Origin of the sequence: Geobacillus sp. JS12, assembly GCF_001592395.1 — a bacterium.
GTDB lineage: Bacteria > Bacillota > Bacilli > Bacillales > Anoxybacillaceae > Geobacillus > Geobacillus zalihae.
Window position 1 is genome coordinate 2,943,090 of the sequence record NZ_CP014749.1, and the last position, 115,343, is coordinate 3,058,432.

At 53.5% G+C, this 115,343-nt stretch carries 108 protein-coding genes and 11 pseudogenes (1 of these 119 only partly in view); 28 read left to right on the forward strand and 91 right to left on the reverse strand.

Features of this window, described 5'->3' with window-relative positions:
* Positions 1-353 precede the first annotated feature (353 nt).
* From nuoN to A0V43_RS14615, 42 genes and pseudogenes are all read right to left on the reverse strand, one after another.
* Positions 354-1,847, reverse strand: coding sequence for an NADH-quinone oxidoreductase subunit NuoN (gene nuoN / locus A0V43_RS14410; RefSeq protein WP_063193440.1), 1,494 nt, complete (start codon positions 1,845-1,847; stop codon positions 354-356).
* Positions 1,848-1,851: 4 nt separating this feature from the next.
* Positions 1,852-3,428: pseudogene (locus A0V43_RS14415) on the reverse strand (NADH-quinone oxidoreductase subunit M).
* Entirely contained in the window at positions 3,425-5,278 is a 1,854-nt protein-coding gene (nuoL, locus tag A0V43_RS14420) for an NADH-quinone oxidoreductase subunit L (RefSeq protein WP_063193441.1), read from the reverse strand. Before nuoL ends, A0V43_RS14415 begins: the two are co-directional and overlap by 4 nt.
* Positions 5,279-5,295: 17 nt before the next feature.
* Positions 5,296-5,601: an NADH-quinone oxidoreductase subunit NuoK gene (gene nuoK / locus A0V43_RS14425; RefSeq protein ID WP_063193442.1), complete on the reverse strand. Its 306-nt coding sequence runs from the start codon at positions 5,599-5,601 to the stop codon at positions 5,296-5,298.
* Positions 5,598-6,119 carry an NADH-quinone oxidoreductase subunit J gene (locus A0V43_RS14430; RefSeq protein WP_053414169.1) on the reverse strand — a complete coding sequence of 174 codons (522 nt, stop codon included), beginning with the start codon at positions 6,117-6,119 and terminating at the stop codon, positions 5,598-5,600. Before A0V43_RS14430 ends, nuoK begins: the two co-directional genes overlap by 4 nt.
* A complete protein-coding gene (nuoI, locus tag A0V43_RS14435; RefSeq protein WP_013146600.1) occupies positions 6,116-6,535 on the reverse strand; it encodes an NADH-quinone oxidoreductase subunit NuoI in 420 nt (139 codons plus the stop codon). Before nuoI ends, A0V43_RS14430 begins: the two co-directional genes overlap by 4 nt.
* 248 nt (positions 6,536-6,783) lie before the next feature.
* A complete protein-coding gene (nuoH, locus tag A0V43_RS14440; RefSeq protein WP_063193443.1) occupies positions 6,784-7,785 on the reverse strand; it encodes an NADH-quinone oxidoreductase subunit NuoH in 1,002 nt (333 codons plus the stop codon).
* A complete protein-coding gene (locus A0V43_RS14445) occupies positions 7,782-8,882 on the reverse strand; it encodes an NADH-quinone oxidoreductase subunit D (RefSeq protein ID WP_063193880.1) in 1,101 nt (366 codons plus the stop codon). Before A0V43_RS14445 ends, nuoH begins: the two co-directional genes overlap by 4 nt.
* 3 nt (positions 8,883-8,885) lie before the next feature.
* Positions 8,886-10,172 (reverse strand): NADH-quinone oxidoreductase subunit C, encoded by a 1,287-nt coding sequence (locus tag A0V43_RS14450; protein ID WP_063193444.1) that lies wholly within the window; start codon positions 10,170-10,172, stop codon positions 8,886-8,888.
* Positions 10,173-10,175: 3 nt separating this feature from the next.
* Positions 10,176-10,688 carry a NuoB/complex I 20 kDa subunit family protein gene (locus A0V43_RS14455; protein WP_011232822.1) on the reverse strand — a complete coding sequence of 171 codons (513 nt, stop codon included), beginning with the start codon at positions 10,686-10,688 and terminating at the stop codon, positions 10,176-10,178.
* On the reverse strand, positions 10,679-11,047 hold the full coding sequence (locus A0V43_RS14460; RefSeq protein ID WP_013146604.1) for an NADH-quinone oxidoreductase subunit A: 369 nt from the start codon (positions 11,045-11,047) through the stop codon (positions 10,679-10,681). The genes A0V43_RS14455 and A0V43_RS14460 overlap by 10 nt, the downstream gene beginning before the upstream one ends.
* A 274-nt stretch (positions 11,048-11,321) precedes the next feature.
* Positions 11,322-11,723: a F0F1 ATP synthase subunit epsilon gene (locus tag A0V43_RS14465; RefSeq protein WP_015376059.1), complete on the reverse strand. Its 402-nt coding sequence runs from the start codon at positions 11,721-11,723 to the stop codon at positions 11,322-11,324.
* A gap of 22 nt (positions 11,724-11,745) precedes the next feature.
* On the reverse strand, positions 11,746-13,167 hold the full coding sequence (gene atpD, locus A0V43_RS14470; protein WP_063193445.1) for a F0F1 ATP synthase subunit beta: 1,422 nt from the start codon (positions 13,165-13,167) through the stop codon (positions 11,746-11,748).
* A 27-nt stretch (positions 13,168-13,194) separates the two neighbouring features.
* The gene (gene atpG, locus A0V43_RS14475) at positions 13,195-14,052 is read right to left on the reverse strand and encodes an ATP synthase F1 subunit gamma (protein ID WP_011232826.1); all 858 of its coding nucleotides are present in this window, start codon (positions 14,050-14,052) and stop codon (positions 13,195-13,197) included.
* 66 nt (positions 14,053-14,118) lie between these two features.
* The gene (gene atpA, locus A0V43_RS14480; protein WP_063193446.1) at positions 14,119-15,627 is read right to left on the reverse strand and encodes a F0F1 ATP synthase subunit alpha; all 1,509 of its coding nucleotides are present in this window, start codon (positions 15,625-15,627) and stop codon (positions 14,119-14,121) included.
* A 24-nt stretch (positions 15,628-15,651) separates the two neighbouring features.
* Positions 15,652-16,188, reverse strand: coding sequence for a F0F1 ATP synthase subunit delta (locus A0V43_RS14485; protein WP_011232828.1), 537 nt, complete (start codon positions 16,186-16,188; stop codon positions 15,652-15,654).
* Positions 16,185-16,718 carry a F0F1 ATP synthase subunit B gene (locus A0V43_RS14490; protein WP_190300174.1) on the reverse strand — a complete coding sequence of 178 codons (534 nt, stop codon included), beginning with the start codon at positions 16,716-16,718 and terminating at the stop codon, positions 16,185-16,187. Before A0V43_RS14490 ends, A0V43_RS14485 begins: the two co-directional genes overlap by 4 nt.
* A gap of 120 nt (positions 16,719-16,838) precedes the next feature.
* The gene (atpE, locus tag A0V43_RS14495) at positions 16,839-17,057 is read right to left on the reverse strand and encodes a F0F1 ATP synthase subunit C (protein WP_011232830.1); all 219 of its coding nucleotides are present in this window, start codon (positions 17,055-17,057) and stop codon (positions 16,839-16,841) included.
* A 67-nt stretch (positions 17,058-17,124) separates the two neighbouring features.
* Entirely contained in the window at positions 17,125-17,838 is a 714-nt protein-coding gene (atpB, locus tag A0V43_RS14500) for a F0F1 ATP synthase subunit A (RefSeq protein WP_015376063.1), read from the reverse strand.
* Between the two features lie 17 nt (positions 17,839-17,855).
* The gene (locus A0V43_RS14505; RefSeq protein WP_015376064.1) at positions 17,856-18,239 is read right to left on the reverse strand and encodes an ATP synthase subunit I; all 384 of its coding nucleotides are present in this window, start codon (positions 18,237-18,239) and stop codon (positions 17,856-17,858) included.
* A gap of 1 nt (position 18,240) precedes the next feature.
* Positions 18,241-18,465 carry an AtpZ/AtpI family protein gene (locus A0V43_RS14510; RefSeq protein WP_015376065.1) on the reverse strand — a complete coding sequence of 75 codons (225 nt, stop codon included), beginning with the start codon at positions 18,463-18,465 and terminating at the stop codon, positions 18,241-18,243.
* Positions 18,466-18,768: 303 nt separating this feature from the next.
* Positions 18,769-19,398, reverse strand: a complete 630-nt coding sequence (upp, locus tag A0V43_RS14515; protein ID WP_031406654.1) for a uracil phosphoribosyltransferase — start codon at positions 19,396-19,398, stop codon at positions 18,769-18,771.
* A 151-nt stretch (positions 19,399-19,549) separates the two neighbouring features.
* Positions 19,550-20,788, reverse strand: coding sequence for a serine hydroxymethyltransferase (glyA, locus tag A0V43_RS14520; protein WP_063193447.1), 1,239 nt, complete (start codon positions 20,786-20,788; stop codon positions 19,550-19,552).
* A gap of 92 nt (positions 20,789-20,880) precedes the next feature.
* Positions 20,881-21,459 carry a TIGR01440 family protein gene (locus tag A0V43_RS14525; protein WP_063193448.1) on the reverse strand — a complete coding sequence of 193 codons (579 nt, stop codon included), beginning with the start codon at positions 21,457-21,459 and terminating at the stop codon, positions 20,881-20,883.
* A 343-nt stretch (positions 21,460-21,802) separates the two neighbouring features.
* Positions 21,803-22,249, reverse strand: a complete 447-nt coding sequence (rpiB, locus tag A0V43_RS14530) for a ribose 5-phosphate isomerase B (protein ID WP_025949616.1) — start codon at positions 22,247-22,249, stop codon at positions 21,803-21,805.
* A 95-nt stretch (positions 22,250-22,344) separates the two neighbouring features.
* Entirely contained in the window at positions 22,345-23,634 is a 1,290-nt protein-coding gene (locus A0V43_RS14535; RefSeq protein WP_063193449.1) for a methyl-accepting chemotaxis protein, read from the reverse strand.
* A gap of 25 nt (positions 23,635-23,659) precedes the next feature.
* Positions 23,660-24,106: a low molecular weight protein arginine phosphatase gene (locus A0V43_RS14540; protein ID WP_013146612.1), complete on the reverse strand. Its 447-nt coding sequence runs from the start codon at positions 24,104-24,106 to the stop codon at positions 23,660-23,662.
* Positions 24,107-24,358: 252 nt separating this feature from the next.
* Complete coding sequence (locus A0V43_RS14545) at positions 24,359-24,910, reverse strand: manganese efflux pump MntP (protein ID WP_063193450.1); 552 nt, start codon at positions 24,908-24,910, stop codon at positions 24,359-24,361.
* A 412-nt stretch (positions 24,911-25,322) separates the two neighbouring features.
* Positions 25,323-26,390 carry an L-threonylcarbamoyladenylate synthase gene (locus A0V43_RS14550; RefSeq protein WP_013146615.1) on the reverse strand — a complete coding sequence of 356 codons (1,068 nt, stop codon included), beginning with the start codon at positions 26,388-26,390 and terminating at the stop codon, positions 25,323-25,325.
* A gap of 129 nt (positions 26,391-26,519) precedes the next feature.
* Positions 26,520-27,383 (reverse strand): stage II sporulation protein R, encoded by an 864-nt coding sequence (gene spoIIR / locus A0V43_RS14555; protein WP_063193881.1) that lies wholly within the window; start codon positions 27,381-27,383, stop codon positions 26,520-26,522.
* 59 nt (positions 27,384-27,442) lie between these two features.
* The gene (gene prmC / locus A0V43_RS14560) at positions 27,443-28,324 is read right to left on the reverse strand and encodes a peptide chain release factor N(5)-glutamine methyltransferase (RefSeq protein ID WP_063193451.1); all 882 of its coding nucleotides are present in this window, start codon (positions 28,322-28,324) and stop codon (positions 27,443-27,445) included.
* Positions 28,314-29,390: a peptide chain release factor 1 gene (gene prfA / locus A0V43_RS14565; RefSeq protein ID WP_063193452.1), complete on the reverse strand. Its 1,077-nt coding sequence runs from the start codon at positions 29,388-29,390 to the stop codon at positions 28,314-28,316. Before prfA ends, prmC begins: the two co-directional genes overlap by 11 nt.
* A 94-nt stretch (positions 29,391-29,484) precedes the next feature.
* The gene (locus tag A0V43_RS14570) at positions 29,485-29,925 is read right to left on the reverse strand and encodes a hypothetical protein (RefSeq protein ID WP_011232846.1); all 441 of its coding nucleotides are present in this window, start codon (positions 29,923-29,925) and stop codon (positions 29,485-29,487) included.
* Between the two features lie 123 nt (positions 29,926-30,048).
* Positions 30,049-30,243, reverse strand: coding sequence for a hypothetical protein (locus A0V43_RS14575; protein ID WP_063193453.1), 195 nt, complete (start codon positions 30,241-30,243; stop codon positions 30,049-30,051).
* Positions 30,244-30,260: 17 nt separating this feature from the next.
* Complete coding sequence (locus tag A0V43_RS14580) at positions 30,261-30,884, reverse strand: thymidine kinase (RefSeq protein WP_013146619.1); 624 nt, start codon at positions 30,882-30,884, stop codon at positions 30,261-30,263.
* Between the two features lie 401 nt (positions 30,885-31,285).
* Complete coding sequence (gene rpmE, locus A0V43_RS14585) at positions 31,286-31,486, reverse strand: 50S ribosomal protein L31 (protein WP_011232848.1); 201 nt, start codon at positions 31,484-31,486, stop codon at positions 31,286-31,288.
* 257 nt (positions 31,487-31,743) lie between these two features.
* Entirely contained in the window at positions 31,744-33,018 is a 1,275-nt protein-coding gene (gene rho / locus A0V43_RS14590; protein WP_020754397.1) for a transcription termination factor Rho, read from the reverse strand.
* Between the two features lie 252 nt (positions 33,019-33,270).
* A complete protein-coding gene (gene glpX / locus A0V43_RS14595; RefSeq protein WP_013146621.1) occupies positions 33,271-34,233 on the reverse strand; it encodes a class II fructose-bisphosphatase in 963 nt (320 codons plus the stop codon).
* Between the two features lie 34 nt (positions 34,234-34,267).
* On the reverse strand, positions 34,268-35,554 hold the full coding sequence (locus tag A0V43_RS14600; protein ID WP_063193454.1) for a UDP-N-acetylglucosamine 1-carboxyvinyltransferase: 1,287 nt from the start codon (positions 35,552-35,554) through the stop codon (positions 34,268-34,270).
* Between the two features lie 132 nt (positions 35,555-35,686).
* A complete protein-coding gene (gene fsa, locus A0V43_RS14605; protein WP_011232852.1) occupies positions 35,687-36,328 on the reverse strand; it encodes a fructose-6-phosphate aldolase in 642 nt (213 codons plus the stop codon).
* Between the two features lie 75 nt (positions 36,329-36,403).
* Positions 36,404-37,267, reverse strand: coding sequence for a class II fructose-bisphosphate aldolase (locus A0V43_RS14610; protein ID WP_011232853.1), 864 nt, complete (start codon positions 37,265-37,267; stop codon positions 36,404-36,406).
* A 342-nt stretch (positions 37,268-37,609) separates the two neighbouring features.
* On the reverse strand, positions 37,610-37,972 hold the full coding sequence (locus A0V43_RS14615) for a response regulator (RefSeq protein WP_013146624.1): 363 nt from the start codon (positions 37,970-37,972) through the stop codon (positions 37,610-37,612).
* A gap of 123 nt (positions 37,973-38,095) precedes the next feature.
* Here A0V43_RS14615 and A0V43_RS14620 point away from each other — a divergent pair, with 123 nt between their 5' ends.
* The gene (locus A0V43_RS14620) at positions 38,096-38,617 is read left to right on the forward strand and encodes a DUF2529 domain-containing protein (RefSeq protein WP_063193455.1); all 522 of its coding nucleotides are present in this window, start codon (positions 38,096-38,098) and stop codon (positions 38,615-38,617) included.
* Positions 38,618-38,796: 179 nt separating this feature from the next.
* Here A0V43_RS14620 and A0V43_RS14625 read toward each other — a convergent pair whose 3' ends face one another.
* The 10 genes from A0V43_RS14625 to A0V43_RS14665 form a co-directional block, all read right to left on the reverse strand.
* Positions 38,797-40,392, reverse strand: coding sequence for a CTP synthase (locus A0V43_RS14625; RefSeq protein WP_020754390.1), 1,596 nt, complete (start codon positions 40,390-40,392; stop codon positions 38,797-38,799).
* 160 nt (positions 40,393-40,552) lie between these two features.
* Positions 40,553-41,110 (reverse strand): DNA-directed RNA polymerase subunit delta, encoded by a 558-nt coding sequence (gene rpoE / locus A0V43_RS14630; protein WP_063193456.1) that lies wholly within the window; start codon positions 41,108-41,110, stop codon positions 40,553-40,555.
* A gap of 375 nt (positions 41,111-41,485) precedes the next feature.
* Entirely contained in the window at positions 41,486-44,746 is a 3,261-nt protein-coding gene (gene icmF, locus A0V43_RS14635; RefSeq protein ID WP_063193457.1) for a fused isobutyryl-CoA mutase/GTPase IcmF, read from the reverse strand.
* 17 nt (positions 44,747-44,763) lie between these two features.
* Positions 44,764-45,396, reverse strand: a complete 633-nt coding sequence (locus A0V43_RS14640; RefSeq protein WP_011232859.1) for a TetR/AcrR family transcriptional regulator — start codon at positions 45,394-45,396, stop codon at positions 44,764-44,766.
* A gap of 285 nt (positions 45,397-45,681) precedes the next feature.
* Complete coding sequence (locus A0V43_RS14645; protein WP_060788151.1) at positions 45,682-46,824, reverse strand: acyl-CoA dehydrogenase; 1,143 nt, start codon at positions 46,822-46,824, stop codon at positions 45,682-45,684.
* A 325-nt stretch (positions 46,825-47,149) separates the two neighbouring features.
* Positions 47,150-48,295: an acyl-CoA dehydrogenase gene (locus A0V43_RS14650; RefSeq protein WP_014196972.1), complete on the reverse strand. Its 1,146-nt coding sequence runs from the start codon at positions 48,293-48,295 to the stop codon at positions 47,150-47,152.
* Between the two features lie 233 nt (positions 48,296-48,528).
* Positions 48,529-49,380: a 3-hydroxybutyryl-CoA dehydrogenase gene (locus A0V43_RS14655; protein ID WP_013146630.1), complete on the reverse strand. Its 852-nt coding sequence runs from the start codon at positions 49,378-49,380 to the stop codon at positions 48,529-48,531.
* Between the two features lie 12 nt (positions 49,381-49,392).
* Positions 49,393-49,584 (reverse strand): hypothetical protein, encoded by a 192-nt coding sequence (locus A0V43_RS19380; RefSeq protein WP_128578044.1) that lies wholly within the window; start codon positions 49,582-49,584, stop codon positions 49,393-49,395.
* A gap of 116 nt (positions 49,585-49,700) precedes the next feature.
* The gene (locus A0V43_RS14660) at positions 49,701-50,879 is read right to left on the reverse strand and encodes an acetyl-CoA C-acetyltransferase (protein ID WP_063193458.1); all 1,179 of its coding nucleotides are present in this window, start codon (positions 50,877-50,879) and stop codon (positions 49,701-49,703) included.
* A gap of 156 nt (positions 50,880-51,035) precedes the next feature.
* Positions 51,036-53,132, reverse strand: a complete 2,097-nt coding sequence (locus tag A0V43_RS14665) for a heterodisulfide reductase-related iron-sulfur binding cluster (protein ID WP_063193459.1) — start codon at positions 53,130-53,132, stop codon at positions 51,036-51,038.
* Positions 53,133-53,466: 334 nt separating this feature from the next.
* Here A0V43_RS14665 and cls point away from each other — a divergent pair, with 334 nt between their 5' ends.
* The gene (gene cls / locus A0V43_RS14670) at positions 53,467-54,657 is read left to right on the forward strand and encodes a cardiolipin synthase (protein WP_063193460.1); all 1,191 of its coding nucleotides are present in this window, start codon (positions 53,467-53,469) and stop codon (positions 54,655-54,657) included.
* Here cls and A0V43_RS21050 read toward each other — a convergent pair.
* The 6 genes from A0V43_RS21050 to speE form a co-directional block, all read right to left on the reverse strand.
* Entirely contained in the window at positions 54,638-54,952 is a 315-nt protein-coding gene (locus A0V43_RS21050; RefSeq protein WP_442899696.1) for a XapX domain-containing protein, read from the reverse strand. The two genes, cls and A0V43_RS21050, sit on opposite strands and share 20 nt — an antisense overlap.
* Positions 54,953-55,030: 78 nt before the next feature.
* Entirely contained in the window at positions 55,031-56,704 is a 1,674-nt protein-coding gene (gene argS / locus A0V43_RS14680; protein ID WP_063193461.1) for an arginine--tRNA ligase, read from the reverse strand.
* A gap of 4 nt (positions 56,705-56,708) precedes the next feature.
* A complete protein-coding gene (locus A0V43_RS14685; protein WP_063193462.1) occupies positions 56,709-57,140 on the reverse strand; it encodes a YwiB family protein in 432 nt (143 codons plus the stop codon).
* 125 nt (positions 57,141-57,265) lie between these two features.
* Positions 57,266-57,643, reverse strand: coding sequence for a cytochrome-c oxidase (locus tag A0V43_RS14690; RefSeq protein ID WP_128578045.1), 378 nt, complete (start codon positions 57,641-57,643; stop codon positions 57,266-57,268).
* A 133-nt stretch (positions 57,644-57,776) separates the two neighbouring features.
* Positions 57,777-58,652 (reverse strand): agmatinase, encoded by an 876-nt coding sequence (gene speB / locus A0V43_RS14695; protein ID WP_063193463.1) that lies wholly within the window; start codon positions 58,650-58,652, stop codon positions 57,777-57,779.
* Positions 58,653-58,666: 14 nt separating this feature from the next.
* Positions 58,667-59,494, reverse strand: coding sequence for a polyamine aminopropyltransferase (speE, locus tag A0V43_RS14700; protein WP_014196977.1), 828 nt, complete (start codon positions 59,492-59,494; stop codon positions 58,667-58,669).
* A gap of 257 nt (positions 59,495-59,751) precedes the next feature.
* On the opposite strand from speE, the pseudogene A0V43_RS14705 reads away from it, so the two are divergent.
* A pseudogene (locus A0V43_RS14705) lies at positions 59,752-61,795 on the forward strand (transglycosylase domain-containing protein).
* A 131-nt stretch (positions 61,796-61,926) separates the two neighbouring features.
* On the opposite strand, the gene A0V43_RS14710 reads toward A0V43_RS14705, so the two are convergent.
* Together A0V43_RS14710 and A0V43_RS14715 are read right to left on the reverse strand one after the other, a co-directional pair.
* Positions 61,927-62,442, reverse strand: a complete 516-nt coding sequence (locus A0V43_RS14710; protein WP_011232874.1) for a YwhD family protein — start codon at positions 62,440-62,442, stop codon at positions 61,927-61,929.
* A 19-nt stretch (positions 62,443-62,461) separates the two neighbouring features.
* Positions 62,462-63,130, reverse strand: coding sequence for a site-2 protease family protein (locus tag A0V43_RS14715; RefSeq protein ID WP_063193464.1), 669 nt, complete (start codon positions 63,128-63,130; stop codon positions 62,462-62,464).
* Positions 63,131-63,260: 130 nt separating this feature from the next.
* Between A0V43_RS14715 and A0V43_RS14720 the strand changes: the two genes are divergently transcribed.
* A complete protein-coding gene (locus tag A0V43_RS14720) occupies positions 63,261-63,449 on the forward strand; it encodes a 2-hydroxymuconate tautomerase (protein WP_025949649.1) in 189 nt (62 codons plus the stop codon).
* Between the two features lie 98 nt (positions 63,450-63,547).
* Positions 63,548-64,849 (forward strand): NCS2 family permease, encoded by a 1,302-nt coding sequence (locus tag A0V43_RS14725; protein WP_063193465.1) that lies wholly within the window; start codon positions 63,548-63,550, stop codon positions 64,847-64,849.
* 90 nt (positions 64,850-64,939) lie between these two features.
* On the opposite strand, the gene A0V43_RS14730 is transcribed toward A0V43_RS14725, so the two are convergent.
* The 3 genes from A0V43_RS14730 to A0V43_RS14740 all read right to left on the reverse strand — a co-directional run bounded on the left by A0V43_RS14730 (position 64,940) and on the right by A0V43_RS14740 (position 67,143).
* Entirely contained in the window at positions 64,940-65,458 is a 519-nt protein-coding gene (locus A0V43_RS14730) for a YwgA family protein (protein WP_015376081.1), read from the reverse strand.
* Between the two features lie 13 nt (positions 65,459-65,471).
* Positions 65,472-66,770, reverse strand: a complete 1,299-nt coding sequence (locus A0V43_RS14735) for an HD domain-containing protein (RefSeq protein WP_063193883.1) — start codon at positions 66,768-66,770, stop codon at positions 65,472-65,474.
* 145 nt (positions 66,771-66,915) lie between these two features.
* Positions 66,916-67,143: a YuzB family protein gene (locus tag A0V43_RS14740; RefSeq protein WP_011232879.1), complete on the reverse strand. Its 228-nt coding sequence runs from the start codon at positions 67,141-67,143 to the stop codon at positions 66,916-66,918.
* A 175-nt stretch (positions 67,144-67,318) separates the two neighbouring features.
* Here A0V43_RS14740 and A0V43_RS14745 point away from each other — a divergent pair, with 175 nt between their 5' ends.
* Positions 67,319-67,972 (forward strand): RsfA family transcriptional regulator, encoded by a 654-nt coding sequence (locus A0V43_RS14745; RefSeq protein WP_063193466.1) that lies wholly within the window; start codon positions 67,319-67,321, stop codon positions 67,970-67,972.
* Between the two features lie 290 nt (positions 67,973-68,262).
* On the opposite strand, the gene A0V43_RS14750 is transcribed toward A0V43_RS14745, so the two are convergent.
* Positions 68,263-69,114: an octanoyl-[GcvH]:protein N-octanoyltransferase gene (locus A0V43_RS14750; protein ID WP_063193467.1), complete on the reverse strand. Its 852-nt coding sequence runs from the start codon at positions 69,112-69,114 to the stop codon at positions 68,263-68,265.
* Positions 69,115-69,237: 123 nt separating this feature from the next.
* The gene (pta, locus tag A0V43_RS14755; RefSeq protein WP_063193468.1) at positions 69,238-70,218 is read right to left on the reverse strand and encodes a phosphate acetyltransferase; all 981 of its coding nucleotides are present in this window, start codon (positions 70,216-70,218) and stop codon (positions 69,238-69,240) included.
* Positions 70,219-70,446: 228 nt separating this feature from the next.
* Here pta and hemQ point away from each other — a divergent pair, with 228 nt between their 5' ends.
* Positions 70,447-71,193, forward strand: coding sequence for a hydrogen peroxide-dependent heme synthase (hemQ, locus tag A0V43_RS14760; protein ID WP_063193469.1), 747 nt, complete (start codon positions 70,447-70,449; stop codon positions 71,191-71,193).
* A gap of 42 nt (positions 71,194-71,235) precedes the next feature.
* Here the strand turns inward: hemQ and A0V43_RS14765 are convergent, their stop codons facing one another.
* The gene (locus A0V43_RS14765; protein WP_063193470.1) at positions 71,236-72,132 is read right to left on the reverse strand and encodes an Rpn family recombination-promoting nuclease/putative transposase; all 897 of its coding nucleotides are present in this window, start codon (positions 72,130-72,132) and stop codon (positions 71,236-71,238) included.
* 260 nt (positions 72,133-72,392) lie between these two features.
* Here A0V43_RS14765 and A0V43_RS14770 point away from each other — a divergent pair, with 260 nt between their 5' ends.
* Positions 72,393-72,836, forward strand: a complete 444-nt coding sequence (locus A0V43_RS14770; protein ID WP_044732873.1) for a cell wall hydrolase — start codon at positions 72,393-72,395, stop codon at positions 72,834-72,836.
* Between the two features lie 24 nt (positions 72,837-72,860).
* Positions 72,861-73,457, forward strand: coding sequence for a spore coat protein GerQ (gene gerQ, locus A0V43_RS14775; protein WP_063193471.1), 597 nt, complete (start codon positions 72,861-72,863; stop codon positions 73,455-73,457).
* A gap of 193 nt (positions 73,458-73,650) precedes the next feature.
* Here the strand turns inward: gerQ and A0V43_RS14780 are convergent, their stop codons facing one another.
* From A0V43_RS14780 to A0V43_RS14795, 4 genes and pseudogenes are all read right to left on the reverse strand, one after another.
* Positions 73,651-74,022: a DUF423 domain-containing protein gene (locus A0V43_RS14780; protein ID WP_015376087.1), complete on the reverse strand. Its 372-nt coding sequence runs from the start codon at positions 74,020-74,022 to the stop codon at positions 73,651-73,653.
* A 265-nt stretch (positions 74,023-74,287) separates the two neighbouring features.
* Positions 74,288-74,586, reverse strand: a pseudogene (locus A0V43_RS14785) (YwdI family protein).
* 13 nt (positions 74,587-74,599) lie between these two features.
* Positions 74,600-75,289 (reverse strand): uracil-DNA glycosylase, encoded by a 690-nt coding sequence (locus A0V43_RS14790; protein ID WP_063193472.1) that lies wholly within the window; start codon positions 75,287-75,289, stop codon positions 74,600-74,602.
* 171 nt (positions 75,290-75,460) lie between these two features.
* Positions 75,461-75,844: a YkvA family protein gene (locus A0V43_RS14795; RefSeq protein WP_063193473.1), complete on the reverse strand. Its 384-nt coding sequence runs from the start codon at positions 75,842-75,844 to the stop codon at positions 75,461-75,463.
* A 128-nt stretch (positions 75,845-75,972) separates the two neighbouring features.
* On the opposite strand from A0V43_RS14795, the gene A0V43_RS14800 reads away from it, so the two are divergent.
* The 3 genes and pseudogenes from A0V43_RS14800 (at position 75,973) to A0V43_RS20580 (ending at position 77,536) form a co-directional block, all read left to right on the forward strand.
* Positions 75,973-76,332 (forward strand): STAS domain-containing protein, encoded by a 360-nt coding sequence (locus A0V43_RS14800; protein WP_063193474.1) that lies wholly within the window; start codon positions 75,973-75,975, stop codon positions 76,330-76,332.
* Positions 76,319-76,723: pseudogene (gene rsbW, locus A0V43_RS20575) on the forward strand (anti-sigma B factor RsbW); the annotation flags it as partial. The gene A0V43_RS14800 and the pseudogene rsbW, both read left to right, overlap by 14 nt.
* A 43-nt stretch (positions 76,724-76,766) precedes the next feature.
* Positions 76,767-77,536, forward strand: a pseudogene (locus A0V43_RS20580) (sigma-70 family RNA polymerase sigma factor).
* A 49-nt stretch (positions 77,537-77,585) separates the two neighbouring features.
* On the opposite strand, the gene A0V43_RS14810 reads toward A0V43_RS20580, so the two are convergent.
* The 6 genes and pseudogenes from A0V43_RS14810 to A0V43_RS14830 all read right to left on the reverse strand — a co-directional run bounded on the left by A0V43_RS14810 (position 77,586) and on the right by A0V43_RS14830 (position 84,726).
* Positions 77,586-79,496, reverse strand: coding sequence for a SpoIIE family protein phosphatase (locus A0V43_RS14810; protein ID WP_063193885.1), 1,911 nt, complete (start codon positions 79,494-79,496; stop codon positions 77,586-77,588).
* A 173-nt stretch (positions 79,497-79,669) separates the two neighbouring features.
* The gene (locus A0V43_RS14815; RefSeq protein ID WP_011232895.1) at positions 79,670-80,305 is read right to left on the reverse strand and encodes an FMN-dependent NADH-azoreductase; all 636 of its coding nucleotides are present in this window, start codon (positions 80,303-80,305) and stop codon (positions 79,670-79,672) included.
* Between the two features lie 170 nt (positions 80,306-80,475).
* Entirely contained in the window at positions 80,476-80,622 is a 147-nt protein-coding gene (locus A0V43_RS19870; RefSeq protein ID WP_164834624.1) for a hypothetical protein, read from the reverse strand.
* Positions 80,623-80,801: 179 nt separating this feature from the next.
* Entirely contained in the window at positions 80,802-82,184 is a 1,383-nt protein-coding gene (locus A0V43_RS14820; protein ID WP_063193475.1) for a glycine--tRNA ligase, read from the reverse strand.
* A 289-nt stretch (positions 82,185-82,473) separates the two neighbouring features.
* Positions 82,474-83,306 (reverse strand): annotated as a pseudogene (locus tag A0V43_RS14825) (glycosyltransferase family 2 protein).
* 223 nt (positions 83,307-83,529) lie between these two features.
* Positions 83,530-84,726, reverse strand: coding sequence for an MFS transporter (locus A0V43_RS14830; protein WP_063193476.1), 1,197 nt, complete (start codon positions 84,724-84,726; stop codon positions 83,530-83,532).
* 121 nt (positions 84,727-84,847) lie between these two features.
* Here A0V43_RS14830 and A0V43_RS14835 point away from each other — a divergent pair, with 121 nt between their 5' ends.
* The 6 genes from A0V43_RS14835 to pstA all read left to right on the forward strand — a co-directional run bounded on the left by A0V43_RS14835 (position 84,848) and on the right by pstA (position 90,095).
* Entirely contained in the window at positions 84,848-85,165 is a 318-nt protein-coding gene (locus A0V43_RS14835; RefSeq protein WP_011232900.1) for a hypothetical protein, read from the forward strand.
* A gap of 394 nt (positions 85,166-85,559) precedes the next feature.
* Positions 85,560-86,567, forward strand: coding sequence for a stalk domain-containing protein (locus A0V43_RS20585; RefSeq protein WP_236930841.1), 1,008 nt, complete (start codon positions 85,560-85,562; stop codon positions 86,565-86,567).
* Positions 86,555-87,316: a TolB family protein gene (locus tag A0V43_RS20590; protein WP_236930842.1), complete on the forward strand. Its 762-nt coding sequence runs from the start codon at positions 86,555-86,557 to the stop codon at positions 87,314-87,316. Before A0V43_RS20585 ends, A0V43_RS20590 begins: the two co-directional genes overlap by 13 nt.
* Positions 87,317-87,332: 16 nt before the next feature.
* Positions 87,333-88,193 carry a phosphate ABC transporter substrate-binding protein gene (locus A0V43_RS14845; protein ID WP_011232902.1) on the forward strand — a complete coding sequence of 287 codons (861 nt, stop codon included), beginning with the start codon at positions 87,333-87,335 and terminating at the stop codon, positions 88,191-88,193.
* Positions 88,194-88,266: 73 nt separating this feature from the next.
* Complete coding sequence (pstC, locus tag A0V43_RS14850) at positions 88,267-89,202, forward strand: phosphate ABC transporter permease subunit PstC (RefSeq protein WP_063193477.1); 936 nt, start codon at positions 88,267-88,269, stop codon at positions 89,200-89,202.
* Positions 89,199-90,095, forward strand: a complete 897-nt coding sequence (gene pstA, locus A0V43_RS14855; protein WP_063193478.1) for a phosphate ABC transporter permease PstA — start codon at positions 89,199-89,201, stop codon at positions 90,093-90,095. The genes pstC and pstA overlap by 4 nt, the downstream gene beginning before the upstream one ends.
* 150 nt (positions 90,096-90,245) lie before the next feature.
* Here the strand turns inward: pstA and A0V43_RS14860 are convergent.
* The 8 genes and pseudogenes from A0V43_RS14860 to A0V43_RS14890 form a co-directional block, all read right to left on the reverse strand.
* Positions 90,246-90,785 (reverse strand): annotated as a pseudogene (locus A0V43_RS14860) (family 1 glycosylhydrolase); the annotation flags it as partial.
* Positions 90,770-90,967, reverse strand: a pseudogene (locus A0V43_RS14865) (helix-turn-helix domain-containing protein); the annotation flags it as partial. The pseudogenes A0V43_RS14865 and A0V43_RS14860, both read right to left, overlap by 16 nt.
* A gap of 32 nt (positions 90,968-90,999) precedes the next feature.
* Positions 91,000-91,368: pseudogene (tnpA, locus tag A0V43_RS19390) on the reverse strand (IS200/IS605 family transposase).
* Between the two features lie 250 nt (positions 91,369-91,618).
* On the reverse strand, positions 91,619-93,064 hold the full coding sequence (locus A0V43_RS14870) for a glycoside hydrolase family 32 protein (protein ID WP_063193479.1): 1,446 nt from the start codon (positions 93,062-93,064) through the stop codon (positions 91,619-91,621).
* Between the two features lie 12 nt (positions 93,065-93,076).
* Positions 93,077-94,453, reverse strand: coding sequence for a sucrose-specific PTS transporter subunit IIBC (locus tag A0V43_RS14875; RefSeq protein ID WP_063193480.1), 1,377 nt, complete (start codon positions 94,451-94,453; stop codon positions 93,077-93,079).
* A gap of 193 nt (positions 94,454-94,646) precedes the next feature.
* The gene (licT, locus tag A0V43_RS14880; RefSeq protein WP_025949199.1) at positions 94,647-95,477 is read right to left on the reverse strand and encodes a BglG family transcription antiterminator LicT; all 831 of its coding nucleotides are present in this window, start codon (positions 95,475-95,477) and stop codon (positions 94,647-94,649) included.
* Between the two features lie 18 nt (positions 95,478-95,495).
* A complete protein-coding gene (locus tag A0V43_RS14885; RefSeq protein ID WP_063193481.1) occupies positions 95,496-95,990 on the reverse strand; it encodes a PTS sugar transporter subunit IIA in 495 nt (164 codons plus the stop codon).
* A gap of 90 nt (positions 95,991-96,080) precedes the next feature.
* Complete coding sequence (locus A0V43_RS14890) at positions 96,081-97,142, reverse strand: tartrate dehydrogenase (RefSeq protein ID WP_063193482.1); 1,062 nt, start codon at positions 97,140-97,142, stop codon at positions 96,081-96,083.
* Between the two features lie 146 nt (positions 97,143-97,288).
* On the opposite strand from A0V43_RS14890, the gene A0V43_RS14895 reads away from it, so the two are divergent.
* From A0V43_RS14895 to A0V43_RS14915, 5 genes are all read left to right on the forward strand, one after another.
* Entirely contained in the window at positions 97,289-98,524 is a 1,236-nt protein-coding gene (locus tag A0V43_RS14895; protein WP_063193483.1) for a PucR family transcriptional regulator, read from the forward strand.
* A 117-nt stretch (positions 98,525-98,641) separates the two neighbouring features.
* Entirely contained in the window at positions 98,642-99,775 is a 1,134-nt protein-coding gene (ald, locus tag A0V43_RS14900; RefSeq protein ID WP_063193484.1) for an alanine dehydrogenase, read from the forward strand.
* 207 nt (positions 99,776-99,982) lie between these two features.
* Positions 99,983-100,582, forward strand: a complete 600-nt coding sequence (locus A0V43_RS14905; RefSeq protein WP_128578047.1) for a Uma2 family endonuclease — start codon at positions 99,983-99,985, stop codon at positions 100,580-100,582.
* A 45-nt stretch (positions 100,583-100,627) separates the two neighbouring features.
* Positions 100,628-101,443, forward strand: a complete 816-nt coding sequence (gene pdxK / locus A0V43_RS14910) for a pyridoxine/pyridoxal/pyridoxamine kinase (protein WP_033004948.1) — start codon at positions 100,628-100,630, stop codon at positions 101,441-101,443.
* Between the two features lie 152 nt (positions 101,444-101,595).
* On the forward strand, positions 101,596-102,456 hold the full coding sequence (locus A0V43_RS14915; RefSeq protein WP_063193485.1) for a carbon-nitrogen hydrolase family protein: 861 nt from the start codon (positions 101,596-101,598) through the stop codon (positions 102,454-102,456).
* Between the two features lie 54 nt (positions 102,457-102,510).
* Here the strand turns inward: A0V43_RS14915 and putP are convergent, their stop codons facing one another.
* A complete protein-coding gene (putP, locus tag A0V43_RS14920) occupies positions 102,511-103,968 on the reverse strand; it encodes a sodium/proline symporter PutP (protein WP_063193486.1) in 1,458 nt (485 codons plus the stop codon).
* 406 nt (positions 103,969-104,374) lie between these two features.
* Between putP and A0V43_RS14925 the strand changes: the two genes are divergently transcribed.
* The 3 genes from A0V43_RS14925 to A0V43_RS14935 all read left to right on the forward strand — a co-directional run bounded on the left by A0V43_RS14925 (position 104,375) and on the right by A0V43_RS14935 (position 106,637).
* Complete coding sequence (locus A0V43_RS14925; protein WP_063193487.1) at positions 104,375-105,193, forward strand: basic amino acid ABC transporter substrate-binding protein; 819 nt, start codon at positions 104,375-104,377, stop codon at positions 105,191-105,193.
* A gap of 68 nt (positions 105,194-105,261) precedes the next feature.
* Positions 105,262-105,918, forward strand: a complete 657-nt coding sequence (locus tag A0V43_RS14930) for an amino acid ABC transporter permease (RefSeq protein ID WP_063193488.1) — start codon at positions 105,262-105,264, stop codon at positions 105,916-105,918.
* Positions 105,915-106,637 (forward strand): amino acid ABC transporter ATP-binding protein, encoded by a 723-nt coding sequence (locus A0V43_RS14935; RefSeq protein ID WP_063193489.1) that lies wholly within the window; start codon positions 105,915-105,917, stop codon positions 106,635-106,637. Before A0V43_RS14930 ends, A0V43_RS14935 begins: the two co-directional genes overlap by 4 nt.
* Before the next feature lie 188 nt (positions 106,638-106,825).
* Here the strand turns inward: A0V43_RS14935 and qoxD are convergent, their stop codons facing one another.
* From qoxD to A0V43_RS14960, 5 genes are all read right to left on the reverse strand, one after another.
* Positions 106,826-107,125, reverse strand: a complete 300-nt coding sequence (qoxD, locus tag A0V43_RS14940; RefSeq protein WP_013146682.1) for a cytochrome aa3 quinol oxidase subunit IV — start codon at positions 107,123-107,125, stop codon at positions 106,826-106,828.
* A gap of 2 nt (positions 107,126-107,127) precedes the next feature.
* Positions 107,128-107,742: a cytochrome aa3 quinol oxidase subunit III gene (qoxC, locus tag A0V43_RS14945; protein WP_063193490.1), complete on the reverse strand. Its 615-nt coding sequence runs from the start codon at positions 107,740-107,742 to the stop codon at positions 107,128-107,130.
* Positions 107,743-107,745: 3 nt separating this feature from the next.
* A complete protein-coding gene (gene qoxB / locus A0V43_RS14950; RefSeq protein ID WP_063193491.1) occupies positions 107,746-109,692 on the reverse strand; it encodes a cytochrome aa3 quinol oxidase subunit I in 1,947 nt (648 codons plus the stop codon).
* Positions 109,693-109,709: 17 nt separating this feature from the next.
* Complete coding sequence (gene qoxA / locus A0V43_RS14955) at positions 109,710-110,615, reverse strand: cytochrome aa3 quinol oxidase subunit II (protein ID WP_013146685.1); 906 nt, start codon at positions 110,613-110,615, stop codon at positions 109,710-109,712.
* Between the two features lie 251 nt (positions 110,616-110,866).
* Positions 110,867-111,610, reverse strand: a complete 744-nt coding sequence (locus A0V43_RS14960; RefSeq protein ID WP_063193492.1) for a TrmH family RNA methyltransferase — start codon at positions 111,608-111,610, stop codon at positions 110,867-110,869.
* A gap of 218 nt (positions 111,611-111,828) precedes the next feature.
* Here A0V43_RS14960 and A0V43_RS14965 point away from each other — a divergent pair.
* A pseudogene (locus A0V43_RS14965) lies at positions 111,829-112,290 on the forward strand (amino acid permease); the annotation flags it as partial.
* Between the two features lie 140 nt (positions 112,291-112,430).
* Here the strand turns inward: A0V43_RS14965 and A0V43_RS14970 are convergent.
* Positions 112,431-113,810, reverse strand: a complete 1,380-nt coding sequence (locus tag A0V43_RS14970; RefSeq protein ID WP_063193494.1) for an ATP-binding protein — start codon at positions 113,808-113,810, stop codon at positions 112,431-112,433.
* Between the two features lie 182 nt (positions 113,811-113,992).
* On the opposite strand from A0V43_RS14970, the pseudogene A0V43_RS14975 reads away from it, so the two are divergent.
* Positions 113,993-115,343, forward strand: a pseudogene (locus A0V43_RS14975) (FAD-dependent oxidoreductase); it runs 175 nt beyond the window's last position.

Consider the following 115,343-nt stretch of genomic DNA (forward strand, 5'->3'; position numbering starts at 1 on the left):
ATGTGAAACGAAGCATACGAAGCATTTCCTCTTTTTCGGAACGCGGCGAGCAGCCAAAGCACTTCATGCGTTTCGAAAACAGATTAAGCGGCGCATGACAAGCACTTCTCCCCCGAAACAGAGCCGGCCGCACATCCAAGGTGCTCCTCGTCCCGAAACAAAGCCAGCGGGATGAGCATTCCCCTCTTTCGATGAAAATGCGCAGGCCTTGAAACTTTCATGCTAGGTGGAAAGCAAACATGGCTCGATGGAGCTTTCCTGCGCAAAGCACGCAGCGCATCCCCTCCTTTCCAAACGAAGCCGGCGGCGCAAAAAAAGAGGAGAGGCATTCTCCCTCTCCCTTTATTCTACCGTTACGGCAAAAAATCGCCAAAATGCCCAAACTGGGCGAGCATATCGTAAGCAAGCCCCGGCGCCCAGCCGATCGCCAACGTTCCAAGCGCGCAAAGAACGACGGCGGTCGACAGCCCGGCCGGCAGCCGGCCAAGCGGCGCGGTGAACGTCGGGCGGAAAAAGAGCTGGACGATCAAATTGAAATAATACACGTACGAGATGACGGTCGTGATCGCCATCACGGCGGCGAGCACATAATGGCCCGGCTCTGTGACGACAAGGCCGATGAAAATATGCAGCTTGGCGATAAAGCCAGCTGTTCCTGGGATGCCGGCGAGCGAGAGCAAAAACAGCCCGAGCGCCGCAGCCAGCAGTGGGCGGTGCCGATATAAGCCGGCCAGTCCATCCAAATCATCGGATCCGGTTTCATTGACAATATGGGCAATAATGGCAAACGTCCCGATGTTCATCAACGTATAGACGAGCAAATACATCCAGAGCGAATCGATCATCGCCCATGACATCGCGGCAAACCCCGCGAGCAAGTAGCCGGCGTGGGCGATGCTCGAGTAGGCGAGCAGCCGCTTTAAACTCCGCTGCCGAAGCGCCACGACGCTGCCGATGATCATCGTCAGCCCGGCTAACACGGTGATGATCGGCTGCATCGACAAAAGGAGCGATGACGGATCACGCCCTTCTGCCGGCGCAGCGGCAAAGATCGTCACCAGCAAACGGAGAAGAAGGGTAAAGCCGGCCGTTTTTGACACGACGGCAAAAAACGCGGTCGCTGGAACGGGCGCTCCTTCGTACACGTCCGGCGCCCACATATGAAACGGAACAGTCGCCAGCTTAAACGAAACGCCGATGAGCAAAAGCAGAAACGCCAAAGCAAGCATGTACGGCTCGTTCGTCTCCTGCAAGCGGCGCGCGATGTCGCCGAGATTCGTCGTTCCGGTCAAGCCGAACACATAACTCATGCCAAACAGCATGATGGCGGTGGCGATGCCGCCATTGATGACGTATTTGAGCGCCGCCTCGTTCGATGCCGGCGCCGTTTTGCGCAAACCAGCCAAAATGTAGGACGACACCGAAAGCAGCTCAAGGCTGACAAATAATGTAAGCAAATCGCCGCTAGACGCCATCATCATCGCCCCAAGCAGCGCAAACAACATCATATAGACAAATTCGCCGCGGTGCGGACTGCCTTCTTTCGGCGCCCATTCGGCCACCAAAAGCAGAGCGAGCGCTCCGCCAGCCAGCAAAATGAGCTTGAACGCTTTGGCGAACGCATCGAGCCGGAACGTATCATGCAAAATCGATGCCGACTCGGCCGGGATCATCGCCGCTGTCGCGATCATGGCGAGCGCCGCCGCCGCCGCGGCGCCCCAAGCAAGCGGCCGGCGGCTTCGGCTACTTGGCAGCGCCAAGTCCATCACCAACAGCGCTATGGCGGCCGCGAGGACGATCCATTCGGGCGCCATCATGCTCCAATCGGATTGCCATACATCGTTCATGTGATCAACCCCCTAGCCCGTTCATCATCGTCTTGACGACGGCCGTAAGCGGCGCGGCCAATAGCTGCGGATAGACGCCGACGGCCACGATCAACGCGACAAGGATGAACGCCGGCACAGCTTCTTTTCCTTGCAAGTCAACGACGCCCCCTTGCGGTTCACCGAGGCTTGCCGCAGATGCTTGCGGCTCACGCCAGCCCATGACCGCTTCCCGCCGGTCGCGGGGTGGCCGAACGTGATATCAAGGACGGCTTTCAGCGAGTAGACAGCGGCGAAGATCAAGCCAAGCGCCCCCACGGCGGCAAGGGCCGGCTTCGTTTGAAACAGCCCGAGAAACGACGTGAATTCACCGACAAATCCCGCCAGCCCCGGCAGACCGAGCAAGGCGAGCGCCGCTGTGAGCAAATACCCGGAAAAGAGCGGCATCGCTTTCGTCAGTCCACCAAGCCGGTTGATGTCCGTTGTTCCCATTCGATGAGCGAGCACGCCGACAAGCAAAAACGACAAGGCCGAGATGAGTCCGTGAGCCACCGATTGCAAGACCGCTCCTTGAATGCCGGCCTCATTCAACGCACCGAGTCCGATGAGCACCACGCCCATATGCGATACGCTCGAATAGGCGAGCACATGTTTCAATTCGCGCTGGCGAAGCGCCAACAGCGCGCCGTACAGCACATTGATGACGCCAAATAGAGCGAGAACGCCGGCAAACGAGCGGAACTCATCCGGAAACAAGCCGACCCCGAAGCGAATCATCCCATACGCTGCGATTTTCAACAGCACCCCGGCATGAAGCATCACCACCGGCGGCGGCGCTTCGACGTGGACGCGGATGAGCCAGCGGTGGAACGGAACAGCCGGCAGCTTGATCGCAAATGCCAACAGCAGCCCGCCGAGCAGCCAGCGACGCCCTTCCGCCGTCAGCGGCGCAATCAGTTGCCCTTCCGCCGCTGGATTATGTAACATTTCATGAAGCAAGGCAAAGTTCGCTGTTCCCGTTCGGGCAAGCAGCACCGCGATCACGACAAGCAGCAAAGCCGAGCCGAGCCCGTTGTACAACAAGTAGCTGTACGCCGCCCGCTCGCGCTCAAACCCGCCCCACTTGCCGACAAGCAAAAACATGGCGACCAACGTCACTTCTAAGAAGAGGAAAAACCAAACGAAATTGGCAGCGGAAAATACGCCGAGCATGCCAATCTCAAGCGCCAGCAGCCAGAGAAAATACCCTTTTTTCTCCGTTGTGACAAGCATCGACGCCAAAGCGGCCAACGTCGCCAACACCGCGGTCAGAACGATAAAGACAAGCGACAGCCCATCGATGCCGAGCTCATAGCGGATCACATACGCCGCGTCCGTCAAAAATGGCAGGTCCGTAAGCCGCACCCAGTCCCGTGCTTCGTCGAGCCGCTCGAGGCGAAACCCGCGCCCGGACTGAATAAAAGCAAACAACGCCAAAATGAGCGGCGGTACGGTGGCGGCCGTTCCAAGCCATTGAATCATTCGTTCATCCGTTTTGCGGACAAACATCAGCAACATGATGCCTAACAGCGGCGAAAAGACGAGCAGCGATAAAAACATCATAGCCAGTACCCCCCTGTTAAGGCGAAAATGACGACCAAAATCGCCAATCCGGCCACCGTCACCGCCCCATACGTCTGCGCCTGCCCGTTTTGCCCGCGCGACCCAGCCGAGGCGGCCGCGCCGACAATGCCGGCGGCAAGCCGGGCGAGCCCTTCCACAAGGAAGCGGTCGACATACGCCAACAGGCGGCTGATCCATGACACAAGCGACACGACCGTCAAACGGTAAATGTCATCGATGTAGTAATGACGACGCAGCAGCTCATCAACATACGGAACACGCGCGGACAGCCAATCGCGCGGCATTTTCTGCGCCCCGTACATCAGCCAAGCGAGAAAAATCCCTGCAAACGACACGATCGTCGCCAAAACAGCGATCCATCCCGGCGCCGCTTCATGACGATACGCTCCATCCGTCAACCATTCGCCAAGGAACGAGCCAAACCACGGCGTTTGCATGTATCCGGATGCAATCGACAGCACGCCGAGCACAAGCATTGGCGCCACCATCGAGGCCGGCGCTTCATGAGCATCCTCATGATGCCGCGCTTTGCCGGCAAAGACGAGGAAAAAGAGCCGGAACATATAAAACGACGTCAACAGCGCGGCAGCGACCGCGAGCCAAAAGAGGAGGCGCGGCCCGTTCGTCCAGGCGGCGGCCAAAATTTCGTCCTTGCTGAAAAAGCCGGCGAATAGCGGAACCCCGCTGATCGACAGCACCCCAATGAGGAATAGCGGCGCGGTCCATGGCAGCCGCTGCCAAAGTCCGCCCATTTCCTCGATGTTTTGCGTACGGACGGCATGAATGACGCTCCCGGCGGCCAAAAAGAGGAGCGCTTTAAAGAACGCATGCGTCGTCAAATGGAAGATGGCCGCGACATAGCTGCCGGCGCCAAGCGCCAACATCATATAACCGAGCTGGCTGATCGTCGAATAGGCGAGGACGCGCTTGATGTCCGTCTGCACCAAGCCGATCGTCGCGGCGAAAATGGCCGTCACCCCGCCGATCGTCGCCACGGTCATCATGGCTGCATGGCTTGCCTCATACAGCGGAAACAATGCCGCCACAAGGTACACACCGGCCGCCACCATCGTCGCAGCGTGGATGAGCGCCGACACCGGCGTCGGGCCTTCCATCGCGTCTGGAAGCCATGTATGGAGCGGAAATTGCCCCGATTTGCCGATGGCGCCGATGAAAATCAAGATCACAGCGAGCGTCGTCATCCCCGGCGACAGCGTGCCGTCGCCGACGGCGCGGAAAATGTCATCGTAATCAAAGCTGTGCGTTTGCCAAAAAAGCAACATCATGCCGATAAAAAAGCCAACGTCGCCGATGCGCGTCATGATGAACGCTTTTTTCGCCGCCGATTTTGCTTCTTCCTTATAGAAGTAAAAACCGATCAGCAAAAACGATCCAAGTCCGACGAGCTCCCAAAAGATGTACGCCTGCAGCAAATTCGGCGACAGCACAAGACCGAGCATCGCAAACGTAAACAGGCCCAAATACGCGTAAAAGGTGGAAAACCGTTCATCGCCAGCCATGTACCCTTGCGAATACACATGGACGAGCCAGCTGACGAGTGCGACGACGACGAGCATCCAAGCGTTTAGGGCGGTGGCGGAAATCCCGACCGTCAACGTCACGTTGCCGATCGTCATCCATGTCCAGTTTGCCTCATACGTCGACCCGCCAAGGCGGTCCATAAGCACCGCGAGCGCCAAAAGCAGCGACAAGAACGCCGCGGCGATGCCGACATAGGCGCTTCGCTGTTTCCATCTCCGTCCGAACAGCAGCAACAGAATGAACGAACCAAGCGGGAACAGCGGCACGACCCAAGCTAGGTTCATCATCGTTCCCATCCCCTTCTCTAATGTTTCAACGAATTGGCTTCATCGACTTGAACCGTCCTCCGGCTGCGGTAAAAAGCGATGAGCGCAGCTAAGCCGACGGCTGCTTCCGCCGCCGCCACGGCGATCGCAAACAGCGCGAACACGTGCCCGTGAACGCTGGGATGGGCGCCGTATTTGGCAAAAGCGACGAAATTGATGTTGACCGCATTTAACATCAGCTCAATGCAGATGAGCACAATGACCGTATTCCTCTTCGTGAGCGCCCCGTACAGTCCAATGCAAAACAAGATCAGCGCCAACGCTAAATAGGCCGATAATGTCATTCGTCTTCCGCCCCCTTGCCGTCTTTTTTCGCCAACACGATCGCGCCAATTAAGGCGACAAGCAAAATGACGGACACGATTTCAAACGGAATCGTATAATACGAGTAAAGCGACTTGCCGATCGCCTTCGCGTTGTCGCCCGAAAGCGCGCTGCCGTCAGCGCCGAAGTCGAGCTGGCGGATGCCGAAGTAGACGGCAAGGCCGAAGGCGATGACGGAGAGGGCGGCAACCGCTTTATGCCAGACGCCGCCGGTGGTTGGGCGCTCCCGTTCGTCTGTGTGATGGCGCGTCAGCATGATCGCAAACAGCATGATGATCGTGATGGCTCCGGAATAGATAAGCACTTGCACAACAGCGACAAATTCGGCGGACAACAGCACGTACAGCCCGGCAATGCCTACAAATGTCATGACGAGGGCGATGACCATATGGACGACGTTCGTCAGCTGGAGCATCGTCACTCCCCCGGCAATCGCCGCGAGGGCGAGCAAGAAAAAGGCGATGTCCGTTCCGCTCACGGCTTATTCTCCCTTCTGATGTTCGTATCGTTTTCATCGAGCCAGGCCAAATCTTTATACAGAGCGTCGCGGCTGTATTCCGCGAGCTCAAAGTTGTTCGTCATGACAATCGCTTCCGTTGGGCATACTTCCGTGCACAAATCACATAAAATGCAAATTTCAAAGTTGATGTTGTACGTCTCAATCACTTTCCCTTTTTTCGTCGGATCGGGATGTTTTTTCCCGGTCAGCTGGATGCATTCGGTCGGGCAAATGTTGACACACTGGTTGCACACGATGCATTTTTCGGGATAAAATTTCTGGATGCCGCGAAACCGATCCGGGAGCGGGAGCGGTTCGTGCGGGTAATCGTACGTCACTTTTTCGCGCGTCAACTCTTTTAACGTATACGCCAATCCTTTCATCAACCCTATCATCCGTCTACCCCTCTCATGGGAAAAGTGGCGTTCCGACACGACCTCTGCCCGAAGGAGGAGGCCATGCTCATGGGCGGCTGCCCCCTTCCTGGCAAGACAAGTTGCTTTGTTCCTTTAGAGGACTGGTGAGAAACGACCGATTTCGCCGAATCCGTTGCTTTTGGGTGAAAGAGAGGCGTTGATTTTACAGGACTTCTCAATTTGAGAAGAGTCCGTTTTTCGTGACTTTTCACTAAATCACCGGCCTTTTAGAAAAACCACGCTTTTACGACCGCCGTCAGCACAATGTTGACGAGCGAAAGCGGAAGCAGCACTTTCCAGGCGAACTCCATCAGCTGGTCGGCGCGCACGCGCGGAAATGTAGCGCGAAACCAAATGAGGACGAAAACGACCGCACAAAACTTCAGCGCAAACCAGACCGCGCCAGGAATCCAGCCGAGAAATGCGACCGGATGCCAACCGCCGAGAAACAAAATCGTCACAAGCGCCGCCATGGCGAACAAATACACATACTCGGCGAGCATAAAGAACGCCCAACGGAACCCGGAATATTCGACATGGAAGCCAGCGACGAGCTCGGACTCCGCTTCCGGCAAGTCAAACGGCGTCCGGTTCAACTCGGCCACCGCGGCAATGAGAAAAATCAAAAACGCCAACGGCTGGGCGAAAATGAACCAGACATCTTTTTGCGCCGCGACGATGTCGACTAAATTCATGCTTCCAGCCAAAAGCACGACGCCAAGCGCCGACATGACGAGCGGAATCTCATAGGAAATCATTTGCGCGGCTGCCCGCATGCCGCCAAGCAGAGCGTATTTGTTGTTGGACGCCCAGCCGCCGGCGACAACGCCGACGGTCGTCAAGCCGGAGACAGCGATATAATACAGAAGGCCGACGCCAATATCGGCGAACCGGAACGCATCGGTAAACGGCAATACCGCCAACACCATAAACGACGGCACAAAGGTGATGATCGGCGCCAGCACGTAGAGCGGACGGTCGGCCGCTTTCGGAATCGTATCTTCCTTTAGCAGCAGCTTTAATACGTCCGCGACCGTTTGCAAAAGCCCGAAGCGGCCGCCGACTTGGTTCGGCCCGATGCGCCCTTGCATAAACCCCATCACTTTCCGCTCAGCCAAAATGCCGTATGTGACAAAGGCGAGCACGACCGCCAAAAGCAGCGCCCCAAGCCCGAAAAACAGGGCGATGTTCGACCAGCTTGGCGTGGATTCAAGCCATTGTTCCATCATCCGTCGACCTCCCCAAGCACAATGTCAATCGACCCAAGAATGGCGATGACATTGGCCAAGTTTTCCCCTTTGAGCAGCTTCGGGAGTATTTGCAAGTTGTAAAACGATGGGCGCCGGAATTTGAGGCGGTACGGCTCCTTTTTGCCGTCGCTCGCAATATAGCAGCCGATCTCGCCGCGCGGCGCCTCGATGCGGACGAACGTCTCGCCGGGCGGCGCTTTAATGATGCGGGGCACTTTTCCCATGATCGGCCCCTCAGGCGGAAATTGCTCGCACGCCTGCTCGATGATGCAAAGCGACTGTTCGATTTCCGCCATCCGGCATTCATAGCGGGCAAGGCAGTCGCCGCCATCGCGCACCGGCACGTCAAACTCAAAGCGGTCATAGATCGAATACGGTTCATCTTTGCGCAAATCCCATTTGACGCCGGTCGACCGCAAGTTGACGCCGCTGAGCGAATAGCTGATCGCCTCTTCTTTCGTATACCGCCCGACGCCGGTGACGCGCTGGCGGAAAATTTCATTGCCGGTGACAAGCTCATGATAGCCGTGAAGTTTCTCCCGCATGTACGGAACGAACTGCTTCACTTTGTCAATCCAACCGTCCGGCGCATCCCATTTGACGCCGCCGATGCGCATATAGTTGAACGTCAGCCGCGCTCCAGACAGCTCATTTAATAGATTAATAATCATTTCGCGTTCGCGGAACGCGTACAAAAACGGGCTCGTCGCACCGAGGTCGAGCAAATACGTCCCCCACCAGACGAGGTGGCTGGCGATCCGTCCAAGCTCCATGGCGAGAACGCGCAAATATTCGGCCCGCTCCGGCACTTCAATGCCCATCATCGTTTCGACCGCATGGCAAAGCACATAGTTGTTCGTCATCGCGGACAAATAGTCCATCCGGTCGGTGTACGGGATGATTTGCGTATATTGCAGCCCTTCGGCGATCTTTTCCGTTCCGCGATGCAAATAGCCGATGACCGGTGTCGCTTCTTGAATGATCTCGCCGTCAATTTTTAAAATGAGGCGGAACACCCCGTGCGTGCTCGGGTGTTGAGGGCCGACGTTTAAAATCATTTCTTCTGTGCGCAGCATCATCTACACCTCCGCATCATACGGCTCGTAATCTTTGCGCAGCGGATGCCCGACCCATTGTTCGCCGAGGAAGATGCGGATTAAGTTCGGGTGGCCGCGGAAACGGATGCCAAGCAAATCGTACGCTTCGCACTCCGGCCAGTTCGCCCCCGGCCAAAGCGGAACGAGCGAATCGACTTCCGGGTTGTCGCGCTCGATTTTGACTTTCAGCGCCACCGGCTGCCGGTTTGGATAGGAATACAAATGGACGTACACTTCCATATGCGTCTGAAAATCGGTGCCGTGCAGCTCGGATAAATAATCAAACCGAAGCTGTTCATGGCCTTTCAACAACTCGGCGACTTTGTAGTACGCCTCTTTTTTCACGACAAGCGTCGGCACATCTTTCGCCAGCCGGTTGATGTATGCATCCTCGAGCACGTCCGAACCGAGATGCTCATGAATGATGCGGACATATTTCTCAAGCAGCGGATCGTTCGGCGACGGAGCGGCAGACCGTCCGGTTCCTCCGTCAGTTTCTTCGGCCTTCGCCCGGGCGGCCGCTGCCGCTTTTTGTTTCGCCCCCTCATCGCCAGCGCCGCCTTGTTGCTTCGCCAAGGCCGCCGCCCGCGCTTTTGCCGCGGCCGCGGCTTTCGCTTTCGCCGCGGCGGCCGCTTTTTGCTTGGCCAGCTCGTCATCGTCGCCCGACGCTTCAGCGGCTTTTTGTTTGGCTAATGCAGCAGCTCTCGCCTTCGCGGCCGCAACTGCCTTTTTCTTCGCCAACTCAAGATCATCCTCCGCACCGCTTTCCGCCGCCTCGCGTTGTCGCCGCAGTTCGGCCGCTTTCGCCCGCGCTTCCTCGGCTGCCTTCCGCTTCGCCGCCTCAAGGTCGCCCCCTGTCGCCGCACCAGACGCAGCGGCCTCGCGCTGTCTCCGCAGTTCGGCCGCTTTCGCCCGCGCTTCCTCGGCTGCCTTCCGCTTCGCCGCCTCAAGGTCGCCCCCTGTCGCCGCACCAGACGCAGCGGCCTCGCGCTGTCTCCGCAGTTCGGCCGCTTTCGCCCGCGCTTCCTCGGCTGCTCGTTTTTTCGCCAATGCAAGATCGTCGTCGGCCGATGCCGGTTCCGTTGCCTCTCCCTTCGTTGTTTCGGTCTGGCTGCCATTCGAATTCGGGGGCGTTTTCAAACTGCCCGTTTCGGCGGCTGACCTGGCCTGTTCATCTGCCTGCCTAGCCGAGAGCCGTTCGCGCGCCAGCTGTTTTGCCCGCTCAGCGGCTTCTTTTTTTCGCTGAGCCAAATCTTTTTCTTCATCCATCGGTTACAGCACCTTCTTCCCCGTTTTGGCTTCCAGTCGGATTTTTTCTTTTAATTTATGAATGCCGTAGATGAGCGCTGCCGGGTTCGGCGGACAGCCTGGTATGTACACGTCCACCGGGACAATTTGGTCGACGCCTTTGACGACGCTGTACGATTTGACGTACGGGCCGCCGGCTGTCGCACACGAACCCATGGCGATGACCCATTTCGGTTCGGGCATTTGGTCATACAACCGGCGCAAGAGCGGCGCCATTTTTTTCGTCACCGTGCCCGAGACAATCATGACGTCCGCCTGCCGCGGCGAGGCGCGGAAAAACGAACCGAACCGGTCGAGGTCGTAATGGGCGCCGCCGACCGCCATCATCTCGATAGCGCAACAGGCAAGGCCGAACGTCAACGGCCAAAGCGAACTGCTTCGGGCCCATCCTTTCAACTGTTCCAACGTCGTCAAAAAGACGTTTCGCTTCACTTCTTCCATTTCGACGCCAGAAAAACCCTCCCATTTCACATCCATCGTAACACCTTCTTTTTCCAAGCATAGATCAAGCCAATGGCAAGCAAAACGATGAACATGATCATTTCCACCAACGCGAACAAGCCGAGTTGGTCATAGACAACAGCCCACGGGTACAAAAACACCGTCTCGATATCGAAAATGACAAACAGCAAGGCAAATAGGTAGTACCGAACTTGGAACTGAACGCGCGAGTCGTGAAAGGGATTGTTACCGCTTTCATAAGTTGTCGCCTTTGCATCACTCGGCACGTGCGGCCGCAGCCACCGCCCGGCCGTGAGCGCCCCGATCGGCAGCAACACACCGAGGCAAAGGAAGACGAAGATGATCAAATAACTGTTTGCATAGATGTTGCTCAACCAGCTCGCCCCCTTCCGGTTTACTACATACGTATGGTGTTAATGATGAAATTTTTCAATAATTCCTTCGATTTCATTATAACATTTATATCCAGCCGTGTCAGCAAAACTTCAAGTTAACACTGTCAACACGGTATCCATTCATGTAAGCGCTTCATCTTTGTTGAAACGACGGAATGCGAGGAACGAAAAAAGAGAGAGCGTTTGCCTCTCTCCTTGACGGACGATTCTTCCGTTTTCATCAAAAAAAGCAGGGGAAAAACTCCCCTGCTTTTTACTTCATTTCCGCAACGCTCAAACGGTTCATGGCGCGTTTTAACGCCAGTTCGGCCCGTTTGAAGTCGATGTCATCCTGCTGGCTTTGCAGGCGGCGCTCCGCCCGCTCTTTCGCCGCTTTGGCGCGGAGGACGTCAATGTCCTCCGCCCGTTCAGCAGCTTGAGCCAAAATCGTCACGTTGTCCGGGCGGACTTCCAAAAAGCCGCCGCTGACGGCAATGTATTGCGTTTTGCCGCCTTTTTTCAACCGGGCCGCGCTGATCTCGAGCGGGGCGACAAGCGGGATGTGCCCCGGCAAAATGCCGAGCTCGCCGCTTTTCGCTTTGACGCTGACCATCTCAACATCGTCTTCGTACACCGGGCCATCAGGAGTAACGACGCTCACGTGGATCGTTTTCATTGTCCAATCCCCCTATCCCGGGTCACACTTTGACACCCATCGCTTTCGCTTTTTCAACGACTTCTTCAATGCGGCCGACTAAGCGGAACGCATCTTCCGGAAGATGGTCGTATTTGCCTTCCAAAATTTCTTTAAAGCCGCGCACCGTTTCTTTGACCGGCACGTAGGAGCCCGGTTGGCCCGTGAACTGCTCCGCCACGTGGAAGTTTTGCGACAAGAAGAACTGGATGCGGCGGGCGCGGTGAACGACGAGTTTGTCTTCGTCCGACAGTTCGTCCATCCCCAAGATGGCGATGATGTCTTGCAATTCTTTATAACGTTGCAGCGTTTGCTGCACTTTGCGGGCGACTTGATAATGCTCCTCGCCGACGATTTCCGGCGCCAACGCACGCGATGTCGAAGCGAGCGGGTCAACGGCCGGATAAATCCCCATCTCCGCGAGCTTCCGCTCCAGGTTCGTCGTCGCATCCAAGTGAGAGAACGTCGTGGCCGGAGCCGGGTCCGTATAGTCGTCGGCCGGGACGTAAATCGCTTGAATCGAGGTGATCGAGCCTTTCGCCGTCGACGTGATCCGCTCTTGCAATTGACCCATCTCCGTCGCCAATGTCGGTTGGTAACCAACGGCCGACGGCATGCGGCCTAACAGCGCCGACACTTCCGAACCGGCCTGCGTGAAACGGAAGATGTTATCGATAAAGAGCAACACGTCTTGGCCTTGTTCATCACGGAAGTATTCGGCCATCGTCAAGCCGGTCAAGGCGACGCGCATCCGCGCCCCCGGCGGCTCATTCATTTGTCCGAACACCATGGCCGTTTTGCTGATGACGCCGGAATCTTTCATCTCATGGTACAAGTCGTTTCCTTCGCGCGTCCGTTCGCCGACGCCAGCAAAGACGGAAATCCCGCCGTGCTCTTGGGCGATGTTGTGGATCAGCTCTTGGATCAAGACCGTTTTTCCTACGCCAGCGCCGCCGAACAAACCGATTTTTCCGCCTTTAATATACGGGGCAAGCAAGTCAACGACTTTAATCCCCGTTTCCAAAATTTCGACTTCCGTCGCCAATTCCTCGAATTTTGGCGCCGGACGGTGAATCGGGTCGCGGCGGGCGTCAGCCGGAATGTCGCCTTCCAAGTCGATCGGCTCGCCTAAGACGTTGAACACGCGGCCAAGCGTGACTTCGCCGACCGGCACCGAAATCGGTGCACCGGTATCGATGACTTCCATGCCGCGGATGAGGCCGTCTGTGGACGCCATCGCGATCGTCCGTACCGTATCATCGCCAAGGTGCAAGGCGACTTCCAATGTCAAGTCGATGTCGACTTCGTTTTCGTTGCGCGCTTTATGTTGAATTTTCAGGGCGTTGTAGATCGCCGGCAAGTGGCCGTTCTCAAACTTGACGTCTACAACCGGACCCATGACTTGGATAACGCGTCCTCTTGTCATCGTTTTCCCTCCTAACTTGCTAGTCCCCTATTGCAAGGCGTTTGCTCCGGCGACAATTTCCGTAATTTCTTGCGTAATCGCCGCTTGGCGAGCGCGGTTGTAGGAAAGCGTCAATGTGCGAATGAGCTCGTTCGCATTGTCCGTTGCGTTCTTCATCGCCGTCATGCGGGCGGCGTGTTCGCTTGCTTTTGCATCGAGCAATGCGCCGTAAATGAGGCTTTCCGCATACTGCGGCAATAAGACGTCCAAAATTTCTTCTTGCGACGGTTCAAATTCGTACACCGTGCGCTGCTTATTCTCCGCCAAGTCAGTGAGCGGCAGAAGCTTCCGTTCCGTCACCTCTTGCTGGATCGCGCTCACGTAATGGTTGTAATACATATACAGCTCGTCAAACGTACCGTCGGCGAATAACCCAACCGTTTTGCGGGCGATTTCTTTAATATCGGCAAACGACGGCTGGTCCGGCAAGCGGGTGATGTCGAGAATGACCGGCATGTTCCGCTTGCGGAAAAAGCTCAACCCGACGCGGCCGATGACGATGATCGCATATTCGTCCGGAGAAGCATGGCGTTTTTGGATCGTTTGGTACACGAGGCGCAGCACGTTGCTGTTGTACGCGCCAGCCAGACCGCGATCCGACGTGATCACGAGATAACCGGTTTTTTTCACCGGGCGCGAAACGAGCATCGGATGCGAAGCCCCCCCGGCACCAAGCGCCACATTGGCCACGACTTCTTGAATTTTCTCCATATATGGAACGAACGATTTCGCGTTTTGCTCCGCGCGGTTCAGCTTCGACGTCGAGACCATTTCCATCGCTTTTGTAATTTGGCTTGTCTTCTTCGTCGCATTGATGCGCGTTTTAATATCGCGTAACGATGCCAAAGGTTTCACCACCTTTTTGCTGCACGGGTTCTAACAGGCGTGAGGGGCGATATGCCCCCGCCGGCCTTATTGTGAAACGACAAACGTTTTCTTGAACGCTTCGATCGCTTGATTGAGATCGTCTTCGTTCGGAAGATCTTTCGTCGTGCGGATGTGCTCAAGCAAGTGTTGGCCGTTTTGGTCGAGCCACAAGTAAAACTCTTTCTCGAAACGGCGCACATCTTCAACCGGAATGTCGTCCAAAAAGCCGCGCGTCAATGCATAGATGATCAACACTTGTTTTTCGACCGGAATCGGCTGATGCAAATCTTGCTTCAGCACTTCGACCGTGCGCGCCCCGCGGGCGAGCTTCGCTTGCGTCGCCTTGTCGAGGTCGGAGCCGAATTGGGCGAATGCTTCTAATTCGCGGTATGCCGCCAAGTCGAGACGAAGCGTCCCCGATACTTTTTTCATCGCTTTGATTTGCGCTGCCCCACCGACGCGCGAAACGGACAACCCTGCGTTGATCGCTGGGCGGACGCCGGAGAAGAACAAGTCCGATTGCAAGAAAATTTGCCCGTCCGTAATCGAGATGACGTTCGTCGGAATGTACGCGGAAATATCGCCCGCTTGCGTTTCGACGAACGGAAGCGCGGTCAACGAACCGCCGCCTTTGGCATCGCTCAATTTCGCTGCGCGCTCAAGCAGGCGGGAGTGCAAGTAGAAAATATCCCCCGGATACGCTTCACGGCCCGGCGGACGGCGAAGCAAGAGCGACAATTCGCGGTATGCCGCGGCCTGCTTCGATAAATCGTCGTACACAACCAAAACGTGCTTGCCCTTATACATGAAGTACTCGCCCATCGCCACACCGGCATACGGCGCCAAGAACAAAAGCGGAGCCGGCTGCGACGCCGAAGCGGTGACGACGATCGTATAGTCGAGCGCGCCGTGTTTGCGGAGCGTTTCGACAACGGTGCGGACCGTCGATTCTTTTTGCCCGATGGCGACATAAATACAAATCATGTTTTGGTCTTTTTGGTTGATGATCGTATCAATGGCGACGGACGTTTTCCCCGTTTGTCGGTCGCCGATGATGAGCTCGCGCTGGCCGCGGCCGATCGGCACGAGCGCGTCGATCGCTTTAATCCCGGTTTGCAGCGGCTCATGCACCGATCTCCGGTCCATAACGCCCGGCGCACGGCTTTCAATCGGGCGCGTTTCCGTCGTTTCCACCGGCCCTAATCCGTCAACAGGCTGACCGAGTGGGTTGACGACGCGGCCGATGAGCGCCTCCCCGACCGGCACTTCCATGATCCGGCCTGTGCGGCGCACTTCGTCTCCTTCTTTGATGCCGGTGTACGGTCCTAAAATAACGATACCGACGTTGTTTTCTTCCAAGTTCAACGCCATGCCCATCACGCCGTTGGCAAACTCGACGAGCTCGCCGGACATGACGTTATCAAGCCCATGAGCGCGCGCGATCCCGTCGCCGACTTGGATGACGGTGCCGACGTCGCTCACTTGGATTTGCGATTCATAGTTTTCAATCTGCTGCTTAATGAGCGCGCTGATTTCTTCCGCTCGAATGCTCATGCCTTTCACCCCTGTCTTCAAATGTTAGCCGATCAGCTGCCGCCGAATCCGTTCAAGCTGCCCGCTGACGCTGCCGTCGTAAATGCGGTTGCCGATGCGCAGCTTCACGCCGCCGATGAGTTCCGGATCAATGATATTTTCAATCTCAAGCGTCTGTTTGCCGACTTTTTGGGCAAAGACGTCGGAAAGCGCCCGCAGTTCTTCGTCCGTCAACGGCCGCGCCGAATAGGCGACCGCCTTGGCGATGCCGCGCGCATCGTCGACGAGGGCGAGAAACTGTTCCGCCAGCTCGGGCACAAGGCCGAAGCGATGGCGCTCCAGAAGAAGGAGAAGCGTGTTTTGCACCGGGGTGGACACACCGGCGAACGCTTCGCGGATGAGCGCTTTTTTCTGATCCAAGGAAAGTTTCGGATACGAAAGAAGCGATAAAAACTCGCCGTTTTCCGCCAACGCCTGGCGCACGGCGCGAACATCTTCTTCAATTCGATCAAGCTGTCCTTGTTCGAGCGCGATTTGGAACAAAGCGGACGCGTACCGTTTGGCGATCACTTCTTGGTTCATCGCGCTCCTCCTACCTCTTGAACGTCTTTGATGTACGCTTCGATCAGCTTGCGTTGATCTTGCTCGGTCAGCTCTTTTTCAATCACTTTTGAGGCGATCAAGACAGACAACGAGGCCACTTGTTCGCGGAGCGCAGCCATCGCCTGTTCTTTTTCACGCTCGATTTCTTTTTTCGCCGCTTCTTTCACCCGTTCCGCTTCCGCACGGGCCGAGGCGACAATTTGTTCTTTCTGCTCTTCAGCCAGCTTGCGCGCGTTTTCAATGAGCGCTTGCGCTTCTTGGCGCGACTGCTTCATCAGTTCGCGCTGTTCTTCAAGAAGTTTTTCTGCTTCTTGACGGCGTTTTTCCGCCTGGTCGATTTCGTTCGCGATATGTTCTTCACGTTGTTTCATGATATTCATTAACGGCTGCCAAGCGAATTTGCGCAGCAAGGCCAGCAAAATAATGAACATCAGCAATTGGTAAATAATCGTGCCGCCGCTGATGCCATGCGCCGCTTCGCCGAGCACCCATACGTTTGCCTTCCACAACACCGCGTTTCACTCCTTTCGACAGCTATCGCACCGATGCGGTCTCGCAAAACCGCACATAAAGGAATGGCGAAGGTGGTCGTTGACACGAACTTCGCCATCACTTTCCATATCGATTTCTTATCGACCTAAGTAAATGAACGAGAAGACGACACCGATGATCGGAAGCGCCTCAACCAACGCAACCCCGATGAACATCGTCGTTTGCAAAACCGGACGCAATTCTGGTTGACGAGCAATCCCTTCAATGGTACGGCTGACGATCAACCCGTTGCCGATGCCGGCGCCTAACGCCCCCAAACCTACCGCAATCGCAGCTGCAAGTACACCCAAACTCATGTTGATAGATCCTCCTTCACCATGTTAAAGTAATGTTTCAAGTCCTTAATGAAATGATAAGGAATGCTCAATGGTCATGACTGACCTTATGAGCCATATAAACCATGGTTAACATCGTAAAAATGAACGCCTGAATCGTTCCGACAAAAATACTGAACGCTTGCCACACCATCATCGGAATGGCTGCGCCAACAGCGCCAAGCACACCGTAATGCGTGCCAAGGCTGGCGAGCAAGCCAAGCAAAATTTCCCCGGCGTAAATGTTCCCGAAAAGACGCAAACCGAGCGTCAGCGTGTTGGCAAACTCTTCGATGATTTTAAGCGGGAACAACCAGGCGACTGGACGGGTGTAATCGCGCAAATAGTCGGATGCCCCTTTCATTTTCACCCCATAGTAGTGGGTGAGGGCGACGACCATCACCGCCAGCGTTAACGTAACGGTCGCATCCGCGGTCGGCGATTTCCACCAAAGTTCGCCGTTGACATGGACGGAAAACGGCAGTCCAAGCATATTGGCCACAAACACATACATGATGAGCGTGACCCCCAGCGTCAAAAAGCGGCCGCCCGTTTGCCAATCCATCGTGCTGTTAATGATGCCTCTAACAAAGTCAAAGACCCACTCCATAAAGTTTTGCATCCCCGTCGGGCGCAGCTGAAGCGAGCGAGTAGCCGCAACAGCAATGATGAAAACGATCAAACAGGTGATCGTAATCATCAACATATCAGATAAATTAAACGTAAGGCCTAAAAATTCGACAAGCGGCGCTTTATGCTCCATCCTCTCTCACCTCGCTTTCATGCCTGCAGCTTGTCGTTTTTCCATTTGTGAAAGAAGAAATCTATTATAATGACAATGTAGGATGTCATTAATCCCAAAACGGTTGGCACGATATGAAAATATTGCGGATACGTCAGAACAATGACAGCAGCCAATGCGGCAAGCGCCAAACGCGATAAGGTGCCTAATGTGCGCACTTTTTTGCGCGCCGCCACCGCTTGTCCGAATTTTTCGATTTTCCAGGTTAAGTTCCAAACCATGAGGAGGCTGATCGATGTGCCGAGAATCAAGCTGAGAAAAACGGTTTTATACGGCGTAAATCCAAAGCCGAGCGTATAGATGGCGAGCAAATACAATATGTATCGAACTTGCCGCCAAAACATCGCTTGAAGATTTCCCATTTTATTGCTCCCCAGAGAAATATTGGCGGATCAAGCGCAACATCGCATACACGCCGGCCGCCAGTCCAAGCAAAAGGCCGACGATCAAAAAGATCGGCTCGGTGCCAAATCGATCATCGATCCATCTCCCGCCGAAAACGCCGACCAAAATCGAACCAACAAGTTGGGAGACGATGGCGGACATCAACGCCATGGCTTGAAACGGGTGGCGCTGTTTTGGGGACATGCCAACACACCCTTTAACATAATGAAAACCTTCTCAATCTACCCCTTGTAAAGGATACAATACGGCCTGGTCAATGTCAATGTGTTTCCACGTAAAACCTCATTCACATAGGGCAAATATTAATAATTTGTGACAATTTCTCATTTTCTTCTCACAATGATGATGTATAATGATATATTTTATTTTTAGCCTATTTTCCTTTTCATGATTCGATGCAAGCGCTTAACTGACGCATGGGCAAGGCACCCTCTCCACCGCTCGATGGAATGCGAACCCCGCGCGGCGCGGGGCGCCTTGCAACTGTTATTTTGTGCCAAACAGCCGGTCGCCGGCGTCGCCGAGACCAGGGACAATATAGCCGTGGTCGTTCAACCGCTCATCAAGGGCAGCGATGTAAATGTCCACATCCGGGTGGGCCGTTTCCACCGCTTTGACTCCTTCCGGCGCCGCGATCAGGCACATAAATTTAATGCTTTTCGCTCCCCGCTTTTTCAGCGCATCGATCGCCGCCACCGCTGATCCGCCGGTTGCGAGCATCGGGTCGACGATGATAAAATCGCGCTCTTCGACATCGCTCGGCAGCTTGACGTAATATTCGACCGGCTTTAATGTTTGGGGATCGCGGTACAAGCCGATATGGCCGACTTTCGCCGCCGGGATGAGCTTCAGGATGCCGTCAACCATGCCGATGCCGGCGCGCAAAATCGGAATGACGCCCAGTTTTTTGCCGGCGATCACTTTCGCTTTCGCTTTGCTGACGGGGGTTTCGATCTCGACTTCCTCAAGCGGCAGATCACGTGTAATTTCAAACGCCATCAACGTCGCCACTTCATCAACCAGCTCGCGAAACTCTTTCGTGCCCGTATTCTTGTCGCGAATGTAGGTCAATTTATGCTGGATGAGCGGATGATCAAAGACGTACACTTTTCCCATGGGTCAACTCTCCTCTTCCGTATGTATGCGCTGCACTTCTATACATTCTACTGGAAAACGAGCGCCTATTCAACTGCCGAACGAACGGAAAAAGGCGCACCGCCAAATCCGGAGGCGGTGCACCGTACGGTTTCGGACGAAGCGGCGGCGCTTAGTCTTGATAGAGCGGAAACTTTTCTGTCAAAGCGGCGACGCGTTGGCGCGCTTCCTCAAGCGCTTGTTCGCTGCCGACGTTTTTCAGCACAAGGCCGATGATGGCGGCGATTTCGTCCATCTCTTCCAATCCGAAGCCGCGCGTCGTGACCGCGGCCGTGCCGATGCGGATGCCGCTTGTGACAAACGGGCTTTCCGGATCGTACGGAATCGTGTTTTTGTTGACCGTAATCCCGACCTCATCGAGCACTTTCTCCGCCGTTTTCCCGGTCAGTTGCTGCGGGCGCAAATCGACAAGCAGCAAATGGTTGTCCGTGCCGCCGGAAATGAGGGTGAATCCTTCGTTTTGCAAGGCGGCTGCGAGCCGTTTGGCATTCTCCACGACGCGCTTCGCGTATACTTTAAAGTCGTCTTGCAGCGCTTCACCGAGCGCGACGGCTTTGGCGGCAATGACATGCATGAGCGGGCCGCCTTGAATGCCAGGGAAAATCGCTTTGTCGATCTGTTTGGCGAACTGCTCTTGGCATAAAATCATCCCGCCGCGCGGACCGCGCAGCGTTTTGTGCGTCGTCGTCGTAACGAAATGGGCGTACGGAACCGGGTTCGGATGAACACCTGCCGCAACAAGACCGGCAATATGGGCCATGTCAACCATTAAATAGGCGCCGACTTCATCGGCAATCTCGCGGAACTTGGCGAAGTCGATGATGCGGGGATAAGCGCTCGCGCCGGCGACGATCAACTTCGGCCGGTGAAGGCGCGCTTTTTCGCGCACGTCGTCATAGTCAATGACATGCGTTTTTGGATCGACGCCGTATTCGACAAAATGGTACTGAATGCCGCTGAAATTGACCGGGCTGCCGTGCGTCAAATGGCCGCCGTGCGACAAGTTCATGCCAAGCACCGTGTCGCCGTGCTCCAAAACAGTGAAATAAACGGCCATGTTCGCCTGCGCCCCGGAGTGCGGCTGGACGTTCACATGCTCCGCTCCAAACAACTGCTTTGCCCGCTCGCGCGCCAACTCTTCGACGATGTCGACATATTCACAACCGCCGTAGTAGCGGCGTCCCGGATAGCCTTCCGCATATTTGTTCGTCAAAACCGACCCTTGCGCTTCCATGACCGCGCGGCTGACAAAGTTTTCCGAGGCGATCAGTTCAATTTTCGCATGTTGCCGCTTCCGCTCTTGCTCAATAGCGGCGAACACTTGCGGATCTTGTTGTGGCAAGTAATTCATCAATAGCTCCCCCTTATGCGAAATCAGTGAATATTCGTTTTTATTTTATCAGCTTCAGCTAGGCAAATTCAAAGAAAAAATGAATGAAACCGCTAGAAAGAACAGGAATCATTCGGATTTTCCAACGAGTAGACCGCTCGGGTGCCGCCGATCAGCTTCGGCCGCGTTTTCGCCAGCGTCACGCACGCCGATCCAATGTGCTTCACCGAAACGCGCACGGGAACGGCAACCGGCTTCAAATGCATGCCGATGAGCGTATGGCCGATGTCAATGCCGGCATCGGCGCGAATCGCCTCGACAACGACCGGGTCAGCGAACGTTCGATAGGCGTAGGCGGCCATCGCCCCACCCGCTTTCGGCACCGGAACGACCGAAACGATCTCCAGCCCGTGAGTTTTGGCGGTTTCCCGTTCGACAACAAGCGCCCGGTTTAAATGTTCACAACATTGAAACGCGAGCGCAATGCCGGTTTCGCGCCGCCACGCGTCAAGCTCGGCAAACAGCATGGCGGCAACGTCCATCGATCCAGCCGTGCCGATCCGCTCGCCAAGCACCTCGCTCGTACTGCAGCCGATCACAACGACATCGCCGCGGCCAAGCGGCGCCTGTTGGCGAAACTCATGCAAGATGGCTTGCCATTGCTGCCGCCATTCGGTCAATCGTGCGTCCATTCCCTTCCCTCCTTCGCACGGTGTGCCCCACACGATCCTTGACGAACACTAGAAGTCTGGTGATGTAACGAAAAATGCGGCTCCATCACGTTGCTTTTCAAATGGAGAAACCTTATACATGCTGCTCTTCCTTCACTTGAGAATCATCCATTTCAAAAAAAAACGGCTGTTTTTCAATGGCCTTCTAGTATTTTCACCAATGATTCGCGAAAGATGAACAGCGTTTGTTGTGAACATCGCCGAATTCCCAGCCTTTGCGCTGCTGCCCTCATGAAGCTAGACGCCCACACCTTTCGCTTATGGCCCACAGGCCGCATCCGCTCCGATGCGGCCCTGGTTCCGCCTACAAATGCTTGTTTTCATAGTCGGCGATTTTGCCGATTCGCCGCGCATGGCGTCCGCCTTCAAATTCGGTCTCAAGCCATGCCTTGGCGATTTCGCGCGCCAGGCCGGGGCCGATGACGCGCTCCCCCATCGCGAGAATGTTGCTGTCATTATGCATGCGCGTCAGCTTGGCGCTGTAGACGTCGTGGCAAAGGGCGCAGCGCACCCCTTTCACTTTGTTGGCGGCGATCGTCATGCCGATGCCGGTGCCGCAGATCAAAATGCCGCGATCAAATTCGCCGCGCGCCACTTTTTCCGCGACGGGAAGCGCGTAATCCGGGTAATCGACCGATGTTTCACAATCGCAGCCAAAATCGGTGTACTCGATTCCCATTTCATCCAACAGTGCTTTAATTTCCTCACGAATGCGAACTCCACCATGGTCAGAAGCAATCGCGACTTTCATCACGTTCGGGCGAGGAGCCCTAGGCTTCGCCGTGATAGCGAAAGCCAGGGAGGAATCGCCCTTCCTCCTTTCGATGAATCATATTTGCATGTGCATCAACGGGTGCGGAACCGGGCGACAGCCGCCTGCAATTGTTCGGCCTGTTCAACCAACTCGCCAGCCAGTTGATGCACATCGTTGATCGATGCGGCCTGCTCCTCGGTCGCCGCCGCCACTTCGAGCGCGCCGGCGGACGTCTGCTCAGCAATCGCCGCCACTTCTTGCGTCTGCGCCGCGGCCCTCTCCATATGCCCCATTTGACGCTTCGCCAATTCAGCGATGTCATGGACGGCGCGGATCACTTCATCAGCTGAGGCCGCCATGGCCGCAATGGCCTCATTCGTGCGCTCCCCTTTGGCCGCCTCAGCGTTTGCGGCGGCCACCTGCTTGTCCATTTGCGCCACCACACGGGCGACTTCATTTTGAATGTTGCCGACCAGTTCCGCGATTTTCTTGACCGCCTTGGCGCTCTCATCAGCCAGCTTGCGCACTTCCTCGGCGACGACGGCAAACCCCCGGCCGTGCTCGCCGGCGCGGGCTGCCTCAATGGAAGCATTGAGCGCAAGCAAGTTCGTCTGTTCAGCGATGTCCGCGACAAGCAACGTAATGTTGCCGATTTGATTGGCGTGTGCTTCGAGCTGCTTGACAGCCGCCCGCGACCGTTCTTGATCGTCAGCCAGCTGATCGATGCCGCTAATGAGCGAATGGGTGATATCGCGGCTTGCCTTCAACGTTTCGGCCATCCCATATACCGACTGTTCCGCACGCTCGGCTGTTTCTTTTACTTGTACTGCGATGGCGAGCACATCCTCGGCCGCCGCAGCCGCCTCTTGAATCGCCTCGGCCGAAGACGCCGCCCCTTTGGAAATGTCGTCAATGGTCGCTGCAATATCGCGTGCACGGCTTGACGCTGTTTCGGACGCCTGCCTCATTTCCGCCGTCTTTTCCGTCGTGCGCGCTGCGCTCTCTTCCACATTGGCGACGACGGCGCGCAAATGGCCGAGCATCCGGTTGAACGCGACAGCCAGCGAGCGAATTTCGTCATGGGAAGAGGGCAGCGGAACATCCTCATCGATATGCCCTTCCGTCGCCTTTGCCGCCGCTTCCTCGAGCCGTTGCAGCGGCCTTGTAATCCAGCCAGCGGCCAAATAGGCAAGCACTCCGGACCAAAAGATGCCAAGGAGCAACACGATCATCGTGAACACGCTTTTGTTCCATGAGGCGAACCACTGATCATACAAAACGTACAAGAAAAAGGCGCTCGTTGAATACGTGATCAGCGCCAACGCTGTCGTAAAGACGACGAGCTTCAGGCGCAAACCGAACCGATGACTTGTCCCCCCCATTTGTGTTCCCCCTCACTTCTTTACCTCATTGTTCTGTTTGCAACTTTTCCGCCAAGCGGTCAATGAGCTTCTCCAGCTCATCGCGCGCCGCCCGGTACACTTCAATCGGCCCGCCGAACGGATCGGCGATGTCGCCGTCTGTTCCCGAGACGAACTGCTTCAACGTAAACGTTTTGTCCTTCGCTTCTGGGAAACGCTCGACGATCATTTCTTTATGGCCGGATGTCATCGCCAGCACGTGCGTCGCCCAGTCGATATGCTCTTTTTTCAGCTGCGAGGAGCGGTGGGCCGCTTCGATTCCTTTTTCCTTCAACACCGTCTTGGCGTGAACCGACGCCTCGCTCCCTTCCGCCGCAAACACGCCGGCCGATTTCACCTCGACGCCTGGCAGCTGCTTATTCTCCAACAATGCAGCGGCCATCGGGCTTCGGCACGTATTGCCCGTGCAGACGAACAAAATGCGGTATGGCATACAACCACCTCTTCACATCAATGACTTACCATCAATATACCATAGGGAAAAGAGCAAAAAAAGGCTCTTCACCACAACATGTACTTGACAAGCAATGCGGTTTCCTGCGTAAGGATCGGCAAAAGTGCTGATTTTCCCTCACAAGCGTAAATAGGGTATGTTCAGAAAAAATCAAGTACAACTTTTGGTGAAGCGCCGCAAAAAAGCAGGCAGTCCGCTTTTTTCCACTGAAGGAAAACCGCCTGCCGCCGTTTATAGAAAAAGCAGCTTGAGCCCGAACGCCATCAAAATGCTGCCGCCGAGCGCTTCGCTGTACGAACCGAGCCATTGCTGAAAATGGCGGCCGACAAAAAGCCCAACCCATGTCAGCACCATGCTGAACAGACCAAACAGCAAAATCGTCACCATCGTCCGCGCTCCGAAAATGCCGAGGCTCAGCCCGACGGAAAAGCTGTCTAGGCTGACGCTGAACGCAAAAAAAAGCAACCCCACCCCACGCGGAAACAGCGGTGAGCCATCGTCCCTCCGGAACGAGGCGATGATCATTTGCCCGCCAAGCCATAACAGCAGCGCCCCGCCCGCGTATGTCGCGACACTTCCGAACTCGCGCGACAGCAGGCGGCCGACCGCCATGCCAGCAAGCGGCATGAGAATATGAAACAAGCCGATCGTCAACCCGATATAAAACATTTGCCGCAGCCGGAGGCGCAACAGCCCCATTCCTAAAGCGACTGAAAACGCGTCCATGCCCAGCGCCAGCGCCATCATTGACAGCGCGATGATTTCGCCGATGAATGCGCCCATGTTTCTTCCCTCCCGGACCGGCCTTATTGCTAAACATATGCACGTCCAGGGCAGTTTAGAAGCAGAGCGGGCAGCCAATGGGCGCCGCCTGATTGACGGGCGGACGGAAAAGAAAAAACCGGTCCACAACAGACCGGTTTCGCGCTTGGAAACGGCATCCCCCAAATCCTCTAGTTGCCATTTGAACCTTACCGTTTGCAGAGCCGTTTTCTCGACTATCGTACGACCGAACAACGCCGCTTCCAAACCCATACATGGATCTGTGAATCGCGTTTCCGTTCGGTCTTCCGTCACGCCAAGGTGCGACGAAGAAGCCTGCGGCTTGCCTCCGACCGTCAAAAAATAGACAAGCTGCTTTTTCGACCAGGATATGTGAAACTTGTTCACTGCATCTATACAGACGGCCGTCCTTTCATTTCCGCTGTTCGCTGATGGCGCGTCCGCCGGCTGCTTTGCGGAGCCGGTTCATGATCGCCGCGCCGATTCCTTCTTCCGGAAACGCCTCGCTGTAAATGAGATCGACGTTCGTTTCATCAAATCGGCGCAGCGTGTCGTACAGCCGGCTCGCGACCGTCTCAAGCGCCTGGCGCGTTCCGCACGGCAGCACGACATCGGCCGCATACTGATCCCGGTTCTCCTCGGTCGTCAACACGCCGACCGTTTTCCCTTCCGCCCGGCTTTCATCGACAAGCCGCTGCAAAAACGCGGGCGGGCCGGCGACGATCCAAAGCGGCGCTTTCGGCGCATAATGCGTATATTTCATCCCCGGCGCTTTCGGCGCCGCCTCGTCATCCACAGCAGCGGCCTCTTCAACGCGGCCGATCGCTTCAATAAGCGCCTCTTTCGTCACTCCTCCCGGGCGCAAAATCGTCGGCACGCCCCCACTGCAATCGAGCACCGTCGATTCAACGCCCACGCCGGTCGGCCCGCCGTCGATCACCCCGGCGATCCGCCCGTCTAAATCGGCAAGCACGTGCGCCGCCGTCGTCGGACTCGGCCTTCCTGACCGATTCGCGCTCGGGGCGGCCAACGCCAAGCCGCTCGCCTCGATCAACGCCAGCGCCAGCGGGTGATCCGGCATGCGCACCGCCACCGTCGGCAGCCCGGCCGTCACCCGTTCAGACACCGCTTTGGCCCGTTTTGGCAATACTAACGTGAGCGGCCCCGGCCAAAACCGCTCCATCAACGTTTTCGCCATCGGTGGGATCGAGGCGGCTACCGCCTCCGCTTGGGCCATGCTGGCGACATGAACGATGAGCGGATTGTCGCTCGGCCGCCCTTTGGCGGCGAAAATTTTTTCCACCGCGGCTGTATTGGCCGCATCGGCCCCCAACCCGTACACCGTTTCCGTCGGGAATGCGATAACTTCCCCGGCCCGCAGCCATTCAACCGCCTCTCGTATTTGTGGATAAACTTGCTGTTTATCAACAATATTATCCACAACCCAAACACGCGTTTTCAATCGTTTCACCTTCTCCATCGCCGTGATTCGCCTTGAAAATGGCGGCTTTTTTTACAAGCGTCAGATCGCCGCCCGATGCCTTTCCACAGTTATACACAAATTGTGAATAAACTTGTTATTTTTGTGGATAACTTTGTGGATAGATGCTTATGGAATGAGATGGCTGAGCCACTCTTTGAAGAAAAATTTGACTTCCACCGGCTGTTCCGGCTCGGCCATGACGACGAAGGACGATTCTTGATCATCCGTGTGCCCTTTGTCCTTCTTTCCATCCGAATGGATGGACGAAGCGGCGCGATCTTCGGTTTCCGCCATCGCACCCCTCTCCTCTTTCGGTTCGTCCCGCTCGATGGCCTGCTCGCCGCTTCGCATCGCCTCAGCTTCCGCTTCGGCCGACTCGCTGTTCTGCTTCGACCCGGCTTCCATTGACCGGACGCTCCCAGCCGACACCGGTTCATTCGTTCCGGCAGGCGATCGGTTCGCCGCCATCATGACGGCATCGCTGTTGGAAAAATCGAGAAAACAAAGCGGCGGGAACAGAACGCACCACCAGTTTGCTCCTTTTCCTTCCCCAAGCGTGATCAGCACGGCATCATAGATGCCAGCCGGATATACGTAGTTGCCGTACACTTTCGTCGGAAAATGAACCGGGCCAAACTCCACTTTGTACGTTTGATCGCTTTGTTCATCGCGCAACACGCGGGCGACCGTCCGCTCGATGTCCGGCAGGTGAGAGCGGATGACGCGCTTTGCTTCCTCAAACGAAGTGAGTTCGGCCACCCAGCCGTTGATTTGCGCATTGACCGCATCACGCACTTTTCGCTTCAATTGTTGGTCTTCATCGGCGTCGCTGTTGGCTAAAATGCGCAGGCGGATGGACTCATCAGGGATGGCGACCGCCGCGTTCGCCCCGGCGTCCGTCTTGTGGCCGTACAGCTCGACGAGTACGCCTGTCGTTAATAAAATGATATATAAACATATGGCAATGGCATTTCCTTTGATGGTCATCATCGGCACCGTCCTTTCACCTTTCATTGTGGACGGCGCCGCTCGTTTTTAAACCTATCAATCTAACACGTTTTCCCGTTTTTCGGCCGCGTCATGTACACCATCCGGTCTTTGCCGTTGAGGTCAAAATCGACTTCCACTTCGGCTTCTGGAAACGCTGCGGCCAAGAGCGCCGCCACTGCTTCCCCTTGCCCGGCGCCGACTTCAAAAGCGGCAAGCGCCGGCGCGCCGAGCACAAGCGGCAACTCGCGGGCGAAGCGGCGGTAAAAATCGAGCCCATCGCGGCCGCCAAAGAGCGCCGTGTGCGGCTCATAGTTTTTGACGACCGGGAAAAGCATAGCGGCGTCCGTCTCTGGAATGTACGGCGGATTGGAAACGACGACATCGACCGTCCACCCCATGGCCATGATCGGCTGCAGCAAGTCGCCGCACAAAAATGAAACATTCGCCCCGAGCCGCCGGGCGTTTTCACGGGCGACCGCGAGCGCCGCTTCGGAAATATCGGTTGCGGTCACCGACAACGCTTTGTTCTCCAGCGCCAATGTCACGGCGATCGCCCCGCTGCCAGTGCCGACGTCAACGACATCGATCCGCTTCCGACCAGCAAATAGGCGCGGCACCCGTTTTAGGACGCCAAGCACCAGTTCTTCCGTTTCCGGGCGCGGGATCAACACATGGCGGTTGACAAGAAACGGCCGGCCGTAAAACGATTCATAGCCGATCAAATATTGAATCGGCACATGATCCACCGCATGGCGGCGCACATCGGCCGCAAACCGTTCATATACCGCTTCGTCGACCGGCTCGCGCCAACGGGCGAACAGCCCGGCCCGGTCCACGCCTAAATGGTGGCACAATAGCCACTCCGCCGCCCGCTCCTCTTTTCCGTGGGCGCGCAAAAAAGAAGAAGCCCAGGCGAGGACTTCATGTACGTTACGACGCATCGTTCGCTTGCTCCAATTTTTTCGCTTGGTCGTCCAAAATGAGCGCCTCGATGATTTCATCCAAATGCCCATCGAGCACTTGATCGAGCTTTTGGATCGTCAGTCCGATGCGGTGGTCGGTGACGCGGTTTTGCGGGAAGTTGTAGGTGCGAATGCGTTCAGAACGATCGCCGGTGCCGACCGCTTGCTTGCGCGTTTGGTCGTATTCAGCGCGCGCTTCTTGCTGGTATTTGTCGTAAATGCGGGCGCGCAATACTTTCATCGCTTTTTCTTTGTTTTTGATTTGCGATTTTTCGTCTTGGCACGTGACGACAATGCCGGTCGGAATATGGGTGAGGCGCACGGCCGACATCGTCGTGTTGACGCTTTGCCCACCCGGTCCGCTTGAGGCGAACGTGTCGACGCGAATGTCTTTTTCATTGATTTCGACTTCGATTTCTTCCATCTCCGGCAGGCAGGCGACCGTCGCCGTCGACGTATGGATGCGCCCGCCTGACTCCGTTTCCGGGACGCGCTGGACGCGGTGCGCGCCGTTTTCAAACTTCAGCTTTGAATACGCCCCTTTGCCGTTGATCATAAAAATGATTTCTTTATAGCCGCCGAGGCCGGTCGGGCTCGCTTCGATCACTTCCGTCTTCCACCCTTGCGATTCCGCATAGCGCGTATACATCCGGTACAAGTCGCCGGCAAACAGCGCCGCCTCTTCGCCGCCGGCGGCCGCGCGGATTTCCATAATGACGTTTTTCTCATCGTTCGGATCTTTCGGCAAAAGCAACACTTTCAGCTTTTCAACGAGCGCCTCTTCCCGTTCTTCCAGTTCGCCGATTTCCTCTTTCACCATCTCGCGCAACTCTGGCTCCAGCTTTTCTTCGAGCATCGCTTTCGCTTCGGCCAGCTGCTCGCGAACCGATTTGTATTCACGGTACGTTTGCACCGTTTCTTCCAAATCCGCCTGCTCTTTCGAATAATCGCGCAGCTTTTTCGGATCGTTGACGACGTCGGGGTCCATCAACAGTTCATTGAGCTTTTCATACCGTTGCTCCACAGCTTCCAACCGATCAAACACATCATTCACCTCTGTTTTTCAGCACAGTCTAATTTTAAATTATATCATGAAGCAGGACCAAACAAAAACCCCCGCTTTTGGCAAGCGGGAGCTCTCAGTTGACGCGCACGATGATCTCGTATGTCGGGATCGCTTTGGTCAGCAACTTGTCAATGCGTTGCGCCTCGCGCTGCCGCTCCTCGTCAGACAGCTCTTCCGGTGCATCAACGGTCACATACATATTGCCGCCGTGAAACCAGATGGAGTCGGCGTGGTAATCGGTGTACCGCTCAATGAGTTGTGCTGCCTTGCGCGTATCGGCGCGCTGGTTTTCGCTTCCTTCGGTCAAGCTGATAAAATTCGGGTTTTGCCGCACGTTTTCCGGATCGTCGAAGTTGTTGTACAAGTCTCTGTCAGCGTCGATCTTCGGCCGCCCGTCCGTCATCAGCCGCGCGCCGTTTTTGTCCTCGCTTTGCTGGCGGTAGGACGGATGATCCGGAGCGAGCGAACAGGCCGAAAGCAGGAAGATCATTCCTAACAGCCAGATGCGTCTCATCCTTTTTCGCCTCCTTAGCTGTTAGGATGTCCATGATCGCCCGTCAATGATACACGGCAAGCCATAAATCTTTCTGCCATCATTCATCTATTTTGCGGCGAACGAACAAAAGGGGCAGCCTAGTCAAGCGAACGACCAATGATGAACAAGCCGCATGCCAAACGCTTTTTCCTCCCATAGCGAATGGACGCACGAGACGGGCGAGAATGATGGCGCCGCTTCCGCCCTTCTCGGTCGGCGAAACATACGAATATGCACCGTTTCCATCAACGATGGCTGCGCTTCGCCACTTGGCCGATGAAAGCGGCCAAACAACATCCGTGACCGCCTCACCATCACTCACCCGTATGTCCAGCAAGCGGGCGGTTGTATCGCTTTTTCGGTTTGCCAGGCACTTCATGGTGATGGCGGCAGCGAGGCTCGTACGCCTCGCTGGCGCCGACGAGAATCACCGGATCGTCATAAGAGGCGGGCGCACCGTTAATGAGCCGCTGCGTCCGGCTGGCTGGGGAACCGCATACCGTGCAAACCGCCTGCAGCTTCGTCACCGACTCCGCGATCGCCATCAGCGCCGGCACGGGGCCAAACGGTTCACCGCGAAAATCTTGGTCGAGCCCCGCGGCGATGACGCGGCAGCCTCCATCAGCGAGCGTTTGCACCACATCGATGATGTCGTCGGAAAAAAACTGTACTTCATCGATGGCGACGACGTCGGTGGCGGCGGAAATGTAGCGGAACATTTCCGCCGGCGTCGCGACCGGAATGGCGATCACCGAATTGCCGTTGTGCGACACGACTGCGTCTTCGCTATAACGATTGTCGATCGTCGGTTTGAACACTTTCACTTCCTGCTTGGCAAACTGAGCGCGGCGGACGCGGCGAATCAATTCTTCTGATTTGCCGGAAAACATGCATCCACAAATGACCTCAAGCCAGCCGGACTGCGTCATCACGTACATTGGGGCCTCTCCTTTCACACAACACTGTCCTCAAACCATCGGCCGCTCCTTGCCGTCTGCCATCGCGACGATCAGCGGGATCAGCCTTGTAAGCAACCGGCCTTCCATCTGTATAGATGCAATTTGAAGCTTTACGATTTGCAACTTTTACCGAGTATTTGATCGACTGTCGGGCGACCGAACAACGCCGCTTAAAGACCCATATATGGGTCTGTGAAGCAGGCGGTTGTTCGGTCCTCCGTCACGCCAAGTCGTGATGGAGAAGCCTGTGGCTTTCCTCCGACAGTCGAAAAGGGGCAAACCGCTTTTCCGTCAAAGATATGGTAAACTTCTCCGTTGCATCTATATGCTCTCACGAAAAAGCAGGCAAGTTTCGCTTGCCTGCTTTCGTCACGTCCTTGTTACTTAAGGCCGTATTTTTTATTGAATTTATCCACGCGGCCCGCTGCCGTAACAAATTTTTGTTTGCCCGTGAAGAACGGATGGCATTCCGAGCAAATCTCCACGCGCAGCTCGTCTTTGACCGAACCGCTTTCGAATTCGTTGCCGCATGCACAACGGACGATGACTTTTTTGTACTCTGGATGGATGCCTTGTTTCATCGTTTTCATCTCCTTCCGCCCTGTATCTGATCGAAACAGAGTGATTCGTAGCATGGAACGCTTCATGCTTATGCGCGCCCGCCCGTTTGGCAAGGCGCAGCGCATGGAACAGCCGGGACTCCACCGAAGCGAACCCGGCCGGTGCAAATCACGGATCGCACAAACCAAAAGGCGATAGCCAAAACACACATGTTAAGATTATAACAGCTTTTCTGTCAGTTTGCAACGGGCGATTCGCGGCAAATTCCGCCAACGGCCTACAGACGGAGCGGGCCGCCCTGTTTCCACTCCTGATCGAGCAAGGCGAAAAACTCTTCGTTTGACTTCGTCCGGCGCAATTTGTTCAAAAACCGCTCGATAAAGTCGGGCGAATCGGCCATCGTTTTGCGGATCGCCCACAGCTTTTCCAAATGTTCTTTTGGGATGAGCAGCTCCTCTTTGCGCGTTCCCGAACGGCGAATGTCAATAGCTGGGAAAATGCGGCGCTCGGCGAGCGAGCGGTCAAGATGGAGCTCCATGTTGCCGGTGCCTTTAAATTCCTCGTAAATGACGTCATCCATGCGCGACCCGGTGTCAATGAGGGCGGTCGCCAAAATCGTCAAGCTACCGCCTTCTTCGATGTTGCGCGCCGCGCCGAAAAACCGCTTCGGGCGATGAAACGCCGCTGGGTCGATCCCGCCCGAGAGCGTGCGTCCGCTCGGCGGAATGACTAAGTTGTACGCCCGGGCGAGGCGGGTGATGCTGTCCATTAAAATGACGACGTCACGCTTATGCTCAACTAATCGCATCGCCCGTTCTAAGACAAGCTCGGCCACTTTAATATGGTTTTCCGGCACCTCATCAAACGTCGAGCTGACGACATCGCCTTGCACCGACCGCTCGATGTCGGTCACTTCTTCCGGCCGTTCGTCAATGAGCAAGACGATCAACTCGACATCCGGGTGGTTTGTGGTGATGCTGTTGGCAATTTCCTTCAACAGCATCGTCTTGCCAGCTTTCGGCGGCGCGACGATCAACCCGCGCTGGCCAAAGCCGACGGGAGCGATCAAGTCGATGATGCGGGTCGACAGCTTGTCCGGCGTTGTCTCCAGCTTCATTTGCCGATTCGGGTAAAGCGGCGTCAACGCTGGAAAGTGAACGCGCTCCTTGGCGACTTCCGGGTCTTCGCCGTTGACCGCTTCGACATGAAGCAAGCCGAAGTAGCGTTCATTTTCTTTCGGCGGCCGCACTTTGCCGGATACTTTATCCCCGTTGCGCAAATCAAAACGGCGGATTTGGGAAGCGGAAATGTAAATGTCTTCCGAGCTCGGGGAATAGTTGATCGGGCGCAAAAAGCCGAATCCTTCCGACGGAATGATTTCGAGGATGCCTTCCATGAAAAAGAGGCCGTCTTGTTCGGCACGCGCTTTCAAAATCGCAAAAATAAGCTCCTTTTTCGTCAACTTGCTGTAGTATGAAATTTTGTATTGCTTGGCGAGCTCATACAGCTCTTTGAGCTTCATGTTTTCTAAAGCCGCTAACGTTAATTCCATTTTGACACCACACTTTGCAAATTTTCCTATTCTCCCATCGTTCGTGTTCGGACGTATTGGTCATCAATTCGACAGGCGAAGGGATTCATTTCGAAGATGATGAAGGCTGAAATGAAATAAAGAAGTAGAATGGCAGAGCTTATTTTTGCACAAGTAACACGACTATTTTACCCTTTTTTCTTCTTTTTAATCAATATTTTTTTGTTTTTCCGAGCCAGGCGCGGCTCCGGCGCCCGGCCGGATGGCAGGATATCATTTGATGACTAAGTTCGGTTTTTTCTTCAAACTGTGCCGCCCTTCGATGAAGCGGACCGTGCCGGACTTGGCCCGCATGACGACGGAGTGGGTGAGGCCGTACGCCCCTTTCAGCCGCACGCCGCGCAGCAGCTCGCCGTCGGTGACGCCGGTGGCGGCAAAAATCGCGTCGTCTCCTTTCACCAAATCGTCCATGCGCAACACTTTGTTGACGTCAATACCCATTTGTTTGCACCGCTCGACTTCATCGTCGTTTTGCGGCAGCAGCTTCCCTTGCAGTTCGCCGCCAAGGCATTTCAACGCGACCGCCGCGAGCACTCCTTCCGGCGCGCCGCCCGAGCCGAACAAAATGTCAACGCCGGTATGGTCGAACGCCGTGTTAATGGCGGCGGCGACATCGCCGTCATTGATGAGCTTAATGCGGGCGCCGGCTTCACGCAGCTCATGAATGAGACGCTCATGGCGCGGACGGTTGAGGACAACCGCGACGACGTCTTCAATATCTTTGTTTTTTGCTCGCGCCACCGCTTTTAAATTGTCGATGATCGGCGCCTCAATGTCAATCATCCCGACCGCTTCCGGCCCGACGGCGATTTTCTCCATGTACATGTCCGGCGCATGAAGCAGATGGCCGTGGTCAGCAACAGCGACGACCGCCAAGGCGTTCCATCCCCCGGAAGCGACGATGTTCGTCCCTTCCAGCGGGTCGACAGCGACATCGACGCGCGGGCCATAACCGTTGCCGAGCTTTTCCCCGATATACAGCATCGGCGCTTCGTCCATTTCCCCTTCGCCGATGACGACGGTGCCTTTCATCGGCACGGTGTCAAACACGTCGCGCATCGCCGACGTCGCGGCGTCATCAGCCTCATTCTTTTTCCCGCGCCCCATCCAGCGGGCGGCGGCAAGCGCCGCCGCTTCGGTGACGCGCACGAGTTCCATCGATAAGCTTCGTTCCATCGTCGTTCTCCCCTTCCCCTTTGTCGACTGGACGTTACGCGTTTTTCACTTGCTCGATTTCTTCATCGGTCATTTTTTCGCGCCAAATGGTGGCGCCGATGTCAGACAGTTTTTCGACGAGGTTGCTGTAGCCGCGGTCGATATGCTCGACGCCGGTGATCTCCGTCACTCCTTCGGCCATCAGCCCGGCAATGACAAGCGCCGCCCCGGCGCGCAAATCGCTTGCCTTCACTTTCGCCCCTTGCAGTTGGACGGGGCCGGTGACGATGGCTGAGCGGCCTTCGACTTTTACATTGGCGTTCATGCGCCGCAATTCATCGACATGCTTGAAGCGGGCGCTGTAAATCGTGTCGGTGACGACGCTTGTGCCGTTGGCTTTTGTCAGCAGCGCGGTAAACGGCTGCTGCAGATCCGTTGGGAAGCCCGGATAGACGAGCGTCTTGACGTCAACCGCTTTCAAAACGTCGGTGCCGCAGACGAGAATTTGATCTTCCCCCGTCTCCACGCGCACCCCCATTTCGCGCAATTTGGCCGTCAGCGATTCAACGTGCTGCGGGATGACGTTGTCGACGACGACTTCGCCATTGGTGGCCGCGGCGGCAATCATGTACGTCCCGGCTTCGATCCGATCCGGGATGATGGCATGGCGGCAGCCCGATAATGTTTCGACGCCGTCAATGCGGATCACATCGGTGCCAGCTCCTTTGATTTTCGCGCCCATATTCGAAAGCAATGTCGCGACATCGATGATTTCCGGCTCTTTCGCCGCATTTTCGATAATCGTCCGCCCTTTGGCGCGCACCGCCGCCAGCATGATGTTGATCGTCGCGCCGACGCTGACGACGTCCAAAAAAATGCGGGCTCCGCGCAGTTCTTCCGCGCGCAAATAAATGGCGCCCTGCTCGTTCGTTACGGTGGCGCCCAGCGCCTCAAACCCTTTGATATGCTGGTCAATCGGGCGCGGACCGAGATGACATCCGCCCGGCAAGCCGACAACCGCTTTTTTGAAGCGGCCAAGCATCGCCCCCATCAAATAGTAGGAGGCGCGCAGCTTTTTCACCTTCCCATTCGGAAGCGGCATGGACACCATATTCGTTGGGTCGATGACCGCCTCTTTGCCGTCAAACGAAAACGAGCCGCCGATTTCTTCGATCAAGCTTCCTAAAATGTGCACGTCGGAAATGTCCGGCAACCCCTCGATCGTCACCGGCGAATCGGCCAAAATCGCTGCAGGAATCAAAGCGACCGCGCTGTTTTTCGCACCGCTCACTTTGATCGTTCCCCGCAGCCGATCTCCGCCGATAATTTTCATTTTATCCATCGTCGTCTCCCTTCTTTGCTCGGAAGTTGGCTTCACCCCTGGGACGAAAAAGCAAAGCCGGGCGGGCTCATCACGTCCGGCCTGAACGCGGCAGAGCGAGCCCGCTTCACCCAAGAGGCAAACGGCTTACTTTCATTTTTGCCGATTCCAGTCGGCGAGAAACTTCTCAATTCCTTGATCGGTCAGCGGATGGTTGAACAATTGCATAAGCACCTTGTACGGAACCGTGGCAATATGCGCCCCGCGCAACGCCGCTTCCGTCACATGGTGCGGATGGCGGATCGAAGCGGCGATGATTTCCGTTTCAATGCCATGAATGTTGAAAATCTCAGCGATGGTGGAAATGAGCTCTAAACCGTTATGGCCGATGTCATCGAGGCGGCCGAGGAACGGAGAGACGTACGTCGCGCCGGCGCGTGCGGCCAAGAGCGCCTGGTTGGCGGTGAACACAAGCGTCACGTTCGTTTGAATCCCTTTTTCGCTGAACGCCTTGACTGCTTTTAAGCCTTCCGGCGTCATCGGAACTTTGATCGTAATGTTCGGGGCGATTTTCGCCAGCTCTTCTCCTTCCGCGATCATGCCAGCGGCGTCGGTCGAAATGACTTCAGCACTCACCGAACCAGAAACGATCGATGTAATTTCGCGCAACCGATCATGGAACGATACGTTTTCCTTCGCCACGAGGCTCGGATTGGTCGTGACGCCGGCCAAAATGCCGAGTTCATGGGCGTGTTTGATTTCTTCCAAGTTGGCAGTGTCGATAAAAAATTTCATGCTGAACCCTCCTTGTTATTCGTTGCACATGCAAAGGCAGCCGCGCGGCGGCCAAACGCCGCCCGCGAAGCCGATTCATCGCGCTGCTTTTCCGGACGAGCCAAACTCGCGCATTTTGCCGATGACCGTCGCTTTGATGGCATCGCGGCCCGGGCCGATGATTTTGCGCGGATCATAGACGTTCGGGTCTTTCGCGAGCAGTTCGCGGACGACTTTGGTAAACGCCATTTGGTTTTCGGTATTGACGTTGATTTTCGATGTGCCAAGGGAGATCGCGCGTTGAATTTGTTCGGTCGGAATGCCGGTGCCGCCGTGGAGCACAAGCGGAACGCCGGTTAAATCGCGGATTTGCTCCATTTCGGCAAATCCGAGCTTCGGCTCTCCTTTGTACGGGCCGTGCACAGAACCGAGCGCCGGGGCGAGACAGTCGACGCCTGTCCGTTTGACAAGCTCTTCGCACTCTTTCGGGTCGGCGTAAATGATCCCTTCTCCGACGACGTCGTCTTCCTGCCCGCCGACGATGCCGAGCTCCGCTTCGACCGAAACGCCGCGCGCATGAGCATATTCAACGACTTGCGAGGTGATGCGGACGTTTTCTTCAAATGGATGGTGGGAGGCGTCAATCATAACCGAGGTGAACCCGGCGTCAATCGCCGCTTTGCATTTTTCAAAGCTCGATCCATGGTCGAGATGGATGGCGACCGGAACGGTGATGTTCATGTCTTCCATTAACCCTTTGACCATATTGACGACCGTTTTGAATCCGCTCATATAGCGGGCCGCCCCTTCGGAGACGCCGAGAATGACCGGCGATTTTTCCTCTTCGGCCGCCGCTAAAATGGCTTGCGTCCATTCCAAGTTGTTGATGTTGAATTGGCCGACCGCATATTTGCCGCGCAGCGCCTCGTTCAACATCTCTTTCATTGATACTAACGGCATGGTTCCATCCTCCTTAGCTGATCGTCGTCTTTGTCGCCATGACGGTGGTTGAATCCATCGGCGCAAAATGCATCTACGTTTATAAGCATATCAACTTGCCGGCAAAACGGCAACATTTCCACCCTTTCATCTCCGAAAGACGACAGCGTCATCCATACTCATTGCTTCGCTTTCTTTACCAAAGGAAAGCCGCTCATCGATGGCGCTGTCTAGAAGGATGATGCCATCAAAAAAGCAACTCAGCAGCCTCCCTTCTCAAGTGAAGAAACCTTGTCAAATTGGCTCTTTTCTCCCGATGAACTTCCATCGGTTCCACAAAAATAATCGTTTTTCACCGTCCTCCTAAGCGGTAATGTATTTTTTGACGGCAACGCGCAAATCGTCAATATCAAACGGCTTGGCAAAATGCATCAGCGCCCCGAGCTCTTTCGTTTCTTGAATCATATCGAGCTCCCCGTAGGCGGTCATGATGATCACCTTAATATCCGGATCAATCTCTTTCAACCGTTTTAAAATTTCAATGCCGTCCATGCCAGGAATTTTCATATCCAGAAGCACAAGATCGGGGTGATGTTTGCGGGCGATTTCGAGCGCCTGCATGCCGTTGGCGGCCTGATACGTTACATACCCCTCCCGCTGAAACACTTCGTTGAGCAAAATGCGGATGCCATATTGATCATCGACAATTAAAATTTTGTTTCCCACCGTTATGCACCTCTATTCCCTGTTTTCTCCCTATTAATGTTTCGCATTTGGCAAACCCATTTCCTGCTTGCTTTTCTTGTTGTTTGCCGATTTTGTATAATAGCGGCGAAGGGAGGCCGAACCGTGAAAATTTTAACGACGCAAACGATCGGATTGTTGCAAAAAATCGCCGCGGACGAAGAGCTGGCGCTCGAAGACGGGGCGCGTCTGCTCGCTCAGGCCGCCATCGGTGATGGGTGCATTTGGCTGTATGGCATCGGTGAACTCGATGCGGTCGTCACCGCCGCGCTTCTTGGCCCCGATCCGCTGCCGAAAGCCAAACGGCTTGAGCCGACAGCAACCGATGACTGGCAGGAAACGGACCGAGCGCTTCTATTTGCCCGCTTTTCCAATGATGCTGAGGCCATTCGCCTCGCCGAACAGCTGCAGGCGCACGGCGTCGATGCAGTGGCCGTCGCGGCGCTCGTCAAGGATGAACCCGGACTGGCCGATATGGCCACCGTCTTTATCGACAGCAAACTTTCCCGCCCGCTCGTGCCGACCGAAGACGGCCGCCGCATCGGCATGCCGACGATCATCACCGCTTCATTCATCTACTACGGACTGCGCGTGTTGCTCGATGAAATTTTGGCGGAATATGAATAACAGCCGCCATGAAAACGAGCGCTCTCCCGCCGGCTGAAGGCAAAGAGGTATAGAAACCGCCCAAAAAACGGCGCCTGATCAATGGGCATCGTGCTTGACAAGATGAAAAATATCCAAAAAAGAAAGGGGCTGAACCCAAAAGGCCGTTCTACGGCTTTTTTGGGACAGCCCCTTTTTCGTCACTCTTTCAGCGACGCTCTGACAAACTCGCGGAACAACGGCTGCGGCCGCGTCGGGCGCGAGGTGAATTCCGGGTGGAATTGCGCGGCGACGAACCACGGATGATCCTTGAGTTCGATCACTTCAACCAACCGTCCGTCCGGACTCGTGCCGGAAAAGACGAAGCCGTGCTCTTCCATGATCGGCCGGTATTGGTTGTTGAATTCGTACCGATGGCGATGGCGCTCGTAAATGACTTCATCGCCGTAGGCGGCGTAGGCAAGCGTCCCTTCCTGCAGCTTGCACGGATACAAGCCGAGGCGGAGCGTGCCGCCTAAATCTTCGACATCCTTCTGCTCCGGAAGCAAGTCGATGATCGGATGCGGCGTGTTCGGGTCAAACTCGGACGAATGGGCGCCGGACAACCCGACAACATGGCGAGCAAATTCAATCGAGGCAAGCTGCATTCCTAAACAAATGCCCAAAAACGGCACGCGCTGCTCGCGGGCGTAGCGGATCGCCTCAATCTTCCCTTCGACCCCGCGGTCGCCGAACCCGCCCGGAACCAAAATGCCGTCCGCATCTTTCAACAGGTCGGCTACATTGTCACGCGTCACATGCTCCGCATTGATCCACTGAATATCAATGTCGGTGTCAAACGCATACCCCGCATGACGGAGCGCCTCCACAACAGAAATATAGGCGTCCGGGAGCTCGACGTATTTGCCGACCAAAGCGATTTTCGTCGTTTTCGATAAGTTGCGCACTTTCTCGACGAGCGCTTTCCATTCGGTCATATCCGCTTCGCCGCAGTTGAGGCGCAAATGTTCGCACACGATTTGGTCCAGTTTTTGTTCTTGAAGCATAAGCGGGACCGCATACAGCGTGTCGGCATCGCGCGCCTCGATGACCGCTTTCGGATCAATATCGCAAAAGAGGGCGATTTTCTCTTTCATTTCCTGCGGCATCGGCATTTCCGTGCGCACGACGATGACGTTCGGCTGAATGCCGAGGCTGCGCAATTCTTTCACGCTGTGCTGCGTCGGCTTCGTTTTCATTTCCCCAGCCGCCTTGATGTACGGCACAAGCGTGCAGTGGATGTACATGACGTTTTCGCGGCCAACGTCGCTTTTGATTTGGCGGATCGCTTCTAAAAACGGAAGCGATTCAATATCGCCGACCGTGCCGCCGATCTCCGTAATGACGACATCGGCGTTCGTCTCTCTTCCGGCCCGGAAGACGCGCTCTTTAATTTCGTTGGTAATGTGCGGAATGACTTGCACTGTGCCGCCGAGGTAATCGCCGCGGCGCTCTTTGCGGATGACGGCGGAATAAATTTTTCCTGTCGTCACGTTGCTGTATTTGTTTAAATTAATGTCGATGAACCGTTCATAATGCCCTAAATCCAAATCCGTCTCTGCACCGTCGTCCGTGACAAACACCTCGCCGTGCTGATACGGGCTCATCGTCCCCGGGTCGACGTTAATGTACGGGTCAAATTTTTGGATCGTCACGTTCAACCCGCGGTTTTTCAACAAACGTCCAAGCGAAGCCGCCGTAATCCCTTTCCCGAGCGAGGAAACAACGCCGCCCGTCACAAAAATGTATTTCGTCATTTTGTCTTCCCCCTTGCCGAAATTGCGGTAACAGTTTCAGTGTTTGCGAAAGGCGCAAATAAAAAACGCTCCGCTTACCATACGTAAGGGAGCGATCAATTTGTTCGTTTTCAAGAGCCCAACACACATTGTACCGGGTTCCCCTGGCAAAGTCAAGCGGTTATTCGTCTTCCTCCGGCTCTTCGAGATCGAGCTCTTCATCAAGCGGCGCATCGTCCAGCTCAAACTCTTCATCGCCGAGAATGTCATCGTCAAACGCGACATCTTCATCTAGATCGAATTCTTCATCTTCCAAGAGCTCATCTTCATCAAGCTCGAGCTCTTCCTCATCATATTCATCCAAATCGTCGTAATCGAGATCTCCATCTTCAAGCAGCTCGTCGTATTCATCGTATTCATCGTCAAGCGCTTTTTTCTTCTTCTTCGGCTTGACGATCGTCACCGTTTCGTCTTCTGTCTGGTCAAACGGATACCATGCGCGCAATCCCCAGACGTTTTCTCCAACGCAAATAAACCGGCCGTCGATGTTTAAATCGGTGTAATATTGGGCCAGCCGCGCCTCCATCTCTTCTTCCGATATGCCGGCCAGCGCTGCTGCTTCACGAACGAGTTGATCAAACGGCAGCGCCTCCCGCTTGTCAAGCAAAATGAGGTTCGCCAGCTCGACGAACGACATCTCCTGCAATTCCTCCGGCGAGTATTGCTGCTGCAGGCTCAAGTTCAGCACTCCCCTTCTATATTAATGAAACAAATGAATGCAAGTGGAATACATACCATTCATTATAAACAAATTGTCGGGGTTTATGCTACCCATTTGCCGAAAAAAGCAAAGGAGGGCAGCCTTGCGGCGAGGGCGGCCCTCCTTCCGACATATTCGTGATGTCCACATCTGTTTGGTCACACCGCTTCGCTTTTTCCGTACGAAACCCATTCGTCTTCATCTTCTGGCCCCATCCGCGTTCCGTGCGTTTCGCCTCCAGCGAACCGACAGCCGCTGCCTATCATTCTACCGATCTGCTAAAGTTCAACGGGCCGTTATCCATTGTGATCGAGGCCGTCCATCGAAAGCTGTGAACAACGGAACGCGCTTGAATTACATATTCCGCCGGTATTGTCCGCCGACTTCGTACAAGGCGCGAGTGATTTGTCCAAGGCTGGCGACTTTCACCGTTTCCATCAATTCTTCGAAAATGTTGCCGCCGCTTGTCGCCACTTGCTTCAGCCGTTCAAGCGCCGGACCGGCTTTGTCTTTGTTCCGCTCTTGGAATTCGCGCAAGTTGCGGATTTGCGTCTCTTTTTCTTCATACGTCGCCCGGGCGAGCTGAATGTTGTTCAGCTCCTCTTCTGACGGTGGATTCGGGTTCAAGAACGTGTTGACGCCGATGATCGGCAGTTCACCGCTATGTTTCTTCGTTTCATAGTAAAGCGATTCGTCTTGAATTTTGCCGCGCTGGTATTGCATCTCCATCGCCCCGAGCACGCCGCCGCGGTCGTTGAGCCGTTCAAACTCTTGCAACACCGCTTCTTCGACCAAATCGGTCAGCTCTTCAATGATGAACGACCCTTGGAGCGGGTTTTCGTTTTTGGTCAAGCCAAACTCTTTCGTGATAATGAGTTGGATCGCCATCGCCCGACGGACCGACTCTTCGGTCGGTGTCGTGATCGCTTCGTCATAGGCGTTCGTATGCAGGGAGTTGCAGTTGTCATAAATCGCCAGAAGCGCCTGCAGCGTCGTGCGGATGTCGTTGAAATCGATCTCCTGCGCGTGCAATGAACGGCCGGACGTTTGGATATGGTATTTCAGTTTCTGGCTCCGTTCGTTGGCGCCGTATTTTTCGCGCATGACGATCGCCCAAATGCGGCGGGCGACGCGGCCGATGACCGAATACTCCGGATCGAGGCCGTTGCTGAAGAAAAACGACAAGTTCGGCGCAAAATCGTCAATGTGCATGCCGCGGCTCAAGTAATACTCGACATACGTAAAGCCGTTCGCAAGCGTAAACGCCAGCTGCGTGATCGGGTTCGCCCCCGCCTCGGCGATATGGTAGCCGGAGATCGACACCGAGTAGTAGTTGCGGACGCGGTGCTTGATGAAATACTCTTGAATGTCGCCCATCATTTTTAAGGCGAAATCAGTCGAGAAAATGCACGTGTTTTGCCCTTGGTCTTCCTTCAAAATATCGGCTTGCACCGTGCCGCGCACCGTTTGCAGCGTCCATTCCTTCACTTGTTCGTACTCTTCCGGCGTGAGCGGGCGGCCAAGCTCGGCTTCCTTTTTCTCGACTTGCTGGTCAATCGCCGTATTCATAAACATCGCCAGCAAAATCGGAGCCGGACCGTTGATCGTCATCGACACGGATGTGAGCGGGTCGCACAAGTCAAACCCTTTGTACAGCTTTTTCATATCATCAAGTGTACAGACGCTGACGCCGCTTTCCCCGACTTTGCCAAAAATGTCCGGCCGCCAGTCCGGGTCTTCGCCATAGAGCGTCACGGAGTCAAATGCCGTGCTAAGCCGCTTCGCCTTATCTTCTTTGCACAAGTAATGGAAGCGGCGGTTCGTGCGCTCCGGCGTCCCTTCGCCGGCAAACTGCCGTTTCGGGTCTTCGCCTTGGCGCTTGAACGGGAAGACGCCGGCCGTATACGGGAACGAGCCAGGGACATTTTCTTTATACACCCAGCGCAAAATCTCTCCGTAGTCTTTGAATTTCGGCAAGACGACTTTCGGAATGTCCAAACCGGACAACGTTTTCGTCGTCAGTTCGGTCACGATTTCTTTATCGCGCACTTTCGTGACCAATTGTTTTGCCGCATATTTCGCTTTCGTTTCTTCCCATGTCGCCAAAATGCGCTTCGATTCCGGCGTCAATTTCGCCTCATAATCCGCTTTGAGCGTCTCGAGCGCGCGGATCACGTCTTTAGCTTCGCCTCGTTCCTTCGCCGCTTCGATGGCCCCTTCGATTTGGAAGAGGCGTCGGGCCACCCCGACTTGCTGCTCGGCGCGGCGGTGGTACGAACGGACCGTTTCCGCGATTTCGCGCAAATAGTAGCGGCGCTCGTTCGGAATGATGACATTATGCTTTTCGACATTGGCGACCGTTTTCAAGCTTGTTTTCCAATTCGTTCCTGCTTTTTGATTGATCGTATCCACAAGCGCGACAAAAAGCGTATTCGTGCCCGGGTCGTTAAACTGGCTGGCGATCGTGCCGTACACCGGCATTTCCGAAACATCGCGGTCAAACAGCTGATGGCTGCGCTGATATTGTTTTTGCACTTGTCGTTTTGCGTCTTCTGACCCTTTGCGCTCGAATTTATTAATGACAATCAAATCGGCATAATCGATCATGTCGATTTTCTCAAGCTGCGTCGGCGCACCGAACTCGCTTGTCATGACGTACATCGACACGTCGCACACTTCGGTAATGGCGGCGTCGCCTTGGCCGATTCCGCTCGTTTCAATGATGACAAGATCAAATCCGGCCGCCTTGACAACCGAAATGGCGTCGCGAATCGCCGGCGACAACTCGGAGCGGGAATGGCGCGTCGCCAAGCTTCTCATGTAAACGCGCGGCGAGTTGATCGCATTCATCCGGATGCGGTCGCCCAACAGCGCCCCGCCCGTTTTTTGCTTCGTCGGGTCGACGGACAAGATCGCGATTTTGATATCCGGAATTTCGTTTAAAAAGCGGCGGACGAGCTCATCGGTGAGCGAGCTTTTCCCAGCCCCGCCTGTGCCGGTGATGCCGAGCACCGGCACGCGCTTCTCGAGCGCCTTCACTTGTTCAATGGCGGCTTCCGCCGCCGCGGCCGCCTCTTTGTTGTCCGCCTCAGCGCGATATTCGCACAGCGTGATGAGCCGGGCGATCGCCTGCACATCGCCGGACGGAAGCCGCTCCAGTTCATCGGTCACCGTCGTCACGGTCGGAAAATCGCACTCTTCAAGCATGACGTTGATCATCCCTTGCAAGCCGAGGCGTCGGCCATCTTCCGGCGAGAAAATGCGGGCGATGCCATATTCGTGTAGCTCTTTGATTTCCCGCGGGATGATGACGCCGCCCCCGCCGCCGTAAATGCGGATATGGGACGCCCCCCGCTCTTTTAGAAGATCGTACATATATTTAAAAAATTCCATATGCCCGCCTTGATACGAGGAGACGGCAATGCCTTGCACATCTTCCTGAATGGCGGCATTGACGATTTCCTCCACCGAGCGGTTATGGCCTAAATGGATGACCTCGGCGCCGCTCGCCTGCAAAATGCGGCGCATAATGTTGATTGAGGCGTCATGGCCGTCAAACAAGCTCGATGCAGTCACAAAGCGGACGTGATGCTTCGGACGGTAAATGTGCGCCATCGTTTCTTCTCCCCCTTTTAGACTCGCTGTTTCTCCATAATCCCCTTTAATAAAAACTCGGTTTGCAGTTCGATATATTCATCGAGTGTATACATTTTCCGCAGCACCCAACGGCGGAACGCCCACATTTGCCCAAGAACGACGATGTTGTGGGCAAACAGGCGGATTTCGCTTTCAGAAAGCTGCAGCGCCCCGCTCTCAACGCATGCGCGCAAAATATGTTCGAAAATCGCCGCCATATCGAGTTCTTTATTCAACACATACGGCAGCGATTCTTTGCTTAGCGCTTTCACTTCTTGATACATGACAAGCACTTCATCATCGAGTTCATCAACAACGCGGAAATAGTGGGCAATGGCGCGCCTCAGCCCTTCGATCGTGCCATGGTGGGCACCGAGGTCTTGTTCCGTCCGCTCCCGCACTTCGTCGTAAATGCGGTCGCACACGAGATAGAGGACGTCTTCTTTCTTGCGGATGTACTCGTACAACGTGCCGATGCTGAAGCCGGACGCTTTGGCGATCTCCCTTGTCGTCGTTTGGTGGAAACCTTTTTGTTTAAACAAGGAAATCGCGCCTTTGATCATCTCATTGCGCCGTTTTTTCACGAGCTTTTCGTCTTTGACCGATGCAATCACTTCCCGTTTTTTCATGTTCGTTATCTCTCCCCCATTCCCATTTGACGGCGGGGCGCCGCCCCGCCCCATGCCGATCCGTGCGCCCTTCCCCAAAGCGCCAAGCCGCCGTTCAGATCCAAAACCATTGAAATGACGCACAATGTTTCAATCGAGCGCTAACACGAATGAGTGGACGCGCAATGTTTAATTGCGTGTCAACACGAATGAGTGGACACGCAATGTTTAATTGCGTGTCAACACGAATGAGTGGACACGCAATGTTTAATTGCGTGTCAACACGAATGAGTGGACACGCAATGTTTAATTGCGTGTCAACATGCGCGAAATGACAAGGCGTTGGATTTCTTGCGTTCCTTCGTAAATTTGCGTAATCTTCGCGTCGCGCATAAACCGCTCGACCGGGTAGTCCTTCGTGTAGCCGTTGCCGCCGAAAATTTGCACCGCCTCGACCGTCACTTTCATCGCCGTGTCGCCGGCAAACAGTTTCGCCATGGCGGATGCTTTGCCGTACGGCAAGCCATTCGACTCCAACCATGCCGCTTGATAGGTCAAGAGCCGCGCCGCTTCAATGGCCGTCGCCATGTCAGCGAGCTTGAAAGCGATCCCTTGCTGCTCGATGATCGGTTTGCCGAACTGGACGCGCTGTTTCGCATAGTCCACCGCCGCATCCAGCGCGCCCTGGGCAATGCCGACCGCTTGGGCGGCGATGCCGTTGCGGCCGCCATCGAGCGTCATCATGGCGATTTTAAACCCTTCTCCTTCTTGACCGAGCAAGTTTTCTTTCGGAATGCGGCAGTCTTCAAAAATGAGCTCCGTCGTCGGCGACGAACGAATGCCGAGTTTCTTTTCCTTTTTGCCGAACGAAAAGCCCGGCGTTCCTTTTTCTACGATAAAGGCGCTGATCCCTTTATGCCGCTTTTCCGGATCGGTGACGGCAAATACGACGTAAATTTCCGCTTCGCCGCCGTTGGTGATCCATACTTTCGAGCCGTTTAAAATGTAGTGGTCCCCATCTTTTACCGCACGCGTTTTCATCGAGGCGACATCCGACCCCGCCCCCGGCTCGGACAGAGCATATGCCCCTAGTTTTTCCCCAGTCGCTAAGGCGCGCAAATACTTCTGCTTTTGTTCTTCGTTGCCGAACTTGTAAATCGGCCAGCTGGCAAGCGATATATGCGCGGAAAGCGTCACCCCGGTCGAGGCGCAGACGCGCGACAGCTCCTCAACGGCAATGACATAGGCCAAATAATCGCTGCCAATGCCGCCGTATTCTTCCGGCCACGGAATGCCTGTTAAACCGAGTTCCGCCATTTTGTTGAAAATGCCGCGGTCAAACCGCTCTTCTTCGTCTCGCTCAGCGGCAGTCGGCGCCACTTCGTTTTCGGCAAATTCGCGCACCATTTTTCGCAGCATTTCATGTTCTTCGCTCAATCGAAAGTTCATCGTTTCATTCCCCCGTTTTCCTATATATCCGAAATCCTCGTCCCCCGTGCCAGCGTGATCACCGTTTTCCAAAAACAGACAACGAATCGTTGTTGGGAAAAGAGAATAGGATCGCTCCGGCTGCACAACAAAACGCAGCAAATGACAGAGCCCCGTGTTTATGCCTCGATCCTTGAAAGCGGCGTTGTTCGGTCTTCCTTCACGCTAAGGCGTGAAGGAGGCAAGCCTGTGGCTTGCCTTCGACAGTCGAAAATGGACAAACCACTTTTCCGCCAAGGATATGTTAAGCTTCTTTGTTTGCATCTATATGGTTCGGATTGGTTCATCAGCATGCCTGGCACAAATGTTTGCTGATGACGATGCGCTGAATTTCGCTCGTTCCTTCGTAAATTTGCGTAATTTTCGCGTCACGGAACAGCCGCTCGACCGGGTAGTCTTTCGTGTAGCCGTTGCCGCCGAAAATTTGCACCGCCTCGATGGCATTGTCCATCGCTGTTTGTGAAGCGAAGAGCTTCGCCATCGACGCCTCTTTTCCGCACGGCAGCCCTTGCGCGCGCAGCCAAGCGGCGCGATAGACGAGCCATTTCGCCGCTTCCGCCGCCGTCGCCATATCGGCAAGCTTGAAAGCGACGCCTTGCTGCTCGATGATCGGTTTGCCAAACTGCACCCGCTCTTTCGCGTAGGCGACGGCATGTTCGACTGCCGCCTCCGCGATGCCGAGCGCTTGGGCGGCGATGCCGATCCGACCGACGTCAAGGTTGGCCATCGCGATTTTAAATCCTTCCCCTTCCTGACCGAGCAAGTTTTCCGCCGGCACTTCGGCGTCTTCAAACGTAATGGTCACCGTCCGCGACCCGTGCAGCCCCATCTTCTTCTCATCTTTGCCAATCGACATCCCTGGCGTCCCTTTTTCCACAATGAACGCGGAAATGCCGCGGCTTCCGGCTTCTTCCGGATTCGTGCGGGCGAAGACGATGTACGTATCTGCCTCCCCGCCGTTGGTGATGAATATTTTTGAGCCGTTTAGCACATAACGATCTCCACGGCGCACCGCTTTCGTCTTCAAGCTTTTCGCATCCGAGCCGGCGCTCGGTTCAGTAAGGCAAAACGCCCCCAAGTACTCACCTCGGGCGAGCTTTGTCACGTATTTTTGTTTCTGCTCTTCGGTGCCGAAATACAAGATCGGATTCGTGCCGACCGACGTGTGCACGGATAAGATGACACCGACGGTCGGGCTCACTTTCGAAATTTCATGAATGGCGATGATGTACGAAACAAAGTCCATACCCGCGCCGCCATATTGCTCCGGGACAGTGATGCCCATTAGGCCGAGTTCGGCCATTTTCGCTAAAATCGGACGCGGAAACTCCCCTTGTTCCATGCGCTCGACAAATGGGGCGATCTCCGCCGCGGCGAACTCGCGCACCATTTGCCGCATCATTTCCTGCTCTTCGGTGAAGCGAAATTCCATGAAATGGCCTCCTTCCGATGTCGCTGACACAATGGTGTTTTCAGGCGCTCCTCCGCTCCATGAGGCAGCCAGCAGGCAGCTGAACGATTCTATAGATTTGCCTTATAGGCTGTAAAACAGCGTTCCCGCATGCACCTAACGTGCGGCGTTACGGTCGGCAGACAGCATAGCGGGCGCCGCCCCACGCACATTGCGGCACGCTTCGGCGTTGTCCTGGAGCGACGCCAAGCGGTTTATTCATACGTGTAAAATCCGCGGCCCGTCTTGCGGCCGAGCCAGCCGGCTTTCACATATTTGCGCAAGAGCGGGCATGGGCGGTATTTGTCATCGCCGAACCCCTCATGAAGCGTTTCCATAATGTATAAGCACGTATCGAGCCCGATAAAATCAGCGAGCGTCAGCGGACCCATCGGATGGTTCATGCCGAGCTTCATCACTTCATCGATGGCTTCTTTGGTCGCCACCCCTTCGTACAAGGCGTAAATCGCTTCGTTGATCATCGGCATGAGGACGCGGTTCGAAATAAAGCCCGGAAAGTCGTTCACTTCGACCGGCACTTTGCCGAGCTTGCGGGCAACGGCTTCGATCGTTTCATACACGTCATCAGCCGTCGCCAATCCGCGGATAATTTCGACGAGCTTCATCACCGGCACCGGGTTCATAAAGTGCATGCCGATCACTTTCTCTGGCCGTTTCGTCGCGGCGGCAATTTCCGTAATCGGCAGCGACGACGTGTTCGACGCTAAAATCGTCTCCGGGCGGGCGAGCGCATCGAGCTCGGCGAACAGCTTTGTTTTCACGTCCATGTTTTCGACGACCGCTTCAATGACAAGATCCGCTTTGGCGGCGGCATGCAAGTCGGTCGAGCGGGCAAGCCGCGCGAGCGCTGCGTCTTTGTCCGCCGCTGTCATTTTCCCTTTTTCCACTTGGCGGGCGAGCCCTTTTTCGATGTTGGCGATTCCTTTGTCTAACTGCGCCTCGCTAATGTCGTACAAAAACACTTGATAGCCGGCGACAGCGCATACTTGGGCGATTCCTGACCCCATCTGTCCGGCGCCTACGACCATGATTGTTTTCACATCCATCTTCTGTTCCCCCTATCGTCCGCTTTGCGTTTCCTGTTCCGCGCTCAAACTCATATGCCTCACTGCCGCCAGCAGCCAATGGCAACCGGTCTTTGCATCGTCATCACAACAACCCCTGCTGTCAACCGTTGATGCCGCGGCTGTTGCGGCAATGAGCAACGTGCCGCGCGCTGCGACAGAGACAGCAGCGGCATGCCGCACCATGGCGCGATGCCTCATGACGCAACGCTTGAGGCAGACGGTCACACGCCGCATCCTATGCCTTGGCGCAACACTGGAAGGCGACGGCGGCATGCCGCTTGCCCGCCGCGCCCCGCTCGTTATACCTCGACCAAGATGGCGTCGCCTTGGCCGCCGCCGCTGCAGATGGCGGCGATGCCGAGGCCGCCGCCGCGGCGTTTCAGCTCATAAATGAGCGTGAGGATGATGCGTGCGCCGCTCGCGCCGATCGGGTGGCCGAGGGCGACAGCGCCGCCGTTGACGTTCACTTTTTCCGGGTCAAGGTCAGCGATTTGGATAGCAGCAAGAGCAACAGCGGCAAACGCTTCGTTTATTTCGAACAAGGCAATGTCGTCGACCGTTTTTCCCGTTTTGCGGAGCAACTCGTTGATGACAAGTCCCGGCGTTTTTGGGAAATCTTTCGCCTCAACGGCGATGGCGGTGTGGGCGACAACAGTCGCGAGCGGCTCAAGCCCCTCGCGGGCGGCGCGCTCCTCGCTCATCAAGACGAGCGCCGCGGCGCCGTCGTTGACGCCCGGGGCGTTGCCGGCCGTGATCGTTCCTTCCGGGTCAAACACCGGCGGCAGTTTCGCCAACGCTTCAAGCGACGTGTCTTTGCGCGGCGCCTCGTCGTGTTCGACGACAAGCGGCTCTCCTTTGCGCTGCGGAATCGAAACCGGCACGATCTCTTCCGCGAGCCGACCGGATTCGATGGCGGCAATGGCTCGCATATGGCTGCGGTACGCCCACTCATCCTGCGCCTCGCGTGTAATGCCAAGTTCACGCGCTGTATTCCCGCCATAAACGCCCATATGGACGCCGGTAAAACTGCATGTCAAGCCATCATACACCATTAAATCCTTCACCGTGCTGTCGCCCATTCGCAGCCCCCAGCGCGCTTTCGGCAGCACGTACGGGGCGTTGCTCATCGATTCCATCCCGCCCGCGACAACGACATCGGCATCGCCTAAGCGGATGAGCTGATCCGCGAGCGTCACGGCGCGTATGCCCGATGCGCATACTTTATTGACCGTCTCGGTGCGAACATGCCACGGAATGCCGGCATGGCGCATCGCCTGCCGCGATGGGAGCTGTCCTTGTCCGCCTTGCAAGACGGTGCCTAAAATGACATGATCGACTTGTTCCGCGCTCACGTCCGCGCGGGCAAGCGCTTCTTTCACGGCAATGCCGCCGAGTTCTGACGATGACAGCGCTTGCAAGGCGCCGCCCAATTTTCCAAACGGGGTGCGCGCCCCGCTGACAATCACTGTTTTTCCCATATTCCTCTCCCCTTTTCATCGGATAAGAAAGCGATTACAAAACACAGACTGAACGCTCGCTCGATCGCGGTGCGAAAGAGAAGGCGTACCGCTGTACACCTCCTCTTCCATTATACTTATTATTTTAAAAAATAGAAATTGTCTATGCAACTATTTTTATGATGCTGCTTCCTCTTTTTCCTCGCCAAACACCGATTTCGCCAACAATTCAGCGACATCGTACGTCGCAACGCGGTCTTCCACTTCCTTGGCCTTCGTGCCGTCTGACAACATCGTCAAACAGTACGGACAGCCGGAGCTGATGACCGTCGGATTGACAGCGAGCGCTTGCTCCGTGCGGGCGACGTTGATCCGGTTGCCGGTCGTCTCTTCCATCCACATGAGGCCGCCGCCGGCGCCGCAGCACATTCCTCGCTCGCGGTTGCGCTCCATTTCAACAAGCTCGACGCCCGGGATGGCGCGCAAAATTTTCCGCGGCGCGTCATAGACGTCATTGTAGCGTCCTAAATAGCACGAGTCATGGAACGTAATGCGTTCATTCACCGGATGTTTCGGCACGAGCCGCCCTTCTTCGATGAGCTTGGCGAGCAGCTCGGTATGATGATACACTTCGGCCTCGAACCCAAAATCCGGGTACTCATTTTTGAACGTATTGTAAGCGTGCGGGTCGATCGTCACGATTTTCTTGACGCCCGCTTTTTCAAATTCTGCGATGTTGTTCGTCGCTAATTCTTGGAACAAAAACTCATTTCCTAACCGGCGCGGCGTATCGCCCGAGTTTTTCTCCTTGTTGCCTAAAATCGCGAACTTGACGCCTGCTTCGTTCAACAGCTTGGCAAAAGCAAGGGCGATTTTTTGGCTCCGGCTGTCATACGACCCCATCGAGCCGACCCAGAACAAGTACTCGATTTCCTCTCCCGCTTTCGCCGCCTCTTTGACGGTCGGCACATGCACATCATCGCGCAGCTCGCGCCAGTTCTCCCGCTCTTTTCGGTTCAAGCCCCACGGATTGCCTTGGCGTTCGATGTTCGTCATCGCCCGCTGCGCGTCCGGGTTCATCCGTCCTTCCGTCAGGACAAGATAGCGGCGCAAGTCGATGATTTTATCGACATGCTCATTCATGACCGGGCATTGGTCCTCACAGTTGCGGCACGTCGTACAGGCCCAAATCTCTTCTTCGGTGATGACATCGCCGATTAAGCTTGGCATTTCGATCGTCGCCGCCTGCTCCGACGCCGCGGCGAACGCGAGCTGATTGCCCCTTGTATGTTTGAAAGCGAACGCGGGCACCCACGGCGTGCGCGACGTGACGACCGCCCCTTTTTCCGTCAAATGGTCGCGCAATTTTAAAATCAAATCCATCGGCGACAACATTTTCCCCGTGCCGGTCGCCGGACACATGCTTGTGCAACGGCCGCACTCGACACAGGCGTACAAGTCGATCAATTGCTTTTGCGTGAAATCCTCAATTTTGCCGACGCCAAACGATTCTTGGCTTTCGTCTTCAAAGTTGATTGGCGCCAGCTTCGGCCGCGTCAGCCGGCTGAAAAAGACGTTGATCGGCGCAGCGATCAAATGGGCGTGCTTTGATTGCGGCACGTACACGAGGAACGTGAGCAAAATCAACAGATGCACCCACCAGGCAATAAAGAAGAGCACCGCAGCCCCCGTTTCGCCGACCCAGGAAAACGCGGCAGCAATGAGCGAAGCGACCGGCTCGCTCCATGTCGCTTCTTCGCCGTGCCAAATGATGCTCATCCCGTTGCCGAACAACACCGACAGCATGAGCCCGGCGATGAAGATGAGGACAAGCCCAGCTTTCAAGTCGCGCTTTAAACGGACGAGCTTTTCAATGTAACGGCGGTAAAAGGCGGCGAGCACCGCGATCAAAATAAGCAAAGTGACGATTTCTTGGAAAAACGTAAATCCCGCATACAGCGGCCCAAGCGGCAAATGCGCCCCCGGCGCAAGCCCTTTGATGATGAAATCAATCGCGCCAAATTGGACGAGAATAAAGCCATAGAAAAAGACGACGTGGATCAGTCCGCTTTTTTTGTCCTTGAGCAGCTTTTTCTGGCCGAACACGTTGACCCAGATGTTTCGCAGCCGCTCTTTTACTTTGCGGTCAAACTCGACTTTTTTGCCGAGTTTGATGTACATCGCCCGCGTTTTGACGACATAGGCAAACAAGTGAATCGCGTAAGCGGTTACAAGCAAAAACGCGAGCCAGTTCACCACCAACAAGGCATTCATCTTCTCTCCCCTTCCCCCGTTTTTCGAGCGAATGTGTTGCCATAACAAAAGAAATTTTCAGAATTCGCTTTATGTCTATTGTACAAATGAATGAGCATTCAGTCAATAACCTTTTTTCATCCCAACCGTGAAAACTTTCCCTTGGCAACGGAGCGATCGCGGGGAATCATCGATTTGTTCAGCCCTCTATAGACTCCCTTGACGAAAAACATTCATCAATATGGAAATTTGATTCATTTGGAGTTTGGGTATGTTCACGGTAGATGCAATTTGAAACGTTTTGCGCGTTCTCGGGCACATTAATACATACCGAATCGACATAGGAGGAGAAGATATGGTCGTCATTTCCGTCATTGCCATCGTATTGCTGCTCGTTTATCTTGATGACAAGCTTGGACAGTTCATCTTCCGCAATGGGCGCAAAAAAGTCGTCTACCCGGAGCGGAGAAGCGATATTTCCCTCTATATCAACGGCAGGCATTTATTTTCTGATTACTTCGCTGAACTAGGCCGCGCCCGCGATCATATTCACGTCTTGTTTTATATTATAAAAAATGACGAAACGAGCGCGCCATTTTTCCAGATTTTAAAGGAAAAAGCAGCTGCCGGCGTGAAAGTGCGAGTGTTGACCGATTGGGTCGGCAGCTTTGGACTGCCGAAAGCGCTCATCCGTTCGCTCGAGGAAAGCGGGGTGGAGTTCGCCTATGCCCGAAAGCCGCGCTTTCCGTTTTTCATTTACCGCCTCAACCGCCGCAACCATCGGAAAATTACGGTCATCGACGGGCGGGTCGGCTACATCGGCGGCTTTAACATCGGCCGCGAATACAACGGAAAAGACGCCAACTTCGGCGAATGGCGTGATTACCACTTAAAAGTGAACGGCGAAGGGGTTCACGACTTGCAAGAACAGTTTTTGCACGACTGGGAAGAAGCAACGGACCGGACAGTGCCTGACAAACATCGCTACTTCCCGCCGCTTCCGGCCGGCGCCATTCGCCATCAGCTCGTCGCCACCAACGGCGCTGCCCTTGAAGAACAGTTTATCGAGGTCATCCGCCAGGCGAAAAAAGAAATTATGATCGGCAGCCCATACTTCATCCCAAGCCGGCCGCTGTTTAACGAGCTGATGCAAGCGCTTCGGCGCGGGGTGCGTGTGACCGTCCTTGTGCCGCTGAAGGCGGACCATTTATTTGTCAAAGAGGCTGCCTATCCGTACTTTTATCGACTCTTGAAAGCCGGCGCGCGCATTTACCGCTTTTACCAAGGATTTTACCATGCCAAAACGCTCGTCATCGATGAGGAGTGGTGCAACGTCGGCACAGCCAATTTCGATCGGCGCAGCTTGTTTTTGAACGGCGAAATCAACTGCTATGTATTCGACCGCGCGTTCACGCAGGTGGTCAAGCGGGCGATCCAACGCGACCTGACGCGCGCCGAGCCGCTGACGCTCGATTTTTGGCGGAAGCGTTCGCTCCTTGACCGCGGCAAACAGTCGATTTCCCAGCTCATCTCCGCCTGGCTTTGACCGGTCCGAAATTCCATTTCCCTCGCAAACAACAGAAGAAGCAAAAAACCCGGCCAGCGCTTCCGGCGGCTTGATGCTGCCAAAATGGCGCCAACCGGGTTTTGTTCCCCGTTTGATCATGCAAGTGCTTACTTCCAAAACACCGTGAACCATTGAAACAACCGCATGCCGAGATACACCCCGACGATGCCGGCAATGCCGGCCAACGCCGGGGAGCGGGAATCGGCAACCGAAGCAAGGTGAACAAAAAGCCGACGATCATGCCTGTCAGAAGCGACAGCACGATTTCTTTCATGAGATTCGTCCTCCACTGTTCGTTTTTCTTTAGAATGCCCAAAAAAGAGGGGCGCTCTCCGCTCTCCCCCTCATTCCTTTACATTTGTTCCGGCGCTGAAACGCCAATGAGCGCTAACGCATTTTGCAGCGTAATTTGCACCGCCTTGACAAGCGCGAGGCGGGCTTTTGTTTTTTCGATGTTGTCCAAATCAAGCACTTTTTCCGCGTTATAAAAGCTATGGAGCGCCGAAGCCAGCTCAAACGCATAGGCGGTGACGCGGTGCGGCATCCGCTTGAGCGCTGCCTCGGCGACGACGTCCGGGAAGTCGCCGAGCACTTTGAGCAGCTCGATTTCTTTTTCCGTCTCCGCTAAATGATGCAAAGCGAGGCCGCCTTCGTACGACACGTTTTGCTCTTCCGCCTGGCGGAGAATGCTTGAAACGCGGGCGTGCGCATATTGGACGTAGTAAACCGGATTTTCATTCGACTGCGACACGGCCAAGTCCATGTCAAAATCCAAATGCGTATCGCCCGAGCGCATCGCAAAGAAGTAGCGGACGGCATCGACGCCGACTTCTTCCATCAGCTCGCGCATCGTCACCGCCTTGCCGGTGCGCTTGCTCATTTTGACGCGCTCGCCGTTTTGGTATAAGTTCACCATTTGGATGATTTCGACTTCGAGCGCTTCCGGATCGTAGCCGAGCGCAGCGATCGCCGCCTTCATGCGCGGAATGTAGCCGTGGTGGTCCGCTCCCCAAATGTTGATGAGCTTTTTGAACCCACGCCGCAGCTTGTCTTGATGGTAGGCGATGTCCGGAAGCAAGTACGTATATGTGCCGTCCTGCTTAATTAAGACGCGGTCTTTGTCGTCCCCAAACGCCGTCGAACGGAACCATGTCGCCCCGTCCTGCTCGTAAATGTAGCCGCGCTCACGCAAAGTGGAAAGCGCTTCGTCGATTTTGCCGCTTTCATAGAGCGATGTTTCCGAATACCAGACGTCAAACGGCACACGGAAGTCGGCCAAGTCTTTTTTGATTTTTTCAAGCTCATAGCGGAGCCCATAGTCGCGGAAAAAGGCAAGCCTCTCCTCTTCCTCCATTTCGACAAACCGGTCGCCGTACTCTTCGGCAAGCTTTTTGCCGATTTCGACGATATCGTCGCCGTAATAGCCGTCCTCCGGCAACGGCATATCGACACCGAGCGCCTGAAAATAACGGGCTTCGACCGATTTCGCTAAATTGTAAATTTGCTTGCCGGCGTCATTAATATAGTATTCACGCGTCACGTCAAACCCGGCTTTCGCCAAAATGTTGCAAAGCGAATCGCCGACCGCTGCGCCGCGGGCATGGCCTAAATGCAAGTCGCCGGTCGGGTTGGCCGAGACGAACTCGACTTGCACTTTTTCCCCGTTGCCGACGTTCGATTCGCCGTACGCTTGTCCCGCCTGCAAAATCGCCGGCACAACGGCTGTCAAATAGCGGTTGTCCATATAAAAGTTAATAAATCCTGGCCCTGCTACCTCGATGCGCTCAACCGACACCCGCTCACGGTCGAACTGCCCAACAATGGCCTCAGCGATCGCCCGCGGCGGCTTTTTCGCAATGCGAGCAAGCTGCATGGCGATGTTCGTCGAGTAATCGCCATGCGCCTTGTCGCGCGGCACTTCCAAGAGCACTTCCGGAAGCTCTTCAGCAGTTGCCAAACCAGCCTTGACTGCCGCCTGGCGAATTTCTTCTTTCAGCTGTTCTTTCATTTGTCCGACAATGTTCATCGGCTTATACCCCCTTAAATGTCAACGTCAACGTATGGCGCCCGCTCCGCTCGTTTTGCAAGAAAAGCTCGTAGGAGAGAAAGAGCCGCCCCCGCTTCCGCTTATCGTCATAGTGAAACTCGATCGCATCCGTTTTCGCCGCCATCGCCCACCGCCCAAACACCGTTCCGTAATGGCCCGGCGTTTCTTGCCGGCGGCGGAACGTTTGCCGCATCTCGACCGCCCCGGAGCGAATGACGGCGACTTCCTCAGTCGAGATTCTCACCGTCGTTTTCACCCGCCCCAGTTCGTTTTCCTCCTCAAACTGCAAATAGCCTGTTTCCCCTTTTATGTAATACACCCCGTCCGCCTCAAGCACGACCGTCTCCTGGCGCGCCCTTTCGCGGATGACCGTCACTTGGCGAAGGCGCACCGGAATGCCGTTTCGTTCCTCCATGGATGAACACACCTTTGCGAGCAAAACAGTCATAACATTAAGTATAAAGAACTGCTCGGCTCGATTCAAGGGGCGAGGAAAAGAGAAGGCCCAAAGCAAGCGCTTTGAGCCTAGTCATATCCGCTTCACGATGAGAGGCGAACGTGTTGCAGCACGGCAATGGCAAAAGAAATGACGCCGAGGACAACAAGCACCCCGCCAATCGCTGTCACCGGCACGAACGCTTCGTTGCCGTAAACGACGAAAATGAGACCGATCATCATGACCGGCAGGCCGATATTGTGCAGCCAGAAATGCACTTTCGCCCATTTCGTCGCCGCCGCTTGTGGAAATAAATGATAGATGATGCCAGCAAGCGTCAAGGCCGTCCAGCCAAGCAAGTTGATATGGACATGGACCGGGGTCAGCGCAAACGAATGGGTCATCGACATGCCAAGCCCAATACAGACGCCAATGACAAAGTACACAACGGAAATTTTGATCAGCTTCACGCCCATCTTCATTCCCCCTCTCCTTTTTCTGTAAATATATTACACATTATTACGTTCCGTACGCTCATATTCCTGCATCTTTTGTCCCCCCCAAAGAAAAAAAGCGCCCCCGCACATTGGCGATTTAGGCGCTTTTTCTCATTTTTCACTTCGCCACCCAGCCAAGCAGCATTTCCCGCACAAGCTTGCTCGCCGTATTGGCCGTTTGTTCCGAGTGGTCGTAAATCGGCGCCACTTCGACCAAATCAGCGCCGACGACATGAACGTCAGAGCGGGCAATCTCATGGATCGCGGCTAGCAGCTCTTTCGATGTAATCCCGCCCGCATCCACCGTTCCCGTTCCGGGGGCATGAGCGGGATCAAGCACATCGATGTCGATCGTCACATACACTGAGCGGCCGGCGAGCTTCGGCAGCACGGAGCGGAGCGGCTCGAGCACCTCAAACTTGGCGATGTACATGCCGTTTTCTTTCGCCCATTCAAACTCTTCCTTCATGCCGGAGCGGATGCCGAACGAAAAGACATTCGTCGGGCCGATCAGGTCAGCGACCTTGCGGATTGGCGTCGCGTGCGACAGCGGCTCGCCTTCGTAATGTTCGCGCAAGTCGGTATGGGCGTCCATGTGAATGACGGCCAAATCTGGGTAATAGTCGTGCACCGCTTTGATGACCGGCCAAGAGACGAGATGTTCGCCGCCAAGGCCGAGCGGAAATTTGCCGGCGTCAAGCACCTTTTTCACGAACTGTTCAATCAGCTCCAAACTGCGGGCCGCATTGCCAAACGGCAGCGGAATGTCCCCAGCGTCAAAGTAGCGGATGTCTTTGAGTTCGCGGTCCAAATATGGGCTGTACTCCTCAAGCCCGATTGACACTTCGCGGATGCGGGCCGGGCCAAACCGCGAGCCAGGCCGGTAGCTGACCGTCCAGTCCATCGGCATCCCGTAAATGACGGCTTCGCTTTCTTCAAAATTCGGATGGCTGCCGATAAACACGTTGCCCGAATAGGCTTCATCAAATCGCATCGCCTGGCGCCCCCTTACTTCGTTAAATCCGCGACAAATTTCGGCAAGACGAAACACGCTTTGTGCAATTCTTTCGTGTAATATTTCGTCTCAATGTCATGGAACCGGTCGTCGCTCACAGCGAGCGGGTCGTATTTTTTCGAGCCGAGCGTAAACGTCCAGAGCCCGCTCGGATACGTCGGAATGTTCGCCGTATATAAACGGGTGATTGGGAAAATTTCTTTCACATCGCGGTAGACGTTGCGGATCAAGTCTGCTTTAAACCACGGATTGTCCGTTTGGGCGACGAAAATGCCGTCTTCCTTCAACGCGTTGGCGATGCCGGCGTAAAACCCTTTTGTGAACAAGTTGACCGCCGGGCCGACCGGTTCGGTTGAGTCAACCATAATGACGTCATACTCGTTTTCGCTTTTGGCGATATGCATAAACCCGTCATCGACTTTCACTTCGACGCGCGGATCATCGAGTTTGCCGGCAATCTCCGGCAAGTAGGTTTTCGAGCACTCGATCACTTTGCCGTCAATTTCGACAAGCGTCGCTTTTTTGACGCTTGGGTGCTTCAGCACTTCACGAATGACGCCGCCGTCGCCGCCGCCGACGACAAGCACGTTTTCCGGATTGGGGTGGGTGAACAACGGCACGTGGGCGACCATTTCATGATAGACGAACTCGTCTTTTTGCGTTGTCATGACCATGCCGTCTAGAATGAGCATGTTGCCAAACTCTGCCGTTTCGACCATATCAAGTTTTTGGAACGGCGTCTGTTCTGTATGTAAAGTGCGGATGATGCGTGCGGTGATGCCAAAATGCTCCGTTTGCTTTTCGGTAAACCAAAGTTCCATTCGGTAACATCCTTTCTCCGAGCATTGCTTACTATACAAGTTTTCCTTAGCCAACGAAAAACTAAACATGAAAAAGTATAGAGCAATCTAGCAAAAATGCAAGAGGAACAAGTTTAAAATAAAAAATTTTTTTTCATACTGGTAAGAAAAAGCGGAAAACCTCGCTGGCGAAGCCTTGACAAAAGCAAGGCGGCGCATTCAGCCGGGCGTCCGCCCGCATGTCTAAAACAACGCCAAAACCGTTGAGGTGATGCGCAATGGAACCGATCCCGGGCAGCCGTTTTCGCGGCACGTGGAAATATGTGCGCGCCGCCGTCTTTATCGGCTTTTTTCTCGCCATCTTTGCCTTCGCCGCTCTCGGGAGCTTTGTGTTGTTCGCAAAAATCGAAGGCGCCCCGCCGGTCGCCGTGCCGCAGACGACGATTTTTTATGCGGACGACGGCCGCAAAATCGGGGAGAGCGACCATGGGCAAAAACGCTATTGGGTTCGGCTCAAAGACATGTCCCCGCACGTCATCGAAGCGACGATCGCCGTTGAAGACCGGAAGTTTTACGAACATCACGGGTTTGACTTGAAACGGATCGCTGGCGCGGTGCTCGCCAATCTCGAGGCCATGGACAAAGTGCAAGGAGCGAGCACGATCACCCAGCAATACGCGCGCAACTTGTTTTTGACGCATGAGAAAACGTGGTCGCGGAAAATCCAGGAAGCGTTGTACACCATCCGGCTTGAAGCCAACTACAGCAAAGATCAAATTTTGGAAGGCTATTTAAACACGATTTACTACGGCCATGGGTCTACGGCATTGAAGCAGCGGCTCGCTACTATTTCGGCAAGCACGCGAGCGAGCTGACGCTCAGCGAGGCGGCGATGCTGGCCGGCATTCCGAAAGGGCCGTATTACTACTCGCCGTTTGTCAATGAACAGCGGGCGAAAGCGCGTCAAAAAATCGTGCTTACCTCCATGGTGGAAGCCGGCTACATCAGCCGCGAAGAAGCGGAGCAGGCGTACCGCGACAAGCTCGTCTACGTCCGCCACCACGAACAAGAGCAGCCGATCGCTCCGTATTTTCAAGATGTCGTCAAACAGCAGCTGCGCATCAAACTCGGTCTTGATGAGCGGACGATCGAGCTCGGGGGCTGCGCGTCTATACGACGTTGGATCGGCGCCTGCAGCAGATTGCCGAAGAACAAATCCGTCGCATCATCGATCCGCACTCCGCCGTTCAAGCGGCGCTTGTGGCGATGGATCCACGCACCGGGGAAGTAAAGGCGCTCGTCGGCGGACGCAACTACGAAGAGAGCCCGTTCAACCGCGCTGTGCAAGCCGAACGCCAGCCGGGGTCGACGTTTAAACCGTTTTTGTATTACGCGGCGATCAAGCAAGGATTCACCCCATCGACCCAACTGCGCAGCGAGCTGACGACATTTACGTTTAACGGCGGCCGATCGTCGTACACCCCCCATAATTACAATGACTACTATGCCAATGGCCCGATCACGCTCGCCCAGGCGCTCGCTGTATCTGACAACGTCTTTGCGGTGAAAACGCTCCAGTTCATCGGCGCCGACAAACTCGTCGAAACAGCGAAAGCGCTTGGCATTACAAGCAGATTGAAAGCAGTGCCGTCATTGGCGCTCGGCACCTCGCCCGTGAAAGTGATCGACATGGTGGCCGCGTACAGCACGCTGGCCAACTACGGCAAACAAACCGAACCGGTGTTTATTCAAAAAGTCGTTGATGCAAACGGAAATGTGCTGTATGAACATAAGCCGGAGAGCCGGCAAGTGCTCGACCGCGACGCGGCGTTTGTGACGACCCATTTAATGACCGGGATGTTCGACCCAAAGCTTAACGGCTATACAACCGTCACCGGGCAGTCCATCATCGATGACATCACGCGTCCGTACGCCGGCAAGTCCGGGACGACGAAAACGGACAGCTGGATGATCGGCTTCGCCCCGCAACTTGTCGCCGGCGTCTGGACCGGCTACGACCGCGGGGAAACGATGGATCGTCCTGCCGAAAGGCAATATGCCAAACAAATATGGGTTCACTTTATGGAACAAAGCCTCGCCGGCGAACCGAAAAAATCGTTCAAACCGACCAAAGGCGTCATCGGCGTCTACATCGACCCGCAAAACGGCAAGCTGGCCACCGACTCCTGTCCGGTGAAACGAAAAACGTACTATCTCATCGGTACAGAACCGACCGACTATTGCACCGACCATTTGGAAAAGAAAAAGAAGAAACAAGGAGACGGAAAAAGCTGGTTCGAGAAATGGTTCCCATGGTTTTAAACAAGAAAATCCCCTGCGTTTGCCCGCAGGGGATTTTCTTGTCCTAGTTTTCCTGTGTTATACATGTAGATTTAGTTTATCCTTTTTTCCAAACGAGAACAAGCCCTTAGGCAAACATGTTCACAAAACCGTCACAATTCGCCTTCGAGCCCTTTTTTCAGTTCATCGCTCGAACGGTTCCACATCCCGATGTCATGTCCTTTCAAAAAGTCGGCGAGCACCCGCTTCGACTTAGCGTCCATATGATCGACGATGATATGCCGTTTCAGCGATTTATCGAGCCGGTTCACATGTTCCGGCAATAACTTATAACCGCGGCGCGCCTCACGGTCGACCGTCATTTCGCACGCCGTCACCCCGGCGTAATACGGACCGTCCTCGCGGCGCTCGATCGTCACCCAGACGATCCAATACGGCTTGCCGTTTGGCACGGCGGAGCGATCCGGCAAAAACTTGATGCCGCGCTCAACAGAGCTGCGGGCATGCATCGCCCCCATATCGACGAACGCTTCGCCCGCTTCGACGTCAATGATGACCGGCGAAACGTTTTCTAAGCTCAACGCCCCGGCGCCAAAGCCGCGGTGCCCGTCGGTCGGATCGTCTTTGATGATATTAAAGCCGATATTTTTTTTCTTTTTTTGCTCCATTCCGCTTGTTCCTCCTTCCTTACATAAACAAATTGGCGACCAACGACTGCAAATTTTCCAATACAAACGGCAGCGCCACTTGAAACACCGGCTCAATCGTATATCGGTCAAGCGGCGTGAGCACGAGAACAAGGAAAATGAGCGCCCCGTAGTTTTCCCATTGCATCATTTTCGCCCGCAGCCCATCCGGGGCCAAGTCTTCAATAATACGATACCCATCAAGCGGCGGAAACGGCAATAAATTAAACACAAACAAGACAGCGTTCAAGCTGATAAAAATTTGGAAAAACAGATCAAACCCGGCCGCAAACCAATCCGGCAGCGCCCGCATGATGCCGAAATCGATCATCGCGTACCAAATGACAAATCCAAGCGCGGCAAGCACGAGGTTGCTCAGCGGTCCGGCAACTGACACGAGAATGCCGGCAAGGCGCGGATTTTTGAAATAAAAGCGATTGACTGGCACCGGGCGCGCCCAGCCAAACCCAGCGAGAAAAATCAGCAGGGTGCCAAGCAAATCCAAATGGGCAAACGGTGACAATGTCAGCCGTCCCTCGTTTTTCGCCGTCGGATCGCCGAACTTGTAGGCGACGTATGCATGAGCGAACTCATGCACGGAAAACGCCAGCGCCAGCGTCAACAGCACGTACGGAATTTCGCTTAACGAATACGGCAAAATGTGTTCCACTTGATTAACTCCTTTTCCCCTGTATTCACTATCCTTAGTATACATGATTTACCGCCAAAAGTGGACTGAACTTCACCGTTCCATGGTATAATAAGCGCGACAGCACTCGACAAGGAAATGGGGAATGATGATGCCGTATGTCACGATCAAAATGCTCGCCGGCCGCACGGATGAGCAAAAGAAAGCGCTGGTGGAAAAAGTGACCGACGCCGTTGTAGAGACAACCGGGGCGAAAAAAGAGAGCGTTGTTGTGTTCATCGAGGAAATGACGAAAGACCATTACGCCATCGCTGGAAAACGGCTGAGCGACGCGGAGTAACAAACGGGGGCGCCATCGGGCGTCCCCGTTGCTTTTTGGAATAAAAACGAATATTATTATAGTTGTCTTTCATATTGTTCGCCTTTAGGAGGTTGCCTATGATTCGTCTTCCGCACCATGCCAGCAATCGCAAAACAGAGTTTCTCGCTGGCCTGACGACTTTTTTCACCATGGTGTACATCATCGTCGTCAATCCGGTCATCTTATCAGATGCCGGCGTCCCGTTTGAACAGGCGTTCACCGCCACCGTCATCGCGACCGTCGTCGGCACGCTATGGATGGCAATATTCGCTAACTATCCGATCGCCATTGCCCCCGGCATGGGGCTGAACGCGTATTTTGCCTATTCCGTCGTCGGCTCGCACGGCGGCATTTCGTACGAAACCGCGTTTTCCGCTGTGTTTGTCGCGGGATTGCTGTTTTTGTTGCTGTCGCTCACCCCGCTCCGCAGCAAGCTGATCGAAGTGATCCCCGACAGCTTAAAACACGGCATCACCGCCGGCATCGGGCTGTTTATCGCCTTTATCGGCCTGCGGCTGACCGGAATCATCCAAGCCCATCCGCAAAATTTGGTCGCGCTTGGCAACTTGCATGCCCCGTCGGCCGTGTTGACGCTCATCGGCCTCGCCGTCACGCTCGTTTTCATGATGCGCGGCGTCAACGGCGCGCTCTTTTACGGCATGGTCGCGACCGGCGTCATCGCCTACGCGACCGGGCAACTTCACTTTGACAAAGGCATCGTCTCGCTGCCGTCGCTTCCGGAAGGGCTTGTCGCCGCTAATCCGTTGACGGCCGTTGGTGATGTCATCAACCACAGCTTGTACGCCGTCGTCTTTTCCTTTTTGCTCGTCACGCTCTTTGACACGACCGGCACGATGATCGGCGTTGCCCAACAAGCCGGGCTGATGAAAGGAAACACACTGCCGCGCGCCCGCGAGGCGCTCTTGGCCGACTCGGTCGCGACAACGATCGGCGCCATGTTCGGCACAAGCCCGACATCGGCGTACATCGAGTCATCAACCGGCGTCGCCGCTGGCGGACGCACCGGCTGGACGGCGCTCACCGTCGCTGTACTGTTTGTCATCGCGGCCTTTTTCAGCCCGCTGGTTGGCGCGGTCGCCGGGTTATCCGCCATCACCGCCCCGGCGCTCATTATCGTCGGAAGCTTGATGATCAGCAACATCGCCCATATCAATTGGCGCGAACTGGACGAAGCGTTCCCGGCCTTTTTAATCATCTTAAGCATGCCGCTCACGTCCAGCATCGCGACCGGCATCGCGCTCGGCTTCATCTCGTACCCGCTCTTAAAAATCGCCCGCGGCCGCTGGCGCGATGTGCCGTTGCTGCTGTACGTGCTTGCCGTGCTGTTCGTTTTGCAGTTGGCGTTTTTGCCGCATTAATCCAAAAGAAGAAGGTGTCCCGGAAACAATGGGACACCTTTTCGTCTATGGCCAGCTGATGGTGTGTTGAAACAGTGTTTTTCATCTTCCCTACACACAAGCGCCCTTGTTGCAACGGCTCCGCAGCGCCTCAATATACGCATACGCCTCTTCGATCTCGTCCTCCGTATAGCGCTGCTTGCTTTTTACGACAGCGATTTTCTCTTTTACCTCATCTTTTGACAAATGTTCAAAATAGAGCACCGTGGAGACAAGCTCCAAAAAGCGTGCGTTTTGTCCGTTCATCGCCTGCATGCATTCGGCAAGGCCCGGCATCTCCCAGTCGTAATGGCGCAAAAACTGTTCGCCCGCTTCGGTCAGTGTATAGCGGTATTGCACATAGCCGCTCTTTTTCTCTTTCACTTCATGCAAAAAGCCGAGCGCGCACAGCTCTTCGATGCGGCACGTCAACTCTTCCGAATACGGGCCGTAAAAGTGGAAGTCGAACTTCTCATAAAACGGAAAGTCGAGCTTTTTGGCGATGTAAATCATTTTTTGCAGCTTTTTGCGGCCCGCTATTTCCCCGGCGGCCGCCAACGCCTTCATCACTTTCGCATGCTCTGTGAGCACTCTCCGTCATCTCCTAACCCTTTAAAATTTCCATAATCTTTTTCTTCACTGTCCGCTTCGTCGACATGTCTTCAAGAAAATCAGCGGGGAAATAGAGCTTATGGTCGGTGCGCCGCTTGCCGGAAATGGCGTCAACCAACACCGATTCGCGCGACAGCTCGCGCAGCTCCCCGTTTGGCATCAACAAATAAATCGGCAGGCGCTCGCCTTCCTCGCCCGGCCGGTAAAAGTCATACGGCAAATCCGAGGACGAATCGACGACCAAGTAGTAGTCCGGGTCGATGCCCGCTTTTTTAAACAAACCGGTCAGCTCAATGAGCTTCTCCATTTGCTCGTTTGTCGGATGGAACTCCGTATATTTGAACAGGCGGCGGTGGACAAACCGCCGGCATAAGTCGCTTAAGATCGGATCCCGCTCGTATTGCCATTGCTGGAAGTAAAACAGGATGATCGCTTCATCGAGCGCCAAATAGTCGCCAAGCGTGACATGGCCGGCAAAAAACGATAAAAAATGGGTTGGCTTCGTCGCAAACGTATACCCGTCCTCGTACAGCTTTTTCGCCCGATGCAAAATTTTCGTCAAAATGACTTCCGCACTGCGCGTCACGGGATGAAAGTACACTTGCCAGTACATTTGGTAGCGGCTCATGATGTAATCCTCCACCGCATGCATGCCGCTTCGTTTGATGACGACTTGGTCTTCGCGCGGGCGCATGACGCGCAAAATGCGCTCCATGTCAAAATAGCCGTAGCTGACGCCGGTGTAGTAGGCATCGCGCAACAAATAATCCATCCGGTCGGCGTCAATTTGGCTCGAAATGAGGCTCACCACAAGCTTGTTCGGGTACGTTTTGGCAATCACTTCCGCCACTTTTTGCGGAAAATCGTCGCCCACTTCGCGCAAGGCGGCGTTCACTTCTGTATCGCCTAAAATGATTGCCTGTGTAAAATCTTCGTGGTCGAGGCGAAACACCTTTTCAAATGAATGGGAAAACGGGCCGTGCCCTAAATCGTGCAAGAGCGCCGCGCATAGGCAAAGAAGGCGCTCGCTATGATCCCAATGATCGCGGCCGACAAACACGTCGTCAATGATGCGGCGGATGATTTCGTAAACGCCGAGCGAATGGTTAAACCGGCTGTGCTCGGCGCCGTGAAACGTCAAATATGTCGTGCCGAGCTGCTTGATGCGGCGCAGGCGCTGAAATTCTTTTGTGCCGATCAAATCCCAAATCACTTTGTCGCGAACATGTATGTATCGGTGCACCGGATCTTTAAACACTTTTTCTTCGTCAAGCTGCCCGCCGGAATACATCGCATCCTCCTCTTCCGTCTCCAACATACATCTATTATACGCCGTTTCTTTTGGCAAAGAAATAGTTGACTTTTTTCTCCGTCTTTCTCCATTATTGACGGAAAAAACAAAAAAATCACCTTCTTTCGGCAAAGAAGGTGATCGGTTATCGCTTTTTCAACCTTTCGGCAATTTTATCAATCAGTTCGTCTTCCGTCAGCGCCGCCACCGGACGGTTGTTGACGAAAGCAAACGTCTTTTTCCGCCCTGGGCCGCAATACGACTGGCAGCCGATTTTGATGACCGCATCCGGATCAAGCTTTTTCAAGCGCGGAATCAATGTTTTTAAATTCGGCGCCTTGCAGTCGTCGCAAACGCGAAACTCATTTGCCATTATGCGTCATCCCTTTCTGCAGCGTTTGCTTTGTGTATTCTACCGCTTCCCGAAGAAAATTGCAAGTTTGCGGCCTTTCATTCTTTCAACTTGTCAATCCTGTAAACTTGCAACGTATAAATTTTTTCCTTTTGGTCCACCCTTTTACTAGCATGGGAAAAAGGAGTGGAGAACAATGAAACAACGGCAAGACGCTTGGACGGAAGAAGACGATTTATTGTTGGCAGAGACCGTATTGCGCCATGTGCGTGAAGGGAGCACCCAGCTCAACGCCTTTGAAGAAGTCGGCGACAAGCTGAATCGGACATCGGCCGCCTGTGGCTTTCGCTGGAATGCAGTCGTCCGCCATCGCTACGAAGAGGCACTGCAGCTGGCGAAAAAGCAACGAAAAGAGCGGCTGCGGCTGCTGGCCAAACAAGGCGGCGCGAAAAAGCGGCGCCTGTATGAACCACCGATGCCGTCATTAGAGGAGTTGGGCGATGTGATGCAGCTGCCAGCCGTCGTCCCATCCTCTCCGCCGCAACAAGTGACGCTGGATCAAGTGATCGCGTTCTTAAAAACGTTCCAATCCCATGAGCGGAAACGGGAGGCGCTGATCAAAGAAAACGAGCGGCTGCGCCGCGAAATTGAAGAATTAAAGCAAAAAAATAAAGAACTTGAAGAAAAGGTTGCGAAATTAGAAGAAAATTCGTCGACCGTCCAAGAAGATTTTGAGACGCTCGTGAAAATCATCAACCGAGCGCGCAAAATGGTGTTAAAAGAGGAAGAAGAGCGGGGGCTGACCTTCCGTATGGACCCGAACGGCAACTTGGAAAAAATCGCGGAGTAAATAAAATAAGGGCTCTTCACCAAAAGTTGTACTTGATTTTTTCTGAACATACTCTATTTACGCTTGTGAGGGAAAATCAACAAATCAGTGATTTTTGCACATCTTTGGGCAGGAAACCGTATTGCTTGTCAAGTACATGTTGTGGTGAAGAGCCAAAATAAGGATGCCCTGTCCATGGCTGCGCCTTGATCGCACTCTCTCCGGTGCGGCCGAGACACGGAGCATCCTTTTTGCCTGCCGGCGGCGTCAGGCGATAAACGCGGGCTCTTGCCGCCGGGCGGACCGCCCCCTTATTCTCCTGCTAGGAGCGCGCCCTTGAGCGCCGTTTCATTCCGCTCGACGATGCGCGCCCAATACTGCTCATACCAATTCCATTCGCCGTTCTCGAGGGCAGACGAATATAGCTCGCCGCCAAACGACTGCAGCGTGCGCCAAAGGGCGACAAGCAGCTCATCGATCGACAACTCGCAGCCGAGAAGCTCAGACAGCGACGCCATGACAGCTGGGACAACATCGGGGTAGGCGAATTTCGTTTTCTCTCCTTGGCGGCCGAGCTCATAAAAGCGGCGAATAAGCTCAGCCCGCGCGGCCCCGCTCCCGTTGACGCAAAGGTAGATTTGCACGGCAACGCCGCCGCGCACCCGTCGCTGCGAAATGCCGGCAAACTTTTTGCCGCCAATGCTCAAGTCATAGCTCCCCGGGCAATACGAACCGACGATTTCCCCCGCCTCAACGCGGGCGCCGTATGAGGCAAGCATGGCGGCCATGAGCGCATACATCGCCTCATACCCTTGCTCGATGGCAATCGTGTTTTTCGTTTCCGGAAAAATGAGCGAAATATTCAACACCCCGCTGTCAAGGACAACGGCCAACCCGCCGGAATTACGGACGACGACGCGGTATCCTTCCCCGTGCAAAAACGAAACCGCTTCGTGGAAATGGGGAAGTTTTGTATCCGCAATACCCAACACGATGGTGTCGTCATGCACCCATGTGCGGACGACCGCATCCGACTGTCCCGCACCAACCGCGGTGCATAATGCATCATCGATGGCAAACGATTGTTTCGCATCAAACAGCGGCCCGAAGTGCGACTGGTCGATGACCCGCCATTTCGGCTGCCGCAGCAATTCATGGCCCATCGCGAGCAACCCCTTGCATAGATCATTCCAACTCTATTCATTATAACATAATCGCCATTAGCAAATGGCGCAAAAAGGACAAGGGGCGCATGCCTCCCTCGTTTTTATCGAGCGGCAGCCCCGTCACTCCCCAAGCGACTGGGCAGCGGTGATGAGCGCGAGCTTGTAGGCGTCTTCGGCGCTGCAGCCGCGCGATAGGTCGTTCACCGGCTTGTTCAGCCCTTGCAAAATCGGGCCGACCGCCTCAAAGCCGCCAAGGCGTTGGGCGATTTTGTAGCCGATGTTGCCCGCCTCAAGGCTCGGGAAAATAAAGACATTTGCGTCCCCTTGAATGACCGAGTCCGGCGCTTTCTTTTTCGCCACCTCTGGCACAAACGCGGCATCAAATTGAAACTCACCGTCAAGGATCAGATCCGGCGCCATTTCTTTCGCCAACCGCACCGCCTCAATGACTTTTTCCGTCTCCGGCGACGAGGCCGACCCTTTCGTGGAAAAGCTTAACAGCGCTACGCGCGGCTTAAGGCCGAACATTTTGGCCGTCCGGGCGCTCTCGACCGCAATTTCAGCTAAGTCCTGGCTGTCAGGGGCGATGTTAATGGCGCAATCGGCAAACACATATTTTTCGTCGCCGCGCACCATGATGAACACGCCGGACGTTTTGCGGATGCCCGGTTTCGTTTTAATGATTTGCAAGGCTGGTCGGACCGTATCCGCCGTCGAATGGGCCGCCCCGCTGACGAGGCCGTCGGCCGCTCCCGTATAAACGAGCATCGTACCGAAATAGTTTTCATCGAAAAGCAACTCGCGCGCCGTTTCTTCTGTCACTTTCCCTTTGCGCCGCTCCACAAACGCCGAAACCAGCTCATCAAACCCGCCGTAGCGGCGCGGATTGACAATCTCCACCCCTTCAAGCGGCAAGCCAAGCGCCGCCGCTTTCACCCGCACAGCTTGCTCATCGCCAAGGACGATCGGCTGAAGCACTTGCTCCGTCGCCAAACGGCTCGCCGCCGTTAAGATGCGGTCATCGGTTCCCTCGGGAAACACAATTTTTCGACCCGTATCGGTTACTTTCGCTTTTAATGCCGTAAATAAATCGGTTGTCACGATTCATGCCTCCTTCACGGTTGGCCCGCCTGTCTCCAGGCATCAGCCTTTCTCTACATTAAGCATACCGCTTCGATACGAAAACGCAACGATCGTAAGCCCTTCCAATCAATAATTCACCTTTTGGAACAATTCAGTATCTTTTGCTTTATGCACGGACACCCGCTTTTTTGGCCAAACTATGATATAGTGGTACTGTACAATTGATTGAAAAAAGGAGTGACGATGATGAGCGAAGCGGCCCAAACGTTGGACGGTTGGTATTGTTTGCACGATTTCCGCACGATCGACTGGAGCGCGTGGAAAACACTTTCAAACGAAGAGCGCCAGGCAACGATCAGTGAGTTTTTAGCGCTTGTCGACCAATGGGAGACGACGGAAAGCGAGAAGCAAGGAAGCCATGCCGTCTACACGATCGTCGGGCAAAAAGCCGATATTTTGTTCATGATTTTGCGGCCGACGCTGGATGAGCTGCATGAAATCGAAACAGCGCTTAACAAAACGAAACTCGCCGACTATTTATTACCTGCGTATTCGTACGTTTCGGTCGTGGAGTTGAGCAACTACTTGGCGTCCGGCAGCGAAGATCCGTACCAAATTCCAGAGGTGCGCCGCCGTTTGTATCCGATTTTGCCAAAAACGAACTACATTTGCTTCTATCCGATGGACAAGCGGCGCCAAGGCAACGACAACTGGTACATGTTGTCGATGGAACAGCGGCGCGAACTGATGCGCGCCCACGGCATGACCGGCCGAAAATACGCCGGCAAAGTGACGCAAATCATCACCGGCTCCGTCGGCTTGGATGATTTTGAATGGGGCGTCACCTTGTTTTCGGATGATGCGCTCCAGTTCAAAAAGCTCGTCTATGAAATGCGCTTTGATGAAGTCAGCGCCCGCTTTGGCGAATTTGGCTCATTTTTCGTCGGCATCCGTCTGTCGGCGGAAAATGTTTCTTCGTTCTTCCATGTATAAAAAAGGGGGCCCAAACGCGGCAGGGCCCCTTCGCTTATTTTCCTATTCTTCAAGCAACCGGCGAACCTCTTCCTCCGAAAGGTCAACCAAATGAGCGATTTCTTCCGCCGTCATTCCTTTGCACGCCATGTTACGGATCAGCCGTTTCATTCCTTGCTTCATTCCTTGTTTGATCCCTTGTTGAATTCCACGTTCGATCCCTTCTTCCAATCCCTTTTTCCTTCCCTTTTGCTCATAGGAAATGATCAACTCCAACACTTTCTCTTTTTCTTTTGTTTCCATCTCTTTCACCTCTCTTTGCAGTTGTTGCTCTTCTTCCTCCGATAGCTTCACATACGTTTCAAAAAAGCCCAACAAGAGCCGCTGCCTCGCTTCGTCCAATTCCAGACGCACAAGCATGCGCAAAAATTCTTTTTTCAACTCGACTTTCTCACTTTCAGTATACCCCATTTTGCTGAGAAGGGCAGCTGCCACCGGATTGTCATGCCGGATGTAGTCCCTCCAATTTTTCTTGCGCAACTCCACTTGAAAAAAGCGAAATTGCAGCACCCCACCAAAGGGAAACTCGATCGAAAACACGGACGGTTCATCACGAAGGGCCTCATAGCTGAAGACAGCAATCGGAACAATGCGGGTGCGGTATTTTTCGAACAAGCGGCTGAAATAGAGGAACATGCGCTCTGGAAACGACGGTTGCACGTAGCTTTGGTTCTCCACATGCACAATGATGAGCCCGTCTTCCCCTTTCAACTTCGTCTCAACCAACAAATCAACGCGATACTTCTCTCCTGCCGTCACATCGGTGAACAGCTCTTCAGACAAAAAAGAAAGATGGCGGAAATCGATATGCTCATGCATGTCGGGGAAAAAAAGAAGGATAAACTCTTCGAAAAACGTTTGGATCAATTCCTTGAACAATCGATCATGATCAGTGGCCATCTGATCACCTCACAGCCAAAATATTCATCAAATCTATTCGTGAACGCGAATCAAAAATCCTGCTCCAAAGGATAAAAAATATTTCGTAATCTGATTTCCCTTTTTGGCCAACCGCCCCTGTTTCTGTCATACCACGCCCAATCGCCCCATACATATAAAATCAGAAATTCCTCCAAGAAATCGCCTGTCCGTCTGTCACCATTTTCTTATTCCACCAATAGCCTATTACTGTCGAAATTCACAACGACTGAGGTGACGATATGGGCCAGATCGCTCCCTCCATTGTAGCCCACACAGAAGAGGAAGTAAAGTTGTTGGCTCGGCTCATGCGAGCCGAAGCGGAAGGAGACGGGCGGCTTGGGATGCTCATGGTCGGCAACGTCGGCGTCAACCGCGTCATCGCCGACTGCCTTGACTTCCGCGGCATCCGCTCTATCCGGCAAATGGTGTTTCAAAGCCCGGGCGGCTTTGAGGCGGTGCAGAAAGGGTATTTTTACCAACGGGCGCGCGAAGTGGATATAGGCCTAGCCCGCCAAGTGCTCCGCGGTTGGCGCTACCACCCAGCGACAAACGCCCTTTGGTTTTTCAAGCCGCCTGAAGGCCAAGATTGCCCGCCGCAATGGTTCAACCAATGGAACGTCGGCCGCTACAAATCGCATTGCTTCTTCGCGCCGACTCCATCCGATTGTCCGCGCGTGTATTAACATTTTTGCTGAGGAGGTTTTGTTATGTCCAACCATACAGACAACAACTTCTATCCCCATGATGAACAACAACCAAACTATTATTATGGCTCGTTCGACCCAGAGCGGCAACAACCGTATGCATCCTATCCATACGGCTATCCGTATCCGCAGCCGTACTATCCGTCGGCGCACCCATATTATTACTATCCGCAAGCGGCTGCCGCCCCAACGATGACACCGCCAACAGCCGCCGCTCCGACGTTCGGTTTGCAGGCGCCGTCGTTTACGGCCCCGACACCGACCACCGCTGCTGCACCTGCCACCGCCGGCCCATCGATTCCAGGGATGCTGCCGATTGAAGAATCGTACATTGAAAACATTTTACGGTTAAACAAAGGAAAAGTCGCCACTATCTATGCGACGTTTGAAAACAACCGTGAGTGGAATGCCAAGGTGTTTCGCGGCGTCATTGAAGCGGCTGGACGTGACCATGTCATTTTAAGCGACCCACAAACAGGCACACGCTATTTGATCCCGATGATTTACCTCGATTACGTCACGTTTGAAGGAGAAATCGCCTACGAATATCCGTTTGCCGGTGCCTCCGCCACGCCGCTCGCCTCCTATTCGCCGCGCTGAGTGCAAGCGCAAAACCGATGTTCGATGAGCAGGCTGCCCCAGGGTAGCCTGCTTTTTTCATCCGATGCGACGGCCATCACAAGTTGCTGACGCCCAGTTGTTTATCATGGTGGCAAACGAAACAAAAAAGTGCCTTCTATGATTGGGACGGCGCGTGATTTCCTGTTCGGGGTACACCTTGCCCGCGCTTCGCTTACAGCCATTTCAACGCCGCATAGCCGATCATCACCCAGGCGACCAAAAAAGCGACGCCGCCAAACGGAGTGATTGCGCCAAGCGGCTTAATCTGCGTTACACTTAATACGTACAAGCTCCCGGAAAACAACACGATGCCGGCGAACATCACCCAGCCCGCCGCGCCGATCAGCCCGACATTTGGCGCCTTGCCGGCGAGCAATCCGACAACAAGCAGCCCTAATGCGTGGAACATCTGATATTGGACCGCCGTTTTCCAAATCTCCAAATAACGATCCGGAATCTTCCCTTCAAGCCCATGCGCGCCAAACGCTCCCAATGCGACGGCTAAAAACGCATTGAGCGCGCCGAGAAGGACGAATGTTTTCATAGCTGTTCCGCCTTTCTAATTAAAGATTGTTTTCCCTCATTCATTAATATAATGGGAATGTTCCCCGACAGCAAATTACGAATGAATGTCAGCCACTTCACTCGACAGAACCGGTCAATCGGGAGCGCCACCGACAAGACCCGCATCCAAGCTGGAAAACCGCTTCTTGTTCTCTGGCGCAAACAAGGACAAGCGGTTTAAAGGAGTTCTGTTGATCAAGAATCCCGTGGAGAAGACCGTTCCGCGGGGATTCGCTGTCCCGCTCTCAAAAATCCAACAACGACTCCCCGTTCGCCTCATCGTCAATGTCAGGGGAGCGTCCCGGACAGAAACGGCTCCAAGCGAAAGCCCGCCAGCAACCGAAATCGGCCCGCCGACGACAAGCGGCCCGGCTGCGGCAGACGAAGCGGACGGCTGCGGATGGCTTGTTGCTTCCAACATCAAATCGCATAAAACGCGAATGGCGGCGACGTGTTCACGCACCCGCTGCAGGTCGTTCACGGACTTGGCTTTCCGCAACTCATCTTCCATCTTGGCGATAACGGCCGCAAACGAGATGGACATCATTCTCCCCTCCTTATTCAGCACGGACGCCGATGTTTTCGATTTGCCAGTCGATCGGTTCGCGTCCGCATTTCATCAAAAACGCGTTCGTCCGCGAAAACGGGCGATGGCCGAAAAAGCCGCGCACGGCGGAAAACGGGCTCGGGTGCGGCGCTTCAATAATCAGATGGCGCGGATTCGTAATCCGTTCTTTTTTCTCTTGCGCGTTCCGGCCCCAAAGCAAAAAGACGACCGGATCGTCTTTTTCGTTGACGAGCTCAATGACGCGGTCGGTGAAATATTCCCACCCTTTGCCGCGATGGGAGTTCGCCTGGCCGCGGCGGACCGTCAACACCGTGTTTAACAACAGCACCCCTTGCTCGGCCCATTTGACGAGATAGCCGTTATCTGGTATATAGCAGCCAAGGTCGTCATGCAGCTCTTTAAAAATGTTCGCTAAGGACGGCGGCACCGGCACGCCCGGCTTGACGGAAAAACTAAGCCCGTGCGCCTGTCCCGGGCCGTGGTACGGATCTTGCCCGAGCAGCACGACTTTGACGTTTGCATACGGTGTATAATGAAGGGCGTTGAAAATATCGTGCATATCGGGATAGATCGTCCGCGTCCGGTACTCCTCTTTTAAAAACTCGCGCAGCTTTAAGTAGTACGGCTTTTGAAACTCCTCTTCAAGCAGCGGAGCCCAGTCGTTTTTGAGAATCGGCATTGCGAGCAACTCCTTTGCCATCGGCTTTTTCCCTTTTATCATTGTAGCCCAAAAGACACCAGCGTCAAAGCGAAGTGAATGTTCAGATTGAGGCAACCATAGCGAAACCTGTTTCCCCAACAGGAAATGCGCCAATCCCCTGCCGCAGCCATCAAAATATTGAAGAGAAAATCAAAATGTCCACGAAATCAACCAGCGGAGCAGCCAAGCGCCAAGCAGCACGTATAAAAAAATGATCAGCACCCCAGCGGCCCAATTTGTCGGTTTGCCGTGCTTGGCAAGCTCTTCCGCCCGCGCCCGATGTTCGGCAGCGACGTCTTTCGGCAGCCATTTGAGCGCTATGTAAATGCCAAGCGGCACAAGCAGCAAATCATCGATATACCCAAGAACCGGAACGAAATCGGGAATCAAATCGATCGGACTGAACGCATACGCCACAACGACCAACATAAACAGCCGCAGCCAGATGGAAACGCGCCGGTCGCGAACCGCAGAATACAAGACGAATATGTCCCGTTTCAGCACCCTTGCCCATTCTTTCCACTTTGTGAACATCGCGTTCCCCTGCCATTTCCTGTTTCATATAGTATAAAATATGGGTATAGTAGTGTAAACATTGCAAGGTGGACAACCTTCCCGTACCATCATCCAGCTAACTCATTGATTATGTGAGGTGAACGGCTATGGACAGGAAACGATTTCATATCGTGCATGATGAACAGCCGGATCGGCATGTTGTATACATAAAAGGGGAGCTTGATCTAGCGACGGCCGAACAGTTTCAACGCGCCGTCGAACCGCTTGCTCATGACGCATCAAAACCGCTTGTCATCCGCCTTGAAGAATTGTCGTATATCGACAGCACCGGCATCGGGATGTTTGTCGCACTGCTGAAAACACGCAAAAAACAAGAAGCGCCGTTTATGATTGAAAATGTGCCGCCAAAAGTGAAACGTTTGTTCGATTTAACAGGTGTATCTTACTTCTTTTCGGAAATGGATCAGACGACAGAAAGGATCGGGGCCAATCATGAAAGAGCATGAAACCGTCGTACAGCTGTCGATTCCAGCTGATGCGCAGTTTATCGATGTCGCGCGTTTGACGCTATACGGGCTGGCCGCCAAGATGGGGTTTTCCTATGAAGAGATTGAAGATATGAAAGTGGCCGTCTCAGAAGCGTGCAACAACGCTGTTTTGCATGCGTACAACGGAAGGGGTGGCATCATTCATCTTCGCTTTGAGATGCGCGCCGATGCGCTTTCGATCATCATTAAAGACGAGGGCAAAGGGTTTGATTACAAACGGGTGTCCAAACAAGCAGCGCCCCTGTCCGCAAAGCCGCTTGAAGACGTCAAAGCTGGCGGCCTCGGCCTGTTTTTGATGGAAGCGCTCATGGACGATGTCACCGTCACCACAAAGGGCGGAACGGAAGTCCGCCTGACGAAATTCCGCCATCGCGGCGAAGGAGAGCATGCCCATGACTGTATATCCCCTCCTCTGTCCAAGAGCAAGCTTGACGCCCTCATTTCCGCCTATCAACAAACAAAAACGGAAGAAGCGGCGACCGCCTTGCTCGTGCGCTTCGAGCCGCTCATTGCGGCCGCAGCGAAAAAAATGGCGCGCAGCCGCCCTGACTTTTACGAAGACTTGTTTCAAATCGGACGGCTGTCGTTTTTGCGTCTCCTTGACCATTACGACCCTAAACAAGGAACAAGCTTTGAGTCATACGCCATGAAAAGCTTGATCGGCTATATGAAAAACTATTTGCGCGACAAAGCATGGTACATCCAAGTGCCGCGCAAGGTGAAAGAAAAAGGAAGCAAAGTGCAGCAGGCGATCGATGAGCTGACCGTCAAGCTCGAACGGTCGCCGACGCTCGATGAGATCGCCGGCCACTTAGGCTTATCGGTCGAAGAAACGATCGAAATTTTGGCCGGACGGGACCATTACCAAGCCGTTTCGCTCGATGCCCCGGTGCAAGACGGGGAAAAGGATGCGACGACGATCGGTGAATTCGTCGCTGATGAAGCGAACGAAATCGAGTCACTGATCGAGCGAATGGATTTAGAGCAGGCGATCGGCAAACTGAGCGAGCAAGAACAAATCGTCATCGACGCCATCTTCCGGCGCGGGGAAACGCAGCGCTCGTTAGCCGAGAGGCTCGGCGTCTCGCAAATGACAATCAGCCGCATTCAAAAGCGGGCCATCGCGAAATTGAAGCGGCAGCTCGCCGCCTATTCGCCATAACGGTCAAACATCGCGCCGCCGGACGCATCAAGCGGTCGAACTGCCCATGCTAGCGGCGGCGCAGCAGCAACAACGTTTGGTCATCTTTTTGTTCGTATTGATGATACGCTTGAATATGCTCGTACAACTCGCGCACGATCTCCGGCGCCGGCTGATCAAGGTTGACGCGGGCGACCATCGCGGCGAGAACGGAAAAGTCATCGTCCGCCTCTTCGGTACGCTTTTCCGTCACCCCGTCGGTGTACAGCAGCACAAAATCGCCTGGTTCGAGCACAACCGATTTGGTCTCAAATGAAAATTGCGGAAACAAGCCGAGCGCGCAGCCTTTGGCGCCTAGCGGCACGCATTGCTTCGTTTTCGCCCGATACCAAAGCGCCGGTTCGTGCCCGGCGCACGCGTACGAGAACGTATGCGTTTTTTCGTTGTAATTGCCGACAAACATCGTGACAAACATCGACGGCTCGGTGTAGTCGTAGGCGAATCGGTTCAGCAGGTCAAGATATACGTGCGGCTGCGTTCCGTAATGGACGGTCCGGTCCAGAATAAATTTCATCAGCGTCATGAGCATCGCCGCTGGAATGCCTTTTCCCGATACATCAGCAATGCCGACCGACACCGATGTTTGATGGACAGCAAAGTGATAAAAATCGCCGCTCAACACCCGCGCAGGGACGCTGAGGACACCGATGTCAACGTACGAAGGCAAATCCGCCTTCGATGATGTCTGCAAAAGCGCCCGCTGCATATTCGCGGCAAGCGACAGCTCAAAGTCTAGCTGTTCCCGCTCGCGCTCGAGCCGCTCTTTCTCTTTTTTCTCCGTCATGTCGCGTAAAACAGCGACAAGCCCTGTCAGCGCACCGTTTTCCATCACCGGCGCCAGCGTGTAGCCGACCGGCAGGCACACGCCGTCATGGCGGCGAAACGGCTCCTCCTCGACGCGAATCACCTCGCCGCTTTTCAGCCGTTTGACAACACGGCGCAGCCGCTTCCAGTCCCACTTGTCGCCATCCGGCCCGGCGAGCGAGACAAAGGAAAACAGCGGCTTCCCTTTCGCTTCCTCCGGATCAAGGCCAAGCAAACGGCCGGCTTCCGGGTTCATCCAAACAATCCGGCCGTCGCGGTTTAACATCATCAATCCCTCGCCAAGGGCGTTCGCCATCATTTCCAGCTGCTGTTCGTGCTGTTTCAGCTCCACGTACGGTTTTTCAATGGTCTCGACGTACATCGCACGCACGATATACAAAAATCCGGCCATTTCATACAGCTGCCCCCACAGCGCATGGCCGCCGCCAAGCATAAGCAGCCCTTGGCCGAGGGCAAACCACCATAACGCCAGCAGCCAGTACAGGAAGGATCGGGAACTCCCTTGCCGCCAACGGCGCCATACAAGCAAAGCGGCGCCCGCATCGAGCAAACCGGCAATTCCTTCGCCGGCCTTCCACCAGAGCGGCCAACGGCTTGTCCCGTCTCCCGGCCAAAGCGGCGCTGTCCAATGGATGAATAGCCCGACCGCCGCCGCATAAGCAAAAGCGGCGAAAAACGCTTGCCACCGTTGTCCGCTTCTCCGCTCCATCACCTCATCGCGGCGCGAAAACAGAAAGAGAAGCCCCCAGGCGAGCGTCAATCGGGCCGCGAGCGAAAAGAGCGGCGCCTCCACGCCATCAGACGCAAAAGACAGGACAACGTGCAGCGAAAACAACAAGCCTGAGGAGAAAAACAGCGCCCCCATCATCAGCCGCTCCATTGACAACGTATGCGGAAACACGGACCATCCTTGCACGGCGACGAGCCAGCAAACGACCACCACGGCGAGCCCTAAGGCAAGATGAATAGAATGATAGAATCCGGGCGAAACAGGCAACCGGCCGGCCGCAAACAGAAGCAAGCCAAACATTCCGGCCGCCAGCACGGCCATCGCGCCGTGCAGACGCACTAGGCGATATCGTTCGTATTCATTCACCAACGGAGAACCTCCACTCTTCATTCTATATGGCTTATTATACCATACGGCCCCCCGCCAGCGTATATGAACGTCACGGCCGTTTGGTTGTCCAATAAAAAAGGAGCCTCTCCGAATGAAGAGGCTCCCAAACCAAGTTTGCGGCCATTTCCCACGCAATACCAGCCCTCCCGTTAAAAGGTGTGCGCCAAGTCTTTCGCCCGGGCGATGGCGTTCGCTTTAATTTCTTCCGCCTTTTCCGGCACCGCCGCATGCCCTTCGACAAACAGTCCTTCAAACGACGGAACACCGAAAAATTGCATAATGACGCTTAAATACCGATGCCCCATCTCCATCTCCGCCGCCGGGCCTTCGGAATAGAAACCGCCGCGCGCCTGAATGTGGAGCGCTTTTTTATCGGTCAGCAATCCGACCGGCCCTTGTTCCGTATATTTAAACGTCTTGCCGGCGACCGCCACGGCGTCAATATACGCCTTTAACACCGGCGGGAACGAAAAGTTCCACATCGGCGTGACGAATACGTATTTGTCGGCGGAAATAAACTGCTCGCACAGCTCGTTCATCCGCCCGACTTTCGCTTTTTCTTCGTCAGACAGCTCTTCAAACGATTTCCCGGAGCGAAGCTTGCCCCAGCCGCTGAACACGTCGACGTCGATTTCCGGAATGTATTCCTTGTATAAGTCGAGATGAATGACTTCATGATCCGGATGCACTTGTTTGTACGTCTCAATGAACGCCTTTCCGACCGCCATGCTGTAAGACTGCGTGTCGTCATGAGGATGGGCGGTGATGTACAATACTTTCGTCATGATGCATACTCCCTTTCGTGATGATCTTAGCACTTAGTGTTTGCGCTTTGTCCAAGCGACATACAATTGTTTTGAATTCAAATATCTCCAACAAAAAATAATTATATAAAGGTCCGAAACGCTTGGCAAACAATTTGACCGCAAAAAAATTGCCTTTCTCCAAGGCAATGTTACTCGCTTTGTTCCACGACAAACGGGTTGCCGCTGATTTGTTTTCGTATCTCATCGGTGAGCGTAAACGGTTCGTTTTTGGAAGCGTTTTCGGCATTGCCAGGCGGATGGCCGCTTCCATCGTAGTAGATCGGTTTTCCTTCCACAATGGTTGACCTCCTTGATTTGCGTAGGATACAGGAACTAGTCTATGCTTCTATTTTATCATTTATGCGGCGAACATTCGACTGTTTTTTTGGAATTTTCCCCAAGAAAGCGATTCCGCCCCCATACACGTTCTTAAAAAAACGCCGGGGGATCTGTGGCTGCCCCGGCGTTCACTTCATCAAAACGCGATCTTTTCCTCTAAAAAGGCTTTAAGCTCCCCTATCGGCAGCCGCACTTGTTCCATCGTGTCGCGATCGCGCACGGTCACTTGGCCGTCTTGTTCAGACTCGAAATCGTACGTGATGCAAAACGGCGTGCCGATTTCATCTTGGCGGCGATACCGCTTGCCGATCGAGCCGGTTTCATCATAGTCGACCATGAAATGTTTCGCCAGCTCTTCATAAATGCGGCGCGCTCCGTCAGCGAGCTTTTTCGACAGCGGCAAGACAGCCGCTTTGTACGGCGCAAGCGCCGGATGCAAATGCATCACCGTCCGGGTCGTGCCGTCTTCCAGCTCTTCTTCGTCATAGGCGTCGATCATAAACGCCAACGTGACGCGGTCAGCGCCAAGCGACGGCTCAATGCAGTACGGGATGTAACGTTCGTTCGTTTCTTGGTCGAGATAATGGAAATCCTCGCCGGAGTATTCCATATGCCGCTTTAAGTCGTAATCGGTGCGCGACGCGATGCCCCACAGCTCGCCCCAGCCGAACGGGAAATGGTACTCGATGTCGGTCGTGGCGTTGCTGTAGTGGGATAGTTCTTCTTTCGCATGGTTGCGCAGGCGGATGTTGTCCTCCTTCATGCCAAGCGACAGCAGCCACTCCTTGCAAAACTGCTTCCAATACTCAAACCATTGCAGCTCTTCGCCCGGTTTGCAGAAAAACTCGAGCTCCATCTGTTCAAATTCGCGCGTGCGGAACGTAAAGTTGCCCGGCGTAATTTCATTGCGAAAACTTTTGCCGATTTGCGCGATGCCAAACGGCAATTTTTTGCGCATCGTGCGCTGGACGTTTTTGAAGTTGACGAAAATGCCTTGCGCTGTCTCCGGGCGCAAATAAATTTCGTTGGCGCTCGACTCGGTGACGCCTTGGTACGTTTTGAACATTAAGTTGAACTGGCGCACGTTCGTGAAATCGCGGCTGCCGCATTCCGGGCAGGCGATGTCGTATTCCTTGATGAGTTCATCCATTTTGGCCAGCGGCAAACCGTCGACGATCATCTCGATCCCTTTTTCCTCGAGCGCCTTCTCAATCAACTTATCGGCGCGGTGGCGCGCTTTGCACTGTTTGCAGTCGACCATCGGATCGTTGAAGTTGCCTAAGTGGCCGGACGCTTCCCACGTTCTCGGGTTCATTAAAATGGCGGCGTCGAGCCCGACGTTGTACGGCGACTCTTGGACGAATTTTTTCCACCACGCCCGTTTGATGTTGTTTTTCAGCTCAACGCCAAGCGGGCCGTAATCCCACGTGTTCGCCAGCCCGCCGTAAATTTCCGAGCCCGGAAACACGAAGCCGCGATGCTTGGCATGTGCGACGATTTCTTCCATTGTGACAGCCATCGTGTTCATCCTCCTCCAATTTCAGTTTCCAACAATCAAAAACGCCCTCGCCCCTAGGCCTTGCGCCTAGGGACGAGAGCGTAGCTCCCGCGGTTCCACCCTAGTTGATGCGCAAATCACGCATCCCCTTTTTGCCATTTCCGCTCCGGACTGCCGTTTCATTAACCATCTTCGCCGGGCTTCCACCGTCCCCGGCTCGCTTGGGAAGAGAGGGTTAACTACTATTGATCCGTCATCGCGATCCATATATGATTTTGTCCATTATCATAGCAAACCCCAAAACCTTTTGTCAACGCCATCCTGCCTTTTTTTGCATCCAAAACCGCGACACGACGGGCTTCCCGTCCCAGAGGACTTCGCTTTTCGCCCGGCGCTTCGCGACTTCCGGCTCATCAAGCAAGAGCCAAAAATTTTTCATCGGCAAGTCCCCAAGCCCATGCTTCTCACACAGCCGCCGCAAATATTGGCGCCGCTTGTCGTTCATATGTCGCGACACGTTGTCGCCGTCCGGGCTGAACGCGTACAACACGGTCGCCGCCGCGACACGCGTGACGCGGCAAACAGAGGCGGCGCGCAAAAAGAAGTCCCAATCCCAATAATGGTGGACAGTCGGGTCAAAGCAGCCGATCTCGTCATGGAGCGATTTTCGATACACGCTCCCGGACGGGACGTACGTCGAAAACGTCCGCATCGCCTCCAAATCGTACTCATAGGCAAATAAAAAACGGGCCGATGGGACGCGCTGATCGTTTTCCACCCGATACTGGACAATTTCCGCATCGGCATAGGCAAAATCAGCGTCACGAAGCGCTGTGACCATCCGTTCGAGATGGCATGGCAACACTAAGTCGTCGTCGTCGCAAAGCATGATGAGGTCGCTGCGCGCCTCCTTGACGCCGATGTTGCGGGCCGCGACATGTCCTTCGTTGTCGCGGCGGTCGATGAGACGGATGTCAAGCTCCGGGTACAAGGCGACGACATCATGAACCGGGACACCCCGTCGTTGACGATAATGACCTCAAACGGCTTGTACGTCTGCCGGCTTAACGACTCGAGCAGCTCGGCAAGCGGATACGGGCGATTGTACGTCGGGATGACGACGGACACGGACGGACATAACATCAATTCACCGCCTCTCGCACTGGTTTTCCCCTTGGCGTCCGCGGGCGTCGATGCGCACACCCACCAAAAGCTTGGCCAATCAAAAAAGGGGCTTACCCTTAAGGTACCGCCCCTGCCGTTTGTTTGTCAATTTCGTCTTGCCTCCCCTAACGAGCGCCACGAACCAAAGCCCGCAACCCCTCATTAGAGATCTGCCTTAGAATGTCCCTTACAACGATTTTACTCATGCAAGCTCCTGCTGCTTCGTCTCGCTGCCCAACACCGCGACCGCCAAAACGGCGACAAGGACCGATAGACAAAACAGCGTGAAAATGGCCGTCACCGACACCCCTTGGGCGACAAGCGAGCCGACCAACAGTGGGCCAAAAATGCCGCCGATGCGGCCAAACGCCGCCGCCATGCCGGCGCCGGTCGCACGAATCGACGTCGGATACTGCTCCGGCGTATACGCATACAGCGCTCCCCAAGCGCCGAGGTTGAAAAACGACAAGAAAATGCCGGATGCCATCAGCCCAACGAGCGACTCGGCCGTGCCGAAAAAGTAGGCGCTCAATGCGGTGCCAAGCAAATACGTGACCAAGACAAATTTCCGCCCCGCCCGCTCGATCAGCCATGCGGCGCTGAAATAGCCGGGCAATTGCGCCAGCGTCATGATGAGCACATATTCAAAGCTTTTAATTAAACTAAACCCTTTCATCACCATGACGCTCGGCAGCCATAAAAACATGCCGTAATACGAAAAGACGACGCAAAACCAAAGCAGCCAAAGCATGACCGTCTCTTTCCGATGGGGAGCGGACCATACTTTGACGATATTGCTCCACACCGTCTCCTCTTTTTGCGCGGCCGCAAACCGCGGCGAATCGGGCAGGCGGAGGCGCAAATAGATCGCATACAGCGCTGGAATCGCCGCCAGCCATAACGCCGTCCGCCAGCCGTAAACTGGTATGACGAAATACGAGATGAGCGCTGCCAGCAACCAGCCGCCCGCCCAAAAGCTCTCAAGCAGCACGACAACCCGGCCGCGGTCGGCAGCCGGCACCGCCTCCGAAACGAGCGTTGACGCGACTGGCAGCTCGCCGCCAAGCCCCGTGCCGATCAAAAAGCGGAGCGCCAAAAACGCCGCCAACGTCGTCGTCAGCGCCGACAGCCCGCTGCCGATCGAGAATAATAACAATGTGACAATGAAAACATTTTTCCGGCCGATCCGGTCGGCGAGCAGCCCGAACACGAGCGCTCCGACCGCCATGCCGATCGAGTTGACGCTGCCGATCCAGCCGACTTGCCCGGCCGTCAAATTCCAGTCTTTTTGCAAGGCGGCCATCAAAAACGACAACATGCCGACATCCATCGCGTCAAACAGCCAACCGAGACCGGCGATGCCTAACAGCTTGCGCTGGGAAATGGCGGTTTGGTTCATGTGTATCCCCTGTCATTATCGATGTAAAGACATATTTATTATAAAAGAAAATCACCCACCTGTGCACCCACTTTGTTATAGTATTCATTGGAATAAACAAATCGATAAAAGGACGGTGCTTATGAACGAGGAAAGAATCAAGGATCTTGAAGCAAAATTGAGTCTAGCCACCGATGCAATTACGTTACTCTTAGATATGGTGAACAAGGAGCACAAAAGCTTTGCGATTCTGGCCTTAGCCACTGGCTTTACTGCCGACGAGTTGGAACGCCTGGAAAAGCTGTTTTATCACGCTGGCCAATCACAATGGGACAAGGATACATTTGTGGCAGAGTTCGAGAAGCAGCTTCCCAAAAGAAGTGCAATGTTGAGAAGCATTTTGGAAGGGCTAAAGTCAGATGGAAAGTTTGTATCGTTATGCGAGAAGTATTTGGATTGACAGAAAAAACCCGTCCATGTCGAGGCGGGTTTATTTTTCTTCAAAACATCCAAATCTTCACCAAGCAATTCTGTCAATGTCAAGAGAAGTGGAGATCGCAAAACTCCAAAACCTGTCGCTGCTGGCCATCAGCATGATCCACGACGTTGAGCGGCAGCATAAGTTTGCGCGAGGCTGGAAAAGTCGTCAAAATGAATCTTGAAATTAACACAGAAAAAACAAAATATTAATACACTTTAAATAAAACAAAATATTCCTTTTACACTTTTCTCATATAATCGTTTATGCTTAGGAAAAATTTCTTAAATCCTTTGAACGGAAAGGAGGATCACCTTCCAGCAAACCATGAAACCCGCTTCTCATGCCAAAGGAAAAATAGAAAGGAGAGGCTCTCGTGAAAAAAATCATTGCCGGAACTGTCATGGCGACAGCTTTGCTGACGGCTCTCCCCTCATCGTGGCCGGCTCTCGATGGACATGCCTATGCCGCAGCGAAAAAGAATACAGCCGCGTCTCACTATATTGTCAATGTCAACGGCAATTTGATGACGGTCCGTTCGCTCCATCGTTCAGGAACTGTTTTATTGGCGGGGAGCGATATGGCCAAGCTGTTTTCAGCCGATTATCGGTATGATCCAAAACACCAATATTACGAAATTCGACGCACATCTCCTAACATACGGATGGTGCTTCAGACGGGGAAAAAAGCGGCATTGGTGAATGGCAAATCCATTTCATTGTCTGTCGCCCCACAGCGTTTTGGTCAAGAACTATACGTCGATGCGAAGCAAATCGCCGCTCTCTTAGGTGGACAATGGAAAGCAGAGGCTGGTGTCGCCATCGTGTCGACATCCGGCAGCTTTCGTCCATTTCGCGAGACATGGCAAGTGAACGGCTCCACAGCTACGATTCACGGTCTCGTGTTAGGACAAACATCTTTTTATTCAGTCAATGATGTTGCCGCTGCTTTTGGCGCTACTGTGCACGTTGACAAAAAAACGAGCATGGTTAAGGTCAAAAAAGGAAATAGAACTATTATATTCAATCCGTTTAGTTATGTATTAAACGCCGGCGGCAAAAAAACCTCCTTGCCGACCGCGCCATTCATTCAAAATGGAGTGCCGTACATCAATCTGTCCGCCATCGTCTATGCACTAGGGGAGAGATCGAGGAGCAAGAGCGATTTATCGCCACGTCTGGTTTCATCAAAGGAACGAGCATCCATCCACAATGGATCAATCAAAATACATTGCTCATCAGCCGACCGGATGAAGCCTCTTCACTGCTTTTGGACATTCGCTCGCGAACGGCTCTCCGTTCCATCAACGAAATGGATCTTACGTTATCACCTGATGGGAAAAAAGCGGCTTACGTCGATGAAAACGGTCATTTGTTTGTCATAGACCTCGTTTCCAATACGGTCCAACAAATCGGCGAAGACGATGAGGTCAAAACCGACCTCGTTTGGTCCAGCGATGGCCGCTCACTCTATTGCATTTACGGCAGCAACAATGAGGCGGTCGCAGTCGTTGCCTTAGACAATGGAACCATCACCAAGATTATTGATGACAAAGTGAAGTACAAAACAGATCTTCGTCTTTCTCCCGATGGAACAAAGTTATTATACACAGTAGCGAATGAAGGGAAAACGAATTACACGGACGATCAAAGAACCGATGTCGATTCCATTGATACAAGCGGAACCGATCCGCAGCTGATTCTTGTCGACCTGTCTTCACCAACAAAACAGCCAACACCGCTCACTTCATCGTCAGACAATAAGGTTGACAGCGCGTTTCTATCAAACCATGACATCGTATATGTAAGCGCAACGGATGATGACATGAGTCCGCCATCATTGAAAATGATCCGGAACGGAGTAGAACAAACATTGCTTGATAAGCAGAACATCATTGACATGGCGGTGGTCAAAAGCCGTATTTACGTTGTTGTTGAAGCAAACGGCCTTTACACCATCCGCTGCTTCGATCCATCCACCAAATCATGGAAAACAACAGGAAGGACGAAACATGAAATCACCTCGATTGCGCCATCGCCATATGACGATCAAATTGCGGTAACGATGGCAACCGACGGTGGAGAAAACGTATCTCTTCTTCGCCATGGTTCATGGATGAATCTTACAAAATGAGGATGGAGGGAGATTTATGAAACGCAGCACATTATGGAAAAGAGTCATTTCTGCTGTTCTGTCATCTACCTTGTTGCTTGGAGCTGCCTTGGCCACCGAGCATCGCGCCGATGCCGCTGAAGTATCCGGAAAAATCGTGATTGCCGGCTCCACCGCTTTGTTGCCGTTAACTCAACAAGCGGCAAAAGAATTTAAAAAGAGCCATCCAAAAGTCAAAATTGTGGTTTCCGGCTCTTCTTCCATCGCCGGCCCGCAGTCAGTCACAAAAGGAGTCGCCACCATCGGAGCATGCGACTGGGATGCCACTAAAGCGGTCGGAGGGTTCCCTGCTTACAAAGGATTAAAAGCATACAAAATTGCCAAAATTCCGTTTGCTGTCATTGTCAACAAAGGCAATCCCGTCAGCAACCTGTCCGTCGAACAAATCCAAGATATCTATGAAGGGAAAATCAAAAATTGGAAACAATTAGGTGGAAAAGATGAAGAAATCGTCGTCATCAACCGAGCCAAAGGATCTGGAACACGCGTCAATTTTGAAGACAAAATCATGGACGGCCATATGATCAAAACGACAGGAGATAACTATAAAGAAGTGCAAAAATCAGGGGATATGGTGAATGCCGTTGCGTCGAATCCAAACGCGATTGGATTTGTTGATTTGGCTTATGTGAAAGGCGGAATTAAAGCCGTCAGCATCAACGGTGTCAAAGCAACCACAGCTAATGCCAAAAGCGGCAAATACATCTTTTACGGCTATGGATACTTACTGACCAAAGGGGAAGCCAAAGGTGCGGACAAAGCCTTTATCGATTATATTTTAAGCAAAAAATTCCAAAATGGCTCCTTGAAAAAATTAAAATTCATTCCTGTGAAATAACGACCTCTTTCAGCCTCTCCTTTATTGGCGGAGAGGCTGATTTTCCGTTCGATGACAGAAAGGGGAAAGGAAAATGGAAAAGCTGTCTCCTGATTGGACTGAGGCCACCCGCTTGTTGACCGCTCAACGTCAACGCTGGGCCACGAAATATCGATTCGACCGTCTGTTTCGTTTTTTTTGCTTGACAAGCATCGTATTTCTGATTGTCGTATTGAGCGCCATCGTTCTATTCGTCAGCAAAACAGGCCTTCTCGTGTTTCGAGATGTATCTCCGTGGGAATTTTTCTTCTCCTCCCGATGGGATCCAGAACATCATCGATACGGAGCCGCCGTCTTTATCACCGGAACGCTATATGTAACATTCGTGACGCTGTTGATAGCCACACCGATTTCCATTTCGACAGCCGTATTTATTGCGGAGATGGCCCCTCCCCGGCTTCAACAATGGCTTCGGACGCTGCTTGATTTGTTGGTCGGCATCCCATCCATTGTTTACGGATATTTGGGAGCCACCCTGCTCGTCCCATGGATTCGTAAGCTTACAGGCGCTCCAGTGGGAGATGGAATTCTTGCGGCAGCGATCGTGCTATCAATGATGATCTTGCCTACCATCACCCGCATTACCGACGATGCACTTTGCGCGGTTCCCAACGAATGGCGGGAGGCCAACTACGCCCTTGGAGGGACCAAAATAGAAATGATTTCCAAAATATTGCTTCCTGCCGCGAAATCTGGGATTGCCGCTGCTGTCATCCTCGGCATGGCACGCGCCATTGGCGAAACAATGGCCGTCGTCATGGTCATCGGCAACGTGGCACAATGGGGATTTGATTTGGTCACGCCATCAAGTGTGTTGACCAGCCATATCGTGATGCAAATTTTAAACGTCGATTTTCAATCAACGACCAACCATGCCCTTTATATGATGGCGCTTTTGCTGCTTTTCATCTCCATTTCTTTCATTATGATGATTCGCCGCTTGCGTCTGAAAGGAGGACCGTCATCATGAACAATCAAGCCCCTGGCCTTCATGGAAAAATGAGTCGGTTCCGCATCCGCCGTCTCATGAATCGACTCGTACTGAGTATAATCAGCATCATTTCCGCAACCGTCTTTTTGATCATCTTATCCCTTCTTTATATGATCGTGCGAAAAGGATTGCCGGACATTGACATCCATTTCCTCATTGGACTGCCTGAAGAAATCGACGCTGGAGGAGGAGTTGGGCCGTTCTTATGGAACTCGATTTACATTCTCGTGCTATCATTGCTTTTGTCATTGCCCATCGGAATTGGAGCCGGTATTTTTTTAGCGGAATACGCCCCAAACAACCGAATCATGGAATGGGTGAGGGCGGCCATTGAAAGTTTGGCATCTGTCCCATCAATTGTGTTTGGTCTATTCGGTTACGCCTTGTTTGTGGAATACTTTCAAATCGGCGTGACCATTTTAGGAGCATCCATTACACTGGCATTGCTCAATCTCCCAGTTTTAGCCCGCGTCTCCGAAGAAGCGATCACGGCAGTTCCCTCCACTTGGAGGGAAGCCTCCTTCGCTTTAGGCGCAACGAAAGCACAGACCATTGTCAAAACAGTGCTCCCTGCCGCCATGAAAGGCATCTTGACCGGCATCAGCCTTGTCGCATGCCGAGCATTTGGCGAATCGGCCATCATTTTGCTAGTCGGTGGGACATCGTCATCTGGCGAGATGTGGGATTTTCATCTCCTTTCCGAAGGCGCGACTCTCCCGGTCCATTTGTGGTACATTCAGTCTGAAGCGCTCGTGGCCGATGCGCAGCAAATTGCCCAAAAAACATCCGCCCTCCTTGTGTTGCTAGTGCTGTTCCTTAGCTTTATCATTCGTTTTCCGCTATGGCTTAGCCAGCGGAAGAAACGATATTAGTAAAAAAGATCACCGCTCTTTCTTTTCGAAAGAGCGGTGATCTTGGCGAAAAAGATGATCTAACTAAACAGTTATTCGCAAAACATTTTTACATCCCTGATCCAACGCTACAAGATTGCGCGTGCTTCTATAATCTTTCACCATCTCTATTTAAAGTTCTTCTCCATTTGTTTCAATTACTCTTTTATACCAATAAAATGATTTTTTTCTTCGTCTCTCTAAGGTTCCCTTTCCTTCATTATCTTTATCTACATAGATAAAGCCATAACGTTTTTCCATTTCCCCTGTCCCAGCACTTACTAAATCTATACAACCCCATGGCGTATACCCTATAACATCAACCCCATCTAATTGGATGGCCTGTTTCATTTCCTGAATATGATCCCGGAGATACTGAATACGGTAGTCATCGTTAATCGTTCCATCTTCTTCAACGACGTCCTTAGCCCCTAAACCGTTTTCCACAATAAATAACGGAAGTTGATATCGTTCATACAAAACATTTAATGAATACCTCAGCCCTACAGGGTCAATTTGCCATCCCCAATCACTTGTTTTCACATACGGATTTCGGACAATGCGCCCAAATTCCCCATCAAATTCACTTCCCTCTACTTCACGGGCACTCACGACTTTTGACATGTAATAACTAAACCCGATATAATCGACTGTACCTCCTTTTTGTACTTGGCAGGGGTCGGAAATGTTTGCTGTTTCAAGGATTCTTGATCGTCCTTGAACTTTTCAAACATTTGTATGCGCTCTTCAAGCATTTTGTTATACACAAAACGGACACAACCGAAGGTTTTGGCGAGCCGTTGTTCTTGTTCTTTTGTTGGGTATAGACGGAACTGATAGGCTTTGTTTGCCATATCGACACCACATCACTTCATACCTTGATTTTTTATATTACTTCAATGGGCGCACCACCCGTTGTAAGCAGGCAAAAGCTTCTTGACCAAAAATATTCTTTCCACAGTTTTCTTTTCACTTGCGGAAAATGCTTTTTGATCAGTCGAGAACTTGCACTTTTATAGGCATTGATGAACTTTGATCATTCACGATTTGGATGTGCTTTGAACAAAATATGCACATGGTCCATATCGTGATTCCATTCGACCAAGGAAATATTGTAATTTTTACCCAATCTCACAAACATATCTTTTGCATAGTCAGATATGGTATCATCAATCACTTGTCTGCGATATTTTACAACCAGCACAAGATGATCATACAACAGGAACACTGAATGGTTATTATTGTCTAATTTCATTGATACAACAGCCTTTCATTTTTCTAAAACTGATTATATCATAACACACAAAAAAGAGACAATTTTAGGCTATACCTAACCGAAATTCATCTCCCACTTTCACTTCGTTTCGAAGTGGGAGACTTCTTTCGGAAAGATGTTAAAAGGGGGATAAGTGGACATACTTAGTAATCTAATGGATCACCGTTGTCATAAAAAGCTGCCAATACGCAAACGCTTCCTTGGCAGCTTCCTTGCACACAAACAAACCTTATAATTCCCATTTCTCTATATCCATCTGAAGATGCCCATGAGCGCCAAAGAAAATCGTTTGGTCGTCCGGATACGGAAAAAACCGCGCCGTGAACGTCTCTTCGCCATCATTGACGAACAGTTCGATCGATGACGTATCAAGGAAAACATGAAGCGAACGAAGACGTGGCAATCGACATTGCCGCTTCTCCGTCAGCCCGTTCACAAAGCTTTGCCGTTCAAGCGTCAATACCCCTTCGTCACTATTGTAAACAAGGCGAGCCGCATGGCGAAAGTAAATTTCCATCATGCTTCCGAACAGTTCGATATTGTCGAGGCGAAGTTCGATCGCATCTCCCTCGAGTCCCGGCCATGACCTCAGCTCATTCACCACAGTGGCGCTTGGATATGCTACTTTTTGTTTGCGCAACTGTTTCAGCTCTTCCACTGGCGTCTGTCTCAGCTTGCCGCCAGTGAGGCGAAGTTCGCGCGGCAAGGTGAGCGCGTGCACCCAGCGGTGGCTCACTGTCGGCTGACGGTCTTCATCCTGGTCCGGCACGCCCATCCAACCGATTAAAATTCTTCGTCCGCGTCGGTCAAGCATCGTTTGCGGAGCGTAAAATTCAAAGCCGCGGTCAAGCTCCTCAAACGTCCCGTGAAGGAATTCGGCCCGTTCGTAGTCGAAGCGGCCGACAAAATAACCTGACTGGTAGACGTTTTGGTAGCGCATGCCGTCCGGTTTTAATCCTTGTGGGCAGACAATGAGCACGTCTTGCCCATCTAATGGAAACAAGTCTGGGCATTCCCACATATAGCCAAACGGACCAAGCCCGTTCATGTTGCCGCCAGCAATTGGGCCAAGATGCTCCCAATGACAAAGATCAGCGGAACGAAACAGCACCGCTTTTCCATCGCCGCTTTCGCTTTGCGCCCCCAAGATCATATACCAATGGCCCTGATACCGCCATACTTTCGGATCGCGGAAATGGGCCGTATATCCGTCCGGAAGTGTAATGACGACGCCTTTTTTTGTAAAATGAATGCCATCTTCCGATACGGCCATGCATTGGTACGTTTGGCGGTTTCCTTGTTCATCTTTCACATTGCCAGTGTAAAACAGCACGAGCTTTCCATCGCAACTAATCGCACTGCCGGAATAGCAGCCATCTTTGTCATACCATTCGCTTGGCGCTAACGCAATCGGCGCTGCTTGCCAATGAACCAAGTCTGGGGATGTATAATGCCCCCAGAACTTGGCGCCATGGCCGGTGCGAAACGGCATCCATTGGTAGAAGACGTGATACGTTCCGTGCCAGTCGATCAGCCCGTTTGGATCGTTCATCAACCCGACAGGAGGCATGAGATGGTAGCGAAGCCGATACCGGTCACGATTGACAAGAGTCTCATATTTTTCGACTTCAGCGTATGCTTGTTCAATAAGTTTCTGTTCCCGTTCGGATTTCATCCGCTTGTCCCCTCACTCTTCTTCTTCACGGAACTTTAGAAGGAATGTCGCCACAAACGCTGAAACGACGGCAATGGCAAAACCGATTAAGTAGTGCATTAAGTTCGTGAGCCCTTCCGGCGCAACGATGGCGATCATCGGGATGCCGGTCAACCCGTAGGCATTAGCTACTACATTCGTAAATACGACGTACGCTCCGCCGAGCGCGCCGCCAATGGCCGCAGCGATAAACGGCTTCCGGTATTTTAAGTTCACCCCGAAAATGACTGGCTCGGTAATGCCTAAAAAAGCTGACAAGGCCGCCGGTAACGCAATCTCTTTTGTTTTTGTCCGCTTCGATTTGACAAATACAGCCAAACCGGCGCCGCCTTGGGCGACGTTGGCCATCGACCAAATTGGCAGTAAATAGTTGACCCCAAGTTTCGCCAACAAGTTCGCTTCAATGGCATGAAAGCTATGATGCACACCAGTAATGACGATCATCGAGTACAATCCACCAAAGATAAGGCCAGCTAACGCACCGCCATAATGGTAAACAAAGTTCAACACCGTCGTAATCCCATCGCCAAGCAAATTGCCGAGCGGACCAATGGCCAAAATCGTAATAAATCCCGTCAAAATGACGGTCACAAATGGAACAACAAGCAAACTGACCGCATGAGGAACAACTTTTCGCAATCCACGCTCCACTTTGCTCATCACATACGTCGCCAGCAAAATCGGCACGACCGTCCCTTGATACCCGACCATAGCGATATCAAAGCCAAGAAAATGCATATAGTTTGGCTTGGCCTCGGCCAATCCCCACGGGTTTAATAGCGCCGGGTGAGTCATAATACCGCCGATGACCGCCCCTAAAAACGGCGTGCCTCCAAATTCTTTCGCCGCGCTAAAGCCGATTAAAATTGGCAAAATAATAAACGCCGCACTCGAAAACATATCAAGCAAAATATACAGCGGGCTGTCTGCCGCCACCCATTTGAACGCCTTCATCATCCCAAGCAAACCCATTAACAAACCGCTCGCGACAATGGCTGGGATGATTGGGACAAAAATGTTTGACAACGTCTTCGCAAAGCGGGCGAGCGGATTCATTTTTTGCTTGATGGCTTCTTGATGAGCATCAGCATCACCTTGCTGTACCCCTGCTTCCCGGGCAAACGCTTCATACACTTTATTCACCACACCGGTGCCAAAAATAATTTGAAACTGTCCGGAGCTGGAAAACGCCCCTTTAACCCCTTCAATGTTTTCAATGGCTTTCGCCTCGGCCTTTTTGTCATCTTTTAAGACGAGGCGAAGCCGTGTCGCGCAATGAGTTGCGCTAATGATGTTTTCTTTCCCGCCAAGGAGCGGGATGAGTTGTTTAGCAATGTGTTCATAATTCATCGGTGAACTCCTCTCCTTCTGAATGATGGTGAGATGAAAAACAAAAAAGACCTAAAACATACAAAGGGTGATCTAGCGGCATGACTCACTTGCCGTTCCCTTCATACGTTTTAGGTCTTGCCTGCTCGAAGCAGTTACAATCCCGCAATATTTCGTTGTCTGTTTTGCATTATACGGCAACTTGCTGTTTTTGTCAACGCTTTCGCAACCGTTGGATATGGAGGACGATATAGGCGAGTTCCTCCTCCGGAAAACGGATGCCATATTCCTTCTCTGCATAGGTTGCCGCTTTTTGTGTACACGCCCATTCCTTTGCATATTTTGTCTGAATGAGCGCAAGCATCTCCTCATCCATTGAATGAATCGGCTCCCCGTTTTCGATGCGGCTTAAGGCAAAGCGCAAATGAGTGAGCAGCCGCTGGTATGAAATGCTTTCCTTATCGATCGATATGCCGAGCTCCGTTTGGATAAGGTCAACGAGTTCATGAATGAGCGTCGTCTCGCGCATCGTTTTGTTCATGCTGGCGGCATCGAGTTTCGCCGTATGAATATGAAGGGCGATATGGGCCGCCTCGTCATCGGGAATCTCGATGCCAAGCCGCTCTTTGATCAACTGTTTCGCCCACAGCCCAATTTCATACTCCGCCTTATATAGCACTTTAATTTCATTGAGCAATTTGTTTTGAATGCGGTAACCTTGCTTCAACCGCTCGATGGCAAACGACAAATGGTCAGTCAGCGCAATATGAATATGGTCGCTGAGCGGCGCTTGCAGTTTGCCTTCCGCATAGCTGATAATTTCTTCGGCAATATCGATATGTTCTTCTGGCAACGTGCGAAGCAATTGCTGGAACTTCTCATTTTCTTCTTCCATGACGAAAATTTTCTCAATGCGGCCCGGGGGGATGAGATCGTTTTTCCGCTTTTGAAACGCAATCCCCGGGCCCATGACAATTTTCTCTTTGCCTTCGTCGAGCACGACAACGGCGTTGTTGTTTAAAATCTTATGGATGCGAAACGCCATATGTCCTCCCTGCCGCCCTTATTTCATTTTGACATGAAATAAGACCGTCTCGCCTTTTTTGGCTGATGCCTCGGCCTCTCTCTCGAGGCTTTCGAGGGCGTCGCCGTTCGTGATGATGATCGGCGTCACCGCGCTTTTCGCTTTCTCGCGCACAAGCGGCAAGTCGACAGAAAGAAGCCGATCGCCCCGCTTCACCCGATCGCCGGCCTTCACATAGGCGGTAAACCCTTCCCCGTTCATCGACACGGTGTCGATGCCGACATGGATGAGCAGCTCCACACCCGCTTCCGAACGCAAGCCGATGGCATGTTTCGTCGGAAAGAGCTGGATGATTTCACCATCGACCGGAGCGACGACATCCCCATCCGCCGGATCGATGGCGATGCCATCGCCCATCATTTTTTGCGCAAACACCGGATCCGGCACGTCTTCAAGCGGCACAATCGTTCCGTCAAGCGGCGCGGTGATCGTCTCTTCCTTCGGCTGTTGCTTGCCAAACCATTTTTTGAACAACGGGCGTCATCCTTTCTATTCGGTTTGTCTGACATTCAGTATACCGAAACGGAAGGACAGTGCCAACCGCGCCGACCCAATCGGTCTTCATCAGCCGCGTTTGCGCAGCCGCCGGCAAATTTCTTCCGTCACTTCCTTTGTCGTCGCCGTGCCGCCGAGATCCGGCGTTTTGATGCCGTCAGCGGTGACATCCTCGATCGTTTGCAACAAAAGGGCGCCGAGCTCTTCCTCTCCGAAATGATCGAGCATCAGTTTCGCCGTCCAAATTTGCCCGATCGGGTTGGCGATGCCTTGGCCGTAAATATCAGGCGCCGAGCCGTGCACCGGCTCAAACATGGACGGGTACTTGCCGTTGACGTTGATGTTCGCCGCCGGGGCAATGCCGATGCTGCCCATAATGGCGCCGCCAAGGTCCGTCAAAATGTCGCCGAACAAGTTGCTCGCGACAACGACGTCAAACGTATGCGGCCTTGTCACGAAAAAGGCGGCCAATGCATCAATATGGTACGACGCGGTCGCGACATCCGGGTAGTCGCGCTTGACGTCGGCGAACACTTCGTCCCAAAACGGCATCGTATGGAAAATGCCGTTCGATTTCGTCGCGCTCGTTACATGTCCTTTCCGCTTCCGCGCCAGCTCGAACGCATAACGCATCGCCCGCTCCACCCCTTTGCGGGTAAAGACAGCGTTTTGAATGGCGATTTCATCCTCACCGCGATGAATGCGCCCGCCGACTTCGCTATATTCCCCTTCGCTGTTTTCGCGGACGACGATGAAATCAAACTCGCGCGGTTCGGCAAGCGGCGACGACAATCCGCGGAAATATTTCGCCGGGCGGATGTTGATCACCTGTTCAAATTCGCGGCGGATTTTCAGAAGCAGCCCCCATAACGAAATATGGTCAGGGACAAGCTTCGGATTGCCGACCGCTCCAAGGAAAATGGCGTCAAAGTTCCGCAACGTCTCCAGCCCATCATCTGGCATCATTTTTCCATGCTCCATATAATAGTCGCAACTCCATGGAAATTCAGTGAAAGAAAAGGAAATCCCTCCATGGACATCCGCAACCGTTTTTAACACATCCAACGCCGCGGGCACAACTTCCTTGCCGATGCCGTCGCCAGGAATGACGGCGATTTCCCATTTTTTCACAACAGTCTCCTCCTTGATGAATCATTTCCTTTCCCTAATTCGACAGAAAGCGCACCGAACCCTCTCCGTTATAGAATACACAATGGCAACCCTTATTTGTGGTAAAATCAAACTACAATCCTATGGACGATGCGGGGGAAACAAATATGTCTCACTATACCGACCCGTTCCGCGGCGAATTTGACAGCCTTGAAGAGTTTGCCGACCGCGTCAGCGACGTGCTGAAATGCCCGGTGACGATCGAAGATGCGAACCATCGGCTCATCGCCTACAGCGCCCATGACGATTACACCGATCCGGCGCGGACGGCGACGATCATCAGCCGGCGCGTCCCGGAAAAAGTGATCAACAGCTTATGGAAACAAGGCGCCATCCCGGCGCTGCTCAAAAGCCGCGAGCCGGTGCGCGTGCCGCCGATTCATGATGTCGGCCTCGGCAGCCGCGTCGCTGTGTCGATCTGGAAAAACGATGAGGTGATCGGCTTCATCTGGGTGCTCGAAACAAACCGGACGCTGTCGCCTGAGGAGATGGAATGGCTGAAGCTGGCGGCGAAAGCGGCGAAAAACAAAGTGCTGCAGCTGTATATGCGCAAAAACAAAAAAGAAGAGCGGGTGCAAGAGCTGTTTTGGAAGCTGCTCACCGGCCACATCGCTCGTGAAGACGACATCCGCGCTCATCTCGCCGCGATGCAAATCCCGACCGCACCGCAGTTTGCCGTTGTCGTCTTCCGCTTTGCCGCTGATTTGACCGCCGAAATGGAGCGGCAAATTTCTTATCTCTTGCAGACGACTCAGCAAATCCCGATTCTTCTTTATACGACCGACGGCCGCGATGTGATTTTGCTTGGGGCGCCCAAAACTGACCAGCCGCTGAAAGAGCTGAGTGCATTCATCGAATCGTTCGCCGCCAAAATGAAAGAACGATTTCACATCCACGATGTGCAGTGCGGATTTGGCGGCGTGTACGGCGTCTATCGCCTCATTGAAAAAAGCTACCGCGAAGCGCTCGCCGTCCTGGCGCTGAAAGAAAAGCTCGGCGATGAAATCAAGTCGGTTTACGGCTATGCCCAGCTTGGCATTTACCAATTTTTTGATTTTTTGCTTGAACAAAAGCGGCAAGGAGAATGGACCAACCCAGCGTTAACGAAGCTGCAATCGTACGACCAGAAACACCACAGCGACTTGGTGAAAACGTTTGAAACGTTTTTTGACCATAACGAAAATGTGCAAGAAACCGCCGACGTCCTCAACGTTCACCCGAACACGCTTGCTTATCGGCTCAAGCGGATTGCCGACATTGCCGAGCTTGATCTCCATGACATGAATCAAAAAATCAAATTATACATTGATATTAAATTAGCGAAATACGAAGCGCGCGGTTGAATTTGTGGAAATCCACAAAAACCGGGCGCTTCTTTCTCTTTTTTGAACAATGCCCGGCCCGTTCCGTCTCTTTTATACTATAAGTAAGGCCACTTCTGACGAGGAGGAACGATATCCATGATTATTGGAGTGCCAAAGGAAATCAAAAATAACGAAAACCGTGTCGCCATTACGCCGGCTGGCGTTTTGTCATTCGTTCAGGCTGGACATACGGTTCTGATTGAGAAAGAGGCAGGGGTTGGGAGCGGTTTCAGCGACAGCGATTACGCCCGTGCCGGAGCACAAATCATCGAGCGGGCGGAAGATGTTTGGGCGCAAGCCGATATGGTGATGAAAGTGAAAGAGCCGCTGCCAAGCGAATACGGCTATTTCCGCCCAGGTCTCATTTTGTTCACCTATTTGCATTTGGCCGCCGACCCAGAGTTGACGCGCGCGTTAAAAGAAAGCGGCGTTATCGCCATCGCCTATGAGACGGTGCAAGTCGGCCGCACGCTGCCGCTGTTGACACCGATGAGCGAAGTCGCCGGACGGATGGCCGCGCAAATTGGAGCGCAATTTTTAGAAAAACCGTACGGCGGCAAAGGCATTTTGCTTGGCGGCGTCCCTGGCGTCGCCCGCGGCAAAGTGACGATCATTGGCGGTGGGGTCGTCGGCACGAATGCGGCAAAAGTCGCGGTCGGCCTCGGGGCAGATGTCACGATCATCGACTTGAACGCGGATCGCCTGCGCGAGCTTGACGACATTTTCGGCAACCAAATTACGACGCTCATGTCCAACCCAATGAACATCGCCGAAGCGGTTGCTGAGGCCGACCTTGTCATCGGCGCCGTCCTCATCCCGGGAGCGCGGGCGCCGAAGCTCGTCACCGAGGACATGGTGAAAGCGATGAAACCGGGTTCGGTCATCGTCGATGTCGCCATCGACCAAGGGGGCATCGTCGAAACAAGCGACCACGTCACGACACATGACGACCCGACGTACGTCAAACACGGCGTCGTCCATTATGCGGTCGCCAACATGCCTGGAGCCGTTCCGCGCACCTCGACGATCGCCTTGACGAACGTCACGATCCCATACGCCTTGCAAATCGCCAACAAAGGCGTCATGCAAGCCATTACAGACAACCCGGCGCTTGAGCTTGGCGTCAACGTCGCCAACGGCGAAATCACGTACGAAGCGGTCGCCCGCGACCTCAGTTACCGCTACGTCCCGGCCCGCGAAGCGCTCGGGAAAACGTTGGCCGCCAACTAACCGTGATGGGCACGGCCGGCAACACGCGCTGCCGGCCGCCTGTTCATCATTGTCCATTCCCATGATCGCCCGCTCATAGCGGGCGGCTTTTTTTATCGTCCTAAACCGACAAGGCCGCCATTTCTACAAGTGAGCGTAGGCGGCGGGAGTATGTCACCCGTTGCGTTATGCCAAATCATTTTCGTTCGGCAAAGCAGGCCGTGTATAATGAAAATAGAAAGCTGGAAAGAAGGTGATTTCGTGAACGTTCCGGGAAAACAGGCGGTATCGCTTGAAGAATTTTATCGCATGCGGGAAACAACTGAACGTATTTTAGAATACATTGATGGCTCCGTGTTCATGTCTCCCTCCCCTTCGACCCAGCACCAACGCCTATCGGGACGGCTGCACGTCCAACTGTTCCATTTTTTAGAAGGACAGTCGTGTGAAGTGTTTCACGCCCCTTTTGATATCGAACTAAAGAACGAACGAATCGAAGGCAAGAAAATCGTCGTTCCTGATTTAACCGTGATCTGCGATCGAAGCGGATTAACGGACAGCAAATTTGTCGGCGTCCCAACGTTGATCATTGAAATTTTAAGTCCTTCCAACCAGGCGTATGATCTCGTGTTCAAATTGAACTTGTATATGCAATACGGAGTCGGTGAATATTGGATCGTGAACCCGATGCACCGTGTTGTGCAAATCTACTCGCTCAATGACGATGGACAATATGAACAAGCCGGCGTCTGGAAAGAAACCGGCATGGCCTATTCGCGCGCGCTTGACGGTTTTTCTGTTGATGTAGAACAACTATTTCGTCCTTGAGGGCGGCTTCATGATATAATCTTGTAGAACAAAGGAGTGATGACGATGACGATGCCAAAAGCGTTAACGATCGCCGGGTCAGACAGCAGCGGCGGCGCCGGGCTGCAGGCGGACTTGAAAACGTTCCAAGAGCTTGGCGTATACGGAATGACGGCGATCACGACGATCGTCGCCATGGATCCGCACAACCGTTGGGCGCATCAAGTGTTTCCGGTGGACTTGGCGACGATCGAAGCTCAGCTTGAGACGATCATCGTCGGCGTTGGCGTCGACGCCTTCAAAACGGGGATGCTGCCGACGACGGATATCATTGAATTGGCAGCGCGCGCCATTGAAAAACATGGCTTGAAAAACGCCGTCATCGACCCGGTTATGGTGTGCAAAGGGGCGGATGAGCCGCTCCACCCGGAAAATACGGTGTGCTACCGGGAAACGCTCGTGCCAAAAGCAACGGTCGTGACGCCGAACTTGTTTGAGGCGGCGCAGCTAGCCGGCCTGCCGCGCATTGAAACGGTTGAAGACATGAAAGAGGCGGCTGGACGCATTCATGAGCTCGGAGCTCAATATGTGATCGTCAAAGGCGGACGGAAAATTCCGCACGACTATGCGGTTGACGTCCTTTATGACGGCCAAACGTTCGAACTGCTTGAATCGGAACGGATCGACACGACGTATACGCACGGCGCCGGCTGCACGTTCTCGGCCGCCATTGCCGCCGAACTGGCGAAAGGCCGGCCGGTGAAAGACGCCATTGCGACGGCCAAAGCGTTCATCACCGCCGCCATCCGCCACTCGTTCCCGCTCAACGAATACGTCGGCCCGACACATCACGGCGCGTACCGCCGCTACGGCGAACAATAGACAAGGCCTCGTCCTTGTCTTTTTCCGCAACTCCCCTCCTTGGAATTAGGAAGGGAGCGAGGCCTGCGCATACCGAAAAAGCAAATGCCTCCAAACGATTTGCATGGCGCTAAAATAGATGCCATATAGAAATAGAAAGGAAGGTGCCGCCATTGCGCGTCTCGGCTGTCCAATATCATCTTCATACCATCCGTTCGTTTGATGAATTTGCCGCGCAAGTGACGCATTACGTCAAAACGGCGCAAGAGTTTGACGCTGAGTTTGTGTTGTTCCCGGAATTTTTCACCACCCAGCTGCTCTCGATTCCGCTTGACGACGGACGGCAAGCGACGATTGATGACTTGCCGAATTATACCGAAAAATACACCGAGCTGTTTGTGTCGCTCGCTAAAGACACCGGCATGTATTTGATCGGCGGCACGCATGTCATCCGCCAAAACGGCAAGCTGTACAATGTCGCCCATTTGTTTGCGCCGGACGGGACGGTCCATCGCCAGGCGAAGCTGCATATCACCCCGACTGAGGTCAACGAGTGGAATATCGCTCCAGGCGACGGCGTGCATGTGTTTGAAACGGACAAAGCGACGATCGCCATTTTGACGTGCTATGACATCGAGTTTCCGGAAATCGTTCGCATGGCGCGCGCCAAAGGGGCGGAGGTCATCTTCTGTCCGTCGTGCACCGATGACCGGCACGGGTTTTACCGCGTACGGTATTGCTGCCACGCGCGGGCGGTCGAAAACGAAGTGTATGTCGTCACAACCGGCACGGTCGGCTCGCTTCCAACGGTCGACTTTATGCGCGCCAACTTCGGCCAGGCGGCCGTCATCACGCCAAACGACATCCCGTTCCCGCAAGGCGGCGTGCTTGCGGCCGGCGAGATCAACGACGACATGGTCATTACCGCTGACCTTGACTTGTCGCTCCTTCGCAAAGTGCGGGAAAAAGGATCGGTCGCGACATGGCGCGACCGGCGCATCGACTTGTACCCGGATTGGAATCAAGTGAAATAGTCCTAAACGACAAAAAGGGTGCCCCTGCGCAAGGGGACACCCTTTTGCCTATTTTTAGGACAGCAACTGCTTGAATCGATCAAATTGTTCAGCTACTTTCCCTTCTGGCTCCTTCGTCAGCAAGCTGACGATCACAATCGCTGCCAAGCTGGCGGCAAAACCGGGGATCATTTCATACAACAGCCCTTTTAAGTAGGCGGATTGCGTCCAAAGAATGACCGTCAATGCCCCAGCGACCATGCCGGCGAGCGCCCCCCATTTCGTCATCCGCCGCCAGCATAAGCTAAGCAAAATGACGGGGCCAAACGATGCGCCAAATCCAGCCCACGCATAGCCGACCAAGTTTAAAATCGTGTCGTTTTTCGTGTACGCCAGCGCCGTTGCGACAATGGCGACAAGGAGCACCGACAAACGCCCGACGAAGACAAGCTCCTTATCCGAAGCCGCGCGGCGGAACACGACTTTATACAAGTCTTCGGTCAGCGAGCTCGACGTGACGAGCAACTGTGACGAGATCGTGCTCATAATCGCCGCTAAAATCGCCGCCAGCAAAAACCCGGTAATAATCGGATGGAACAAAATGTGTCCGAGTTGAATAAACACCGTTTCCGGATCATCAAGTTTCATGCCGCGCTGCGAAAAGTAAGCGATTCCAAAAAGACCGGTCAACATCGCTCCGACAACCGAGAAAATCATCCAACCCATGCCGATGCGGCGGGCGCTTTTCATTTCTTTCACCGACTTAATGGCCATAAAGCGAACGATAATGTGCGGCTGGCCGAAATACCCAAGCCCCCAGGCGAATAATGAAATGATGCCAAGAAAACTTGTTCCTTTCCATATATTCAACAAGTTGGGATCGATGTCGCGAATCGTCTCCATCGTATCCACCGGCCCGCCTGTATGGAACAGCGTCACGACCGGCACTAAAATCAACGCGATGAACATAATCGTCCCTTGGACAAAGTCCGTCCAGCTGACGGCCAAAAAGCCGCCAAACAGCGTGTAAGCGACGACAACGCCGCCGACGATCCACAAGCCCGTATGGTAGCTGACACCAAACGAGTTTTCAAACAGAACGCCCCCCGAAACGAGGCCGGACGAGACATAAAACGTAAAAAAGACCATAATGACAATCCCAGATGCCATCCGCAACAATTTCGACGCATCGCCGAAACGGTTTTCCAAAAACTCCGGAATCGTAATCGAGTCGTTCGCTACTTCCGTATAGACGCGCAAGCGCGGCGCGACAAACAACCAGTTTGCATAAGCGCCAAGCGTCAAGCCGATGACGATCCAGGCGGCGCTCACCCCATCGACATACATCGCCCCCGGCAGCCCCATGAGCAGCCAGCCGCTCATGTCGGAAGCCCCGGCGCTGAGCGCCGTCACCGCCGGCCCGAGCGTCCGGCCGCCAAGCATATAATCGGACAAGTTGGCCGTCCGTTTATACGCCCAGTAGCCAATCCAAAGCATGCCGACTAAATACACAATGACGGAAAATAAAACCATATGGACTCTCCTTCCTCTACTGTCTTGTCACCACTTTCATCATAACGAAATTGATAGTATTTACACAATAGTATTTATTTTTCCATACCGCTATAATAAACAAATTGACAAAACCTTTGCCAACTCTACCCTCTTTCTGGTATAATATTCTGTAAATTAAAAATCAATCGTTTATGTCTTTTTATACATAAAAAATTATTTTATAAAAATGCACACTAAATGATATTAGCCATATGCCCTTCAGTTAATGTGGCGAAAAACATTGAAAAATGCGCCTTTTCCCCATTTATACGGCAGTACCAAAATGTTCAAACAATTATTTTTATAAAACCTATTGCATAATAACAAAAATATTGATAGTATGATAATCGTTCATCGACAATGATTTCAAAGGGGATTTTATAGGATGTTAAAAATGAAGAAAGGTTTGATCGTAGCGGTCGTTGCTGCGTTGTTTATGGCGCTCGCCGCTTGTGGCAAGTCGACAGAAACAAGCTCTCCGTCAGGCGCTGAAAAAGAAGGGAAGCAAAAAATCACCGTCGGGACGGACGCGGCGTTTGCGCCGTTTGAATATATGCAAAAAGGGAAAATTGTTGGGTTTGACGTCGATCTTTTGGATGCCGTCATGAAAGAAGCCGGCTTGGATTATGAACTGAAAAACATCGGCTGGGATCCGCTGTTCGCTTCGCTGCAAAGCAAAGAAATCGACATGGGCATTTCCGGCATTACGATTACGGACGAGCGGAAACAATCTTATGATTTCTCAGCTCCGTACTTTGAAGCAACACAAGTCATCTTAGTCAAACAAGGCAGCCCGGTGAAAAACGCTCTTGACTTAAAAGGGAAAACGATCGGCGTGCAAAATGCGACAACTGGTCAAGAAGCAGCAGAAAAGCTTTTTGGGAAAGGCCCTCATATTAAAAAATTCGAAACAACAGTCGTTGCCATTATGGAGCTTCTAAACGGCGGCGTTGATGCTGTTATCACGGACAATGCAGTGGCGAACGAATACGTGAAAAACAATCCCAATAAAAAACTGCAAGTCATTGAGGATCCAAAAAACTTCGCTTCAGAATATTATGGTATGATCTTCCCAAAAAACAGCGAATTGAAAGCAAAAGTGGACGAAGCATTAAAAAACGTCATCAACAGCGGCAAATACACTGAAATCTATAAAAAATGGTTTGGAAAAGAACCGAAGCTTGATCGATTAAAACAACAATAAGCGTGCGAACAAAGAAAATGCGTAACTACCCGCAAGTTACGCATTTTTCGTAGAGAAAGGTGAGAGCGATGGATTTTCGTTTTGATATTATTGTCGAATACGCCCCTTACTTTTTCCAAGGTTTGCTGGCAACAATCGGCGTTTCATTGGCCGGCATCATTTTCGGCCTCATTCTCGGTTTGTTCATCGGCCTTGGTAAAATGTCAACCAACCTCATCGTTCGGTTGCCATTTTCATGGTACATTAACTTTTTCCGCGGCACACCGCTTGTCGTGCAAATTTTGCTCGTCCATTTCGGCGTCATGCCGCTCTTTTTCGCCCAACCAAATGGCATCGTGTCTCTGGCTGTCTCCCTTTCACTCAATTCAGCTGCGTATGTGGCAGAAATTTTCCGCGCCGGCATCCAGTCGATCGACAAAGGGCAAATGGAAGCCGCCCGTTCGCTTGGCATGACGCACGCACAGGCCATGCGCTACATTATTTTGCCGCAGGCGCTGAAACGGATGATTCCGCCGTTTGCCAACGAATTTATCGTCTTGATCAAAGACTCGTCGCTTGGGATGGTCATCGCCGCCCCGGAAATCATGTATTGGGGCAAAGCGGCCGCTGGTGAGTATTACCGCGTCTGGGAGCCGTATTTAACGGTTGCGTTCATTTATTTAATCTTAACCCTTTCCTTAAGCAAATTGTCACATTATCTTGAAAGGAAGTATTCAACCCCATGATCGACGTACGCCAGTTGAAAAAATCGTTTGGATCGCTTGAAGTGCTGAAAGGGATCAATGTCCATATTCGCGAAGGGGAAGTGGTCGTTGTCATCGGGCCGTCCGGCTCGGGGAAATCGACGTTTTTGCGCTGCTTAAACTTGCTTGAAGATTTCGATGAAGGAGAAATTATCATTGACGGCATTAATTTAAAGGCGAAAGACACGAACTTAAACAAAGTGCGTGAAGAAGTGGGCATGGTGTTCCAGCGCTTTAACTTGTTTCCGCATATGACGGTGCTGAACAATATCACGCTGGCACCGATGAAAGTGCGGAAATGGCCGCGTGAAAAAGCGGAAGCGAAGGCGATGGAGCTGCTCGCCAAAGTCGGGCTGCAAGACAAAGCGCACGTCTACCCGGACTCCCTCTCCGGTGGGCAGGCGCAGCGCGTTGCCATCGCCCGGGCGCTCGCCATGGAACCGAAAATCATGCTGTTTGACGAGCCGACGTCAGCGCTTGACCCGGAAATGGTCGGGGAAGTGCTCTCGGTCATGAAGCAGCTGGCCAATGAAGGGATGACGATGGTCGTCGTCACCCACGAGATGGGCTTTGCCCGTGAAGTCGGCGACCGCGTCCTGTTTATGGACGGCGGCTACATTGTCGAGGAAGGGAAGCCGGAAGACTTGTTCGACCACCCGCAGCATGAGCGGACGAAAGCGTTTTTATCAAAAGTGCTGTAAAAAGTCGTCTTGCCTGTTCGAGGCAAGACGACTTTTTTAGGCACATATCATGCCCCCTATAATGCAACCATGTTGCCTCCCCATCTCTTCAATGTTCCGTCAACGGCTCCCCCATTTCAGGCATCTATGACAACCACAAAAGTCCTTCTGAACATAAAAAGCCGGCCGAATCCCCGGCCAGCCTCGCTTTACAACACAAACTGCATCACCCAAATCGAACCGGCGACAACGACAATGGCGATAAAGAAGCTGTACGCCATGTTGAATGTTTGAATGCGGCCGCTGTCGCTTTCGTTGACATGCATGAACATAAACAGCTGCAAGCTTGCTTGAATCACCGCAAACACAACAATGATGACAATGACCGCTTTGAGCGGCAGTCCGGATGAGAGCGCCACCCAAAGAGCGGCAAACGTCAAGACGAGCGACAACAAAAACCCAATGATATGTTTCCACGGAAATGATTCGTGATGGCCATTCGTGCCCATGGTTAGATCACCATCCCTAACAAATAGACGAGCGTGAAGATGAAAATCCAAACGACGTCCAAAAAGTGCCAGTATAAGCTGACAATAAACACTTTCCGCGCTGTTTTCGGCGTAAAGCCGCGCTGTAGGAGCTGGATGATGATCAAAATCATCCAGCCAATTCCTAAACTGACGTGGGCGCCGTGCGTGCCGACGAGCACGAAAAAGCTTGATAAAAATGCGCTCGTCTGCATCGTCGCTCCTTCATGGACGTAATGGATGAACTCGCGAATTTCAAACGTAATAAACCCGGCGCCGAGCAAAAGCGTCACCAGCAGCCAAGCGATGAGCCCGCTCATGCGGCCGCGGCGCATTTCAAAAATGGCCAACCCGCACGTAAAACTGCTCGTTAAAAGCAACAGCGTTTCAATCAGAACGTCTTGTACCTCAAACAGCTCCCCTGCCGTCGGCCCCGAGCCGGTCCGTTGGAACAAGACGAGATACGTCGCAAACAGCGTCGCAAACAGCGCGACTTCCGCCCCGAGGAAAATCCAAAAGCCCAATATGTTCAACCGACTCTCTTGCGTCCGATACTCCAACGGCAGCGTTTCATCATAGCGATGTGCAGCTTCTCCCATTCGTTACGCCCCCTTTCGCGCCGCCTGCTCCATTCGTTTAATCTCATCAACCGGAATATAGTAGCCATCATCGTCTTCAAATGAGCGGAGAATCAATCCAAGCACAATGAACAACGCGCCAACAATGGCCAACGCAAACCATTTGAACACGAGGCCGAACCCGGCGACGAAAAACGCCACCGACATCCAAAACGGGCGTCCTGAGTTGCTTGGCATATGGATCGGCTTCAAGTCTTCTTCTTTCACGTGGAAGCCGCCATATTTTTTCTTCATCACCCAATAGGCATCCACATCTTCGACAACCGGCGTCACCGGGAAGTTGTAATGCACCGGCGGCGACGCGGTCGCCCACTCGAGCGTCCGCCCGTTCCACGGGTCGCCGGTCATGTCGCGCTCGCCGTAGCGCGCGCTGTAATAAATGTTATAGCAAAGCACAATGAACCCGATGCCCATCAAAACCGCCCCAACCGTCGCGACGACGTTGAGCGGCGTCCAGCCGAGACCAGCCGAGTACGTGTACATGCGGCGCGTCATCCCCATCAACCCGAGGAAATACATCGGGAAGAAGCAGACGTTAAACCCGATCATAAACAGCCAAAACGTCCATTTGCCGAGCCGCTCGTTTAAAATATGGCCAAACATTTTCGGATACCAGTAATGCAAGCCAGCAAAGCAGGCGAACACCGTACCCGCGATCAACACGTAATGGAAGTGGGCGATGAGAAAATAGCTGTTATGGTATTGATAATCGGCCGCGGCCATTGCCAGCATCACACCTGTCACACCGCCAATGACAAAGTTCGGAATGAACGCCAGCGACCAAAGCATCGCCGTTGTAAAACGAATTTTCCCTTTTCGGATCGTAAACAGCCAGTTGAAAATTTTCACCCCGGTCGGGATCGCGATCGCCATCGTCGTGATCGAGAAGGCAGAGTTCACGGCCGGCCCCGCGCCCATCGTAAAGAAGTGGTGCACCCAAACGATAAAGCTCAGGAACGCAATGCCGACGATCGAACCGACCATGGCCTTATAACCAAACAAGCGTTTTTGGGCAAACGTGCTGACGACCTCCGAGAAAATGCCGAACGAAGGCAAAATGACGATATACACTTCCGGGTGACCCCAAATCCAGAACAAGTTCGCCCAGAGCATTGACATGCCGCCATTGGCCATCGTGAAAAATTGCGTGCCAAATACGCGGTCGAACGTCATTAATGCCAAGGCGACGGTCAATACCGGGAAGGCGAAAATAATAAGCACGCACGTAATGAGAATCGTCCACGTAAACATCGGCATGCGCATCAACGTCATGCCTGGCGCGCGCATTTTTAAAATCGTGACAAGGAAGTTGATCCCGGTCATCAATGTTCCGATCCCGGAAATTTGTAAAGCGACAGCGTAATAGTTGTTGCCGACGCCATGGCTGAATTCGTTGCCGGCAAGCGGGAAGTACGCCGTCCAACCGGCATCCGGCGATCCGCCGATGACGAACGAAATGTTAAACAGCAACGCACCGAAGAAAAAGAGCCAAAAGCTTAACGCATTCAAATATGGAAACGCGACGTCGCGCGCCCCGATTTGCAGCGGAACGACAATGTTCATCAAACCGATGATGAACGGCATCGCCATAAACAAGATCATAATCGTCCCGTGCGTCGTAAATATTTCATTGTAATGCTGCGCGTCAAGAAACTTCATGTTCGGCGCGGTCAGCTGCGCCCGCATCAAAAGCGCATCGACGCCGCCGCGGAAGAGCATCAAAACTGCGCAAATAATGTACATGACGCCAATCTTTTTATGATCCACCGTCGTGAGCCATTCGTTCCACAGCCATTTCCATTTTTTAAAATAGGTCAACATAAACACAATGCCGACCATCGTCAAGACGATGGCGACATCGGCGGCATAAATGAGCGGCTCACCCGTGACAAAAAACTCGCTCCATTTCATCTTTCGCTCCTCCTTTCCTACTCCCCATGATGATGACTGTTTGTCATCGCTTCATCGCTTTGATCGTCGTTTTTCATTGGCTTTCCATCTGCATGATGGCTGTTTTGTTTCGCATGGTCAATCCATTGTAAGTGGGTGTTCGAAAACGTCATTCGCCCAACAAGCCCCGGTTTTAAAATTTGTGTATATTTTTTCTCATCGAGCTTCGGGGCGGTTTGTTTCACTTCATTTACCCATTTGCGGAAATCCGTTCCCGTTTGTGCGACGACCTCAAACTCCATATGGGCGAACTTTTCCCCGGAAAAGTTGGCGCTCCGCCCCATGTAGGAACCGGGCTTATCGGCTTGCAAGATCAGCTCTGTCTCCATGCCGTCCATCGCATATTTTTGCCCACCTAATTCCGGCACCCAAAACGAGTTCATCGGTCCGACCGAAGTCAGCTTAAACTTGACCGGCACACCGGCCGGAATATGGACGTAGTTGACCGTTTCAATGTTTTCTTCCGGATAGCTGAAAATCCATTTCCAGTTCGCCGCCGTCACATGAATCGTGATCGGTTTCACTTTCTCGGTCGGCGGCTTTTCCAACGCAAACGTCGCCTTCACTGTTGGAACAGCGAGCGCAGCGACAATCAAAATCGGAATGGCCGTCCAGACGACTTCAAGCAACGTGTTCCCTTCCTCATCCGGCGGCTCATAGCCGGCATTTTCCGGCTTCTCGCGATAACGAATGAGAAAAACGGCAAATAACGTAAATACAACAACAATAATGAACAACATAAAGCCGACAGACCACATGATCAAATCATACTGCATGCGCGCCACCGGCCCTTGCGGATTGAGCACGGCCGTGCGCTCCACGCAGCCCCCAAGCAAAAACAAAAACGGCAAAACCAGCACCGCGCGCCATCTCGCCCGTTTCATCGCTATCGGTCCTCCCTCTTCCGCCCCAACCATTTCGGGGCCTTCCATGCATTTTCTTTTGTCTCTACCATATCAAAATTGAAAATGTTTGAAACGAATGAGCGAAAAAGTTCATAAATCAGCAAAACATTTGTCACAAACTGTTCAATCATTGTTCAACAAATCGCCACTTGTTTTCCTCGTTTAGGGAAATATTGATGAGAAAGGAGAGTTGCGGAAAAGCCCGCCATAAAACAAGACAGCTGAATTCTTTATGAAAAAGAACCCAGCTGTCCTTCGTTCGTTTGAATGGCATATCCTTGTTGCTGCAACTGTTTACGAATGCGTGGGTTTAACGTTTGCCACATCCATTGTTCATACAACGCCTTTTTCTCTCCAGGCAATAAATAGTAGTGTCGGCCGGCCTGGCGGCGCGCCCGCTCGGTGACATCATAGAGCGCTAACGCAGCGGCGACGGAAATGTTAAAGCTTTGCACAAAGCCGTACATCGGAATGACAAACGTTCCGTCCGCCAAGCTGAGCGCCTCTTCCGACACGCCGCTATGCTCGTTGCCAAACAACAGCGCTGTCGGTTGGGACAGATCGATGTCGGAAACCGGAATCGTCCCCTCACCAAGATAGCTTGCATACACTTGATACCCTTGACTTTTCAAATCGGCAATGGCCGTTTTGATATCTGGCTTATGGTGGAGCGTCAGCCACTGATCGGCATAGCGCGTCACAAGCCGGTTCGGCGAAAACGGCGCCTTTCCCGTCACGATATGAACGTCTTGAACGCCAAACGCTTCCGCCGTCCGCAGCACCGCCGCTTGGTTATGCGGGTCATCGACCGCTTCGATCAAGACGGTAATATAGCGGGTGCGCTCATTCAAAACCTCATACATCCGCCGAAGCCGCCTTGGCAAAATCATTTCCCAAACCGGACGCGTCGATTCGGTGATCAGCCCTTCTTGCCGCAGCTGTTCCAAAAATGATGTCGCTTCCCGTTCTTCCACAACGCATCCCCCTTTCCAAGCCTAGCGTATTCTGTGTTTCCCATTGTACAAAATGACAGGATGCCAAGGCAATTCATGTATTTTTAAATACTATTCAGATTATTAAATATATAATAACTTGAAAACATTGCTCATTTACAACCTCTTTATCTATCGGTTAGTATTATAATATAAGCGCTTCAAAAATACTTTTTCAAAAAATATTATTTATTATCAAGCTGTTTAACCTTGCTGAACAGCAAGAAGCGCCGAGCGCATTCGGCCGGCTGACAAAGCGCGGCATTCCGGGCGCGGCCTTGATCGCCACTGCGCTTGTCATGCTTGTCGGCGTATATTTGAACTACGTATCGGAAAAAGTGTTCCAATGGGTGACAAGCATCGCCACATTCGACGCCATTTGGACGTGGGCGGTCATTTTGCTGTCCCAGCTGAAATTCCGCAAACAGTTGAGCGCGGAACAAGCACAACGTCTCACGTTCAAACTTCCGCTTTATCCGTACAGCTCATACGTGTCGCTTGCCTTTTTGATCGGCGTTGCCGCCCTAATGGCGTATTTCCCGGATACGCGCATCGCTTTGATCATCGGCCCAGCCTGGCTGCTGCTTTTGACAGCCGTATACTTCGCCAAAGGAATGCATCGTCGCCAGCATGGCCAAGCCGAAGAAAAGCAAGCTGGATGACAAGTCCGATCAAAAGAGAGGGTGTCCCCATCCTTGCGGGACACCCTCTTTATAAAACAAAAAGCTGGAAATGTGCAATCGCAGACGCCATCCTTCCGATCGGTGTATTTCCGTTTGGATCATGACTCGCTTTCATCCTTTCATTCATCAACCGCTATGTAGGCTTGGCGCGGATGATTGGGCTGATCCGGGTATTTTAAGCGGATTTTCCCTTCCTCCAGCAGCTTTCCTAAATAATTGTTGCGCAATCCATCCGGCGTTCGTTCGAGCAGCTCAGCCAGCTCTTTCAGGCGCAGCGGCCGCTCGCGGCATAACCGAATGATCAATTGTTCCATGACCGCTGGAGCCAACCGTTTTTTTCGCCGTGCCAATTCTGCCATCTTCCATAGCCGTTCGTCGATCGTTTCCCCTTTTTCGTTGCTGTCATGCATACTGATGTCGTTGTTTACGGAGCTAAGCAAGCTATTTACGAACTCCAGCCCATTATTTATAGAGTTCAACGTTCTATTTACGGAGTCAGGCTCGTTTTTTATGGAGTTCGACCTGCTGTTTACGGAGTTTTTGTTTATATTTAAGGAGTTTTCTTCGTTATTAACGGAGTTGGTGTCTATACTTACTAAGCTTAGTTCGTTAGTTATGAAGCTCTCGGTTTCCTGTCCGCTGTCCGGATCCAGCCATTCGGGTTCCGGCTGTTCCAGCTGTCCAGCCGGTTCTGTTTCCATTGTTGCGCTAATTTCAGCTGGAAATTGCAGCGGACACAACACAACGATTGTACGATCTGGATTCGTTTGCTGCGAGATATCGACCGGACAGACAAGCGCCTGTTCCTGCATATCACACATTCGCTCAAGGCCCGATCCCGCGCGTTTGCATACGTCGATCAGCAAAAACATTTTAAAAATATTCGGGTTGCGCAAATTGCTTGTATGCCCCGCCATTGCCGCTTCAATCGGGATGCGAAACCGTCCCGGGTTGGCAAAGCGAAATGAACGATCCTCTTTTTCGACGGTGATGCCGCCTTCCTCCCCATAATCGGCATGAACGATGGCATTCGCAAGCGCCTCGCCAAGCAGAGCGCGCCCTTCATCCGCCCAAACGTGACGCTCCAGCTCAGCCAACACGCGAAAATAAAAATCGTAAATGTTGCCCGACCATGTGCCGTCTTGTGATGTGAACCGCTTCGTCCATCCTGCCGCTTCACCGTCAGCGTGCTCTCGATATTCCAAAAAGTATTGCGGCAGCACCTCGGTGATGATCCGCTCCTCACTGAACATCAACAATCCCGCGAGCGTCAGCCCTTCTTTGCTGCTGTCGCGCAGCTTGCCCCACGCGCCGATTTTGTATAAAAATTCTTTTGTCTCGAGCCCGTTCCATGGATGGCCCGGTTTCACCCGAGCAAACCGCTCGCGGTAATGGCTGACGGTCTCGAAATTGAGCTCACTTAAGCTGTAATGCTCTAAAATCAGGCTGTCTGCCAGCGCATGGGAGCGTTCATGAAACGAATTTGTATATTTATTCACTCCCGATCTTCCTTTGACGTTATTTTTGCAAAACAGTTTGATTCTCTTTTTCTATTGTACCATCTTTCCTTCTCCTTGCGGATAGTTGCCAAAAAAGAAAACGGTTGTGGATATGTGGAATAGTTCGCCCGATAAAAGGAAAACTACAGAAGACAACATTGACATGCAAGGAGGAGGTCATCATGTCGTCCCTTCCTTCCACCGTAGAGCCTTACTGGCGCGACTCCGTTTCGCTTCCGTCGTTTCCGAAACTCGATGCGGACATTTCCGTCGACGTCGCAGTCATCGGCGGCGGCATTTCCGGGATTACAACAGCGTATTTGCTGTCGGCGCAAGGGGCGCGCGTCGCCCTTCTGGAAGCCGACCGGCTCCTGAACGGCACGACCGGCCATACGACAGCGAAAATCACCGCCCAGCACGATCTCGTCTATGATGAATTTCTTAACCATTTCGGTGCAGAAAAGGCGCGGCTCTATTATGACGCCTGCATGGACGCACTCCAGTTTATCCGCCGCACGATCGAAGAACAACAAATCGACTGCGACTTTTGCGAGCAAGATGCCTATATTTATACGACGTCTTCCTCTTCTTTCCAAAAACTAGTGAAAGAATGGGAAGCGTACGAACGGCTCGGCATTGACGGCGCCTTCGTTGAGTCGATCCCGCTCCCGCTGCCGGTGGCGGCAGCGGTCGTGATGAAGAGGCAGGCGCAATTTCATCCGCTCAAATATTTGGCCAAGCTCGTCGATTCGATCACACAGGCTGGCAGCGCCATTTACGAACACACACCAGCGGCGGATATTGAACAAGGAAAAAGGATGACAGTCATTACGCGAGACAAAAAACGGGTTGAGTGCGACCATGTCGCCGTCTGTTCTCACTTTCCGTTTTACGACGGCGGGTTTTACTTTTCGCGCATGTACGCTGAACGGTCGTACGTATTGGGAGTGACGATCACGGAACCGTACCCGGGCGGCATGTATTTAAGCGCCGATGAACCGAAACGCTCGATCCGCTCCGCAGCGGCAGGCAGCGAGACGCTTATCCTGATTGGCGGCGAAAACCATAAAACCGGCCAAGGCGTGCCGACGATGCGTCATTACGAGGCGCTGTCCTCGTTCGCTTCGCAGCTGTTTACGGTGAACGACATCCGTTACCGTTGGTCCGCCCAAGATTTGACGACGCTGGACAACGTGCCGTACATCGGCCCGATGACGGCAGGGACGCCAAACATTTATGTCGCGACAGGGTACCGGAAGTGGGGATGACGAACGGGACGGTCGCCGGGATGCTTTTGTCTGACCTCATCCTCGACCGCGACAACCGATACCGCGACTTGTACTCCCCGTCGCGCTTTTACGCTGATCCAAGCATGAAGCAGTTTTTCACGACAAACCTTGACGTCGCCAAACATTTGCTGGTGGGAAAGATCGAACCGGTTGTCCGCCGGCCGCAAGATTTGGCGCATGGCGAAGGGGCGGTTGTCTCGGTCAACGGAAAGCGGGCTGGCGCCTATAAGGACGAAGCCGGGGG

Excerpts from the sequence above, each read along its gene's own strand:
- A0V43_RS14625 (WP_020754390.1), bottom strand. The coding sequence starts at position 40,392 with ATGACGAAATACATTTTTGTGACGGGCGGCGTTGTTTCCTCGCTCGGG.
- A0V43_RS14485 (WP_011232828.1), bottom strand. The coding sequence starts at position 16,188 with ATGAACCAAGAAGTGATCGCCAAACGGTACGCGTCCGCTTTGTTCCAA.
- nuoL (WP_063193441.1), bottom strand. The coding sequence starts at position 5,278 with ATGATGAACCTAGCTTGGGTCGTGCCGCTGTTCCCGCTTGGTTCGTTC.
- nuoH (WP_063193443.1), bottom strand. The coding sequence starts at position 7,785 with ATGATGGAACAATGGCTTGAATCCACGCCAAGCTGGTCGAACATCGCC.
- rho (WP_020754397.1), bottom strand. The coding sequence starts at position 33,018 with ATGGAATTAACGTTAGCGGCTTTAGAAAACATGAAGCTCAAAGAGCTG.
- fsa (WP_011232852.1), bottom strand. The coding sequence starts at position 36,328 with ATGAAATTTTTTATCGACACTGCCAACTTGGAAGAAATCAAACACGCC.
- pstA (WP_063193478.1), top strand. The coding sequence starts at position 89,199 with ATGAACAATCAAGCCCCTGGCCTTCATGGAAAAATGAGTCGGTTCCGC.
- A0V43_RS14770 (WP_044732873.1), top strand. The coding sequence starts at position 72,393 with ATGGGCCAGATCGCTCCCTCCATTGTAGCCCACACAGAAGAGGAAGTA.
- A0V43_RS14930 (WP_063193488.1), top strand. The coding sequence starts at position 105,262 with ATGGATTTTCGTTTTGATATTATTGTCGAATACGCCCCTTACTTTTTC.
- A0V43_RS14765 (WP_063193470.1), bottom strand. The coding sequence starts at position 72,132 with ATGGCCACTGATCATGATCGATTGTTCAAGGAATTGATCCAAACGTTT.
- nuoI (WP_013146600.1), bottom strand. The coding sequence starts at position 6,535 with ATGATAGGGTTGATGAAAGGATTGGCGTATACGTTAAAAGAGTTGACG.
- rpiB (WP_025949616.1), bottom strand. The coding sequence starts at position 22,249 with ATGAAAGTCGCGATTGCTTCTGACCATGGTGGAGTTCGCATTCGTGAG.
- atpA (WP_063193446.1), bottom strand. The coding sequence starts at position 15,627 with ATGAGCATTCGAGCGGAAGAAATCAGCGCGCTCATTAAGCAGCAGATT.
- A0V43_RS14535 (WP_063193449.1), bottom strand. The coding sequence starts at position 23,634 with ATGGGGGGGACAAGTCATCGGTTCGGTTTGCGCCTGAAGCTCGTCGTC.
- hemQ (WP_063193469.1), top strand. The coding sequence starts at position 70,447 with ATGAGCGAAGCGGCCCAAACGTTGGACGGTTGGTATTGTTTGCACGAT.
- A0V43_RS14795 (WP_063193473.1), bottom strand. The coding sequence starts at position 75,844 with ATGTTCACAAAGTGGAAAGAATGGGCAAGGGTGCTGAAACGGGACATA.
- A0V43_RS14580 (WP_013146619.1), bottom strand. The coding sequence starts at position 30,884 with ATGTACGTGATGACGCAGTCCGGCTGGCTTGAGGTCATTTGTGGATGC.
- qoxB (WP_063193491.1), bottom strand. The coding sequence starts at position 109,692 with ATGAAATGGAGCGAGTTTTTTGTCACGGGTGAGCCGCTCATTTATGCC.
- A0V43_RS14740 (WP_011232879.1), bottom strand. The coding sequence starts at position 67,143 with ATGGCAAATGAGTTTCGCGTTTGCGACGACTGCAAGGCGCCGAATTTA.
- A0V43_RS14710 (WP_011232874.1), bottom strand. The coding sequence starts at position 62,442 with ATGGAGCAAAAAAAGAAAAAAAATATCGGCTTTAATATCATCAAAGAC.
- A0V43_RS14640 (WP_011232859.1), bottom strand. The coding sequence starts at position 45,396 with ATGAAAAAACGGGAAGTGATTGCATCGGTCAAAGACGAAAAGCTCGTG.
- A0V43_RS14545 (WP_063193450.1), bottom strand. The coding sequence starts at position 24,910 with ATGGGCGCATTCATCGGCGAAATCATCGCGCTGTCAATGATGGCGCTG.
- A0V43_RS14790 (WP_063193472.1), bottom strand. The coding sequence starts at position 75,289 with ATGCCGATTCTCAAAAACGACTGGGCTCCGCTGCTTGAAGAGGAGTTT.
- A0V43_RS14720 (WP_025949649.1), top strand. The coding sequence starts at position 63,261 with ATGCCGTATGTCACGATCAAAATGCTCGCCGGCCGCACGGATGAGCAA.
- A0V43_RS14845 (WP_011232902.1), top strand. The coding sequence starts at position 87,333 with ATGAAACGCAGCACATTATGGAAAAGAGTCATTTCTGCTGTTCTGTCA.
- A0V43_RS14655 (WP_013146630.1), bottom strand. The coding sequence starts at position 49,380 with ATGGATGTGAAAACAATCATGGTCGTAGGCGCCGGACAGATGGGGTCA.
- A0V43_RS14895 (WP_063193483.1), top strand. The coding sequence starts at position 97,289 with ATGTCTCACTATACCGACCCGTTCCGCGGCGAATTTGACAGCCTTGAA.
- qoxA (WP_013146685.1), bottom strand. The coding sequence starts at position 110,615 with ATGAAACGGGCGAGATGGCGCGCGGTGCTGGTTTTGCCGTTTTTGTTT.
- speE (WP_014196977.1), bottom strand. The coding sequence starts at position 59,494 with ATGGAACTTTGGTTTACCGAAAAGCAAACGGAGCATTTTGGCATCACC.
- A0V43_RS14570 (WP_011232846.1), bottom strand. The coding sequence starts at position 29,925 with ATGAGACGCATCTGGCTGTTAGGAATGATCTTCCTGCTTTCGGCCTGT.
- glpX (WP_013146621.1), bottom strand. The coding sequence starts at position 34,233 with ATGGAACGAAGCTTATCGATGGAACTCGTGCGCGTCACCGAAGCGGCG.
- A0V43_RS14875 (WP_063193480.1), bottom strand. The coding sequence starts at position 94,453 with ATGAATTATGAACACATTGCTAAACAACTCATCCCGCTCCTTGGCGGG.
- A0V43_RS14870 (WP_063193479.1), bottom strand. The coding sequence starts at position 93,064 with ATGAAATCCGAACGGGAACAGAAACTTATTGAACAAGCATACGCTGAA.
- A0V43_RS14600 (WP_063193454.1), bottom strand. The coding sequence starts at position 35,554 with ATGGATAAAATGAAAATTATCGGCGGAGATCGGCTGCGGGGAACGATC.
- A0V43_RS14690 (WP_128578045.1), bottom strand. The coding sequence starts at position 57,643 with ATGAAGATGGGCGTGAAGCTGATCAAAATTTCCGTTGTGTACTTTGTC.
- qoxD (WP_013146682.1), bottom strand. The coding sequence starts at position 107,125 with ATGGGCACGAATGGCCATCACGAATCATTTCCGTGGAAACATATCATT.
- A0V43_RS14455 (WP_011232822.1), bottom strand. The coding sequence starts at position 10,688 with ATGGATGTGAAATGGGAGGGTTTTTCTGGCGTCGAAATGGAAGAAGTG.
- A0V43_RS14750 (WP_063193467.1), bottom strand. The coding sequence starts at position 69,114 with ATGGGCCATGAATTGCTGCGGCAGCCGAAATGGCGGGTCATCGACCAG.
- A0V43_RS14525 (WP_063193448.1), bottom strand. The coding sequence starts at position 21,459 with ATGGACGCACGATTGACCGAATGGCGGCAGCAATGGCAAGCCATCTTG.
- atpB (WP_015376063.1), bottom strand. The coding sequence starts at position 17,838 with ATGGAGCATAAAGCGCCGCTTGTCGAATTTTTAGGCCTTACGTTTAAT.
- A0V43_RS14450 (WP_063193444.1), bottom strand. The coding sequence starts at position 10,172 with ATGGATGAAGAAAAAGATTTGGCTCAGCGAAAAAAAGAAGCCGCTGAG.
- icmF (WP_063193457.1), bottom strand. The coding sequence starts at position 44,746 with ATGGCGCACATTTACCGTCCGAAGCATCACGTCCGCTTTGTGACTGCA.
- A0V43_RS14725 (WP_063193465.1), top strand. The coding sequence starts at position 63,548 with ATGATTCGTCTTCCGCACCATGCCAGCAATCGCAAAACAGAGTTTCTC.
- A0V43_RS14820 (WP_063193475.1), bottom strand. The coding sequence starts at position 82,184 with ATGGCTGTCACAATGGAAGAAATCGTCGCACATGCCAAGCATCGCGGC.
- upp (WP_031406654.1), bottom strand. The coding sequence starts at position 19,398 with ATGGGAAAAGTGTACGTCTTTGATCATCCGCTCATCCAGCATAAATTG.
- cls (WP_063193460.1), top strand. The coding sequence starts at position 53,467 with ATGGTCGTCATTTCCGTCATTGCCATCGTATTGCTGCTCGTTTATCTT.
- A0V43_RS14540 (WP_013146612.1), bottom strand. The coding sequence starts at position 24,106 with ATGCCATACCGCATTTTGTTCGTCTGCACGGGCAATACGTGCCGAAGC.
- A0V43_RS14905 (WP_128578047.1), top strand. The coding sequence starts at position 99,983 with ATGAAAATAGAAAGCTGGAAAGAAGGTGATTTCGTGAACGTTCCGGGA.
- A0V43_RS14935 (WP_063193489.1), top strand. The coding sequence starts at position 105,915 with ATGATCGACGTACGCCAGTTGAAAAAATCGTTTGGATCGCTTGAAGTG.
- A0V43_RS14780 (WP_015376087.1), bottom strand. The coding sequence starts at position 74,022 with ATGAAAACATTCGTCCTTCTCGGCGCGCTCAATGCGTTTTTAGCCGTC.
- A0V43_RS14465 (WP_015376059.1), bottom strand. The coding sequence starts at position 11,723 with ATGAAAACGATCCACGTGAGCGTCGTTACTCCTGATGGCCCGGTGTAC.
- atpD (WP_063193445.1), bottom strand. The coding sequence starts at position 13,167 with ATGACAAGAGGACGCGTTATCCAAGTCATGGGTCCGGTTGTAGACGTC.
- A0V43_RS14735 (WP_063193883.1), bottom strand. The coding sequence starts at position 66,770 with ATGTATTCCGGCGGGCAGCTTGACGAAGAAAAAGTGTTTAAAGATCCG.
- A0V43_RS21050 (WP_442899696.1), bottom strand. The coding sequence starts at position 54,952 with ATGAAAGAAATCGTGCTGTCGCTTCTGACAGGCATGATCGTCGGCTTT.
- A0V43_RS14800 (WP_063193474.1), top strand. The coding sequence starts at position 75,973 with ATGGACAGGAAACGATTTCATATCGTGCATGATGAACAGCCGGATCGG.
- argS (WP_063193461.1), bottom strand. The coding sequence starts at position 56,704 with ATGAACATTGTCGGACAAATGAAAGAACAGCTGAAAGAAGAAATTCGC.
- A0V43_RS14645 (WP_060788151.1), bottom strand. The coding sequence starts at position 46,824 with ATGAACTTTCGATTGAGCGAAGAACATGAAATGCTGCGAAAAATGGTG.
- A0V43_RS14610 (WP_011232853.1), bottom strand. The coding sequence starts at position 37,267 with ATGCCGTTAGTATCAATGAAAGAGATGTTGAACGAGGCGCTGCGCGGC.
- speB (WP_063193463.1), bottom strand. The coding sequence starts at position 58,652 with ATGCGATTTGATGAAGCCTATTCGGGCAACGTGTTTATCGGCAGCCAT.
- glyA (WP_063193447.1), bottom strand. The coding sequence starts at position 20,788 with ATGAATTACTTGCCACAACAAGATCCGCAAGTGTTCGCCGCTATTGAG.
- rpmE (WP_011232848.1), bottom strand. The coding sequence starts at position 31,486 with ATGAAACAAGGCATCCATCCAGAGTACAAAAAAGTCATCGTCCGTTGT.
- pdxK (WP_033004948.1), top strand. The coding sequence starts at position 100,628 with ATGACGATGCCAAAAGCGTTAACGATCGCCGGGTCAGACAGCAGCGGC.
- A0V43_RS14510 (WP_015376065.1), bottom strand. The coding sequence starts at position 18,465 with ATGTCCCCAAAACAGCGCCACCCGTTTCAAGCCATGGCGTTGATGTCC.
- gerQ (WP_063193471.1), top strand. The coding sequence starts at position 72,861 with ATGTCCAACCATACAGACAACAACTTCTATCCCCATGATGAACAACAA.
- pstC (WP_063193477.1), top strand. The coding sequence starts at position 88,267 with ATGGAAAAGCTGTCTCCTGATTGGACTGAGGCCACCCGCTTGTTGACC.
- licT (WP_025949199.1), bottom strand. The coding sequence starts at position 95,477 with ATGGCGTTTCGCATCCATAAGATTTTAAACAACAACGCCGTTGTCGTG.
- A0V43_RS14835 (WP_011232900.1), top strand. The coding sequence starts at position 84,848 with ATGAACGAGGAAAGAATCAAGGATCTTGAAGCAAAATTGAGTCTAGCC.
- A0V43_RS14925 (WP_063193487.1), top strand. The coding sequence starts at position 104,375 with ATGTTAAAAATGAAGAAAGGTTTGATCGTAGCGGTCGTTGCTGCGTTG.
- putP (WP_063193486.1), bottom strand. The coding sequence starts at position 103,968 with ATGGTTTTATTTTCCGTCATTGTGTATTTAGTCGGCATGCTTTGGATT.
- A0V43_RS14685 (WP_063193462.1), bottom strand. The coding sequence starts at position 57,140 with ATGGAGGAACGAAACGGCATTCCGGTGCGCCTTCGCCAAGTGACGGTC.
- A0V43_RS14550 (WP_013146615.1), bottom strand. The coding sequence starts at position 26,390 with ATGGAGAAGGTGAAACGATTGAAAACGCGTGTTTGGGTTGTGGATAAT.
- A0V43_RS14650 (WP_014196972.1), bottom strand. The coding sequence starts at position 48,295 with ATGGAATTTCGCTTCACCGAAGAGCAGGAAATGATGCGGCAAATGGTG.
- ald (WP_063193484.1), top strand. The coding sequence starts at position 98,642 with ATGATTATTGGAGTGCCAAAGGAAATCAAAAATAACGAAAACCGTGTC.
- A0V43_RS14575 (WP_063193453.1), bottom strand. The coding sequence starts at position 30,243 with ATGTTGTTTGGCCGCTTTCATCGGCCAAGTGGCGAAGCGCAGCCATCG.
- A0V43_RS19380 (WP_128578044.1), bottom strand. The coding sequence starts at position 49,584 with ATGGTGCGGCATGCCGCTGCTGTCTCTGTCGCAGCGCGCGGCACGTTG.
- qoxC (WP_063193490.1), bottom strand. The coding sequence starts at position 107,742 with ATGGGAGAAGCTGCACATCGCTATGATGAAACGCTGCCGTTGGAGTAT.
- prmC (WP_063193451.1), bottom strand. The coding sequence starts at position 28,324 with ATGCGTCGTAACGTACATGAAGTCCTCGCCTGGGCTTCTTCTTTTTTG.
- A0V43_RS14745 (WP_063193466.1), top strand. The coding sequence starts at position 67,319 with ATGAAACAACGGCAAGACGCTTGGACGGAAGAAGACGATTTATTGTTG.
- A0V43_RS14815 (WP_011232895.1), bottom strand. The coding sequence starts at position 80,305 with ATGACGAAAGTATTGTACATCACCGCCCATCCTCATGACGACACGCAG.
- A0V43_RS14505 (WP_015376064.1), bottom strand. The coding sequence starts at position 18,239 with ATGGGAAATCTTCAAGCGATGTTTTGGCGGCAAGTTCGATACATATTG.
- nuoK (WP_063193442.1), bottom strand. The coding sequence starts at position 5,601 with ATGACATTATCGGCCTATTTAGCGTTGGCGCTGATCTTGTTTTGCATT.
- nuoN (WP_063193440.1), bottom strand. The coding sequence starts at position 1,847 with ATGAACGATGTATGGCAATCCGATTGGAGCATGATGGCGCCCGAATGG.
- spoIIR (WP_063193881.1), bottom strand. The coding sequence starts at position 27,383 with ATGATGACCATCAAAGGAAATGCCATTGCCATATGTTTATATATCATT.
- A0V43_RS14445 (WP_063193880.1), bottom strand. The coding sequence starts at position 8,882 with ATGCTGCGCACAGAAGAAATGATTTTAAACGTCGGCCCTCAACACCCG.
- A0V43_RS14660 (WP_063193458.1), bottom strand. The coding sequence starts at position 50,879 with ATGGGAAAAACAGTGATTGTCAGCGGGGCGCGCACCCCGTTTGGAAAA.
- A0V43_RS14665 (WP_063193459.1), bottom strand. The coding sequence starts at position 53,132 with ATGAATGCCTTGTTGGTGGTGAACTGGCTCGCGTTTTTGCTTGTAACC.
- A0V43_RS14830 (WP_063193476.1), bottom strand. The coding sequence starts at position 84,726 with ATGAACCAAACCGCCATTTCCCAGCGCAAGCTGTTAGGCATCGCCGGT.
- atpE (WP_011232830.1), bottom strand. The coding sequence starts at position 17,057 with ATGAGTTTGGGTGTACTTGCAGCTGCGATTGCGGTAGGTTTGGGGGCG.